The 112,538-nt window shown below is 74.7% G+C and carries 110 protein-coding genes (2 of these 110 running past the window's edge); 64 read left to right on the forward strand and 46 right to left on the reverse strand.

Features of this window, described 5'->3' with window-relative positions; genetic code table 11:
* Together WCD74_RS04790 and WCD74_RS04795 are read right to left on the reverse strand one after the other, a co-directional pair.
* Positions 1-131: the 5' portion of an alpha/beta fold hydrolase gene (locus WCD74_RS04790; protein ID WP_337693694.1), read on the reverse strand. Its footprint begins 838 nt before the window's first position; only the first 131 of its 969 coding nucleotides appear in the window; its start codon is at positions 129-131; its stop codon lies beyond the left edge, outside the window.
* Positions 131-1,054, reverse strand: coding sequence for an AurF N-oxygenase family protein (locus tag WCD74_RS04795; protein ID WP_337693695.1), 924 nt, complete (start codon positions 1,052-1,054; stop codon positions 131-133). The genes WCD74_RS04790 and WCD74_RS04795 overlap by 1 nt, the downstream gene beginning before the upstream one ends.
* A gap of 110 nt (positions 1,055-1,164) precedes the next feature.
* Between WCD74_RS04795 and WCD74_RS04800 the strand changes: the two genes are divergently transcribed.
* From WCD74_RS04800 to WCD74_RS04810, 3 genes are read left to right on the forward strand one after another with little or no spacing between them, the layout of a single operon-like run.
* Complete coding sequence (locus WCD74_RS04800; RefSeq protein WP_337693696.1) at positions 1,165-1,923, forward strand: TetR family transcriptional regulator; 759 nt, start codon at positions 1,165-1,167, stop codon at positions 1,921-1,923.
* Positions 1,920-2,273, forward strand: a complete 354-nt coding sequence (locus WCD74_RS04805; protein WP_337693697.1) for a DUF4873 domain-containing protein — start codon at positions 1,920-1,922, stop codon at positions 2,271-2,273. Before WCD74_RS04800 ends, WCD74_RS04805 begins: the two co-directional genes overlap by 4 nt.
* Positions 2,270-2,791: a hypothetical protein gene (locus WCD74_RS04810; protein WP_337693698.1), complete on the forward strand. Its 522-nt coding sequence runs from the start codon at positions 2,270-2,272 to the stop codon at positions 2,789-2,791. Before WCD74_RS04805 ends, WCD74_RS04810 begins: the two co-directional genes overlap by 4 nt.
* Positions 2,792-2,967: 176 nt before the next feature.
* Here WCD74_RS04810 and WCD74_RS04815 read toward each other — a convergent pair whose 3' ends face one another.
* Positions 2,968-4,323 (reverse strand): FAD-dependent oxidoreductase, encoded by a 1,356-nt coding sequence (locus WCD74_RS04815; RefSeq protein WP_337693699.1) that lies wholly within the window; start codon positions 4,321-4,323, stop codon positions 2,968-2,970.
* Between the two features lie 186 nt (positions 4,324-4,509).
* On the opposite strand from WCD74_RS04815, the gene WCD74_RS04820 reads away from it, so the two are divergent.
* Positions 4,510-4,761, forward strand: coding sequence for a hypothetical protein (locus tag WCD74_RS04820; RefSeq protein ID WP_337693700.1), 252 nt, complete (start codon positions 4,510-4,512; stop codon positions 4,759-4,761).
* On the opposite strand, the gene WCD74_RS04825 is transcribed toward WCD74_RS04820, so the two are convergent.
* Positions 4,762-5,511: a class I SAM-dependent methyltransferase gene (locus tag WCD74_RS04825; protein ID WP_337693701.1), complete on the reverse strand. Its 750-nt coding sequence runs from the start codon at positions 5,509-5,511 to the stop codon at positions 4,762-4,764.
* A 163-nt stretch (positions 5,512-5,674) separates the two neighbouring features.
* Between WCD74_RS04825 and WCD74_RS04830 the strand changes: the two genes are divergently transcribed.
* Positions 5,675-5,920, forward strand: a complete 246-nt coding sequence (locus WCD74_RS04830; RefSeq protein WP_337693702.1) for a hypothetical protein — start codon at positions 5,675-5,677, stop codon at positions 5,918-5,920.
* Positions 5,921-5,989: 69 nt separating this feature from the next.
* Entirely contained in the window at positions 5,990-6,256 is a 267-nt protein-coding gene (locus WCD74_RS04835; protein WP_337693703.1) for a hypothetical protein, read from the forward strand.
* Between the two features lie 51 nt (positions 6,257-6,307).
* Here WCD74_RS04835 and WCD74_RS04840 read toward each other — a convergent pair whose 3' ends face one another.
* Positions 6,308-6,514: a DUF2795 domain-containing protein gene (locus WCD74_RS04840; RefSeq protein WP_337693704.1), complete on the reverse strand. Its 207-nt coding sequence runs from the start codon at positions 6,512-6,514 to the stop codon at positions 6,308-6,310.
* Positions 6,515-6,564: 50 nt separating this feature from the next.
* Between WCD74_RS04840 and WCD74_RS04845 the strand changes: the two genes are divergently transcribed.
* Positions 6,565-7,008, forward strand: a complete 444-nt coding sequence (locus WCD74_RS04845; RefSeq protein ID WP_337693705.1) for an HAD family hydrolase — start codon at positions 6,565-6,567, stop codon at positions 7,006-7,008.
* Positions 7,005-8,333 (forward strand): DNA polymerase IV, encoded by a 1,329-nt coding sequence (locus tag WCD74_RS04850; protein ID WP_337693706.1) that lies wholly within the window; start codon positions 7,005-7,007, stop codon positions 8,331-8,333. The genes WCD74_RS04845 and WCD74_RS04850 overlap by 4 nt, the downstream gene beginning before the upstream one ends.
* Positions 8,334-8,341: 8 nt before the next feature.
* Here WCD74_RS04850 and WCD74_RS04855 read toward each other — a convergent pair whose 3' ends face one another.
* Together WCD74_RS04855 and WCD74_RS04860 are read right to left on the reverse strand one after the other, a co-directional pair.
* Positions 8,342-10,075: an ABC transporter ATP-binding protein gene (locus WCD74_RS04855; protein WP_337693707.1), complete on the reverse strand. Its 1,734-nt coding sequence runs from the start codon at positions 10,073-10,075 to the stop codon at positions 8,342-8,344.
* On the reverse strand, positions 10,069-11,262 hold the full coding sequence (locus tag WCD74_RS04860) for an epoxide hydrolase family protein (RefSeq protein ID WP_337693708.1): 1,194 nt from the start codon (positions 11,260-11,262) through the stop codon (positions 10,069-10,071). Before WCD74_RS04860 ends, WCD74_RS04855 begins: the two co-directional genes overlap by 7 nt.
* A gap of 143 nt (positions 11,263-11,405) precedes the next feature.
* Between WCD74_RS04860 and WCD74_RS04865 the strand changes: the two genes are divergently transcribed.
* From WCD74_RS04865 to WCD74_RS04885, 5 genes are all read left to right on the forward strand, one after another.
* Positions 11,406-11,678 carry a hypothetical protein gene (locus tag WCD74_RS04865; protein ID WP_337693709.1) on the forward strand — a complete coding sequence of 91 codons (273 nt, stop codon included), beginning with the start codon at positions 11,406-11,408 and terminating at the stop codon, positions 11,676-11,678.
* A gap of 30 nt (positions 11,679-11,708) precedes the next feature.
* The gene (mdlC, locus tag WCD74_RS04870; RefSeq protein WP_337693710.1) at positions 11,709-13,316 is read left to right on the forward strand and encodes a benzoylformate decarboxylase; all 1,608 of its coding nucleotides are present in this window, start codon (positions 11,709-11,711) and stop codon (positions 13,314-13,316) included.
* A 248-nt stretch (positions 13,317-13,564) separates the two neighbouring features.
* The gene (locus WCD74_RS04875; RefSeq protein WP_337693711.1) at positions 13,565-14,575 is read left to right on the forward strand and encodes an ABC transporter ATP-binding protein; all 1,011 of its coding nucleotides are present in this window, start codon (positions 13,565-13,567) and stop codon (positions 14,573-14,575) included.
* A 37-nt stretch (positions 14,576-14,612) separates the two neighbouring features.
* Positions 14,613-15,416, forward strand: coding sequence for an ABC transporter permease (locus WCD74_RS04880; protein WP_337693712.1), 804 nt, complete (start codon positions 14,613-14,615; stop codon positions 15,414-15,416).
* Between the two features lie 751 nt (positions 15,417-16,167).
* On the forward strand, positions 16,168-17,244 hold the full coding sequence (locus WCD74_RS04885) for a pyridoxamine 5'-phosphate oxidase family protein (RefSeq protein WP_337693713.1): 1,077 nt from the start codon (positions 16,168-16,170) through the stop codon (positions 17,242-17,244).
* Positions 17,245-17,248: 4 nt separating this feature from the next.
* Here WCD74_RS04885 and wrbA read toward each other — a convergent pair whose 3' ends face one another.
* Positions 17,249-17,845 carry an NAD(P)H:quinone oxidoreductase gene (gene wrbA, locus WCD74_RS04890; protein WP_337693714.1) on the reverse strand — a complete coding sequence of 199 codons (597 nt, stop codon included), beginning with the start codon at positions 17,843-17,845 and terminating at the stop codon, positions 17,249-17,251.
* A gap of 70 nt (positions 17,846-17,915) precedes the next feature.
* On the opposite strand from wrbA, the gene WCD74_RS04895 reads away from it, so the two are divergent.
* Positions 17,916-19,232 carry a PucR family transcriptional regulator gene (locus tag WCD74_RS04895; protein ID WP_337693715.1) on the forward strand — a complete coding sequence of 439 codons (1,317 nt, stop codon included), beginning with the start codon at positions 17,916-17,918 and terminating at the stop codon, positions 19,230-19,232.
* Complete coding sequence (locus WCD74_RS04900; RefSeq protein ID WP_337693716.1) at positions 19,229-21,136, forward strand: homocysteine S-methyltransferase family protein; 1,908 nt, start codon at positions 19,229-19,231, stop codon at positions 21,134-21,136. Before WCD74_RS04895 ends, WCD74_RS04900 begins: the two co-directional genes overlap by 4 nt.
* Here WCD74_RS04900 and WCD74_RS04905 read toward each other — a convergent pair.
* The 8 genes from WCD74_RS04905 to WCD74_RS04940 all read right to left on the reverse strand — a co-directional run bounded on the left by WCD74_RS04905 (position 21,126) and on the right by WCD74_RS04940 (position 26,778).
* Complete coding sequence (locus tag WCD74_RS04905) at positions 21,126-21,311, reverse strand: hypothetical protein (RefSeq protein WP_337693717.1); 186 nt, start codon at positions 21,309-21,311, stop codon at positions 21,126-21,128. The genes WCD74_RS04900 and WCD74_RS04905 overlap by 11 nt on opposite strands.
* Positions 21,312-21,431: 120 nt before the next feature.
* Positions 21,432-22,214: a tyrosine-protein phosphatase gene (locus WCD74_RS04910; RefSeq protein WP_337693718.1), complete on the reverse strand. Its 783-nt coding sequence runs from the start codon at positions 22,212-22,214 to the stop codon at positions 21,432-21,434.
* 88 nt (positions 22,215-22,302) lie between these two features.
* A complete protein-coding gene (locus WCD74_RS04915; RefSeq protein WP_337693719.1) occupies positions 22,303-23,031 on the reverse strand; it encodes an energy-coupling factor ABC transporter ATP-binding protein in 729 nt (242 codons plus the stop codon).
* Positions 23,032-23,063: 32 nt separating this feature from the next.
* Positions 23,064-23,822, reverse strand: coding sequence for a cobalt ECF transporter T component CbiQ (cbiQ, locus tag WCD74_RS04920; RefSeq protein ID WP_337693720.1), 759 nt, complete (start codon positions 23,820-23,822; stop codon positions 23,064-23,066).
* On the reverse strand, positions 23,822-24,175 hold the full coding sequence (locus WCD74_RS04925; protein ID WP_337693721.1) for a PDGLE domain-containing protein: 354 nt from the start codon (positions 24,173-24,175) through the stop codon (positions 23,822-23,824). The genes cbiQ and WCD74_RS04925 overlap by 1 nt, the downstream gene beginning before the upstream one ends.
* Positions 24,172-24,873, reverse strand: coding sequence for an energy-coupling factor ABC transporter permease (locus WCD74_RS04930; protein WP_337693722.1), 702 nt, complete (start codon positions 24,871-24,873; stop codon positions 24,172-24,174). The genes WCD74_RS04925 and WCD74_RS04930 overlap by 4 nt, the downstream gene beginning before the upstream one ends.
* Positions 24,874-25,052: 179 nt before the next feature.
* On the reverse strand, positions 25,053-25,448 hold the full coding sequence (locus WCD74_RS04935; protein ID WP_337693723.1) for a VOC family protein: 396 nt from the start codon (positions 25,446-25,448) through the stop codon (positions 25,053-25,055).
* 67 nt (positions 25,449-25,515) lie between these two features.
* Positions 25,516-26,778: a cytochrome P450 gene (locus WCD74_RS04940; RefSeq protein WP_337693724.1), complete on the reverse strand. Its 1,263-nt coding sequence runs from the start codon at positions 26,776-26,778 to the stop codon at positions 25,516-25,518.
* Between the two features lie 122 nt (positions 26,779-26,900).
* Here WCD74_RS04940 and WCD74_RS04945 point away from each other — a divergent pair, with 122 nt between their 5' ends.
* Both WCD74_RS04945 and WCD74_RS04950 read left to right on the forward strand, forming a co-directional pair.
* Positions 26,901-28,040 (forward strand): isochorismate synthase, encoded by a 1,140-nt coding sequence (locus WCD74_RS04945; RefSeq protein ID WP_337693725.1) that lies wholly within the window; start codon positions 26,901-26,903, stop codon positions 28,038-28,040.
* A gap of 10 nt (positions 28,041-28,050) precedes the next feature.
* Positions 28,051-28,764, forward strand: coding sequence for an RluA family pseudouridine synthase (locus WCD74_RS04950; RefSeq protein ID WP_337693726.1), 714 nt, complete (start codon positions 28,051-28,053; stop codon positions 28,762-28,764).
* 131 nt (positions 28,765-28,895) lie between these two features.
* Here the strand turns inward: WCD74_RS04950 and WCD74_RS04955 are convergent, their stop codons facing one another.
* A complete protein-coding gene (locus WCD74_RS04955; RefSeq protein ID WP_337693727.1) occupies positions 28,896-29,345 on the reverse strand; it encodes an SRPBCC family protein in 450 nt (149 codons plus the stop codon).
* A 39-nt stretch (positions 29,346-29,384) separates the two neighbouring features.
* Between WCD74_RS04955 and WCD74_RS04960 the strand changes: the two genes are divergently transcribed.
* Entirely contained in the window at positions 29,385-29,906 is a 522-nt protein-coding gene (locus WCD74_RS04960) for an O-acetyl-ADP-ribose deacetylase (RefSeq protein ID WP_337693728.1), read from the forward strand.
* A gap of 203 nt (positions 29,907-30,109) precedes the next feature.
* Positions 30,110-30,610, forward strand: coding sequence for a L,D-transpeptidase (locus WCD74_RS04965; RefSeq protein ID WP_337693729.1), 501 nt, complete (start codon positions 30,110-30,112; stop codon positions 30,608-30,610).
* A gap of 54 nt (positions 30,611-30,664) precedes the next feature.
* Here WCD74_RS04965 and WCD74_RS04970 read toward each other — a convergent pair whose 3' ends face one another.
* The 5 genes from WCD74_RS04970 to WCD74_RS04990 form a co-directional block, all read right to left on the reverse strand.
* Positions 30,665-31,273: a copper resistance CopC family protein gene (locus WCD74_RS04970; RefSeq protein WP_337693730.1), complete on the reverse strand. Its 609-nt coding sequence runs from the start codon at positions 31,271-31,273 to the stop codon at positions 30,665-30,667.
* Positions 31,274-31,300: 27 nt separating this feature from the next.
* The gene (locus WCD74_RS04975; RefSeq protein ID WP_337693731.1) at positions 31,301-31,837 is read right to left on the reverse strand and encodes a hypothetical protein; all 537 of its coding nucleotides are present in this window, start codon (positions 31,835-31,837) and stop codon (positions 31,301-31,303) included.
* Positions 31,838-31,868: 31 nt separating this feature from the next.
* Positions 31,869-32,846, reverse strand: coding sequence for an alpha/beta hydrolase (locus WCD74_RS04980; RefSeq protein WP_337693732.1), 978 nt, complete (start codon positions 32,844-32,846; stop codon positions 31,869-31,871).
* A 67-nt stretch (positions 32,847-32,913) separates the two neighbouring features.
* Positions 32,914-33,330: an organic hydroperoxide resistance protein gene (locus WCD74_RS04985; protein ID WP_337693733.1), complete on the reverse strand. Its 417-nt coding sequence runs from the start codon at positions 33,328-33,330 to the stop codon at positions 32,914-32,916.
* 29 nt (positions 33,331-33,359) lie between these two features.
* Positions 33,360-34,124, reverse strand: coding sequence for an enoyl-CoA hydratase/isomerase family protein (locus WCD74_RS04990; RefSeq protein WP_337693734.1), 765 nt, complete (start codon positions 34,122-34,124; stop codon positions 33,360-33,362).
* Between the two features lie 83 nt (positions 34,125-34,207).
* On the opposite strand from WCD74_RS04990, the gene WCD74_RS04995 reads away from it, so the two are divergent.
* The 6 genes from WCD74_RS04995 (at position 34,208) to WCD74_RS05020 (ending at position 38,954) form a co-directional block, all read left to right on the forward strand.
* Positions 34,208-34,906 (forward strand): dienelactone hydrolase family protein, encoded by a 699-nt coding sequence (locus WCD74_RS04995; protein ID WP_337693735.1) that lies wholly within the window; start codon positions 34,208-34,210, stop codon positions 34,904-34,906.
* Between the two features lie 26 nt (positions 34,907-34,932).
* The gene (locus WCD74_RS05000; protein WP_373696041.1) at positions 34,933-35,679 is read left to right on the forward strand and encodes an HAD-IIA family hydrolase; all 747 of its coding nucleotides are present in this window, start codon (positions 34,933-34,935) and stop codon (positions 35,677-35,679) included.
* Positions 35,680-35,706: 27 nt separating this feature from the next.
* Positions 35,707-36,108 (forward strand): ChaB family protein, encoded by a 402-nt coding sequence (locus WCD74_RS05005; RefSeq protein ID WP_337693737.1) that lies wholly within the window; start codon positions 35,707-35,709, stop codon positions 36,106-36,108.
* Positions 36,105-36,854 (forward strand): CPBP family intramembrane glutamic endopeptidase, encoded by a 750-nt coding sequence (locus WCD74_RS05010; RefSeq protein ID WP_337693738.1) that lies wholly within the window; start codon positions 36,105-36,107, stop codon positions 36,852-36,854. The genes WCD74_RS05005 and WCD74_RS05010 overlap by 4 nt, the downstream gene beginning before the upstream one ends.
* Before the next feature lie 19 nt (positions 36,855-36,873).
* Positions 36,874-38,283: an aldehyde dehydrogenase family protein gene (locus WCD74_RS05015; RefSeq protein WP_337693739.1), complete on the forward strand. Its 1,410-nt coding sequence runs from the start codon at positions 36,874-36,876 to the stop codon at positions 38,281-38,283.
* A 74-nt stretch (positions 38,284-38,357) separates the two neighbouring features.
* Positions 38,358-38,954, forward strand: a complete 597-nt coding sequence (locus WCD74_RS05020) for a hypothetical protein (RefSeq protein WP_337693740.1) — start codon at positions 38,358-38,360, stop codon at positions 38,952-38,954.
* 19 nt (positions 38,955-38,973) lie between these two features.
* Here WCD74_RS05020 and WCD74_RS05025 read toward each other — a convergent pair whose 3' ends face one another.
* The 3 genes from WCD74_RS05025 to WCD74_RS05035 are packed head-to-tail and all read right to left on the reverse strand — an operon-like array spanning position 38,974 to position 40,882.
* The gene (locus WCD74_RS05025) at positions 38,974-39,420 is read right to left on the reverse strand and encodes a DUF2267 domain-containing protein (RefSeq protein ID WP_337693741.1); all 447 of its coding nucleotides are present in this window, start codon (positions 39,418-39,420) and stop codon (positions 38,974-38,976) included.
* 28 nt (positions 39,421-39,448) lie between these two features.
* Positions 39,449-39,757 (reverse strand): hypothetical protein, encoded by a 309-nt coding sequence (locus WCD74_RS05030; protein ID WP_337693742.1) that lies wholly within the window; start codon positions 39,755-39,757, stop codon positions 39,449-39,451.
* Between the two features lie 36 nt (positions 39,758-39,793).
* Positions 39,794-40,882 carry a glycosyltransferase family 9 protein gene (locus WCD74_RS05035; RefSeq protein ID WP_337693743.1) on the reverse strand — a complete coding sequence of 363 codons (1,089 nt, stop codon included), beginning with the start codon at positions 40,880-40,882 and terminating at the stop codon, positions 39,794-39,796.
* A gap of 183 nt (positions 40,883-41,065) precedes the next feature.
* On the opposite strand from WCD74_RS05035, the gene WCD74_RS05040 reads away from it, so the two are divergent.
* The 5 genes from WCD74_RS05040 (at position 41,066) to WCD74_RS05060 (ending at position 45,883) form a co-directional block, all read left to right on the forward strand.
* A complete protein-coding gene (locus tag WCD74_RS05040) occupies positions 41,066-41,509 on the forward strand; it encodes a hypothetical protein (RefSeq protein WP_337693744.1) in 444 nt (147 codons plus the stop codon).
* 47 nt (positions 41,510-41,556) lie between these two features.
* Positions 41,557-42,777, forward strand: coding sequence for a hypothetical protein (locus tag WCD74_RS05045; protein ID WP_337693745.1), 1,221 nt, complete (start codon positions 41,557-41,559; stop codon positions 42,775-42,777).
* Positions 42,778-42,842: 65 nt separating this feature from the next.
* A complete protein-coding gene (locus tag WCD74_RS05050) occupies positions 42,843-43,976 on the forward strand; it encodes a glycosyltransferase family 4 protein (protein ID WP_337693746.1) in 1,134 nt (377 codons plus the stop codon).
* Positions 43,973-44,887, forward strand: a complete 915-nt coding sequence (locus WCD74_RS05055; protein ID WP_337693747.1) for a glycosyltransferase family 9 protein — start codon at positions 43,973-43,975, stop codon at positions 44,885-44,887. The genes WCD74_RS05050 and WCD74_RS05055 overlap by 4 nt, the downstream gene beginning before the upstream one ends.
* Before the next feature lie 9 nt (positions 44,888-44,896).
* Complete coding sequence (locus tag WCD74_RS05060; protein ID WP_337693748.1) at positions 44,897-45,883, forward strand: aldo/keto reductase; 987 nt, start codon at positions 44,897-44,899, stop codon at positions 45,881-45,883.
* Here WCD74_RS05060 and WCD74_RS05065 read toward each other — a convergent pair.
* Positions 45,880-47,367 carry a LuxR C-terminal-related transcriptional regulator gene (locus WCD74_RS05065; RefSeq protein ID WP_337693749.1) on the reverse strand — a complete coding sequence of 496 codons (1,488 nt, stop codon included), beginning with the start codon at positions 47,365-47,367 and terminating at the stop codon, positions 45,880-45,882. The two genes, WCD74_RS05060 and WCD74_RS05065, sit on opposite strands and share 4 nt — an antisense overlap.
* A 121-nt stretch (positions 47,368-47,488) precedes the next feature.
* On the opposite strand from WCD74_RS05065, the gene WCD74_RS05070 reads away from it, so the two are divergent.
* From WCD74_RS05070 to WCD74_RS05105, 8 genes are all read left to right on the forward strand, one after another.
* Positions 47,489-48,142 carry a GntR family transcriptional regulator gene (locus WCD74_RS05070; protein WP_337693750.1) on the forward strand — a complete coding sequence of 218 codons (654 nt, stop codon included), beginning with the start codon at positions 47,489-47,491 and terminating at the stop codon, positions 48,140-48,142.
* Between the two features lie 565 nt (positions 48,143-48,707).
* Entirely contained in the window at positions 48,708-49,124 is a 417-nt protein-coding gene (locus tag WCD74_RS05075) for a GlcG/HbpS family heme-binding protein (protein WP_337693751.1), read from the forward strand.
* On the forward strand, positions 49,121-50,029 hold the full coding sequence (locus tag WCD74_RS05080; protein ID WP_337693752.1) for an MIP/aquaporin family protein: 909 nt from the start codon (positions 49,121-49,123) through the stop codon (positions 50,027-50,029). Before WCD74_RS05075 ends, WCD74_RS05080 begins: the two co-directional genes overlap by 4 nt.
* Entirely contained in the window at positions 50,026-50,457 is a 432-nt protein-coding gene (locus WCD74_RS05085; RefSeq protein ID WP_337693753.1) for a diol dehydratase small subunit, read from the forward strand. The genes WCD74_RS05080 and WCD74_RS05085 overlap by 4 nt, the downstream gene beginning before the upstream one ends.
* A 1-nt stretch (position 50,458) precedes the next feature.
* Complete coding sequence (locus WCD74_RS05090) at positions 50,459-52,171, forward strand: propanediol/glycerol family dehydratase large subunit (RefSeq protein ID WP_337693754.1); 1,713 nt, start codon at positions 50,459-50,461, stop codon at positions 52,169-52,171.
* Positions 52,168-52,749, forward strand: a complete 582-nt coding sequence (locus tag WCD74_RS05095; RefSeq protein WP_337693755.1) for a propanediol/glycerol family dehydratase medium subunit — start codon at positions 52,168-52,170, stop codon at positions 52,747-52,749. Before WCD74_RS05090 ends, WCD74_RS05095 begins: the two co-directional genes overlap by 4 nt.
* Before the next feature lies 1 nt (position 52,750).
* Positions 52,751-54,601, forward strand: coding sequence for a diol dehydratase reactivase subunit alpha (locus WCD74_RS05100; RefSeq protein WP_337693756.1), 1,851 nt, complete (start codon positions 52,751-52,753; stop codon positions 54,599-54,601).
* Entirely contained in the window at positions 54,598-55,026 is a 429-nt protein-coding gene (locus WCD74_RS05105) for a glycerol dehydratase reactivase beta/small subunit family protein (protein ID WP_337693757.1), read from the forward strand. The genes WCD74_RS05100 and WCD74_RS05105 overlap by 4 nt, the downstream gene beginning before the upstream one ends.
* Here the strand turns inward: WCD74_RS05105 and WCD74_RS05110 are convergent.
* Both WCD74_RS05110 and WCD74_RS05115 read right to left on the reverse strand, forming a co-directional pair.
* A complete protein-coding gene (locus WCD74_RS05110; RefSeq protein ID WP_337693758.1) occupies positions 55,021-56,019 on the reverse strand; it encodes a patatin-like phospholipase family protein in 999 nt (332 codons plus the stop codon). The genes WCD74_RS05105 and WCD74_RS05110 overlap by 6 nt on opposite strands.
* Positions 56,020-56,318: 299 nt before the next feature.
* Positions 56,319-58,028 carry a metallophosphoesterase gene (locus WCD74_RS05115; protein ID WP_337693759.1) on the reverse strand — a complete coding sequence of 570 codons (1,710 nt, stop codon included), beginning with the start codon at positions 58,026-58,028 and terminating at the stop codon, positions 56,319-56,321.
* 143 nt (positions 58,029-58,171) lie between these two features.
* Here WCD74_RS05115 and WCD74_RS05120 point away from each other — a divergent pair, with 143 nt between their 5' ends.
* The 4 genes from WCD74_RS05120 to WCD74_RS05135 all read left to right on the forward strand — a co-directional run bounded on the left by WCD74_RS05120 (position 58,172) and on the right by WCD74_RS05135 (position 63,268).
* Positions 58,172-59,911, forward strand: a complete 1,740-nt coding sequence (locus tag WCD74_RS05120) for a CocE/NonD family hydrolase (RefSeq protein WP_337693760.1) — start codon at positions 58,172-58,174, stop codon at positions 59,909-59,911.
* A gap of 296 nt (positions 59,912-60,207) precedes the next feature.
* Positions 60,208-61,032 (forward strand): SigB/SigF/SigG family RNA polymerase sigma factor, encoded by an 825-nt coding sequence (locus WCD74_RS05125; protein ID WP_337693761.1) that lies wholly within the window; start codon positions 60,208-60,210, stop codon positions 61,030-61,032.
* 41 nt (positions 61,033-61,073) lie between these two features.
* Positions 61,074-62,162 (forward strand): FUSC family protein, encoded by a 1,089-nt coding sequence (locus WCD74_RS05130; protein WP_337693762.1) that lies wholly within the window; start codon positions 61,074-61,076, stop codon positions 62,160-62,162.
* Between the two features lie 179 nt (positions 62,163-62,341).
* Positions 62,342-63,268 carry a hypothetical protein gene (locus tag WCD74_RS05135; protein ID WP_337693763.1) on the forward strand — a complete coding sequence of 309 codons (927 nt, stop codon included), beginning with the start codon at positions 62,342-62,344 and terminating at the stop codon, positions 63,266-63,268.
* Here the strand turns inward: WCD74_RS05135 and WCD74_RS05140 are convergent, their stop codons facing one another.
* Positions 63,269-64,162 (reverse strand): IclR family transcriptional regulator, encoded by an 894-nt coding sequence (locus WCD74_RS05140; RefSeq protein ID WP_373696032.1) that lies wholly within the window; start codon positions 64,160-64,162, stop codon positions 63,269-63,271.
* A 73-nt stretch (positions 64,163-64,235) separates the two neighbouring features.
* On the opposite strand from WCD74_RS05140, the gene pcaH reads away from it, so the two are divergent.
* Genes pcaH through WCD74_RS05155 form a run of 3 tightly spaced genes read left to right on the forward strand, consistent with a single transcriptional unit; the run spans position 64,236 to position 66,864 of the window.
* Positions 64,236-65,003: a protocatechuate 3,4-dioxygenase subunit beta gene (gene pcaH, locus WCD74_RS05145; RefSeq protein ID WP_373696033.1), complete on the forward strand. Its 768-nt coding sequence runs from the start codon at positions 64,236-64,238 to the stop codon at positions 65,001-65,003.
* Positions 65,003-65,620: a protocatechuate 3,4-dioxygenase subunit alpha gene (gene pcaG / locus WCD74_RS05150; RefSeq protein WP_337693764.1), complete on the forward strand. Its 618-nt coding sequence runs from the start codon at positions 65,003-65,005 to the stop codon at positions 65,618-65,620. The genes pcaH and pcaG overlap by 1 nt, the downstream gene beginning before the upstream one ends.
* A complete protein-coding gene (locus WCD74_RS05155) occupies positions 65,617-66,864 on the forward strand; it encodes a 4-hydroxybenzoate 3-monooxygenase (RefSeq protein ID WP_337693765.1) in 1,248 nt (415 codons plus the stop codon). The genes pcaG and WCD74_RS05155 overlap by 4 nt, the downstream gene beginning before the upstream one ends.
* A 7-nt stretch (positions 66,865-66,871) precedes the next feature.
* On the opposite strand, the gene WCD74_RS05160 is transcribed toward WCD74_RS05155, so the two are convergent.
* Positions 66,872-67,354, reverse strand: coding sequence for an Lrp/AsnC family transcriptional regulator (locus tag WCD74_RS05160; protein ID WP_337693766.1), 483 nt, complete (start codon positions 67,352-67,354; stop codon positions 66,872-66,874).
* A gap of 80 nt (positions 67,355-67,434) precedes the next feature.
* Here WCD74_RS05160 and WCD74_RS05165 point away from each other — a divergent pair, with 80 nt between their 5' ends.
* The 3 genes from WCD74_RS05165 to WCD74_RS05175 are packed head-to-tail and all read left to right on the forward strand — an operon-like array spanning position 67,435 to position 70,687.
* Entirely contained in the window at positions 67,435-68,361 is a 927-nt protein-coding gene (locus WCD74_RS05165; RefSeq protein WP_337693767.1) for an EamA family transporter, read from the forward strand.
* 11 nt (positions 68,362-68,372) lie between these two features.
* Positions 68,373-69,218, forward strand: a complete 846-nt coding sequence (locus WCD74_RS05170; protein ID WP_337693768.1) for a p-hydroxycinnamoyl CoA hydratase/lyase — start codon at positions 68,373-68,375, stop codon at positions 69,216-69,218.
* On the forward strand, positions 69,215-70,687 hold the full coding sequence (locus WCD74_RS05175; RefSeq protein WP_337693769.1) for an acyl-CoA synthetase: 1,473 nt from the start codon (positions 69,215-69,217) through the stop codon (positions 70,685-70,687). Before WCD74_RS05170 ends, WCD74_RS05175 begins: the two co-directional genes overlap by 4 nt.
* On the opposite strand, the gene WCD74_RS05180 is transcribed toward WCD74_RS05175, so the two are convergent.
* Positions 70,673-71,119 (reverse strand): MarR family winged helix-turn-helix transcriptional regulator, encoded by a 447-nt coding sequence (locus WCD74_RS05180; RefSeq protein WP_337693770.1) that lies wholly within the window; start codon positions 71,117-71,119, stop codon positions 70,673-70,675. The genes WCD74_RS05175 and WCD74_RS05180 overlap by 15 nt on opposite strands.
* A 106-nt stretch (positions 71,120-71,225) precedes the next feature.
* Here WCD74_RS05180 and WCD74_RS05185 point away from each other — a divergent pair, with 106 nt between their 5' ends.
* Together WCD74_RS05185 and WCD74_RS05190 are read left to right on the forward strand one after the other, a co-directional pair.
* Positions 71,226-72,680, forward strand: coding sequence for an acyl-CoA synthetase (locus WCD74_RS05185; protein ID WP_337693771.1), 1,455 nt, complete (start codon positions 71,226-71,228; stop codon positions 72,678-72,680).
* 48 nt (positions 72,681-72,728) lie between these two features.
* Entirely contained in the window at positions 72,729-72,956 is a 228-nt protein-coding gene (locus WCD74_RS05190) for a hypothetical protein (protein ID WP_337693772.1), read from the forward strand.
* Here the strand turns inward: WCD74_RS05190 and WCD74_RS05195 are convergent.
* Complete coding sequence (locus WCD74_RS05195) at positions 72,953-73,858, reverse strand: acyl-CoA desaturase (RefSeq protein WP_337693773.1); 906 nt, start codon at positions 73,856-73,858, stop codon at positions 72,953-72,955. The two genes, WCD74_RS05190 and WCD74_RS05195, sit on opposite strands and share 4 nt — an antisense overlap.
* A 180-nt stretch (positions 73,859-74,038) precedes the next feature.
* Here WCD74_RS05195 and WCD74_RS05200 point away from each other — a divergent pair, with 180 nt between their 5' ends.
* The 4 genes from WCD74_RS05200 (at position 74,039) to scpA (ending at position 79,708) form a co-directional block, all read left to right on the forward strand.
* Positions 74,039-74,362 carry a barstar family protein gene (locus WCD74_RS05200; protein ID WP_337693774.1) on the forward strand — a complete coding sequence of 108 codons (324 nt, stop codon included), beginning with the start codon at positions 74,039-74,041 and terminating at the stop codon, positions 74,360-74,362.
* A 152-nt stretch (positions 74,363-74,514) separates the two neighbouring features.
* The gene (locus WCD74_RS05205) at positions 74,515-75,594 is read left to right on the forward strand and encodes a 3-deoxy-7-phosphoheptulonate synthase (RefSeq protein WP_337693775.1); all 1,080 of its coding nucleotides are present in this window, start codon (positions 74,515-74,517) and stop codon (positions 75,592-75,594) included.
* A gap of 34 nt (positions 75,595-75,628) precedes the next feature.
* Entirely contained in the window at positions 75,629-77,497 is a 1,869-nt protein-coding gene (locus WCD74_RS05210) for a methylmalonyl-CoA mutase family protein (protein WP_337693776.1), read from the forward strand.
* 3 nt (positions 77,498-77,500) lie between these two features.
* Entirely contained in the window at positions 77,501-79,708 is a 2,208-nt protein-coding gene (gene scpA / locus WCD74_RS05215; RefSeq protein WP_337693777.1) for a methylmalonyl-CoA mutase, read from the forward strand.
* Positions 79,709-79,932: 224 nt separating this feature from the next.
* Here the strand turns inward: scpA and WCD74_RS05220 are convergent, their stop codons facing one another.
* Positions 79,933-83,205, reverse strand: coding sequence for a DEAD/DEAH box helicase (locus WCD74_RS05220; protein WP_337693778.1), 3,273 nt, complete (start codon positions 83,203-83,205; stop codon positions 79,933-79,935).
* Between the two features lie 167 nt (positions 83,206-83,372).
* Between WCD74_RS05220 and meaB the strand changes: the two genes are divergently transcribed.
* Positions 83,373-84,365, forward strand: a complete 993-nt coding sequence (meaB, locus tag WCD74_RS05225) for a methylmalonyl Co-A mutase-associated GTPase MeaB (RefSeq protein ID WP_373696034.1) — start codon at positions 83,373-83,375, stop codon at positions 84,363-84,365.
* Positions 84,366-84,534: 169 nt separating this feature from the next.
* Here the strand turns inward: meaB and WCD74_RS05230 are convergent, their stop codons facing one another.
* Both WCD74_RS05230 and WCD74_RS05235 read right to left on the reverse strand, forming a co-directional pair.
* Positions 84,535-85,647 (reverse strand): T6SS phospholipase effector Tle1-like catalytic domain-containing protein, encoded by a 1,113-nt coding sequence (locus tag WCD74_RS05230; RefSeq protein WP_337693779.1) that lies wholly within the window; start codon positions 85,645-85,647, stop codon positions 84,535-84,537.
* Entirely contained in the window at positions 85,647-87,386 is a 1,740-nt protein-coding gene (locus tag WCD74_RS05235; RefSeq protein ID WP_337693780.1) for a peroxidase family protein, read from the reverse strand. Before WCD74_RS05235 ends, WCD74_RS05230 begins: the two co-directional genes overlap by 1 nt.
* Positions 87,387-87,756: 370 nt before the next feature.
* On the opposite strand from WCD74_RS05235, the gene WCD74_RS05240 reads away from it, so the two are divergent.
* Positions 87,757-90,480 carry a helix-turn-helix transcriptional regulator gene (locus WCD74_RS05240; RefSeq protein ID WP_337693781.1) on the forward strand — a complete coding sequence of 908 codons (2,724 nt, stop codon included), beginning with the start codon at positions 87,757-87,759 and terminating at the stop codon, positions 90,478-90,480.
* 9 nt (positions 90,481-90,489) lie between these two features.
* On the opposite strand, the gene WCD74_RS05245 is transcribed toward WCD74_RS05240, so the two are convergent.
* Positions 90,490-91,392, reverse strand: a complete 903-nt coding sequence (locus tag WCD74_RS05245; protein ID WP_337693782.1) for a LysR family transcriptional regulator — start codon at positions 91,390-91,392, stop codon at positions 90,490-90,492.
* Positions 91,393-91,464: 72 nt separating this feature from the next.
* On the opposite strand from WCD74_RS05245, the gene WCD74_RS05250 reads away from it, so the two are divergent.
* Positions 91,465-91,701, forward strand: coding sequence for a hypothetical protein (locus WCD74_RS05250; protein ID WP_337693783.1), 237 nt, complete (start codon positions 91,465-91,467; stop codon positions 91,699-91,701).
* 61 nt (positions 91,702-91,762) lie between these two features.
* Here the strand turns inward: WCD74_RS05250 and WCD74_RS05255 are convergent, their stop codons facing one another.
* Together WCD74_RS05255 and WCD74_RS05260 are read right to left on the reverse strand one after the other, a co-directional pair.
* Positions 91,763-92,053, reverse strand: coding sequence for a YiaA/YiaB family inner membrane protein (locus WCD74_RS05255; protein ID WP_337693784.1), 291 nt, complete (start codon positions 92,051-92,053; stop codon positions 91,763-91,765).
* A 29-nt stretch (positions 92,054-92,082) separates the two neighbouring features.
* Positions 92,083-92,700, reverse strand: a complete 618-nt coding sequence (locus WCD74_RS05260; RefSeq protein ID WP_337693785.1) for a TetR/AcrR family transcriptional regulator — start codon at positions 92,698-92,700, stop codon at positions 92,083-92,085.
* Between the two features lie 39 nt (positions 92,701-92,739).
* On the opposite strand from WCD74_RS05260, the gene WCD74_RS05265 reads away from it, so the two are divergent.
* The 3 genes from WCD74_RS05265 to WCD74_RS05275 are packed head-to-tail and all read left to right on the forward strand — an operon-like array spanning position 92,740 to position 96,425.
* Entirely contained in the window at positions 92,740-94,125 is a 1,386-nt protein-coding gene (locus WCD74_RS05265) for a cytochrome P450 (RefSeq protein WP_337693786.1), read from the forward strand.
* 52 nt (positions 94,126-94,177) lie between these two features.
* Positions 94,178-94,909, forward strand: coding sequence for a response regulator transcription factor (locus WCD74_RS05270; RefSeq protein ID WP_337693787.1), 732 nt, complete (start codon positions 94,178-94,180; stop codon positions 94,907-94,909).
* 13 nt (positions 94,910-94,922) lie between these two features.
* Positions 94,923-96,425 carry a sensor histidine kinase gene (locus tag WCD74_RS05275; RefSeq protein ID WP_337693788.1) on the forward strand — a complete coding sequence of 501 codons (1,503 nt, stop codon included), beginning with the start codon at positions 94,923-94,925 and terminating at the stop codon, positions 96,423-96,425.
* Here the strand turns inward: WCD74_RS05275 and WCD74_RS05280 are convergent.
* Positions 96,422-96,715 (reverse strand): hypothetical protein, encoded by a 294-nt coding sequence (locus tag WCD74_RS05280; RefSeq protein WP_337693789.1) that lies wholly within the window; start codon positions 96,713-96,715, stop codon positions 96,422-96,424. The genes WCD74_RS05275 and WCD74_RS05280 overlap by 4 nt on opposite strands.
* A 144-nt stretch (positions 96,716-96,859) precedes the next feature.
* Between WCD74_RS05280 and WCD74_RS05285 the strand changes: the two genes are divergently transcribed.
* Positions 96,860-98,503 carry an N-acetylmuramoyl-L-alanine amidase gene (locus WCD74_RS05285; protein WP_337693790.1) on the forward strand — a complete coding sequence of 548 codons (1,644 nt, stop codon included), beginning with the start codon at positions 96,860-96,862 and terminating at the stop codon, positions 98,501-98,503.
* Positions 98,504-98,585: 82 nt separating this feature from the next.
* On the opposite strand, the gene WCD74_RS05290 is transcribed toward WCD74_RS05285, so the two are convergent.
* On the reverse strand, positions 98,586-98,921 hold the full coding sequence (locus WCD74_RS05290) for a DUF1918 domain-containing protein (RefSeq protein WP_337693791.1): 336 nt from the start codon (positions 98,919-98,921) through the stop codon (positions 98,586-98,588).
* A gap of 110 nt (positions 98,922-99,031) precedes the next feature.
* A complete protein-coding gene (locus WCD74_RS05295) occupies positions 99,032-101,560 on the reverse strand; it encodes an ATP-dependent Clp protease ATP-binding subunit (RefSeq protein WP_337693792.1) in 2,529 nt (842 codons plus the stop codon).
* Between the two features lie 227 nt (positions 101,561-101,787).
* Between WCD74_RS05295 and WCD74_RS05300 the strand changes: the two genes are divergently transcribed.
* A complete protein-coding gene (locus WCD74_RS05300; protein ID WP_337693793.1) occupies positions 101,788-102,807 on the forward strand; it encodes an NADP-dependent oxidoreductase in 1,020 nt (339 codons plus the stop codon).
* 61 nt (positions 102,808-102,868) lie between these two features.
* Here WCD74_RS05300 and WCD74_RS05305 read toward each other — a convergent pair whose 3' ends face one another.
* The 5 genes from WCD74_RS05305 to WCD74_RS05325 all read right to left on the reverse strand — a co-directional run bounded on the left by WCD74_RS05305 (position 102,869) and on the right by WCD74_RS05325 (position 109,901).
* Positions 102,869-104,920: a PhoX family protein gene (locus WCD74_RS05305; protein WP_337693794.1), complete on the reverse strand. Its 2,052-nt coding sequence runs from the start codon at positions 104,918-104,920 to the stop codon at positions 102,869-102,871.
* A 104-nt stretch (positions 104,921-105,024) separates the two neighbouring features.
* Positions 105,025-106,251, reverse strand: a complete 1,227-nt coding sequence (locus WCD74_RS05310; protein ID WP_337693795.1) for a CynX/NimT family MFS transporter — start codon at positions 106,249-106,251, stop codon at positions 105,025-105,027.
* A 107-nt stretch (positions 106,252-106,358) separates the two neighbouring features.
* Positions 106,359-107,216 (reverse strand): MaoC/PaaZ C-terminal domain-containing protein, encoded by an 858-nt coding sequence (locus WCD74_RS05315; RefSeq protein WP_337693796.1) that lies wholly within the window; start codon positions 107,214-107,216, stop codon positions 106,359-106,361.
* Positions 107,216-108,598, reverse strand: coding sequence for a 3-oxoacyl-ACP reductase (locus WCD74_RS05320; RefSeq protein ID WP_337693797.1), 1,383 nt, complete (start codon positions 108,596-108,598; stop codon positions 107,216-107,218). The genes WCD74_RS05315 and WCD74_RS05320 overlap by 1 nt, the downstream gene beginning before the upstream one ends.
* A 13-nt stretch (positions 108,599-108,611) precedes the next feature.
* On the reverse strand, positions 108,612-109,901 hold the full coding sequence (locus WCD74_RS05325; protein ID WP_337693798.1) for an acetyl-CoA C-acetyltransferase: 1,290 nt from the start codon (positions 109,899-109,901) through the stop codon (positions 108,612-108,614).
* Positions 109,902-109,958: 57 nt separating this feature from the next.
* Here WCD74_RS05325 and WCD74_RS05330 point away from each other — a divergent pair, with 57 nt between their 5' ends.
* On the forward strand, positions 109,959-110,708 hold the full coding sequence (locus WCD74_RS05330; protein ID WP_337693799.1) for a TetR family transcriptional regulator: 750 nt from the start codon (positions 109,959-109,961) through the stop codon (positions 110,706-110,708).
* Positions 110,709-110,804: 96 nt separating this feature from the next.
* Positions 110,805-112,538: the 5' portion of an acyl-CoA dehydrogenase family protein gene (locus WCD74_RS05335; protein ID WP_337693800.1), read on the forward strand. Its footprint extends 294 nt past the window's final position; 1,734 of the gene's 2,028 nt are visible here — the first part of the coding sequence; it begins with the start codon at positions 110,805-110,807; the stop codon falls past the right edge of the window.

The following is a 112,538-nucleotide window of genomic DNA, read 5'->3' on the forward strand; positions in this document are numbered from 1 at the left end:
GTCCGCAGGTCCTGCGACCAGCCGTGGGCGAGGACCAGGGTGGGTGTCCCCGGCGTCCGGGTCCCGCTGCGCGCCACGCGCAGCGTGATCCCGGTGGCGAGGGTCAGGGGACCGACGGATTCGGGACTCATCACGTCTCCAGGAGGAACGACTTCTTCCACAGGGCCTTGCCCGGTCCTGCGATCATGCCCGCCTCGTCGAGGAACGCGAGGATCTTCTCCCCGCCGAAGCGGATCATCTCCCGGTGGTGCGGGTTCGCGAGCGCCGCCGCCCGGCCCTCGGCGGGGTCGATCCCGACGGCCGCGTAGACCTTCGGGTTGATCAGGCTGCGGACGACGAAGAACGACGTGAACGCGCACATGAAGCGCTGGTAGGCGAGCTCGGCGCGGGAGAGCCCGGCCAGCCCGCGGGTCACCTCGTCGCGGGCGAAGGCGACGTGGCGCGCCTCCTCCATGATGTGGATGCGGTTGACCTGGCGCATCAGCGGCTGGATGCGCTCGTCGTCGGCCTGCTCGCGCTGCAGCCGGTCGAGCACCTCCTCGGCGACCAGGATGGAGGCGTACGCGGCCGGGCCCCAGTTCACCACCGAGAACAGCTTGCCGAGCTGGTGGACGAACGGGGTCGGGCCGTACGGCTCCACGCCGGCCCGCTCCACCAGACGCGCGAACATCTGCGAGTGGCGGCACTCGTCCGCGACCTCGGTGAGGGCCCACTGCGCGCGCGGCGTGGTCGGGTCGTCGGCGTAGAAGTCCTTGAGCAGCCGCTGCATCAACAGGGTCTCGAACCAGAGACCGACGCTCGCGACGCTGCACGCCTCGTGCTTGCCGAGCTCCACGCGCTGCTCGGGCGTCAGGCGGTCCCACAGCGGGGTGCCGTAGAGGGAGACCCGGTGCTCGGGCACCCAGATCTTCTGGTCGACGAGCGGGGCCTCCCAGTCGATGTCGACGTCCGGGTCGTAGGACTTCTTCGCCGCCGAGCGCAGGAGGCGGCCGGCGGTGGCGTCGGCGTCCCCCTGTCCGGGGCGGGCGGACCTGGCGGGAGCGGGCGCCGACATGGCGTCGTCCTCTCGGATCGTCGTGCGGGGAGCGAGGGGTACGGACTGTATCCCCAACTTTTTGTACGTCTTACCGCTGGTAACCGTAACCGGTGGTAGCGTCTTCGCCCATGGCGGACGGTGTCAAGCCGAGACAGGGCGGTACGCCCCCTGCTCGTGACGGGCGTCGCACCCGGTGGACCAAGCACCGCGAGGAGCGCCGGGCGGAGTTCGTCGAGGCCGCGATGCGCGTGCTCGCCGACACCGGGCCGGATTTCGGTATCGAGCAGGTGGCCGTCGAGGCCGGCGTCACCAAGCCCGTGCTCTACCGGCACTTCTCCGACAAGGCCGACCTCGTCGAGGCCATGGGCGAGCGCGGCACGCAGATCCTGCTCGACCGCCTGATCCCGGCGCTGAACTCCGAGGAGGCGCCGCTCCCGCGCATCCGCAAGTCGATCGACGCGGTGCTGGGGACGCTCGAGCAGTACCCGAACCTGTACTGGGTGCTGGCCCGCCACGGCCACGGCCAGGAGGTCGTCCAGGCCGACAAGGAGATCATCGCGACGGCGCTGTCGGCGCTGCTCGGTGACTACCTGCGGGCCTTCGGCCTGGACTCCGGAGCCGCGGAGCCGTGGGCCTACGGCGTCGTCGGGCTGGTGCAGGCCACCGCGGAGTGGTGGCTGGAGCGCCGGTCGATGAGCCGCGACTCCGTCACCGAGTACCTGACGACGCTCGTCTGGGCCGCCATCGACGGCTTCGCCCGGCAGGCCGACGTCGTGATCGACCCGAACGTGCCGCTCGAGATCAACAAGGTGATCCAGATGTCTCCCGGACGATTCGCCGGGAGCGACGAGTCCGATGTCGCCGACGCGGGGAACGGGGATCGATGACGCACGACGAGCACTCCGAGCACGACGACGAGGGCTACCGCGGGGCGGCCACCCTGCGGCTGGAGGACGAGCGCGTCTTCGACGTGCAGGTGGTGCTGCGCGGGCACGTCGAGCCGCTCGACGGCCGGTACCACTGGTACGGGCGGGTCGCGGTGCACGCCGAGCTGGAGTCCGCGCTCGGCGGGAAGCGGACGCGGGCGCTGGTGGTGACCCCGCAGGGCGAGGCGGTCGGGGACCTCTCGGACGTCGACCCCTGGGGTCGGTACCGGGTCTCCGGGACCTCGACGCCGCCGTTCGCGGTCGTCACCGACGTCACCGATGTCACCGACGCTGCCGAGGTGCCCGCGTGAGCGACCGCGACGCGGTCGTCGCCGCCGTCGTCACTCCCGAGCGCGCGGTCCGCGACGTCTCCGGGCTGATCGGCGACCGGATCGCCTTCGGGCCGGTCACCGCCGGACCGGGCGGGATGGCCACGGCCCGGGCGGTCGGGGTGATCGGCCGGCTCCGCGGCCGACGGCAGGGACCGGCCCGCACCGAGGTGCACGTCCCGGTGCAGCTCGACCTCACCGTCGAGATCGGCGCGCGCACCGTTCCCGTGGACGGGCAGATGACGGTGCGGATCGGGCTGGAGGCGTGCCTGGCGCCCGGGTCGGACCACATCGTCGTCGAGGTCGACGAGATCGGGCCCGCGGACATCGCCCTGGAGACCCGCACGTCGGGCATCGGCGGCGTGTTCGTGCGCCGCCTCGGCAACCTCGACGCCGAGATCCGCCACCACGTGATCGGCTTCGTCACCGACCTGCTGGGCTCCGAGGAGGCGCGGGACCTGCGGCGGATCGACCTCGACGAGGAGTCCGACACCGCGTAGGGCCGGGTCGCCGTCTCGTCGCCATCCGTGTCAGCAATGGACCGTTGCTGACACCTGGCGTCAGGGAGGCGCCACTCGCACAAGGCGGGCCGCGACGTCCGCACGTGCGAGTGGCGCCGTTCGCACACCTGACGTCAGGGATGGACCATTGCTGGCACGACGGCGGCCGCGGCCCCCTACTGCGGGCGCACCAGGTCCATGAAGGCGGACCGGTCCACGACCTTCACCCGGGGCCGGCCGCCGGGCTCGCCCGCGGCGCGCTCGTGGGCGTCGATGGCCTCCCAGCCGTCGAGGTCCACGAGGTCCGGGCAGCGGCCCGAGAGCCACTCCTCGATCTCCTCGGCGCTCGGCGGCGTCGCGTCCGCGCGGCTCCCGGACGCGAGGTCGGCGAGCAGGCCGCGGACCGTCTCGTTGGCGTCCTTGCGGTTGGTGCCGATGATCCCGGTGGGGCCGCGCTTGATCCACCCGACGACGTACTCGCGCTCGCGGCCGTCGATGCGGCCCTCGTGGTGCGGGATCGTTCCCGACGCCTCGTCGAAGGGGACGCCCGGCAGCGCCATGCCCTTGTAGCCCACGGCCCGGAACACGAGACCGCAGTCGACGGTCTCCCGCTCGCCGGTGTCGACCGGTCGCACCCGGCCGTCCTCGGAGGTCTCGAGCCGGTTGACCGCGAGCTCCACCCCGGTCACCGGGCCGTCGTCGGAGTCCCCGAGCACCCGCAGGGGCGAGCGCAGGAACCGGAACTCCATCCGCCGCGGAGCGTCCGGGTCCGGGCCCCGCTCGGCCCACCCGCGCAGGATCTCGATGTTGCGCCGCGTGCCCTTGACCAGGTCCGCGTCGCCCTCCGCCGGCGGCATCTGCGCGGGGTCGACGACCGTGGTCAGGCCGTCGATGTCGTCGAGCTCGCGCAGCTCGGTCGTGGTGAACGCCGCCTCCACGGGCCCCCGCCGCCCGCAGACCACCACCTCGCGCACCCCGGACGCCACGAAGCCCTCGATGGCGTGGTCGGCGGTGTCGGTCGCGCGCAGGTCCTCCTCGCCGAGCAGCAGCATCCGCGCCACGTCGAGGGCCACGTTGCCCGCGCCGATCACCACGGCCCGCTCGGCGGCCAGGTCCGGGTCGAGGCCCACGTAGTCCGGGTGGCCGTTGTACCAACCGACGAAGTCGACCGAGGCGAGGCTGCCCGGCCGGTCCTCGCCCTCGATGCCGAGCCGCCGCTCGGTCTGCGAGCCCACCGCGTAGACCACCGCGTCGTACCGGTCGAGCAACTCGTCCACGGTCACGTCCTCGCCGACGTGGACGTGGCCGAAGAACCGGAAGCCCGGCCGGGCCGCGATCTTCTCGTACTGCAGGCTCACCGACTTGATCTTCGGGTGGTCGGGCGCGACGCCGGCGCGGACGAGGCCCCACGGCGTGGCCAGCCGGTCGTACATGTCGACCCGGACCGGCGGGTCCTCGGAGTCCAGGAGCGCCCCGGCCGCGTAGAAGCCCGAGGGACCGGAGCCGATGATCGCCACGGCGTGCGTCCTCATGTGCCGATCCTGTCGGAGGAGCGCGTGATCCGCACCTCTCCGCCGCGGCCGCCCGTTCCGCGCGCCACGCCGACGATCGGGTGCGCCACGCCGGACGGCGCGTCGGAAAACGGCCCTCGATCGAGTCATCACTCCATGCGGCATCGGGCCTGTGGAGGGTCCCGACCTGCGCCGACGATGGTCGTGATGATCAGAGACGGAGAGCATGCGTCGTGGCGTCGGGGCCGGGAGGTCCTGGACGACTACGACCTCGACCGCGTGCTCTCCGAGGAGCTCGCCGACGACCTCGTCAACGAGCTCGCCTGCCTGCGCCCCCGGGCGTACCGGCGGCCCGCGCACGCCGTGGGCGCGGGGCCGGTCCCGGCGCCGGTCCGCGGCCGGATGACCGTGCCGGTCCGCCCGCGCCTGCGCGTGCTCCGCGGGGGCCGTGCGGACTAGCTAGCGCTTCACCGCGGCCAGCACCACGTAGTACAGCTCCGCGCCGGCCATCGAGAGCCGGTGCCGGAAGCGCCGCTGCACGACGATCTCGGTGTCGCTGCGGCCGCGGACCATCGCCTCGACGTCGCTGACGTCGTGGTCGTCCGGGTGGGCGTCCTTGAGCGTCAGGGCGATCACCGAGCCGGACGGGAACGCCGACCACAGCTCGTCGAGCGCGTCGACCGGGACGTGCCCCTCGCCCACCGCGCCCGCCGCGACGAGGGCGTTGAGCCGCTCCTCGGCGACCAGCCGGGCCACCTCCGCGCCCTCGAGGCGCTCGCCGACCAGGTAGTGGTCGTAGAGCCCGGGACGGTCGCGGTGCGCGGCGTCGCGGGCCTCGCCGATACCGTCCGCGCCGACCACCACGGTGACGCCCCGGGCAGCCATCTCCTCGCCGACGACCCCGTTGCCCGCGCCCAGGTCGAAGGCCCGCAGCGCCTCGGGCGCCAGGCCGATCGACGCGCCGGCCTCGACGAGCGCGTCGGCCACCGTCGCGGGGGAAGCGCACTGCAGCTGCCGCTGCACGACCTCCTCGTAGAGCCCGGGCACCGCGTACACGGTCGCGTAGTCGTGCAGGACCACCCGCTGCTCGCCGCCGTCCCGGCGCAGCAGGAACTGCTCCTCGCCCTGGCGGCGGTCGGGGGTCGTGTCGAGTTCGACGGTGAACGCGGCGGGGCGAGCGGAGCGACGGGGGTCGGTGGACGAGGTCATGGGACCCATCGTGACCGGCGTGACCTCCGGTCGGACAGGGCGATGTGTCCTTGCTCCCGCTGCTGTTTCGCGCACCGTGCCCCGTCGGTCACGCTGCGGACACCACGACCGGGCGCCGTCGCCGCCGCCGCGCACCTCCACCTCCGACGACAGGAGGCCCACCGTGAGCATCTCCTCCGCCACCACCCCGTCCGCGATGGTCGCCGCGCTGCTGCGGCCCGGCGCCGCACCACGCGCGGCCGAGGTCGCCGCCGAGGACCGGGAGCACGCCGCCGCGGTCGTCGCGGACCTCCTGCACCGCGAGTGCACCGAGTGGAGCTGGACCTCGCACCGGGCCGACGCGCACCGCGAGGACGCCGCGCGCATCGTCGGCGCCCTCTGTCGCGAGGGCTGGGCGCCCATCCCCTGAACGGGGTGCGGCTGTCTCGCCATGAGACGGAACCCGTTACTCTGACGCGCCGATCAGGGGAGGAACGTCGTGGCCAACTTGGACGTCGACGGCCGCCAGGTGCGGGAGTCGAGCCGCCGCTCCGGAGCCGTGTGGACCTGGCAGTCCGACGGCGAGCAGCCCATCGACTACGAGATCGAGTGGGTCCAGGACAAGGACATCTTCCTGTACGGCACGCGGGTGCGGCCCGGCGGCTGGAGCGTCTCGCGGCTCGACGAGTCCACCTGGGCCAACGACGGCACCCTCGAGGGCGCGCGCGAGGTCGTGGAGCGGCGACTCCCCACGATGCCGCGCTGAGCACGCGTTCCCGACGACGGGTCCGGACAGGACCCGCCGTCGGGAAGAGCGTCAGGAGCCGCCGAGGGCCCCGGCCTTCGAGAGCTGCTCCATGACCGCGTTCGGGCCGTCGAACTGCTCCTTGTCGAGCCCGCGGATCGTCTCGACGAGCTGGTCGTCCGCGCCCTTCTCCTTGGCGTGGTCGGCGAGCTGCTCGGGGCTTCCGGGGTAGGAGAACCCGCCGAGGGACTTCTGCACCTGCGTCACGTCGTAACCCATGCGCGGGGATGGTCACCGCAGGCCGGTGGCAACCATGGAATCCTGCCGAGGTGCTCACCTGTCCCTGGTCGTGCGTGGTCTGGGACCTCGACGGCACGCTGCTCGAGCGCGGCGGCCTGCGTCCCGTCGACGGGGTGGAGGCGGTCCTCGCGGCGTGGGCGGGCGCCGGGGTCGAGATGGCCGTCGCGACGTCCGCGTCGACCTCGACGGCCCGGCAGGTGGTCGACGGGCTCGGCTGGTCGGGGTGGTTCTCCCACGTCGCCGGCAGCGCGCCCGGGGTGGCCGGCAAGGACGAGGTGCTCGCCGAGGCGCTGCTCGGACTGGGTCGGGTGCTGCCCGAGGGGGCGGCGGGCGCCGCGATGGTCGGCGACTCGCCGGCCGACGTGGCCGCGGCCCGCCGGCACGGCCTGACGGCGGTCGGGGTGACCTGGAGCGGCACGCCCGCGGACGCGCTCGGCGGGGCCGACGTCATCTGGACCCGTCCCCCGTCATGACCGGGCCGGGACGGCGCTGGGTCGTCCACCTCGACCTCGACTCGTTCTTCGCCTCGGCCGAGCAGCTCACCCGCCCCACGTTGCGCGGCCGGCCGGTGCTCGTCGGCGGGCTCGGGCCCCGCGGCATCGTCGCCGGCGCCTCCGGGGAGGCCAAGGCGTTCGGGGCGCGCTCGGCGATGCCGATGGCGCAGGCCCGCCGGGCGTGCCCCTCCGCGGTCGCCCTGCCGCCGCGCACGGCCGTGTACCGGACGCTGTCCGAGTCCTTCTTCGCCGTCGTCCGCGCGGCCGCCCCGGTGCTCGAGCAGGTGGCCTACGACGAGACGTTCGCCGAGCCGGCCGCCCTCGCGGGCGCCGAGGTCGACGAGGTCGTGGCGTGGGCCGAGGGCGTGCGCGCGCAGGTGCGGGAGGCGACCGGGCTCGCCGTGTCGGTGGGGGCGGGCTCGGGCAAGCAGGTCGCGAAGATCGCCTCCGGGCTGGCCAAGCCGGACGGGGTGCACGTCGTGCGCCACGGCGGCGAGCGCGCGCTGCTCGACCCGCTGCCGGTGCGCTCGCTCTGGGGCATCGGCCCGGTGGCGGAGACCGCGCTGCACCGGGCCGGCGTGACGACGATCGCGGCGTTCGCGGCGATGCCCGCGGTCGAGGTGACCGGCCTGCTGGGGTCGGCGGTGGGGACGGCGCTGCACCGGCTCGCGCAGGGCGTCGACGACCGCGCGGTGACCGAGCGGGGCGAGGCCAAGCAGGTCAGCGCGGAGACGACGTTCGACACGGACCTGTCCGACGTCACCGCGGTCGGCCGGGCGGTGGCCGATCTGGCCGCGTCCGCGCACCGGCGCCTGGTCGCCTCGCAGCGCGCCGCCCGCACGGTCACGGTGAAGGTGCGCGGCGGGGACTTCGTCACGCACACCCGCTCCGAGACCTCCACCGTGGCCTCGACCGACCTGCCGGCGCTCACCGCGGTCGCGCAGCGGCTCGCCGTCGACGCCCTGCCGGACGCGGGTGTGCGGCTGGTCGGGGTGTCGTACGCGGGCCTGACGACGGCCGTGCAGGGGACGCTGTTCGAGTCGGCGGACGCGCCCGCCGAGGAGCCGGCCGCCGTCCCTGTCGTCGAGGACGTGGTGGAGGAGACCCCGGAGCCCGCGCAGGAGTGGCGCACCGGCGACGACGCCGCCCATCCCGAGCACGGCCACGGCTGGGTGCAGGGCGCCGGGCACGGGCGCGTGACGGTGCGCTTCGAGACGCGGTCCACCGGGCCGGGGCGGGCGCGCACGTTCGCGGCGGACGACCCGGAGCTCACGCGGGCGGACCCGCTGGTGTCGTTGACCTAGATCGACACCTAGACGAGCAGCTGGGACCGGGCGAGCTCGGCGTAGAGCGGGCTGAGCCCCAGCAGCTCGGCGTGGGTGCCGGTGGCCGCGACCCGCCCGCCGTCCAGGACGACGATCTGGTCGCAGTCGATCACCGTCGAGAGCCGGTGCGCGACGATCAGCAGCGTCCGGTCCGCCGCGGCGGCGACGTCGATCGCGTCCTTGAGGGCCTGCTCGTTGCGGGCGTCCAGGCTGGCGGTGGGCTCGTCGAGCAGCATCAGCGACGGTTGCGCGAGCAGCGTGCGGGCGATCGCCAGTCGCTGGCGCTCGCCGCCCGACAGCAGGACCCCGCCCTCGCCCACCGGCGCGTCCAGCCCGAGCGGCGACCGCTCGACCAGCCCGCCCAGGTTCACCGCGTCCAGGACGGCGAGCTGGTCGGCCTCCGGGGCGTCCGGCGCGGCGAGCACGAGGTTGTCCCGGAGCGTGCCGGCGAGCGCCGGCGACTCCTGCTCGACGTAGCCGAGGCGGGCCCGCAGCTCCGCCCGCGGCCGGTCCCGCACGTCCACGCCGTCCACGATGACCGCGCCGGCGGTGACGTCGTAGAACCGCTCGACGAGCGCGAACACGGTCGACTTGCCGGCCCCGGACGGCCCGACCAGCGCCGTCCGCGTGCCGCGCGGCACGGCGAACGAGACCCCGTGCAGCACCGCCGTGCCGTCGGCGTGCGCGAAGTCGACGCCGCGCAGCTCCAGGGCCGGAGCGGTCGGCGGCGCCGTCGGGGCGGCGGGGACGTCGCCCGCGGTCTCGCCGGGCAGCCCCGCCACCTCCTCGATCCGCGCGAGGGCGCCGAGGCCGGTCTGCAGCTGCGTCCACGCCTGCGCGAGCCGGGCGAAGGGCAGCACGAGGAGGAAGAGGTAGAGGACGAACGACACCAGGTCGGCGACCGTGAGGACGCCGGCCGCGACCCGGGCCCCGCCGATGCCGAGCACGGCGATGAACGAGCCCTGCGTGGCGACGGTGACGGCAGGGGAGACGAGGGCCTGCAGCCGTGCGGCGCGCACCCCGGCCGCGTACGCGGCCCCTGCCGCGCCGACGACGCCGTCGATCTCGCGGTCGGTGGCCCCGCTCGCCCGGATGGTGCGGACCGCCGTCAGCCCGCGCTCCACAGCCGCGGTCATCTCGCCGACCCGGGCCTGGGAGAGCGTCGAGAGCGCCCGGATCCGCCGGGACGCGGAGCCGATCACCACGGCGCCCGCCGCGACGGCCAGCAGCGTGACCCCGAGCAGCGTCAGGTCGACCAGCGCCATCGCCACCGCGGCTCCGACGACGACCACCACGGAGCTGGCGATCTCGAACAGGCCGGAGGTCACGACGGCGCGGAGCAGGGTCGTGTCGGAGCCGATCCGCGAGATGAGGTCGCCGGTGCGGCGGGCGTCGTACTCGGCCACGGGCAGCCGCAGCACCCGGTCCACGAGGGTGCGCCGGGTGGAGAGCACCAGGCCCTCGGCGGTCCGCTGGAGCAGGAACGACTGCACCGCGCCGACGAGGGCGCCGCCGAGCAGGACCGCCACGAGGACGGTGGCCGCGGGCAGCACCGCACCGGCGCCCTGCACCGCCGTGACGACCCGGCCCACGAGCAGCGGCTGGGCCAGCGAGGTCGCGGCGGTGACCAGGGAGAGCACGGCGACGACGAGCAGCGTCCCGCGGTGCTCCCGCAGGTACGGCCACAGGCGCCGTGGGCCCGGGGTGCGGCTGCTCAGCACACCACCCCGCGGAACGACTCCTGGAGCTCGTCGACGAACAGCTCGGGCACCTCGAGCGAGGCGAAGTGCCCGCCGCGGTCCAGCACGCTCCAGCGGCGGAGGTCGGTGTAGCGGGCCTCGACCCACGAGCGCGGCATCTTGGCCATCTCGGCCGGGAAGAGCGACACCGCCGAGGGCACCGTGACCGGCTCCCGCCGCTGGATCTGCGCGTTCTCCCAGTAGAACCGCGCGGACGAGGCCCCGGACGCGCCGAACCAGTACACCGCGACGTTGTCGAGCAGCCGTCGGCGCGGGACGGACGGCTCGAGGGTGGGGCCGCCGTCGGTCCACACCGCGAACTTCTCCGCGATCCACGCCAGCTGGCCGACCGGGGAGTCGACGAGCGCGTAGCCCAGCGTCTGCGGCCGGGTGCGCTGCTGGCCCGAGTAGCCGCTGCCGACCCGGCCGAACTCGCGGGCCTCGGCCAGCCACCGCTGCTCGGTCTCCGGCAGGTCCTCGTCGCGGGCGCCCTCCGGCCGCTGCGCGAGCGGCATCGTCGTGTGGAGCATGGCGACGCGGTCCGGGTGCCGGACGCCCAGCGCCGTCGTCACCATCGCGCCCCAGTCGCCGCCCTGGGCGAGGAAGCGGGGGTAGCCCAGACGCGACATGAGGACGGCCCACGCATCCGCCACGTGGTCGACCGTCCAGCCGGTGGTGGTCGGCTTGTCGGAGAAGCCGAAGCCGGGCAGCGACGGCGCGACCACGTGAAAGGCAGGGCTCGCGGGGTCGTCGGGGGCCGTCAGGGGGCCCACCACGTCCAGGAACTCGACGACCGAGCCGGGCCACCCATGAGTGATCAGCAGTGGCTGTGCGTCATTTCGTGGTGACTGTACGTGCAGGAAGTGGATGCCGAGCCCGTCGATCTCCGTGCGGTACTGCCCGAGCCCGTTGAGCTCGTCGGACAGCGCCCCGACCCGGTGCTCCTCCAGCCACGCCCGGGCCAGGTCCGCCACGTCCGTGGCGGGGATGCCCTGCGACCAGTCGTCGACGGGCTCGGGCTCCGCCAGCCGGGCCCGCCGGAGCCGTTCGTGCAGGTCGGCGACCTGGTCGTCGGGGATGTCGAGCACGAACGGGGTGATTTCGGCCGGGTCCGCCGGGCGGGTCGACGACGGGGTGGCGGGGGTCGGCTCGGCATCGTCGGGGGCCATGGTCGCGACGCTAACCGGCCGCGTCCGGACGCGCCGTGGGGAGGCGCCCGTCCGGGTGTCACCCCGACACGCCGCCGGATGGAAGCTGTCCCCCGAAGGTGGCGTCTTCCGCCCACGCTGTCACACGGGCCGTCATCGTGGCGATGAACGGAGCGGAGGTGATCATCGTGCTGAACGAACGGCCCGCGGCACTGCTGGCGGCAGCGGCGGATCTGGACGAGTGCGACGGCTACGTGGTCCTGGTGTTCGACCCGGAGACCGGTGAGATGGACGCCCACGGCCCCTACGAGGGGGTCGCGGCGACCGTCCGCGCCGAGGAGCTGCGCCGCAACTTCGACTCCGACGACCTGCGTGACGTGGTGGTCCGCGTGAGCAGGTTGCACCTGCCCGCGCCGGTGCCGCAGCAAGCCTGGTGAGTTGACGCGCCGCGGGGTAGACCCTGCGGCGTGACGCTCACCGTGAGAGAAGCCGCGCTCGAGCTGTTCCGGGCGCACGGCCTGACGACGGTCTTCGGGAACCCGGGCTCCACCGAGCTCCCGATGCTCCAGGAGTTCCCGGACGACTTCACGTACGTCCTCGGGCTCCAGGAGGCCGTCGTGGTGGGCATGGCCGACGGGTTCGCCCAGGCCGGCGGCCGGCCCGCCCTGGTCAACCTGCACACCGCACCCGGCGTCGGGAACGCGGTCGGGGCGCTGGTGAACGCGGCGGCCAACCGGACCCCGCTGGTCGTCACCGCCGGGCAGCAGGTCCGGCCGATGATGACGCTCGAGGCGATGCTCACGAATCCGCGGGCCACCGAGCTCCCGCGGCCGACGGTGAAGTACTCCGCGGAGCCGCCGCGGGCCCAGGACGTGGTCCCGACCCTGGCCCGGGCGATCCACCTCGCCTCGACCCCGCCGACCGGCCCGGTGTTCGTCTCCGTCCCGATGGACGACTGGGACGTCGAGCTGACCGGCGACGACCTCGAGCTGGCCCGCCGCGCGGTCCGCCGCCGGGTCGCGATGCCGATCGGGCCGTCGTCGTCCGGCCTGGACGTCCTGGTCGCCGCGCTCGACGGCGCGTCCTCGCCCGCGCTCGTCGTCGGAGGGGAGATCGACTCCGGCGGCGGGTTCGACGACGCGGTCGCGCTGGCCGAGCGGCTCGGCTGCGCGGTCTACGGGCCGCCCGCGGACGGGCGTGTCGGGTTCCCCGAGACCCACCCGCAGTTCCGCGGCGCCCTGCCGATGGCGATCGCCCCGGTCGCGCAGACGCTGGCCGCGCACGACGTCGTCGTCGTCCTCGGGACCGCGGTCTTCCGCTACTACCCCTACGTGCCCGGCGGGTTCCTGCCCGAGGGCACGACGCTGCACCACGTGACCTCCGATCCCGACGAGGCCGCCCGCGCCCCGATGGGCGACGCGCTCGTCGCCGACCCGACGGCGGTGGTCCGGGAGCTGCTCGCGCGCGTGGCGCCCTCCGGGCGGGAGCCGGCCGGCTCGGCGCCGTCGGCCGCGGCGGCGCAGGCGTCCGCCACCCCGGACACGCTGACCGCCGAGGAGGTCTTCGACGTCGTCGGGACGGTGTGGCCGGAGGACGGCGTGGTCGTCGACGAGTCGCCGTCGAACCGCGGCGCCCTGCACGCCCGGCGGCGGGTGTCGCGCCCGGCGTCGAGCTTCTTCACGACGTCGGGTGGGCTCGGCTTCGGGCTGCCCGCGGCGGTGGGGGTCGCCCTGGCCGACCGGTCGCGCCCCGTCCTCGCGGCGATCGGCGACGGGTCGATGCAGTACGGCATCCAGGCGCTGGCCACCGCCGCGGCGACGGGAGCCCCGGTCACGGTGCTCGTCCTGGAGAACCGCGAGTACGCGATCCTCAAGTGGTTCGCCCAGCGGGAGGGCACGCCGAAGGCGCCCGGCCTGGACCTGCCGCCGGTCGACTTCACCGCGCTCGCCGCGGGCTACGGCGTGCCGGCGGAGTCGGTGACCACCGCCGAGGAGCTCCGCGCCGCGCTGGAGCGGGGCCGCGACGGCGAGGGTCCGCGGCTGGTCTCGGTGCCGCTGGGCCGCCCGGGGGGCTGATCGCGGGGGGCGTCGCCGCGGGGACGTCAGCAATGGTCCATCGCTGACGTCAGGTGTGCGAAGGGCGCCACTCGCCCATCCACTTCCCGGCCGCCGGATGTGCGAACGGCGCCATCCTGACGTCAGGCGTCAGCAACGGACCATTGCTGCCACGCGGGGTGGCACGCAGGGCGACCGCAGGAGTGGTCGTCCTCCTCACCCGGTATCGAGATGCCCCGCCCGCGCACCTCCGCGTAGCGTCGCCGGACGTGTCGACCCAGACGCAGCTCACCCCGACCGGCGCCGGACCGTCCGCCGTGCCCGCCGTCGAGGTCGCGGACCTCGTGAAGCGCTACCCCAAGGCGAGCACCAACGCCGTCGACGGCATCTCGTTCGCCGTCGCGCCCGGCGAGGTGTTCGGCCTGCTCGGCCCGAACGGCGCGGGCAAGACCACCACGATCGGCGTGCTGACCACGCGGGTCCGCAAGACGTCCGGGCGCGCCACGGTGGCCGGGGTCGACGTCGCGCGCGACCCGGTCGGCGCCCGGGCGCTGCTCGGCGTCGTCCCGCAGCGGCCGAACCTGGACCGCAGCCTGGACGCCAAGGGCAACCTCGTCTGGCACGCCGCCTACCACGGGGTCCCGCGGTCCCGGCGCGGTCCGCTGGCCGACGAGCTGCTCGAGCGCATGGGGCTGGCCGACAAGGCGGGCACCAACCCCGACGAGCTCTCGGGCGGGCAGGCGCAGCGGCTGATCATCGCCCGCGGCCTGATGCACGACCCGCGGGTGCTCTTCCTCGACGAGCCGTCGACCGGCCTGGACCCGCAGGCCCGGCTGTTCGTCCACGACCGGGTCGTGGAGCTGGCGGCGCGGGGCGTCACGGTCGTGCTCACCACGCACGACATGGACGAGGCCGCGAAGCTCGCCGACCGCGTCGGGATCGTCGACCACGGCGTCCTGCTCAAGCTGGACACCCCGGGCAACCTCGTCGCCGGGCTGTCCGGCTCCGCCACCGTCGACCTCGACGTCACCGGGATCGACCCCGAACAGCTCCGCGCGCGCCTGGCCGCCGTCCGCGGCACGGCGGGCGCGGAGGTGCTGCAGCAGCCGGACGAGGGGCCGGCCCGGCTGCGCATCCGGGTGGACGGCGAGGCCGGCGCGGCGCTGCCCGGCCTGCTCGAGGAGGTCACGACGGCGGGTGGCCGCGTCTCCGACGTCGGGCTCGGCGAGCCGACCCTGGAGGACGTGTTCATCGATCTCACGGGGAGGGGCCTGCGGTGACGCGCAGCGGAGCGGAGCCGGAACGGATGGAGCTGCGGTGACGGTGACCGAGATCGAGCCCTACCGCCGGGTGTCCGCGGGGCGGGCGTTCCTGGGCGTGCTGGGCCGCGACGTCGCGGTCACCGGCAAGGAGCTCGGCAGCTTCCTCTCGCAGGTGCTCGTCCAGCCGTTCTTCCTGCTGTTCGTCTTCGGCAAGGTGCTGGGCGAGCTGGGCTACGTGGCACCCGGGTACGCCCAGCTGCTGCTGCCCGGCCTGCTCGCGCTGAACGCGTTCTTCGTCGCCGTCCAGGCCGTGGCGCTCCCGCTGGTCATCGACTTCAGCTACACCAAGGAGATCGAGGACCGCCTGCTCGCGCCGTTGTCGACGCGGATGGTGGCGGTGGAGAAGATCGTCTTTGGCGCCCTGCGGGGGCTCATCGGGTCGCTGGTGATGATCCCGGTCGGCTACCTGGTGCTGGACGAGGTCACGTGGGACCTGGGCGGCCTCCCGATCTCGGCGCTCCTGCTGGTCCTCGGGTCGTTGTCCGGCGGCGCGGCGGGACTGGTGATCGGCACGCTGGTGAGCCCGCGACGGATCAACATCGTGTTCGCGGTCGTCGTCACGCCGTTGCTGTTCACCGGGTCGACGCAGTTCCCGTTCCTGCAGATCGGCACGCTGCGCTGGTTCCAGGTGATCTGTGCGCTCAACCCGATCACCTACGTGTCGGAGGGTCTGCGCGGCGCGCTGACCCCGCAGATCCCGCACCTGCCGGCGTGGGTGTGTCTCGCGGCGCTGGTGTTCTCGTGCCTGCTGTTCGGCGCGATCGGGGTGCAGGGGTTCGTCCGGCGCGCGCTGGACTGAGCGCCCCGACCATCCGCAGCCACACCAGCGCCCCGAGCAGGGTCGGCAGGCTGAGCAGCGGGCTCGGGAAGCCGAGGACCTGGCTGAGCGCGAGGTCCCCGGACACCGCGAGGAACCCGGCGACGAACCAGCCCCGGCCGGCCGCCGGGTGGCGGCCCCGGTCGAGCGGGGTCGTGCGCCACGGCTTGACGAGCGAGAGCCAGGCCTGGAACGCGATCGCCCCGGCCATGCACGCCGCCGCGGCCACCATCGCGCCGGAGGCCGGGGTGTTGCCGGCGTCGACCTCGCCCAGCTGGACGGACAGGATCGCGATCCCGACGTAGAGCTGCACCAGCGTGACCGCGAACTTCGCGGCGACCCACCAGTGCCGCACCAGCCCCCACGGGGTGGCGAGCGCGAGCAGGATCCCGGTGGCCGCGGACCCGTTCGCGGCGGGCGCGAGCAGCCGCATGTCCAGGACGTGCGCCATGTCGACGGCGGCCGCGGCGCGGGCGGGGTCGTCCCGGGAGAGCGCCAGCAGCACCACGAGCCCCAGCGCCGTGCTCATCCACGCGAACGAGGTCAGCACGTGCAGCCACACGAGGAGCTTCCGCCAGGTCGTCACGGGCGACGACGCTCCTCGTCGTCGGACGGCCGGACATCGGGGACAACCCTGGGTCGGCCCCGAGAACGACCGGATTGCCCCGATCGGGGGTACAGGCTGCGGCTGGTGCCCGTAGCGTGACGCCCACGCGGATCGGGGGGCGATCAGATGGGCGAGACGGACGAGCGGGACACGCTGACGGACGAGCAGGACGGGCCGGACGTGCCCGACGAGGAGGTGCCCGCCGGCCCCCTGCACGGCGACGTCCTGCACCGGGTGGTCGCCGCGCGGACCGCCGTCCTCGCCACCACGGACCGCGACGGGCGCAGCGACGTCGACGTCCTCACCGGCCCGCGATGTTTCCTGCGCGTGCTCGACGCCGGGCGCTTCGCCTTCCCGGACGAGGGCCTCGAGGCCACCTCCGCCGCCCGCGCGAACCTCGCCGAGTCGCCCCGGCTCGGCATGCTGCTCGTCGACGACGCCGGCCCGAGACGGCGGGGGCTGCACGTCGACGGCACCGCCCGCGTGGTCCCGGCCGAGGACCTGCGCGCCGAGTACCCCGACCTCCCCACCCACCCGGTGCCCGGGCGGGACACCGACGTGTGGGTCGTCGTGGAGGTCGGCGACCTGTACCCGCTGGACGGGTCGGACGTCCCACCCCTCGGGCCGGGCCCGCCGTTCGTGCCCACGCCCCCGCCGGGAAGCGGTCGACGTCCAGGGCTGCTCGTCGCGGTCCTGGCCGTGGTCGCCGCCCTGCTCGCCGTCGCCGTCGTCGGGCTCCTCGTGACCCGGCCCGCCGGGGTCGGGGACGCCACCGCCGCACCCGTGCCGGTCCCGGACCCCGGCCCGTCGGGACCGCCGACCCTCCGCGGCGTCGTCGACCGGGTCGTCGACCCGGCCACCGTCGTCGTCACCGTCGCCGGGCGCCCCGTCACCGTCGGGATCGTCGGACTGGACGCGGCCACCGTGCCGCCGTGCGCCGTGCCCGCGTCGCTGGAGTTCGCCCGCCGGACGCTGGAACGGCAGACCGTCACGCTCGTCCCCGATCCCACGCTGCCGGAGCAGCCCGGCGTCACCCGCGCGTACGCGGTCCTCGGCAGCCAGCTCTCCTACACCGACGCCGCCATCAGCGCCGGGCACGCACCGGCCGCCGGGGACACCCAGTACCGGGCGGTGTTCGACCGCGAGCAGCGGGACGCCGAGGCCGACGAGGTCGGCATGTGGGGCCCTCCCTGCGTGCGGTGACGCCCTACGCGGCCAGGCGGGCCGCGACCTGCGCGAGCCGGGCGCCCTGCACGCGGGCCGCCCCGAGGGCCTCCTCCTCGGGAGCCGCCGACTTCCGCGACACCCAGGACGCGCCGTACGGGTTCCCGGAGGTCATCAGCGACGGGTCCGCCGCGTAGCCGAGGGGCATGATCAGCGTGCCCCAGTGGTAGAAGGTCATGTTCATCGCGACGGTCGTCGTCTCCAGCCCGCCGTGCCCGGTCGAGGCCGACGTGAACGACGTCCCGACCTTGTCCGCGAGCTTGCCCTGCGCCCAGAGGCCGCCGGTGGTGTCCAGGAACGACTTGAGCTGCTCGGCGGCGGCACCGAAGCGGGTCGGGCTGCCGAGCGCGATGCCGTCGGCCCACTCGAGGTCGTCGAGCGAGGCGACGGTGTCGTACGGGTTGTCGTCCACCCACGCCTTCCAGCGGCGGTTCGCCTCGATCGCCTCCCGCGGGGCGCGCTCGGCGACCGGCCGGACCCGCACCTCCGCGCCCTCCCCGCGGGCGCCCTCGGCGAGCGACTCGGCGAGCGCGGCGACGTTGCCGGTGGCGGAGTAGAAGACGACGGCGATGCGAGCCAAGGGGGGCCTCCTCGTGCGGGGGTGTCGTGATCACCCTCTCGCGCGGGGCCGGGCGCGGCACACTGGACCCGTGGCGGTGGAGGGGTTCCCGACGGCGCGGGGGGTCGGTCCGGTGCCCGACCCACCCGCCGAGACCCTGCGCGGCCTGGTCCTGCTGCACCGGCGGATCTCCGGCCTGGCCGCGGCCGAGGACGGCCCGGCGGCCGTGACACGGCTGCTCGCCGAGCAGCTCGGCGCGGTCGCGGCCGTGGTGTCCGCCGACGGGAGCCGCACCGTGCTCGCGGCGGCCGCCCCGGAGACCGACGACCGGCGGGCGGCCGCGGTGGTGCGCGCGGAGGTCGCGGAGTCGCGCTGGGAGCGGGTGCTCGCCGGGGCGGCGCGCAGCGGCCGCGCGATGCGCGTGCCCGGGCGGGGGACGTGGGTGCGGGTCGTCGTCCCGGTCGAGGTCGCAGGGGAGGTGACCGCGTTCCTGCTCGCGGAGGAGGACCCGACGCACCGGTCCCGGTCGGCCGCGCTCGACGGCAGCGCCGCCGACGACGTCCTGCTGCTCGCGGCCGAGCACGCCGCGACGATCGTCGGGGTGCTGCTGGGGCGGCAGCGGGTGCTGGCGGCGGCCGCCGGCCAGGTCCGCGACGACCTCGTCTCCGGGCTCCTGCTCGGGCGGGCCCGGTCCGCGGCCGAGGCCGCCCAGTGGGCCGAGCACGTCGGGCTGGAGCTCGCGGGCACCGCGTACCGGGTCATGGTGGTCGTTCCCGACGACGGGGCGGAGCCGGTCCGGGTGGACCTGCTCACCGCGGCCCGCGACCGCCTGGCCCGCCTCGTCCCGGACGTCCGGGCGGTGCTGCGCGACCGCGAGCTCGTCGCGGTGGTGCCGGGCGCGGTCGACCCCGCCGAGCTCTCCGACCGGCTCGCCGGGGGGCTCGTGCGCGGCCGCGGCCCGTGGCCGGTGACCATCACGCTCGGCCGCGAGGTCGACGACCTGGCCGGACTGGCCCGGTCCTACGACCAGGCGCGCCGCACCGTCGACGCCGCGCGCCGGCTGGGCCGTCAGGGCCGGCTGCTGCGCTTCGAGGACCTCGGGGTGCACCGGCTGCTGCTGCAGGTCCCCGACCCCGAGGACGCGCGCGTCTTCGCCCGCGAGGTGCTCGGCCGGCTCGTCGACGCCGACTCCGGGCGGGCGGGCGACCTCGTGCGGACCCTGGCCCGCTACTTCCGCGAGGACGGCAGCCCGCAGCGCACCGCCAAGGCCCTCTCCGTGCACCCGAACACCGTCGGGTACCGGCTCCGGCGCGCCGAGGAGCTCTCCGGCCTCGTCCTCGACCACTACCCCGACCGGCTCGCCGCGCAGGTCGCCCTGGAGATCCTCGGCTACATGGAGGACGAGTGACCGGCTTCGCCGCCGCGCTCGCGGCCGGGACGCTGCTGGGCGACGGCGCCATGGGCACCCTCGCGCAGGCGACCGGCGCCCGCGCCGACGGGGCGGCCAGCGAGCTCGTCCTGCTCGCCCCGGAGCTGGTCGGAGCCCTGCACCGGCGGTACCTCGACGCGGGCGCGGACGTGGTGCAGACCCACACCTACGGCGCCGGTCGGCTGCGCCTGGCACGGCACGGGCTGGCCCGCCAGGTCCACGAGATCAACGTGACCGCCGCCCGGCTGGCGCGGGAGGCGTGCGAGGACGCCGGCCGGCAGGCCTTCGTCGCCGGCTCGGTGTCCCCGGCGACCTCCCCCCGCGCCCCGGGATCGGTGGAGTCGGCCGCGGTGCGGGCGGCGATCCGCGAGCAGGCCGCGGCCCTCGCGGAGGGAGGGGTGGACGTCCTGGTGTGCGAGACGTTCGCCCACGCCGAGGAGCTCGCCGAGGCGGTCGAGGCCGTGCGGGAGGCGGCCGACCTGCCCGTGGTCGCCCAGGCGACCTTCGTCGACGAGGACGGCGAGCCGGTGACCACCCTGGGCGAGACCCCCGAGGACGTGGCGCGGATCGTGGGCGCGTTGCGTCCGGTGGCCCTCGGGTCGAACTGCACGCTCGGACCGCAGGGGCTGCTCGCGGTGGTCCGGCGGATGGCGGCCGCGGTGCCCGACGGGACACCGGTGACCGCCCTGCCGAACGCGGGCCTGCCGCACGTCGTGTCCGACCGCCGCGTCCGCTTCGCCGCGGACGCCGCCCACTTCGGGCGCTACGCCGCGCGCTACGCCGCCGCCGGGGCCCGGCTCGTCGGCGGCTGCTGCGGCACCACCCCCGCGCACGTGGCCGCGGCCGCCGCGGTGCTCGCCGAGGGACCCGTCGTCGACGAGCCCGTCGTCCCGCCCACCGCGGGCCCCCGGGTCGTCCGGGACCGTCCGATGCCGGACGACCGCGTCGGACCCGGCCGCGGGGCGTTCGCCCGCTGGCTCGACGCCCCCGCCCCGCGGCCGCTGCTCGTGGCCGAGGTGACCGGCCCCGGGTCCGACGACCTCGACGGGCACCTCGCCCGGGCGCGGGCCGCCCTGGGGGCCGGCGCGGAGGCGCTGTGGGCCGGCCGCGAGCGCGCGCGGCGCCCGCGGATCACGGCGGCCGGGATCGCGGCCGGGGTGCACGAGACGGTGGACGCCGACGTGGCCCTGACGGTGACCAGCTGGAACGCCAGCCGGATGGCGCTGCAGGCCGACCTGCTCGGCCTGGACGCGCTCGGCGTGCACACCGTGGTCTGCGAGACCGGCAACCCGCCGGTGCACGCGGACCGCCCGGTGCGCGACGGGGTGTGGGAGGTCGACGCGGTCGGGCTGGTGGGCCTGGCGGCGTCGATGGCCGCCGGCGTGGACGCGGACGGCGACCGCCTCGCCCCGGTGCCCTTCCGGGTGGGGGTCCGGGTGACCCCGGGAGCGGAGGACCTGGAGCGCGAGCTGTCCCGGGTGCGGCTCAAGGTCGAGGCCGGGGCGGAGTTCCTGGTGACGCGGCCGGTGTACGAGCTGGGGCGCCTGCGGCGGGTCGTGGCCGGTCTCGCGGCGACGGGCGTCCGCGTCCCGGTGCTGCTGACGCTGGCCCCGCTCACCGGTTACGCCGAGGCGGAGCACCTCGCCCACGAGGTGCCCGACGTCGTCGTCCCGGACGAGGTCCTCGCACGCGTGCGGACGACCGGTGAGGACCCGGCGCCCGGCCTCGAGCTGGCGGCGGAGCTGGCCGGCGAGGCCCTGCGCGACGGGCTGGTCGCCGGCCTGGTGGTGCGGCGTCCCGGGCCGCCCGGGCTGCTCGCCGACGCGGTCGCCCGGCTGCGCGCGGTGCCGGGCCGACCCGTCGTCGGGACCCTCAGACGGTGACGACCGCCGGGCGGGGCGTCCCCGCGTGCACCGCGGCCCGGAGCCGGGCGACGGTCTCGCGCAGGTACGTGACCTCGCGGGTCAACGACTCGACGGTCTCGCCCGCGAAGTCGTAGGCCATCTCCTCCGGCATGACCACGACCCCGCAGCAGGGGCAGGTCGCGGGGCTCGTCATGGGGCACCTCTCGAGATCGTCCGGCGTCGATCTCCAGTCTGCTGACGCGGTGCCCACCCGGCACTGTCGTGCGCCCCAGCGTTGGCGGCCCGGACTTTGTGGTCCGGCACAGGGTGCGCCTCAGCGGTCCAGGATCAGCGCACGCCACTGCTCCACCCGGTCGTCGGACACCCCGGCGGCCCGGACGACCTCACCGATCCCCTCGCCGTCGAGCCGGTCGAGCACCCCGAGGACGTCGTCGCGGTCCACGCCGATGTCGCCCGCCGCGACCACGCCCGGCCGCAGCGCCCCGCGCCGTTCCAGCCGCCGCTGCAGGCCGATGCGGCGGGCGTTGGTGCGGGCGAAGTCGGCGTCGACCGCGGCCCGGGTGACGCCGGCCAGACGCAGCAGGACCGCGATCGCGATGCCCGTCCGGTCTTTGCCGGCCGCGCAGTGCACCAGCACCGGGTGGGGGCCGTCGATCACCGCGTCGAGCAGCTCGGGCACCCAGGACGCTGCCGAGTCGACGAGGGCCAGGTAGAGCGCCGCCGGGCCGATCCGGTCGTCCCGGCCCCGCGCGAGCAGCTCCGGCGCGAGCGTGTCGATCAGCGGCAGGTGCACCCAGCGCGTGCCGGCGAGCGGGTAGGGCGTGTCGAGCTCGCGGTCGCTGCGCAGGTCCACCGCGACGCCCGGCGGCCACGCCAGGCCCGCCGGCCACCCGGGGGAGTCCGGGCCGTCGTCGTCGAACGGGGCGTCGCCGCGCAGCAGGATGCCGGGCCGGGTGCGCCGGCCGTCGGCGGTGGGCAGCCCGGCGACGTCGCGGATGTTGTGGGTCGCCGGGCCGGGCGGGACGTGGGCGACGACGCCGCGGCGGTTCGCGGCTTCCCGACGCAGCCGACGGAGGCGGTTCAGGGGGTTCCGCACGTCCGCATCCTCACAGCCGCGGCCGGGCCGGACCGCGAGTGATACGTCACGCAGATCCCCGGGCCGCGGGACCTGCGCGACGTCGCACTCAGACCGAGAAGCCGTACGGCAGTTCCAGGCGGTGCTCGGCGAGGAAGGCGGGATCGGCGAGCAGCTCGCGGGTCGGCCCGTCCGCGACGACGACGCCCTCGTCGATCACCACGGACCGCGGACACAGTTGCAGGGCGTAGGGCAGGTCGTGGGTGACCATGAGCATCGTGCGGCCGAGTCCGAGCAGGACCTCGGCGAGCTCGCGGCGGGCGACCGGGTCCAGGTTCGACGACGGTTCGTCGAGCACCAGGATCTCGGGGTCGCACGCGAGCACGGTCGCGAGCGCGACCCGCCGTCGTTGCCCGCCGGAGAGGTGCATGGGGGAGCGGTCGGCGAGGTCGCCCGTCCCCACGGCGTCCAGGGCCTGCTTGACCCGCAGCGACAGCTCCGGCTCGGTGACCCCGAAGTTGGCCGGCCCGAAGGCGACGTCGTCGGCGACGGTCGGCATGAACAGCTGGTCGTCCGGGTCCTGGAAGACGATGCCCACGCGGCGGCGGATCTCCTGCAGGTGCGGCTTGGACACCTCGAGGTCGCCGACGCGCACGGTCCCGGCGCCGGCCCGGTGCACGCCGTTGAGGTGCAGCACGAGCGTCGTCTTGCCCGCGCCGTTGGGTCCGAGCAGCGCGACCCGCTCGCCCCGCTCGATGCGCAGGTCGACGCCGAACAGCGCCTGGTGGCCGTCCGGGTAGGCGAACGCCAGTCCCTCGACCTGCAACGACGGTGGCATCGATGGTCGAGCTCCGCTGCGCTGCGTCTCCGTCACAGGTACCCCGCCCCCGCGACGACGACCGCGGCGGCAGCCGGGACGAGGGCGACGGCCCAGGTGCGGGTGCTGGTCACGACCTCACCGAGCAGGGGCATGGAGCCGGTGTACCCGCGGGCGAGCATGGCCAGGTGCACCCGTTCCCCCCGCTCGTAGGAGCGCAGGAACAGCGTGCCGACCCCGCGGATCGTCGGGCCGATCTGCCACAGGAACCGGGGGTCGTGCCCGCGGGCGACCCGCGCGAGGCGCATCCGTCGGGCCTCGGCGGCGATGACCTCCAGGTAGCGCACCATCAGCGTCGCGATCGTCGTGACCAGAGCGGGGACGCGCAGCCGGGACAGGCCCGCGAGCAGGTCGCGCACCGGCGTCGTCATGCCGAGGGTCACCGAGATCAGCACGCCGAGCGTGCCCTTGACGAGGATGTTCCAGCCCGCGAGCAGGCCGTCCACCGACAGCGACAGCCCCAGGAACTCCGTGCGGGGACCGGTCGCGAGGAACGGCAGCAGGACCGCGAGCACCACGAACGGCGCCTCGATCAGCGAGCGGGCCGCGATCGCCGCGACCGGCAGCCGGGCGACGACCCAGATCGCGACGAGCAGCGCCAGGTGCACGCCGAACACCCAGAACGCCTCGCGCGGGGTCGCGACGACCGCGATCACCATGACGAAGGCCGTGACGATCTTGACGTGGGCCGGGAGCCGGTGGACGACGCTGTCGCCGGCGTGGTGGAGGGAATGGGCGTGGCCCGCCCCCATCAGGGGCCCGAACGGCGCCGCAGCAGCCAGAACAGCCCGCCCGTGACGGCGAGGGTGGACAGCACCCCGATCACGCCCGCGACGCCGGTGAGGGCGTCGTCGCCGCCCACGGTGTAGTCGGCCAGCGGGCTGCCGGCGGTCGCGTGCTCGCCGGCGTTCTGCGCGATGCACTCCCCCTGGAGCTGCTCGCCCGCCTCGGTCTCGACGGCCTCGCACCCGGACTGCGTCACCGCGTCCAGGCCGTCCGGGGAGCTCGACGCGAAATACGAGACCCCGCCCGCGAGGAGCAGGGCGACCAGGAGGAAGGCGCCGAGGAAGCCGGCGTAGCGCCGGTCGCGCGTGGGGGTGCTCATCGCGGCGTGGACTCCTTGACGATCAGCGCGGAGCGCTCGCCGCGCAGCAGGTACACGAGGTCGGGCCGCACCGCGGCCACCGCGCCGACGGTGAGCGCGGTGATGATGCCCTCGCCGATCCCGATCAGGGCGTGGAAGCCGGCCATCAGCCCGAACACGGTGCCCAGCGCGAGCCCCTGTCCGCCGAGCGCGTACTCGAGCACGAAGCCCAACGACGCGACCACGGTGTTCACCCAGGCCGCGACGAACGCCGTCGCGATCAGCCCGAACCGCGAGCGCCGGGCGAGCGGGCGCATCGCCACCGCCACCGCGAAGCCGACGAAGGTGCCGATCAGCGCCATGTTGGTGATGTTGGTGCCGAGCGCCGAGAGCCCGCCGTCGGCGAAGAGCAGCGCCTGGAGCACCAGCACGATCGAGACGCAGAGGGCACCGACGTAGGGGCCGACGAGGATCGCGGTCAGGGCGCCGCCGAGCAGGTGGCCGCTGACGCCGGGCAGGATCGGGAAGTTCAGCATCTGCACCGCGAACACGAACGCGGCGACCAGGCCGGCGAGCGGTGCCGTGCGGTCGTCGAGGTCGCGCCGGGCCCGGGCGACGCAGATCGCCAGGCCCACCAGGGCCACCAGTCCGAAGGCCAGCGACACCGGCGCGTTCACGATGCCGTCGCTCATGTGCATCGCGACCAGCTCGGTCGTCATGCGCGCTCCTCACCCGTCCGTGTCGTGCGTGTGAAGAGTCTGGCAAGGCCGTGCTTGTCGCACTAGACCTGCGACAGCACCGTCCTGGCCGTTCGGGCAGTGGGGCGCCGGGCGCCGGCACCCTCCGGGTGCCGGCAATGCGTCACTACGTGCACCCAGTGACAGGAAGTCCGGCTCCGTCAGTTCGCCAGCATGAAGAACTCCAGCGCGTTCCCGTCGGGGTCCTTCACCGACAGGGCGAGCCCGTAGTCGGCCTCGACGATGCCGGAGTGCTCGATGCCGACCGAGTCCAGGTGGTCGCGCCAGGCCGTCACAGCGTCCGGGTCGGAGCACCCGAAGCCGACGTGGTCCAGGCCCACCCGGACCGGGTCGAACCGGTCGTCGGGTGCGACCGTCTCGTGCTGGGTCAGCCCGAACAGCTGGCCGTCGGCGAGGGCGAAGACGCGGCGGCGGAACGGTCCGTCGGACAGCGTCATCGCGGGTTCGGTACCGAAGAGCTTCGTGTAGAAGGGCTCGCTGACCGAGAGGTCGCGGACGGACATGGCGACGTGGTGCACGGCGGGGACGGCAGGCATGACGGTGCCCTGCCCGGTTGTGCACGATCCCATGCGCGTCCGGCGATGCTCGACCGATCCCGAGAACTCAGGCCGCCACCGGGTACCGCCGCGGCCCGCGCAGGATCGTGGCCGTCTTCGGCACGGACCGGCCGGCCGCGCGTAGGCCCGGCATCCGCTCCGCGAGCATCCGTAGCGCGACGGTGCCCTCGAGGCGGGCGAGCGCCGCGCCGAGGCAGTAGTGGGCGCCGCCGGAGAAGGCCAGGTGGGCGGTCGTCTGCTCGCGGGTGAGGTCGAAGCGGTCCGGGTCGGGGTGGGCCTCCGGGTCCCGGCCCGCCGCGGCCAGCAGCACCAGCACCCCGGAGTCGCGGCGCAGCGGGACGCCGTCGAGCTCGACGTCCTCGTGCGCGATCCGGGCGGTGAGCTGCACCGGCGGGTCGTAGCGCAGGGTCTCCTCCACCGCGCCGGCGGCGAGCCCCGGCTCGGCCACCAGGGCCTCCCACTGCCCGGGCGTCGCCTGCATCGCGCGGACCGCGTTGCCGATCAGGTTCGTCGTCGTCTCGAAGCCGGCCACGAGCAGCAACTGGGCGAGCGAGACCAGCTCGTCGATCGTCATGTCCCCGGCGTCCAGGGCTCCGACCAGCTGCGAGACGACGTCCTCGCCCGGGTCGACCCGCCGTCGGGACACGAGGGACTCGAACAGCGTGCGCGCCTCGGCGGTGGTGCGGGTGAGCTCGTGGGCGTGTGCGACCGAGCGGACGCCGTCCAGCGAGCTGCCCAGCGCCCGGCCCCACGCGGCGAAGCGGTCGGCGTCGACCTCCGGGATCGCCAGCAGCCGCGCGATGACCGTGATCGGCAGCGGCGCCGCCAGGTCCCGGACGAGGTCGAAGCGGCCCCGGGCGGCCGCGCGGTCGAGGAGGTCGGTGGTGACGGTCTCGGCCACCTCGCGGTACTGCTCGAGGCGGCGGGGCGCGAAGGTCGGCTGGGCGAGGCGGCGCAGCCGGGTGTGGTCCGGCGGGTCGAGGCCGAGCAGGGACAGGTCCACCGGCTCGAGCAGCGACTGCCCCTCCTCCGGGGCGAACGGCGGCCGCCCGGTGGAGAGCCGCACCCCGAAGCGCCGGTCGCGCAGGACGCGCTCGCACAGCTCGTGGGTGCCGACGGCGCTGATCCCCGTCCGGCTCCGGACGACGCGGCGCGGGGTGCGCACGGCCGCGTAGGTCGGGTAGGGGTCGCGACGCCACGGCTTGTGCATCAGCCGGGCCACGGGGTCGCCCCGCAGGGCCAGCGCCAGACCGCCCGCGCGCATCGCGGCGATCCGCCCGCCGAGGGCGACGTCCTCACGGAGGGTCACCGATCACCTCGCCATGCGTCGTGTGTCACGTGGCCGGGCCGCGGTCCCGGGGCGACAGTGGAAGACAGAATCCACTGTGCCAGCCGCCGTGACCGGCGACGGACCGGAGAGGAGCCACCCACGTGACGAGCGAGGCCACGGCCGGGGTGCTGCCGGCTCCCGACGCGGCCGTCGCCGACCCGGCGGCGCTGCTGGCGGCCTGGCGCCCGGGCGAGGGCACGTGGTTCTCCGGACCGCACGGCGGCCTGCTCGCGCGCGGCGCGGCCCGTCGCCTGGACGATCCCGACGACGCCGGGCGCGTGCTGGGCGAGACCGGCGGCATCGTCGTCGGGGCCCTGCCCTACGACCCGGCCGAGCCCGCCGCGCTCGTCGTGCCCGAGGAGATCACGTGGACGTCGGCCCCGGCCCGCCCGGTCGGGCGCGGGGTCGACGACGGTTCCGATCTGGCGCACTGGCACGCCCGGCCGGTCCCCGATCCTGCCCGCTACGAGGCGATGGTGGCCGAGGCGCTGGAGCGGATGCGGTCCGGCGGGCTGGAGAAGGTCGTGCTGTCGCGGGCGCTCGACCTGGTCCGGGACACCGAGGTCGACCGGCCCGCGATGCTGCGCGAGCTGGCCGCGCGCACCCTGGCCGGCTACGTGTTCGCGGTCGACCTGCCCGCGGGCTCGTCGCTCGTCGGCGCCAGCCCGGAGCTGCTGGTCTCCCGGCGCGACGGGGAGGTCGTGGCGAACCCGCTCGCCGGCTCGGCGGCGCGGCGCAGCGATCCCGACGACGACGAGGCGGCCGGCGCCGCGCTGCTCGCGTCCGCCAAGGACCGGCACGAGCACGCGCTCGTCGTGCAGGAGGTGGCGGCCGCGCTGGGCGCCGAGTGCGACACCCTGGACGTCCCGGCCGAGCCCAGCCTGATCCGCACCGACGCGCTGTGGCACCTGTCCACGACGATCCGCGGGCGGTCCTCCGTGTCGTCGCTCGACCTCGCCCGCGCCCTGCACCCGACGCCCGCCGTCGGGGGCGTCCCCCGCGAGGCCGCGCGCCGGGCGATCCGGGAGCTGGAGCCCTACTCCCGGGGCTTCTACACCGGCATGGTCGGCTGGATGGACGCCTCCGGCGACGGCGAGTGGGTGGTCGCGCTGCGCTGCGGCGAGGTCGGCGGGTGCTCGGCGCGGCTCTATGCGGGCGCGGGGATCGTCCCGGGCTCGGTGCCCTCGGCGGAGCTGGCCGAGACGACCACCAAGCTGGAGACGATGCTCGCGGCACTGTGAGACTGGGCCGGTGACCCCCTGGTCCGAGATCCGCGGTGCGCGCACGCTCTACGAGGACGACGGCGCGCTCGTGCTCGACAAGCCCGCCGGGTGGTCGGTGATGGGCGAGCGGCACGACACCGACCTCGTGCGGATCGCGGCCGACGACGGCGAGAAGCTCTGGCCGGCGCACCGGATCGACAAGGTGACCAGCGGCGTCGTGCTCTTCGCGAAGGCGCTCGCCGCCCACGGCGACCTGACCCGGCAATTCGCCCGCCACACCGTCGAGAAGACCTACCTCGCCGTCACCGCGACCACCGGGTTGCCCGCCGAGGGCCGGATCGAGCTGCCGCTCTCGGTGGGGCGCAAGAACCGGGTGCGGATCGCCGCCGCCCGCGAAGCGATCGGGGAGCGCGACGGCGTGTGGACGGTGCCCGAGGACGCCGTCGACACGAGCAGAGACGTCTACCCGAGCACGACGACGTTCACGAGACTCGACGCGACGCCGGCCGGCACGCTGCTCGAGGTGCACCCGCTGACGGGTCGCCGGCACCAGATCCGCGTGCACCTCGCCTGGATCGGCCACGCCCTCGTCGGGGACCCGCTGTTCGAGAAGAACCCGACCACGCGCACGGGCCTGCACGCCCACCGGTTGACCTTCGACACGGCGGACGGCGCCCGCCGCATCGTCACGGCCGAGCCGGACGACGAGTTCCGGGCCCTGCTCTCCTCGAGTGCTACGTAGGGCAGGTTCGGCCGCCGGCGAACCTGCGTCATGTCGCACTCGACGTTCGAGCGCGCGCTGCCGTCGTCGCGAGTGCGACGTAGGGCAGGTTCGGTGGCCCCGGAAGATGCGCCACGTCGCACTCGCCGGGGTCAGTCCAGCGCCTCCGCCAGCAGCGCCAGCGACGCGTCCAGGGTGTCGGCGTCGACGACCGGGAAGAACTCGCGGAGCTGCGGGTCGGTGACCGCGGACCAGTCGTAGGTCAGCGTCACGCGGGTCCGGTCGCCCTCGGGGGCGAAGCGGTAGGTCCACGTGTACCCGGCGGGGCGCTGCCCGGAGCCGGCCGGCGCCCAGCCGATCGCGGCGTCCGGCTCGTAGACGACGACGTGGTTCTCGGTGGTGTAGTCGCCCATCTGCTCGTTGTGCATGTCCATCGTGAACACGTCGCCGAGCTCGGTGAGGGCGAGGTGGGTCTGCGACGCGCGGACCATGCCGGAGGCGTCGATGTCCGGGTGGCGGTCCGGGTCGGCGACGAGCGCGAACGCCCGCTCCGGCGGCGCGTCGACCAGGCGGGACACCTCGATGTGGCTCTCGGACGTCATGCGCATGATCGTGGCACGACGCCGGGTACAGGCCCGCTCGTGGGAGCGCGCATCACCCTGGTCCGGGGCGACATCACGACGCAGGAGGTCGACGCGATCGTCAACGCCGCGAACTCGGGCCTGCTCGGCGGCGGCGGGGTCGACGGCGCGATCCACCGCGCGGGCGGCCCGGCGATCCTCGAGGAGTGCCGTCAGCTGCGGGCGACGACCCTCCGCGACGGCCTCCCCACCGGGCAGGCGGTCGCCACGACGGCCGGGAACCTGCCGGCGCGGCACCTGATTCACACCGTCGGCCCCGTGTACGCGACGAGCACCGACCGCACCGAGCTGCTCGTGAGCGCCTACCGCGAGTCGCTGCGCGTGGCCGACGAGCTCGGGGCCCGCACCGTGGCCTTCCCCGCGATCTCGGCGGGGGTCTACGGGTGGCCGATGGACGACGCGGCGCGGATCGCCGTGGAGACCACGGGCTCCACCCCGACGGCCGTGGAGGAGGTCCGCTTCGTGCTGTTCGGCGACGAGGCGTACACGGCGTTCACCCGGGCGGCCGAACACGCGGGCTGATCGCTCGCCCACTCGCCGAACGCCTTCCCGACGACGGGTGGCCGCCGGCCGGGTTGCCCGCGGGCGACCGATCTCGCGTCACCCACTCGACTCGTGACCGTCGCGTCCCCGCGTCGTTGTCGGTGTCGTGCGCGCTCGGGGGGAGCCGTGTGCGCATGCCGGCGCGGCGCGTGGCCGGCGCGCGATCGAGCGAGCGAGGTTCATTGAGCAAGGGCAGGCATCGCAAGCAGCAGCGCCCGGGCACGGGGCGTCTGGTGGTCTCCGCCGCCGCGGTGGGGATGGGACTCGTCCAGGCCTCCGGCATCGCGGCGGCCGCACCCGCGGGCACGGCGCCCGGGGTCGGCGGCACGCCGTGCACCACGCCGACCATCAAGGCGTGCGTCGACCTCTCGGAGAACAAGACCTGGCTGCTGGACGGCAAGGGCAACGTCGTGTACGGCCCCGTCGCGAACACGCACGGCGGCCAGGGCCACGAGACGCCCACCGGCGACTTCATCATCCAGCGCAAGGACCAGTACCACGTCAGCCAGGAGTACGAGGGTGCGAAGATGCCGTACGCGGTGTTCTTCGACGGCGAGGGCCGCGCGTTCCACCAGGGCACCCTCGACCGGCAGTCCGCCGGCTGCGTGCGCCTGAACGAGGCCGACGCGAAGCGCTTCTTCGAGCACCTGAACCCGAACGACCGGGTGCAGATCGTCGAGTAGGACCCCGACCGGAGGGCCCCGCCGACCACCACGGTCGGCGGGGCCCTCCGTGTGTCAGGCCCGCCGGCGCAGCACCATCGCGACGGCGCCGATCACGACGACCACTGCGAGCACGACGAAGGGCCAGGCCGGGAACCCGCCGCCATCGTCGGGAGCCGGTGCGGCCGAGGCGGCGTTGCTCGGGGCGACCGGCGGCGCGGCGGCGACCGGCGGCGCGGCGGCGACCGGCGGCGCGGCGGCGGACGACGGCGCGACCGCGGCCGGACCCGGCGTCGTGAGCGTGAACGACAGTGCGCCCGAGATCGGGTGCCCGTCGGACGAGACGACCCGGTAGCCGACCTCGTAGCGGCCGGCGGCGCCCAACGGGGCGACGCCGACCGAGATCCGCTCGCCCTCGGAGACCGGCGCCCCGGACTCGTAGCGGGTCGCGCCGTCCGGCCCGACGACGGTGACGGTCGCGGTGCCCGGGGTCGGGGCCTCGCTGAAGGTCAGCGTGATCCGCGACGGGGCGGCGGCGACCTGGGCGCCGTCGGCGGGGTCGCTGGCCTCGAGGACGTCGTGCGCGAGGGCGTTCCCGGCGCCCAGGAGCGTCAGCAGGGCGACGAGGACGGTGAGCAGGGCAGGTCGCAGGAGCGCCCGTGGGGGCGCGGTCGAGGTGGTCATGGTCCCTTCGTGGGGTCGGGGGGAGGGTCAGCCGGCGGGACGGACCGGCGGACCTCGCAGGGGACGGACCCGGAGCAGGAGCGCGGCGTCGCGCCCGCGCACGGCGGGCGGCGCCGCGGCCGCGACCGGCGACGACGGGGCGGGCGGGCGCGCCCCGAGCAGGGCCAGGACCGTGCCCACCCGCCGTGCGACCAGCTCGCCCACGGCGCGGTCGGCGCCCGCGGCGCCGAGCGCGACGAGCACGGTCGCCGCGGCGTGGGCGGCGAGCATCCCGGGCGAGGGCGTGGCGGTGACGTGGTGGGACATCGTGTGCCCCGCGTGCTCGCCGGACGGTCCCATCGCGAGGTGCCAGCCCACCTGGCCGGCGGCGAGGACCCCGACGAGACGCACCACCCCGACCCGGCGGCGGACCACGAGTGCGGCGAGACCCGCCGTCAGGAACGCGACCGCGACGACCGCCGCCGTGACCTCCGGCAGCCCGCCGCCCGCCTCGACGTGCGCGGCGGCGCCGAGCGCGGGCGCGAGTGCGCCCACGACGAGCGCGCGCGCCGCGGTCGGGGTCATGGCGCCACGGTAGGCGAACCCCCCGACGGCCTCAGGCGGCGTTCAGGCATCGGCGCACCCACTCCGCGACCTCCCAGGCCGCCTGGTGCGCCGTCGTCGGGAGCAGCCGGGGCAACGAGATGTAGCCGTGGCAGGCGCCCTGGTAGTCGGTGTGGCGGACGGTCACGCCCGCGGCCCGGAGCGCGTCGGCGTACCGGATGCCGTGGTCACGCAGCGGGTCGTGCTCCGCGGTCTGCACGAGCGCGGGCGGGAGCCCGGTGAGGTCCGCCCGCAGCGGGGAGGCGTACGGGTCCGTGCCGTCGGCGCCGCCGAGATAGAGCCGGTGGAAGCCGCGGATGTCGGAGGCGTGCAGGATCGGGGCGGTCGGGATCGCGCGCTCCGAGGGCAGCACGTCCACCATCTCGACGCCCGGGTAGACCAGGCACTGCGCGCCGATGGTCGGGGCGTCCTCGCCGCGGCGCCGGGCGTCGCGGGCCATGAGGCAGACGACCGTGGCCAGGTTGCCGCCCGCGCTGTCGCCCGTCACCGCCACGCGGGCCGGGTCGATGCCCCAGCGGCCGGGGTCGGCGACGAGGGCGGCCACGGCGCCGTAGCAGTCGTCGGCCGGGCCGGGGAACGGGTGCTCCGGCGCGAGCCGGTAGTCCACCGACACGACCACGACGCCGGCGAGCAGCGCGACCTGCCCGCAGTACCAGTCGGACTGGTCGAGGTCGCCCTGCACGAAGCCGCCGCCGTGGAAGTTCACGACGACGGGGGCGGGCACCGCGGCGAGGTGCGGCGGGCGGTAGACCCGCACGGGCAGGGTCGCGTCGGGGAGCTCGAGCGAGGCGTCCTCGGTGACGACCCGCCGGTCGTGCCGCCCGACCACCGCCCGCCCGGCGGGCCCGGCCTGGATGCGCCCGGAGCGCTCGCGGGCCGCCGGGACGTCGGCGGGCGGGAGGTCGGCGACCGACCCGCTCAGCGCACTGCGCAGGGTGCCGAGCACGCGGGTCCGGAGGGGGAGACGCATGAGGTGAGCTTCGCTCAGGTGAGCACTTTCCCGTGCCCCGACACGGACAAGTGCTCACCTGGCGAAGTCACACCGTGGCGCTCACGTCCACCCTGATGTTCCCGCGGGTGGCCTTGGAGTACGGGCACAGCTCGTGGGCGCGGGCGACCAGGCGGTCGGCGGTGTCCTGCTCGGTGCCGGGCAGGTGGGCCACGATCGCGACCTCCAGGCCGAAGCTCTCGGCGTCCGGCCCGATCCCGACCTCGGCCTCGACGGTCGACGAGTCCACGGGCACGTTCTCGTTCCCGGCCGCGAGCTTGAGCGCCTGGTGGAAGCACGCCGCGAACCCGGCCGCGAAGAGCTGCTCCGGGTTCGTGGCGCCGCCGGGGCCGCCCATCTCCTTCGGCATGGCCATGTCCTGGTCGATGATCCCGTCGTCGGAGGCGACGTGCCCGTTGCGGGCGTCCCCCGACGAGGTGGCCGACGCGACGTACTTGATGTCCATGCCGGCCGGTTACCCGGTTGCGTGCAACCTCACCAGGCGGGTCGGCGCTTCTCGACGAAGGCCGTGATGCCCTCCCGGCCCTCCGCGGAGAGCCCCCGGTCGCCGATCGACTTCGCCTCCACCTCGAAGTGCGCGTCCGTGAGCACCCCGCCTGCCGAACGCACCAGCGCCTTGGTCGCCGCGAGTGCCTGCGGCGGTCCGGCCGCGATCGTCGTCGCGATCGCGTCGGTCTCCTCGCGCACCGACTCGTCGGGCACCACCCGGGAGGCGAGTCCGGCGGTCAGGGCCTCCTCGGCGCCCATCGGTCGATTGGTGAGGAACATGTCCAGGGCCCGCGCCCGCCCGACCGCGGCGGGCAGCGTCGCCGTCATGCCGCCGTCCGGGGTCAGGCCGATCGCGGTGTAGGCGGGTCGGAGCCGGGCGCCGGCGCCCAGGACCACGACGTCGCCGGTCAGCACCAGCGAGAGCCCGATCCCGGCCGCCCAGCCCTGCACCCCGACGACGACGGGTGCGGCCAGGCCGCGGATCAGGCGCTGGCAGGCGTGGAAGTCGTCGGCCAGCGCGGAGAGCGACCCCTCCGGGTTCGCCGCGAACCCGCGCACGTCGCCGCCGACGCAGAAGTTCGGCCCCTCGGCCACGATCTCGAGCGCGCGGGCGCCCTGCGCCGGGCCGGCGAGCGCCTCCCGGAACTGCCGCCCGAACTCGAAGTCGACGACGTTGTGCCCCGCCCCGTTCGCGAGGACCAGCCGCACGACCCCGTCGGACTCCTCGACCCGCACCCGCACGTCCGCCACGCTGCTCCTCCTCGTCGATCACGCGATCCCGGCCGCAGCCTGCCAGGCTGGGCCCGCCCGCACCGGGAGAGGAGAGCGAGACCGTGCCCGACCTGCACATCCCCGCCGCCGAGGGGTCGCACCAGGAGGCGTACCTCGCGACGCCCACCACGCCCGGCCCCTGGCCCGGCGTCGTCGTCCTGCAGGACGCCTTCGGCGTGGGCGAGAACGTCCGCGCCCACGCCGACCGCCTCGCCGCCGCCGGCTACCTCGCGGTCGCCCCGCGCCTCTACACCCCGCGCGGCGGCGGGATCCGCTGCGTGGCCGCGGTGTTCCGCGCGATGGGCAGCGGGGAGGGGCCGGTGTTCGCGGACATCGACGCGGCCCGCGGCTGGCTCGCCGGCCGGGACGACTGCACCGGCCGCATCGGGGTCATCGGGTTCTGCCAGGGCGGCGGCTTCGCTCTCATCGCCGCGGCGCGCTACGACTTCGCGGCCTCGGCACCGAACTACGGCCACGTCCCCACCGACGCCGAGCGCGAGCTCGAGGGCATCTGCCCCGTCGTCGCGAGCTTCGGGGCGAAGGACACCACGCTGAAGGGACACCCGGAGCGGCTCGAGGCCGCGCTGACCACGCTCGGCGTCGAGAAGGACGTGAAGACCTACCCGACGGCGGGTCACTCGTTCCACGAGCGCTTCTACGCCGAGGGCCTGATCCGCCCGCTCGGCATGGGCTACGACGCGGAGGCCTCCGAGGACTCGTGGCGACGCATCCTCGACTTCTTCGGGATGCACCTCTCGTGAATGATCTCGAGAGCTACCTCATCGACATGGACGGCGTGCTCGTCCACGAGGAGAACGCGCTGCCCGGGGCGGACGAGTTCATCCGCCGTCTCTCCGAGGCGGGCAAGCACTTCCTCGTCCTGACGAACAACTCCATCTACACCCCGCGCGACCTGCGGGCCCGCCTGCACGCCAGCGGCATCGACATCCCGGTCGAGAACCTGTGGACCTCGGCGCTCGCGACGGCGCAGTTCCTCGACGACCAGCGGCCGAACGGCACCGCCTTCGTCGTGGGCGAGGCCGGCCTGACGACGGCGCTGCACGAGGTCGGCTACGTCCTCACCGAGCGCGACCCGGACTACGTGGTCATCGGCGAGACCCGGACGTACTCGTTCGAGGCGATCACCCGCGCGATCCGGCTCATCGAGCGCGGGGCGCGCTACATCTGCACCAACCCCGACGCCACCGGCCCGAGTGCCGAGGGGACGCTGCCGGCCACCGGGTCGGTCGCCGCGCTCATCACGCACGCCACCCGGAAGACGCCGTACTTCGTCGGGAAGCCCAACCCGCTGATGATCCGCGCGGGCCTGAACACGATCGGCGCGCACTCCGAGAGCACGGCCATGATCGGCGACCGGATGGACACGGACATGGTCGCGGGGATGGAGGCCGGGCTGCACACGATCCTCGTCCTGACCGGGGTCACCGACGAGGCCGAGCTGGACCGCTACCCCTACCGGCCGAACCAGATCGTGCAGAGCGTGGCCTCGTTGGAGGTCGGCTCGCGGGGCTGATCCGAGCATGGTGGGTACTCCGGGGTCATGCCGGACGACTTCGAGGACCTGCCGTCGACGCTCCAGCGCTCGGACAAGAAGGCGCGCGACACCTACGCGCAGGCCAAGGAGTCCGCCGAGGACACCTACGGCAAGGGCGAGCGCGCGAGCCGGACGGCCTACGCGGCGCTCAAGCACACCCACGAGAAGGTCGGCGACCACTGGGAGCCCAAGGAGGAGTACGGGCCGTCGGACACCCGGGCGGAGTCCGGCGGTGCGGACCCGAACGGGAGGCCCGCGGGCGGCGTCGACGCCAACGCCACCAAGGAGCACCTCTACTCCAAGGCGCAGGAACTCGGCGTCGAGGGCCGCTCGTCGATGAACAAGGATGAGCTGGTGGACGCGTTGCAGAAGGCGAACGACCGCGAGACGCGCAAGGCCCGCGAGTGAGCCTGCCACCGCCGGACCCCGGGGCCGCCACCCCGGAGGCCGGGGGCGAGGTCGCCGGTGCGCCGCCGGACCCGGCCGGGGAGATCGGGGTCGGGCGCGGTGGCCGGCGGCTGGGGTGGCCGGAGGTGGTCGTCGCGGCGGTCGTCTACGTCGCGATCCAGCTCGTGGCCGGGATCGCGCTGGTCGCGGGTAGCGGAACCCTCCCGTCGGCGCCGGTGCTGCTCGCGCTGTCGGGGCTCTCGGCGTTCGGGGCGGTCGCGGTCGCGGCGCTGGTGCGGACCCGCTCGACCGCGGCCCTGGGCGTGCGACGCGTCGGCTGGCGCACGATCGGGCTGGCCGTGCTGCTGGGCCTCGCGGTGTGGCTGGTCTCGCGGGTGCTGATCGTCGTCTACGTCTCGGTCACCGGCGATCTCACCGACCCGCAGGAGGCGCTCACGCAGTTCTCCGGCCCGGCGGCGGCGTTCTGGGTCGTGCTCCTCGGCGGGCTGGTGGTACCGCTCGGTGAGGAGTTGCTCTTCCGCGGCGTCGGCTACGGCGCGCTGCGCCGCTACGGCGTGGTCGTGGCGACGATCCTGTCGTCGCTGCTGTTCGCCGTCGCCCACGGGCTCAACGTGGTGTTCCTGGCCGTGCTCGTGCTGGCGGTGCTCAACGCCGTGCTCTACGAGCGCACCCGCTCGATCTGGCCGTGTTTCGCCACGCACGCGACGTTCAACCTGACGTCGTTCACGCTGCTGCTGACGCTGTAGACCACGACGGAGGAGAGGTATGACGACCGCAGTGCCCGACCTGGCCGACATCGAGATCCGCGACCCCGCGACCGACGAGGTGGTGGGATGCGTCCGCCCGGCCGGGCCGGAGCAGGTCGACGACGCCGTCGGCCGGGCCGTCGCGGCGGGTGCCGCGTGGGCGCGGACGTCCCCGGCCGACCGGGCGGGCGCGGTCAAGGACGCCGCCGCCGCGGTGCGGGCGGTGGCCGAGGAGCTGGCGCGGCTCAACGAGAGCGAGACCGGGCGCCCGTACGACGACGCGCTCGGCGGCGCGCTCGCCGCCGCGGGCACGCTGGAGCAGTACGCCGAGCTCGGCCCGCTCCACCGCGGCCGCTCGCTGCAGGGGAACTGGTCCGCGACCGACCTCATGGTCCCCGGCCCGCGCGGCGTCGTCGCCGCGATCACGCCGTGGAATGACCCCGTCGCGGTGGCCGCCGGCCTGATCGGCGCGGCCCTGGTCACCGGGAACACCGTCGTCCACAAGCCCTCGGAGCGCTCCCCGCACGTGGGGCGCCGCTTCGCGGACCTGGTCGCGTCCTTCCTGCCCGACGGGGTCCTGACGGTGCTCGACGGCGCCGGACCGACCGGGGCGCTGCTCTCGGCGCACGCCGCCGTCGACGTCGTCGCGCACGTGGGGTCGATCGCGGCGGGCCGGGCGATCGCCGAGGCGGCGGCCGGCACCGGCGCGAAGGTCCTGCTGGAGAACGGCGGGAACGACCCGCTGATCGTCGACGACGGGGTCGACCCGGTGTGGGCGGCCGGGCAGGCGGCCCTGGGGTCGTACGCCAACGGCGGCCAGGTGTGCGTGTCCGTCGAGCGCATCTACTGCCACGCGGGCGTGGCCGACGAGTTCCTCGCGGCGCTGGCCGAGGAAGCGACCCGGTGGGTGTACCGGCCGTCCGCGGAGGGCGAGAAGGCCCTGGGCCCGCTGGTCGACCGGCGGCAGCGCGAGCACGTGCACGCCCACGTGGCCGAGGCGCTGCAGGGTGGCGCGGTGGCGCACGTCGGCGGCGCGGTCCCGGACGGGGCCGGGGCGTTCTACCCCGCCACGGTCCTGTCGGGGCTGACCCCGCAGATGCGGATCGTGCGCGAGGAGACGTTCGGCCCGGTCGCCCCGGTGCGGGTGGTGGACTCGTTCGAGCAGGGTCTGGCCGAGGCCGTCGACGACCCGCACGGGCTCGCGGCCACCGTGCTGACCCCGGACATGGCGCACGCGCAGGAGGCCTGGCGGGCGCTGCGGGTCGGCACGGTGAAGGTCAACGCGGTCTTCGGGGGTGCACCGGGTGGCGCCGCGGAGCCCCGGGGACTCTCGGGGACCGGCTTCGGCTACGGCCCGGAACTGCTCGACGAGATGACGGCGACGAAGACGGTGCACGTCGAGCCGTGTCCGCCCCGACACCGACCGTGATCATCGATCACGCGCGGTAGAGATCATCGGCGACGGCGTCACCCCTGAACGGGTGACGTCGTTACGCCGACGTGATGCCCCGCCCGCCCGCCCCGCCTCCCACGGCGTCCGAGCCGGAGACCGCGCTGGTCGAGCCGCAGCCGCGCCCGCGGCGCCGACCCGGCGTGCCGGGCGTCCACCCGGCGCACTCGCTGCTCGGGTTCGTCGTCGCGGCGGTGGCGGCCCTCGGTGTGGTCGTCGCCACCGGGGTCGCCCCGGTCACCAGCCTGGCGGCGATGGCGGGCGTGGCCACACTGCCGGCCGGGTCGGCGGTCGCCGGCGTGCCGGCCCCGCCGCTCGTGCCCGCGCTCGGGCCGTCGCCGAGCACCGGGGAGGTCGTGGGCGACGGGACCGCCGAGCCGACGACGACCACCCCGCGCACGTCGACGCGCGCCACGACCCCGAGCGCCACGCGCAAGCCGGTGACCCCGGCCGTGCCGCCCGCCGTCGCACCGCCCGTCGCGCAGCCGCCGGCCCAGGACCCGGCGCCGGAGCCGCAGCCCCAGCCGGACCCGGAGCCCCAGCCGGAGCCCACGAAGACCGAGGACCCGGAGCCGACGACGCCGCCGTCGAGCGACCCGGAGCCGACGGAGCCGGAGCCGACGAAGCCCGGGTCGGGAACCGGCCGCTGAGGCCGGCCCCCGCCCGCGGTCAGCGCATCAGCGTGACGATGTCCCCGGGCAGCTGCTCGAGGGTGCGGTCGACGTCGGACTCGGGCAGCCACTCGCGCAGCAGGCGCAGCACCTGCTCCACCTGACGCTCGACCTCCTCGGCGTCCACGGAGTGCACCGCGCCACTCACGGCGTCGACGAACTCCGCGCGGCCGATCGCGCGGGCCTTGTCGTCGGACTGCCGCTGCCCGCGCAGCTCGGCCGAGAGCTCCGGCGGCAGGCTGACGGTGAGGTCCTGGGCCAGGCCGGAGCTCACGACCTTCCCGAACTCGTTCAGCGTCGCCCGCGTGAGGATCTCGGCCTCGGACTCGGTCTCCAGGCCGAGCCGGCGCTGCACCTGCCCAGCGAATGCGGCCAGGGTGGCGCTCGAGCGGGCGGGGTTCGGGTCGTTCGGGTTCGGGTCGTCCTGCAGGGGCGGGGTCGTCATGAGGTGACTCCAGGGTCGGGGGTGTCGGTCAGAAGCCCTCGCCGGCCGCCCGGTCGACCCCGTCCGACCAGCGCGCGCGGCGCTCGTCGTCGGACTGGTCCCACCACTGCGGACCCCGCTCGCCGAGCGCGGTCTTCGCGGCGTGGACCCGGTCGCGGGCGGCCCGCTCGGCGTCGGCGTCGTCGGCCTCGAGCGCCGCCCCGACGTCCCGCCGGGCCTTCATCAGCCAGCGGCGGAGTCGGGCGGCGTCGTCCTCGGGGATGGCCGGGTCGGTCGCACGCCATCGACGCCCGTCGATCACCACGTGGTGACCGTCGGCCGTCTTCTGCGGGGGCATGGGGCGCGGGTGCCCGGGTGATCCACCCCGGACACCTCAGGTTCCCGGGCGGGCCACCCGGACGACGGCGTCGACGACCCGCTCGGGAGCGATGTCGAGGCACTCGTGGTCGAACGGGCACACCAGCTGCCGGCACGGGGCGCAGGACGTCGGGCGGGTGAGGACCTCCGCGGGCACGGTGCGCGGCGCGTACTGCCCGACCTCCTCGGTCCCCGCGAACAGCTCCACGACCGGCGTGCCGACGGCGTCGGCCAGGTGCGCGCCGCCGGAGTTGTTCACCACCACCGCGTCCGCGCCCGCCACGAGGTCCGCGAGGCCGGCCAGGTCCAGCTCGCCGACCAGCGTCACCGCGTCGGGCACCCCGGCCGCCGCGCGGGCCACGAGGTCGGCCTCCTTCGCGGTGCCGGTGACCACCACCGTCCAGCCCCGGCCCGCGATCCCGCGACCCGCCGTCGCGAACCGCTCCGGGGACCACCGCCGCGACGGACAGCTCGCCCCGGGCGCGACGACGACGTAGCGCCCCGCCGGAACGGGACGGTCGGCCGCGGGCACCGTGAGGGCCAGGTCCACCCCCTGCGAGGGCACCCCGACCGCGGCGAGGACGGCCAGCCCACGGTCGACCTGGTGACCTCCGTCTGGCGGCGCCGGCACCCAGTGCGTGAGCGCGTCGCCGCCGAACTCCTTGCTCGTCCCGATGCGGATCCCGATCCCGGCGCGCCGGCACAGCAGCGCGGCGGGCCACGGGGACTGGGAGAACGACGTCAGGATCACCGCGGCGTCGTAGTCCCGGGCGGCGAGGGTCGCGACGAGGTCGGCGTCCGGGTCGGCCTCCTCCTCCGCGGTCGCCGCCGCGGGGAGGCGCTGCCAGGACACCGACGCGACCACGACGTCGTCCACCTCGGCGACCAGCGGCGCGGCGGCGGCCCCGGCGGGCGAGGCCAGCAGGTCGAGGTGCGCCTGCGGGGCGGCGGCGCGCAGGGCCCGGAGCGCGGGCACGGTCATGATCACGTCGCCGACGTTGTCCGGCCGCACCACGAGGACGCGTGACATCGCCGTCCAGTCCGGATCGTCGACCCCGGGCCGGTGCGCGGCGGGGTGGACGGGCAGGTGCACGGGGGTCGTCACGAGAGAGCAGGTACCCGTCCCGGCGCGTCGCACGCGACACGCTCTCCTGCGGGGCCTTCTCCACGGCCTTTGCGGACATCCACCGATCGAGGCCGTAACTTCTCGCGTTTCGGCTAGCAGATTGGTCTGTTCGGACGACACACCCGGTGCCAGTACGTCACCGACCAGTCACGAGGAGTGCTCATGCGCCGGTCCTCCCTCCCGCTGCGCCTGCGCGGCCGGGTCCTGCTCGCCACCGCCGCGGCCGCGGTCGCCCTCCTCCCGGTGGGAGCCGCGGCGGCCGCCGCGGCCACCCCGGTCTCGCTCACCGGCGGCGGCACCGTCCTCGTGGACGGCACCCGCTACACGGTCAGCATGAACGTCCGGCAGAGCGCCTCCGGGAAGCTCAGCGGCAGCTGCGGGCTCGCCGGGCCGCGCCTCGCCTTCTCCTGCCAGAGCATCACCTCGATCGCGGTCGCCGGCCCCCAGGTCACCGTCAAGGGCTCCGGCGTGCTGGCGAACGGCCAGAACCGCACCTTCACCGCCGTCGTCACCGACAACCCGAACGGCGCCGACCAGATCGCCGTCGACGCGACCGGCGCCAACGTCAGCGGCTCCCTCGCCACCGGCGGCTTCGTCCTGCGCTGACGCTCCGTCCTGCCCGTCCACCCCACACCCGCATCCCAGGAGCCACCATGTCGACCCGTCTCTCCGCCGTCACCGTCACCGCCGCGGCCGCGCTGTTCTTCCTGCCCGGCGTCGCCGCTGCAGCCCCGGCCCAGGCCCTGCCCGCGCCGTGCACCCAGTCCGGCACCACCGTCACCTGCACCTACCTCGCCTCCGGCGGCAACCAGACGCTCGCCGTGCCCACCGGCGCCACGAACGTCCGGGTCACCGTGAAGGGCGGGGCCGGCGGCGACGGCGGCGCCGGGGCGGGCGGCACCGAGGGCGGCGGCGGTGGCTCCGGGGCGACCGTCTCCGCGGCGCTGACCGGCGTCGCCGGGACGACCCTGAGCATCGTCACCGGCGGCGCGGGTGCCGACGGCACCGACGGCGCCGACGCGGGCGGCGCCGGAGGGGCGGCCGCCGGGTCGGGTGGCGGCGGCGGTGACGGCGCCACCGCGACCGGCGCGAACGGCTCGGGTGGCGGCGGTGGTGCGGGCGGTGGCGCGTCCGGCGTGGGCCGGGGCACCAGCCCGCTGGTCGTCGCCGCCGGTGGCGGCGGGGGCGGTGGCGGGGCCGGCGGCAACCAGCCCGCCCGGGTCGGCGGCGCCGGGGGCGCTGCGGCGGCGGCCGGCGGCGCCGGTGTCGGCCTGGGGACGACGACCGGCGGGGCGGCCGGGGCGTCGGCCACCCAGAACGGTGCGACCGGGACCGACGCCGCCGCGGCGCGCGCCGGCGGCCCCGGCGGTGGCGGCGGCGGCGTGAAGGGCGGCGCGGCCGGGACGAGCGCGCAGAACACCGGAGCGGGCGGCGGCGGGGGCGGCACGAACCTCGTGCCCGCCGGCGGCACCGTGGGCGCCGCCAACGCCGGCGCCGGGTCGGTCGTCGTGCAGTACACCGCGGCACCGGTGGCCGTGGGTGGCTCCGCGCGCGGCGACGTCCGCTACGGCGCGGACGGTCGGCTGTCGCTCGACGTGCGCGGCACCGCGAGCTCGGGCTCCGGGTCGTGCGCGGTCCGCGACGGGGCACTGCGCGCGACCTGCCGCACGATCACCTCCGTCACCACCGACGGTCGCGGCACCGCCCGGATCACGGGCACCGCGCTCGTGCAGACGGGAGCGGTCGTGCCCTTCACCGCCACCGTCGTCGACGGCTCCGTTCCCGGGGGCACGGGGGTCGACCGGGTGACCTTCACCGCGGCCGGCCAGACCACCACCGGGACCGTCACCCGGGGTGACCTGCAGGTGCGCTGACGCGCTGGTGAGCACTATCCCGTGTCAGGGCACGGGATAGTGCTCACCTGGGGGTACCCCACACCGTGCCCGAAGTCGCCATGCTCCACGGCCGCGCCGATCCCGCCCACGACGGCGTCGCCGACTACACCGCGCGCCTCGTCGCCGCCCTGCACGAGTGCGGCACCGCCGTCCGCGACGTCCCCGTCGACCCCGGCCCGCGCGGCCTGCTCGCCGCCGCCCGCGCGGCGCGCGGCGCGGACGTCGTCCACCTGCAGTTCGCGCCGTCGGCCTACCGCTTCTCCGCCTGGCCCGGCCTGCTCGGCGACCTCGTCGGCGCTCCGCTGGTCACCACGGTCCACGAGTACGGCGCGTGGTCGCCACGGCCCTGGCGCCTGCCCGCGCGTCTCGGGCTGGCCGACGCCGACACCGGGCGGCTCGTCCCCCGCAGCGCCCGCGTGATCACCACCAACGGCGCCCACGAGGAGATCCTGCGCCGCCGCTACCCGCACCACGACGTCGTGCGCCTCCCGATCCCGCCGAACGTGGTGGCGGGAGACGCAGCGCGGAGCTCGACCCGGGAGGGGGCCGCGCCGGACGCGGACCGCGTCACCACCCGGCGTCGGCTCGGGATCGCGCCGGACGCCCAGGTGGTCGTCTTCTTCGGCTTCGTGCACCCGGTCAAGGGCCTGCGCTACCTCGTCGACGCGGTCGCGCACCTCGCGGCGGAGCGCCCGCGGCTGCACCTGCTGATCGTCGGCGGCTTCACCTCCCTGGCCCTTCCCGACGACGAGGCGGCCGCGTTCCGCGCCGAGCTCACGAAGCACGTCGCCGACGCCGGGGCCACCGACCGGGTCACGATCACCGGGCACGTCCCGGCCGACGAGGTCTCGGCCGCGCTGGCCGCCTCCGACCTCGCCGCCTTCCCGTTCACCGCCGGGGCCACCACGAAGAGCGGAGCGCTGCTCGCGGCGTTCGACCACGGGCTGCCGACCCTCGTCACGCAGCTCACCCCCGACACCGAGCTGGTCGACGGCGAGACCGTGGTGGTCGCCCCGGCCGTCCGCGACGTCGACGTGCTCGTCACTGCCCTGCGCCGCCTGCTCGACGACGACGCCCTCGCGCGGCGGGTCGCGGCGGGCGGCCGGTCCCTGCTCGACGGCCGCGACTGGGACACCCTCGCCGCCCGACACCGCGACCTCTACGCGGAGCTGGCGTGAGAACCCTCGTCGTCGACCTCCTCGGGGGGCTCGGCGACCTGGTGATGGTGCTGCCGACGATCCACGCCCTCGCCGACGCCGACCCGGGCGGCGAGCTGGTCGTCCTCACCCACGCGCCGGGCGCGGTCCTGCTCGCCCGCGATCCGGCGGTGACGGCCGTGCGCACCGCGGAGAAGCACGCGGAGCGACCCGCCGTCGGGAAGGCCCTGGCCGAGCTCGCGCCCGACCTCGTCGTCTCCACCACCCGCTTCGACGGGATCGGCGACCTGATCGACGACGACGCAACCGCGCGCGGGACGCGTGCGGTGACCAACCTGTGGCGCTCGCCGCCCGCCGACGAGCTGGTGGGGGAGCGCTACCAACGGATCCTCGTGACCGAGGGCGTGATCCCCGGCCCACCCCGGCCACCGCGGATCGTGCTCGGGGACGAGGAACGCCTGCCCGACGCCGAGCCGGGGACCGTCGTGCTCGTCCCGGACGCCGGGATGGCGGTCAAACGGTGGCCCTGGTGGCACGAGCTGGTCGGCCGTCTGGGCGGGCGCCCCGTGGTCGCGGTGACGCCGGTGGACGGCGTCCCGACCTGGGAGCCGTGCGACCTGCGCACCCTGGCCGCGCGGTTCGCCGCCGTCGGGCGGGCGGGCGGCGTGGTCGTCGGCGGCGACACCGGGCCGGTGCGGGTCGCGGCGGCCGTCGGCGCACCGACCGTGGCGCTGTTCGGGCCGACGCTCGCGCTGCGCTACGGGCTCGAGGAGGGCCGCAACCTGCAGGGCGGCCCGGACTGCCCGCACCGTCTCCCGACCGCGATCACCGAGCAGGTCTGCTGGTGGGACGGGTACTGCCCGATCTCGACGACGGGTCCCGCGTGTCTGGAAGCACTCCCGAGCGCGGAGGTGGCCGCCGCCATCGGGTAATCAGGAGGCATGCGCTACCTGGATCTGCCGACGGCCAAGCGCTGGTCGGCCATCGGACTCGGCACCTGGCAGTTCGGGTCGGCCGAGTGGGGCTACGGCGGCGACTACGCCGCGGGGCCCGACTCGGAGGCCGCGCGGATCGTCCGGCGGGCCCTGGAGCTGGGGATCACCGTCTTCGACACCGCCGAGGTCTACGGCTTCGGCCGCAGCGAGCGCATCCTGGGCGATGCTCTGGACCGCGCGGACGCGGACCCGGACACCACCGTGGTCGCGTCGAAGGTGTTCCCGCTGTTCCCGGTCGGGCCGGTCGTCGAGCAGCGCGGCGTCGCCAGTTCCGGCCGGGTCCGCCGGCCCCTGGACCTCTACCAGGTCCACCAGCCGAACCCGCTGATCGGCGACCGCCGCACCATGCCGGGTATGCGCACCCTGCAGGCCGCGGGCGTGGTCGACGAGGTCGGCGTCTCCAACTACTCGCTCGACCGCTGGCAGGACGCCGAGACCGCGCTGGGTTCACGGGTCATCTCGAACCAGGTGTCCTACAGCCTCGTCTCGCGCGACCCCGAGCGGGAGCTGCTCCCGTACGCGGCCGAGGCGGGCCGTGCGGTCATCGCCTACAGCCCGCTCGCGCAGGGACTGCTGTCGGGCAAGTTCGACGCGGACCACCGGCCGGCGAACCGGGTCCGGCAGATCAACCCGCTGTTCCTGCCGGAGTCGCTGCGGCGTGCGCAGCCGCTGATCGACACGCTGCGCGAGGTCGCCGACGCCCACGACGCGACGCCCTCGCAGGTCGCCCTCGCGTGGACGATCCACCGGCCCGAGGTCGTGGCCATCCCCGGGGCGTCCAGCGTGGAGCAGCTGGAGAGCAACTGCGCCGCGGCCGAGATCGTCCTGGCCCCCGACGAGTGGACCGCGCTCACCGAGGCCTCCGACCGGTTCAACCCCGTCCGCGGGGTGTCGGCGGCCGTGGGCATCGCCCGGGGGGCCGTCGGCCTCTAGCGGGTGATCGCCCCGACCAGCATCGTGCGGTTGCGCGCCCCGGTCTTGCGCAGCAGCGAGCCGACGTGCTTCTCGACCGTCTTGGCCGAGATCCGCAGGGCGGTCGCGATCTGCCGGTCGGTCATGCCGCGCGTGACCAGCTCGCACACCTCGCGCTCCCGGGCGGTGATCCCGGGGGTGCGGGGCGCGGCCGCCAGCCGCCCGAGCTGGTCGGGGCCGAACGACGACTCGCCGCGCCCGGCCGTCGCGACGACCTCCACCAGCCGCTCGGCGTCGTCCGCACCGACGCAGCCCTTCGCGCCGGCCGCGACCGCGGCGCGCAGGGCGCGGTCGGCGTGGTCGGGCCGGTCGACGCGGTCGTCGGTGAGCAGGACGACCGCGGGGACGTGCGGGAGCTCGGCCAGGCGGCCGAGGGCGGTCGTCAGGTCACCGGCCAGCACGTCCGGCTCGACGACGAGTACGTCGGGACGGAGGAGCCGGCAGGCGGCCGCCAGGTCCGGGGTGGCGCCGAGGTCGACCTCGGACACCATGCCCAGCTCGGGGGCGCCGAGCTGCAGCTGCCGGACCACCCCGGCACGGACCACCGGGCGGGTCGCGGCCACCAGGACCGAGGGCCGCGGCCGACCGGGCGCGGCCGGGCCGGGTCCGCAGGGCACCGTCAGCCGCAGCTCCGTGCCGCGACCGTCGGCGCTGTCGATCTCCAGCTCGCCGTCGAGCCGACGCGCGCGGGCGGCCATCGCGGCGAGTCCGAGGCGCGCGCTGGAGGTGGCCTCGTGCAGCCCGCCGTGCCGGGTCGTGTCGAAGCCGCGTCCGTCGTCGCTGACCAGCACCGTCACGGTGCCGGGGCCGTGCATGATCCCGACCTGGACGCGGGTGGCGCCGGCGTGCGCGACGACGTTGACCAGCGCCTCCTGCACCACCCGCAGGATCTCCTCGGCCCGCGCCGCGTCGAGCGCGCCGGAGCCGACGGTGACGAGGTCGGTGTGCGCCACGCCGGCGAGCTCGGCCCACGCGAGCTCCTGGCGGACCGCCTCCACCAGCGTGCGCCCGGCCAGCGGGCCGTGGTCGGCGAGGGCGAGCGCGGCGTAGTCGGCGAACAGCTCCGCGAGCCCGCGGTCGGCGGGGGACAGGCGCCCGTCGTCGGTGGCCACCGCGCACACGCCCACCAGGCGCGGGCCGCGGTGCACCGGCACCGCCAGCACCACGGAGTCCCCGGTCGCGTCGACGGCGGGCGCGCGGTCGCGGACCACCGCCGCGAGCAGGGTCTCCGGGGGCGTGCCCACCCCCTCGCCGACGTCCACCGACCACGTGCCCGCCGCCTCGTCGACGCGCACCACCCACGCCGACCGGGCCCCGGTGACCGCGCGCAGCCGCGTCACCACCCGCCCGAGCAGCGTCCCGGCGCCGGCTCGCGCGGCTCCGATCGCGCGCGGCCGGTCGGGCTCCGCGGTGTCGATCGCGCGCGGCACCGACATCGTCGTCATGCGTCCTCCTCGGACCCGACCCCCGATCGGATGCATACAAGATGCATCAATGCGGGCGAGAGTAAGGTCACGTCGGCCGTCGGGCAAGGTGCCCGCGGGGACCGGGTCCGCGGGTGGTGACGTGACGCGAGCAGGGCTCTCGGCGAAGGAACGGGCCTACCAGCACACCAAGGCGAGCATCCTGGACGGGACGCTGCCCGGCGGCGACCTCATCAGCGAGGGGCAGGTGGCCGAGGCCCTCGCGATGAGCCGCACGCCCGTGCGCGAGGCGTTCCTGCGGCTGGAGGCCGAGGGGCTGCTCCGCCTGTTCCCGAAGCGCGGGGCGCTCGTCGTGGCCGTGTCACCGGCCGAGGTGGAGGCCGTGCTCGAGGCGCGCGAGCTGGTCGAGGGCCACGCGGTGACCAAGCTGTGCGCGGCGCCGGAGGTGGAGCGGGCGGCGGTGGTCGGGCGGCTCCACGAGGTGCTCGCCGAGCAGCGGGCGGCCTTCCACGCCGGGGACGAGCGGGCCTTCGCCGAGGGGGACCGCCGCTTCCACACCGCGCTCGTGGAGAGCGGGGGCAACCCGATCCTCTCCGAGCTCTACCACTCGCTGCGCGACCGCCAGCTGCGGATGAACCTCGGCTCGATGATGGGCCACGGCCCCGCCCGCGCCCAGGAGATCCTCGGCCAGCACGAGGCGATCCTCGCCGCCCTCGGCCCGGACCGGTCCGTCGAGGCGCAGGGCCGGCTCTCCGAGCACCTCGAGGCGACCCGCACGGCGGTCCTCGGGCGGTAGGGGCGGTCTCGGTCTCGGTCTCGGTTCCGCCTTGTCGCGGCGAATCCCAGCGACAGGGTGGGCGGGGGCATCTTGTCGCGGGTTCTCGACGTCGGGTGCTCACCTTGTCGTTGTGATTCCCAGCGACAGGGTGGGCGGGGGCGGTCGGCTCGCCGCGACAAGGTGGGGTCGGCAGGGCCGAGCGAGCACCTGCGGTGGTCGTCGAGGCCGCAGGCCCGTCGTGGGTGCTCGGTGATCTCGGTCGGCGCCTCAGGGTCGCCGTGTCGCGGCGAATCACAGCGACAGGGTGGGCGTCAGCGGGAGATTCGCCGCAACAAGGTGGGGTCGGCGGGCCGAGCGAGCGCTCGCGGCGGTCGGAGTGATCTCGCCGGGCACACCTCGCCGCCCGGTGCACCGCGCTGACCCGGGCGGGCTACGGGACATCCCCCATCCCTTGGGGTGGGGACAGTCCCCGTGGTTCGTGACGGTCCGCACTCCTACCGTCGTGGCGTCGGGCACAGACGCCCGCCCCGCCACGCGATCGGCCCAGCCTCCGTGGCGCCCCGTGCACCCCGTGGAGGTACCCATGCCGGGCCTGACCCTGGCGGACGCCCGAGCCGCGCTCGACGCCGGGCTCGCGGAGGCCGACGCGATCGGCCAGCCGATGAACGTCGCGGTGGTCGACGACGGCGGGCACCTGCTCGCGTTCGCGCGCCAGCCCGGCGCCATCCGGGCCAGCATCGACATCGCGCAGCGCAAGGCCCGCACGTCGATCCTCATGGAGGCCCCGACCGCCGCGCTGATGCCGCTGGTCCAGCCGGGCGCCGAGCTCTACGGGCTGGAGCAGACCGCGGGCGGGCTCGTCGTGTTCGGCGGCGGCATCCCGGTCTACCGCGACGGCGAGCTCGTGGGCGCCGTCGGCGTCAGCGCGGGCTCGGCCGAGCAGGACGTCCAGGTGGCCTCGGCCGCCGTCGCCGCGATCAGCGAGCGGGTGCCGGCGTGAGCGCCGCCCGGACGTCCCCGCTGACCCGTGAGCTCGTCGGCGAGTTCGCCGGCACGTTCATCCTGATCGTCTTCGGCACCGCCGCGGTCGCGCAGATGGTCGTCTCCGGCGGCGACGCCGGCGACTGGGCCACCCTGACCTGGGGCTGGGTCGCCGGCCTGATCATGGGCATCTACGTGGCGGGCCGCCTCGGCGCCGGTCACCTCAACCCCGCCGTCACGCTCGCGATGGCGGTCTACCGCAAGCTGCCGTGGCGCAACGTCCTGCCCTACACGCTGGCGCAGACGGCGGGTGCGTTCGTGGCCGCGCTGGTCACCCGCGCCGTCTACCACTCCGGCATCGTCGCGGTGGACCCCGGACTGACCTCGGCGTCGCAGACGATCTTCTCGACGCTGCCCAACCACGGCGTCACCACGGCGTTCTTCGACCAGGTCGTCGGCACCGCGCTGCTGGTGTTCGTGCTGTTCGCCCTGCTCGCGACGCTCCAGGGCGCCGCGTCGATGCTGCTGCCGTTCATGGTCGGCCTGCTGCTGCTCGGCATCGGCTTCGCCTGGGGCACCAACGCCGGCTACGCGATCAACCCCGCCCGCGACTTCGGCCCGCGGCTCGCCCAGTGGCTGACCGGCTACCAGTCGGCCTGGGTCACCCCCGAGGGCGTCCAGTACTGGTGGCTGCCGATCGTCGCGCCGTGCATCGGTGCGCTCATCGGCGGCGGCCTCTACGTCCTGCTCATCGAGCGTCTCGAGGTGCCCGCCGACCAGGACGCCCCGGTGCCCGCGCCGACCCCCGAGTCGGCCGAGGCGGGGGCGAACGTCGACCCGCGCCACCCCGTCACCGCGGCCGACGTCGCGGTCCCGCCGTCGTCCCCGTCGTCATCGTCGTCATCGAAGGAGGCCTCCCGATGACCACCGAGGTCACCGAACTCACCCCTGCGGACTACCCGCTCTCGATCAATCGCCCGGAGCTGCTGCGCACGCCCACCGGCAAGGCGCTCGCGGACATCACGATGGCCGCGGTCGTGTCCGGCGAGGTCACGAACGACGACCTGCGCGTCACCCCGGACACGCTGGTCATGCAGGGCCGCATCGCCGAGTCGATGGGCCGCCGCCAGCTCGGCGAGAACTGCCGCCGCGCCGCGGAGATGACCGCCATCCCCGACGAGGAGGTGCTGGCGATGTACAACGCGCTGCGCCCGAACGCCTCCAGCGCCGAGCAGCTCGAGGAGATCGCCGCGCGGCTGGAGGGCACCTACTCCGCCACCACCTGCGCCGCCCTCGTCCGTGAGGCCGCCCAGGTCTACGCCGCCCGCAACCTGCTCGCCGAGGAGGACTGACATGACCGCGGTGGAGCCCCGGTCCGAGGCGTCGGTACGCGCGTCCAAGCGCACCGAGGTCCTCGAGGACCGCCCCGTCAACCTCGACGGCTTCGTCGAGGAGTGGCCCGAGAAGGGCCTCGTCGCGATGGAGTCCGACTTCGACCCGCAGCCGAGCGTGCGCGTCGAGGACGGCCGGATCGTCGAGCTCGACGGCCGGACCCGCGACCAGTTCGACTTCATGGACACGTTCATCGCCGACCACGCGATCGACGTCGACACCACCGAGGCCGCGATGGCCACGGAGTCGGTCGAGATCGCGCGGATGCTGGTCGACCCGCGCACCCCGCGCGCGGAGATCGTGGCCCTCGGCCGCGGCCTGACGCCGGCGAAGATCCTCGACGTCGTCAAGCTGATGAACGTCGTCGAGATCATGATGGGCATCCAGAAGACCCGGTCGCGCCGCACGCCGGCCAACCAGGCGCACTCCACCAGCGCCAAGGACAACCCGATCCAGGTCGCCGCGGACGCGGCCGAGGGCGCGGTCCGCGGGTTCGCCGAGCTGGAGACCACGCTCGGCGTCGTCCGCTACGCCCCGCTGGTGGCGATCGGGCTGCAGGTCGGCGGGCAGGTCGGCCGCGGCGGCGTGCTCACCCAGTGCGCCCTCGAGGAGGCGACCGAGCTCGACCTCGGCATGCGCGGCATCACCGCGTACGCCGAGACGATCTCGATCTACGGCACCGAGTCGGTGTTCGTCGACGGCGACGACACCCCGTGGTCCAAGGCGTTCCTCGCCTCGGCCTACGCCAGCCGCGGCATCAAGATGCGCTTCACCTCCGGCACCGGCTCCGAGGTGCAGATGGGCAACGCCGAGGGGCGGTCCATGCTGTACCTGGAGATCCGCTGCATCCTCATGGCCAAGGGCGCCGGGGTGCAGGGCCTGCAGAACGGCTCGATCTCGTGCATCGGCGTCCCCGGCGCGGTGCCCGGCGGCATCCGCGCGGTGGCCGCGGAGAACCTCGTCGCGAGCTGGATGGACCTGGAGTGCGCCTCCGGGAACGACCAGTCCTTCTCGCACTCGGCGATGCGGCGCACCAGCCGGCTGCTCCCGCAGATGCTGCCCGGCACCGACTTCGTGTGCTCCGGCTACTCGGCGGTGCCGAACAAGGACAACATGTTCGCGGGGTCGAACCTCGACACCGAGGACTACGACGACTGGAACACCATCCAGCGCGACATGCAGGTCGACGGCGGGCTGCGCCACGTCCGCGAGGACGTGATCCTGCAGGTCCGCAACAAGGCCGCCCGCGCGCTGCAGGCGGTGTTCGCCGAGCTGGACCTCCCCGCGATCACCGACGAGGAGGTGGAGGCGGCGACCTACGCCAACTCCAGCGACGACTACCCCGACCGCGACGTGCTCGCCGACCTCGAGGGCGCCCGCAGCGTCATGGAGCGCGGCATCACCGGGCTCGACCTCGTCAAGGTCCTCGAGCGCAGCGGCTTCGGGGACGTCGCCGAGAACTACCTGCAGGTGCTGCGCCAGCGCGTCTCCGGCGACCTGCTGCAGACCGCGGCCATCTTCACCGGCGACTTCGTGCCGCTGGCGGCGATCAACGACGCCAACGACTACGCCGGCCCCGGCACCGGATACCGCCTGTCCGGCGAGCGGTGGGAGGAGCTCAAGAAGCTCCGCCACGTGACCTCCGCCGAGAACCCCGAGGAGGAGGTCGTATGACCGCCGCAGTCGAGTCCGTCCGCACGCTCTCCCTCCGCGAGGTCGGGCCCGCCGAGCGCGGCACCCGGCCGGAGGAGGTCGTCATCGCGCTCTCCCCGGCGTTCGGGGACCCGTTCACGAAGACGATCGTGGACGTCCCGCACGCCGAGGTGATCCGGCAGCTGCTGGCCGGGATCGAGGAGCAGGGCGGCGTCGCGCGGACCATCAAGGTCTACCGGACGGCGGACCTGGCGGCGATCGCGCACTACGGGGCCAAGCTCTCCGGCTCCGGGATCGCCGTCGGCATCCTGGCCCGCGGCACGACGGTGCTCCACCAGCGCGACCTCGCCCGGCTGTCGAACCTCGAGCTGTTCCCCCAGGCGCCGCTGCTCGACGCCGAGGTGTTCCGCATGATCGGGTCGAACGCCGCGCAGTACGCGCAGGGCCGCTCGCCGCGCCCGGTGCCGACGCGCAACGACCAGATGGCCCGCCCGCGCTGGCAGGCGAAGGCGGCGCTGCTGCACCTCAAGGAGTTCGAGTGCATCGACCACGCGCGGTCCGCGGTGGAGGTCGAGCCGGTCATCTCCCGGGTCGACTGACGTGAGCGGACCCGTCCGGGTCGTCGTCGGGGTGGACGTGGGGAACTCCACGACCGAGGCGTGTCTCGCCGAGGTCGCGGGTGACCGCGTGGACCGGCTCGCCTCCTCGCTCACCCCGACGACGGGTGTGAAGGGCACCCCGGCCAACACGGCCGGGGCCGTCACGGCCGTCCGGCGTGCCCTCGAGGCCGCCGGGCGGCCCTCTGCGGTGCCCGACACGGTCCTGCTCAACGAGGCCACCCCGGTGATCAGCGGGCTCGCGATGGAGACGATCTCCGAGACGATCATCACCGAGTCCACGATGATCGGGCACAACCCGGACACCCCGGGCGGTGAGGGCATCGGCGTCGGCACGACGGTGGCCCTGGCCGAGCTGGGAGGTCAGGACGGCCCCGTCGTCGTGGTGGTCGGGGCGGGGGCGGACTTCGACGACGTCGCGGAGCGGGTCAACCGCGCCGTCGCGGCCGGCGTCGAAGTCGCCGCGGCCGTCCTGCACGGGGACGACGCCGTGCTCGTGGTCAACCGGCTCACCCGGCGGATCCCGGTCGTGGACGAGGTCTCCGCGGTCGACCGGGTCCCGCTGGGCATGCTCGCGGCCGTCGAGGTGGCCCCGCCCGGGCGGACGATCCGGACGCTGTCCGACTCCTACGGCCTGGCTTCGACCTTCGACCTGGACGCCGAGCAGACCCGGCAGGTCTCGCCGGTGGCCCGCGCACTCGCCGGGAACCGGTCCGCGGTCGTCGTCCGGACCCCTGCCGGCGACGTCACGGACCGGCGCATCCCGGTCGGGACGCTGACGGTGTCCGGGTCCGGGCGCTCGCTGGACGTCGGCGTCGACGAGGGCGCCGAGGCGATCATGGAGGCGATCCGGCGGGTCGCCCCGCTGACCGACGTGCACGGCGAACCGGGCACCCACGTCGGCGGCATGCTCGCGGCCGTCCGCGACACGATGACCGACGTGACCGGGCAGCCGAGCTCGGAGATCCGCATCCGCGACGTGCTCGCCGTCGACACCCTGGTCCCGACGACGGTGCAGGGCGGCCTCGCGGGCGAGGTGGCGCGGGAGAACGCGGTCGCGCTCGCCGCGATGGTGCGCACCTCGCGCAGCCGGATGCAGTCGGTGGCCGACGAGATCGCCGCGTCGCTGGGCTGCGAGGTGCTCATCGGCGGCGTGGAGGGCGAGGTCGCGGTGCGCGGCGCGCTGACCACGCCGGGCACGGCGGTGCCGATCGCGATCGTGGACATGGGCGGCGGCTCGACCGACGCCGCCCTGCTCGACCGGGACGGGCAGGTCTCGGCCGTGCACGTGGCCGGGGCCGGGGAGCTGGTGACGAAGCTCGTCGACTCCGAGCTGGGTCTCGAGGACCGGGACGCGGCGGAGTCGGTGAAGCGGCACCCGCTGGCGAAGGTGGAGAGCTTCTTCCACGTGCGCCACGAGGACGGGACGGTGCAGTTCTTCGACGCCCCGCTCCCGCCGCACGTGTTCGCCCGCGTGGTGACGGTGACGCCGGAGGGCCTCGTGCCGGTGCCGGTGCGGACGTCGCTGGAGGCGGTGCGGGCCGTGCGCCGCGAGGCCAAGCGGCGCGTGTTCGTCGTCAACACCCTCCGCGCGCTCGCGCAGGTCGCGCCGCAGGGCTCGCTGCGGCTGCTCGGCTCGGTGGTGCTGCTGGGCGGCTCCGCGCTGGACTTCGAGATCCCGGCGATGGTGGCCGACGCGCTGGCCCCGCACGGGGTCGTGTGCGGGATCGGCAACGTGCACGGCACCGAGGGGCCGCGCAACGCGGTCGCCGCCGGACTCGTCGACGTGCACGCGGGGCTGGCCGAGCCGGTGGCCCAGGGGGTCGGCCGGTGACCTCGGCGCTCTCCGGGGTCTCGACGGCGGGTGGCCTCGGCTGCCACGGCCGTCTCGACCGGTACGACGACCCGGCGGTGCCGCCGTGCGTGCTGGTGGCCGTGCACGACGACGCCCCGCCCGGGGTGCTGCGGGAGATCTGCGCCGGCGCGGAGGAGCAGGGCGTCCCGACGGGGCTCCTCCCCGACGGCGACGCGGACGCGGACCCGGGCGCCCGCCGCGCGGCCGAGGCGTCGCGCCTGCAGGTGGGCGTGGGGGTGGGGCCGGACGGCGCGGTCGTCGTCCGGCACGCCCTCGTGGCGGACCCGGTCCTCGCGCTGCCCCCCGGCGCGGGGGCCGGGGACCGGCGGCTCGCCGGGGCCGACGCGGCGCGCATCGTCGCGGGGTGTGCGCTGCGAGCCCGTGCGCACTTCGTGGGCCTATGACCCCACTTTCTGCTCACCTGGCGCAGCCACACCCAGCCACGGCTCCACCACGGCCCGCAGGCGGTCGCACCCGGTCTCCACGCCGCGCCGCAACCGGTCCGGGTCGGTCTCGAGCGGGCTGATCGTGTCCGCGCCCTCCGGCGGCCGGACCTCCAGCAGGAAGGGGCCCTCGACGTCCTCGTCGCCGCCGTCCCTGCTGGCCCGCGCCAGCCACTCGTCGTCCGCGCGACGGTTCTCCAGCCGGTTGCCCAGCACGTGCACCAGACCGGGCACCTTGGCCTGGCCGAGGCGCCCGACCAGCGCCTTCTCCAGCCGGGTCGCGTCGATCGCCTCCTGGTCGGCGCGGCGCGTGCGCAGCATGAGCACGTGCGTGGCGCCCTGGTCGAGCGCGGTGTGGAACGGGAGCGGCTCGGCCACCGCGGCGTCCACGAGCCGGCGGCCGTGGATCTCGAGCGGCAGGCCGGCCAGGAGCGGCACGTTGGCGGAGGCACGCAGCGCCAGGCGCAGGGAGTCGACGTCGGTGATCGTGCCGTGCAGGTCGAACACCTCGCCGGTGTCCACGTCGGTCGCGACCGGGTGCAGCGGGACCTCGGCGTCCACGATCGCCTGCCAGTCGACCGGCACGACGTCGCGGCCGACGGTCTCCACCAGGTACTCGACGTCGACGACGGGCCGGCCGCGCAGACCGCGCGTCGGCCGGGTCACCCGTTCCATGAGCCCGGGCTCCCACCAGCCGGCACAGCACGCCTCGGCCTGCCCGCCCACGAGCCAGCTGCCCGCGAGGGCTCCCGCGGAGGCGCCGTAGACCGCGTCGAAGCACCGCGCCAGGCCCAGCCGCTCCAGCCCCAGCACCATGCCCGACGAGTACGTCGCCCGGCTGCCGCCGCCCTCGATCGCCAGGGCGACCCGGTGCGGGTCCGTGCGGTCGGCCGGTCCCGAGCCCTCCGCGAGGCGGGCGGCGAGGACGTCGAGGACACGGTGGCGCCGGGACACCCGTGCATCCTGACGGGTGGTGGGTCCGCGGGCGAGACGGAGGTCGGCCCCGGAACCCCGACATCATTCCGTACGATTCCCGGCGACGTATCCGGACATCCCCCGATCGGGCCGCGTCATGCATTCCCCGGAACTGTGTCACTGGAAGGTCGGCAGGAGCACGACGATTCCGGTGACGTGATCCGCCTCCGTCACCGGGAGTCCGCGGGAATGCGTCGGAGGATTCCCGCGCCGTCGCCGCCCACCGGCGCCGGAGGGCCCGGACCGCACCAGGTCCGGGTCCTCCGGGCCCGCCGGATTCAGCGGGCCCGGCGCTCCAGCGTGACCCGGTCGATCTCGGTCCCGGTGTCGGTGGTGGTGCGCAGCGTCATCGTCGTGACCCCGCCCGGCCCGGGCGGCGGGACCACGTCCACGGTCACGTAGGCGTAGTCGAGGTAGCGCACCTGGGACCAGTCGACCGCGTCCGGGACCTTGGCGTCCTCGCCCACGGCCTGGTAGCTCACCACGTTCACGCCGCTGTCCGGGCCGGTGTTGCCGCGGTACCGGTCGGTCTCGTTCGGCTGCCAGGAGTAGCGGGGCCGGCCGCCGGACCCGACGCAGACGTAGGTGGTGCCATCGGTCTCGGGGCGCACGGTGGCGCCGTCCGGGGCCTGCACGGTGGAGCGTGCGGCCCGGATCGGGTTGCTGCGCTCGTACTGGTGGTTGTGGCCCTGCAGGGCGAGGTCGACGGAGAACTCGTCGAACAACGGCGCCACGGCCGCGCGCACCCCGGCGTCCGACGCGTGGCTCGCCGACGTGGCGAAGGCGCAGTGGTGGAAGAAGGCGACGACGAAATCGACGCCGCTGCCCGGCGCGCGCATCCCGGCGAGCGTCTCCCGCAACCACGCCGACTGCGCACCGTTCGAATAGCCCGCGTTCGTCGGGATCTCCGTGGACAGGTCGTTCGCGTCCACGCTGATCACCCCGACGTTGCCGTAGCGCATCGAGTAGACGCTGGGACAGGCGCTCGGGCCGGTGCGGGGCAGGTCCAGCCGGGCGGCGTGGCCGCCGTAACCGTGGGTGGCGCCCCGCGCGGTGTTGTCGTCGTAGAGCGCCTCCATGTCGTGGTTGCCCGTCGCGAACATCCACGGCGTGGTGGCGGCGCTGCGCTCGATCAGCCCGAAGTAGGTCGTCCACACCGTCGGGTCGAAGCTGTCGAACCCGCTCGGCGACGACGAGGTGCCGGTGGAGCGCACCACGTGCCCCTCGCCGGACGGGTCGGCGTAGCAGATGTCGCCCGCGAGGAGGTGGAACGCGGGCCGCGTCGCCGCGATCCGGTCGACCATCGCCGTCGAGGGCGTCATGGTGCGCCGGGTGTCGTCGGGCTTGTAGTAGCCGTTGGTCATGCCGCCCAGGCCGCTCGGCGGGACCATGTCGACGCCCTGGTCGGCAAACGCGGTGAAGCTCCAGGGGGCGGTGGGCGTGCGGGGCGCGGTGCGGAAGGTCGCGGTCGGCGTGGTGGTGCCGTCGGCGAGCCGGAAGCGGTAGTCGTAGGCCTGGCCGGGCTGCAGGCCGTTCGCGAGCGCGTGCACGAAGTACTGGTCGCTGCCGCGGATCGACCCGTCCGCCTGCGGGACCTGCGAGACCAGGTGCCGGACCTCCACCGGGATGGTCGCGCCGAACGTCCCGCCCTGGCCGAGGTCGACGACGACCGCGCCCTGCGGCGGCGCGGTCAGCTCGCCCGCCATCGCCATCGTCCTCATCGGGTCGTTCCCGAACGCGAGGTGGCGCCCGACGACCGACACCGGCGCCTGGGCGGCCGAGGCGCACGCCGCGAGGGTCCAGGGCGCGGCGGCCAGTCCGAGGGCCGCGACAACACCCGAGCCGCCCTGGAGCGCGCGGCGCCGCGAGACGGGGTGGCGGCGCAGGAAGCCGGCGATCCACTCGTGCTGCTCGGCGACCGTCATGCGCTCGGCGAGGTGGGCGGGGACGCCGACGTCGGGGGCCTGACCACGGGGGGTGCGCGTCACGCCCGGAGCGTCACCCGCGGTCCGATCGTGCGCATCCGAAACCGGGCGAACACGAGGTGAACACAGCCGGTGAACGTGACGAAACGGACGGTGACCGGACGGTGCCGCACCGCCGCCTCACCGCGGGGCGCCATGATGGACCGATGAGCGCCGCGACCCGTCTGCTGCGCCGCGGGATCGGGCTGCCGTCGCCGCGGGCCCCCCGCGTGCGCGTCGTCCGGGACGTGGCCGTCCCGATGCCCGACGGCGCGGTGCTGCGCCACGACCACCACCGCCCGGTCGGGGTCGACCGCGGGCCCGTCGTGCTGGTGCGCAGCCCGTACGGGCGCGCCGGGTGGGTCGGGACGGTGTTCGGCCGGCTCGTCGCCGAGCGCGGCTACCAGGTGGTGGTGCAGTCGGTGCGCGGGACGGCGGGCTCCGAGGGCGAGCTGTCCCCGTTCGACGAGGCCGACGACGGGGTCGCGACGGTGCGCTGGCTGGTCGCCCAGCCCTGGTGCGACGGGCGGCTCGCGACCCTCGGGCCGAGCTACCTGGGCATCACGCAGTGGGCGCTCGCGCCCGAGGCGGGGGACGCGCTGCGGGCGATGGGCACGCTGGTGACCGCGTCGCAGTTCCGCGACCAGACCTACCCGGGCGGCGCCTTCTCGCTCGACAACGCCCTGTCCTGGGCCGCGATGATGACGCACCCCGGGCTGGGCGAGCGCCTGGTCGAGGCGGTGCGGCACCGCGTGCAGGCCGGCTTCGGCACCGTGCCGCTCTCGCAGGCCGACCTGGTCGCGGCGGGGACGCCGATCGACTTCTTCCAGGACTGGCTGCGCGAGGACGACCCGGACTCCGCGTACTGGGCCAAGCGCTCCTACGCCGCCCGCGTCGGCGAGGTCGGCCGCCGCGGCGTCGCGGTCAGCATGACCGGCGGGTGGCAGGACATCTTCCTGCCCTGGCAGCTCGCCGACCACGCCGCGCTGCGCGCCGCCGGCGCGCGCCCGCTGCTGCGGATCGGACCGTGGGTGCACACCACGCCCGCCGGCATGGCGGCCGGCATCCGCGACGCGCTGCGCACCTTCGACGAGACGTTCGGTCATGCCGGACAGACCGGCGCGGTTCCCGACGACGGGGCGCGGGTGCTGCTCGAGCTGTCCGGCGGCGGGGGTGAGCGCCGCCTCGCCGACTGGCCGCCGCAGCACACCACCGAGCGGGCCTTCTACCTGCGCACCGACCACGGCCTGGGCACCGAGGCGCCGACGTTCCCCACCCGCGGCGACGCCGCCGACATGGGTCGAGCTCCGCTGCGCTCCGTCTCCCCCGACCCGGGTCGAGCTCCGCTGCGCTCCGTCTCCCCCTACTGGGCGGGCACCCGCATCGTCTACGACCCGCAGGACCCGACGCCCGCCGTCGGGGGCCCGATCCTGTCCGGCCGGTCGGGGCCGCGGGACCAGACCGCACTCGAGGCCCGCGACGACGTCGTCGTGTTCACCGGCCCGGTGCTCGACGCCGACGTGGTCGCCGTCGGCCCCGCGCGGGCGACCGTCCACGTGCGGGCCGAGGTGGAGCACCTCGACGTGTTCGTCCGGGTCTGCGACGTCGACCCGGCGGGCCGCTCGGTCAACGTCACCGACGGCATCCGCCGCATCCGGCCCGGCGCCCCGGCGGCGGCCGAGGACGGCACCGTCGCCGTGGACGTCGAGCTCTGGCCGGTCGGGCACCGGTTCGCGGCCGGACACCGCATCCGGGTGCAGGTCTCCGGCGGCGCGCACCCCCGCTTCGCCCGGCACACCGGCACCGGCGCCCCGCTCGGTGACGGCCGCGTGCTCGTGGCCCGGGAGCGCGAGATCCTGCACGACGCCGCGCACCCGTCGCACGTGGTGCTGCCGGTCGAGGGCTGACCCGACCCGCCGTCGTGCACCGCTAGTATCCCGCCGCCGCCGGCGTTCCGGCGGGGCGTCGCGGACGCCCTCCCCCCGGGAGTCCGTGGCGCCGGGCGGACCGGCCGACCCCCCTGGCCGGTCCGCCCCGCGCCGCCCCTCTCGATGATCGGGTCCTTGCGTCGCGTGCGGCGGGACTGAAACGCTGACGTCGCTCGATGTCCTCCGGTTCAGCCCGCAGCCGCGATGACGAGACTCGGATCCCGTGCTCGGTGCGCTCCCTCGTGGTGCCCGGACGCGGTGGCGGGAGGCCGGACATGGCGCCCACGCCCACTGTCCACAGCACGACCGACCCGGACTACACCGCTCTCGCCCCGCTCCTCGCGGAGCACGCCGGCTGCGCTCCCGACGATCCGCGCCGCGCCGTCCTGCGTTCGCGCCTGGTCGTCGCCTACCTGCCCGTCGCGCACAACATCGCGCGGCGTTTCGCCCGGCGGGGCGAGCCGACCGAGGACCTCGAGCAGGTCGCGACCGTGGGGCTGATGCACGCGGTCGACCGCTTCGACCCCGGGCGCGAGCGCGACTTCCTGTCCTACGCGGTCCCGACGATCATGGGCGAGGTCCGGCGGTACTTCCGCGACTCCGCGTGGTCGGTCCGCACGCCGCGCAGCGTCAAGGACCGCTACCTCGCGGTCGGCGGAGCGACGGCGGCGCTCTCCCAGCGCCTCGGGCGGGCCCCCACCGCGGCGGAGATCGCCGAGCACCTGGGGCTCTCGCGCGACGAGGTCACCGAGGCGGTCTCCGCGCACGGCTCGTACCACCCCGCGTCGCTGGACGAGACGCTCGGCGAGGGGGACGACTCGTCGCTGGTCAACGTCCTCGGCACGGTGGACCCCGAGTTCGACCGCGTCGAGGTCCGGGCCCTGGTGGCGGGCCTCGTCGCCTCCCTCCCGCGCCGCGAGCGCACGATGCTCGCGCTGCGCTTCGTCCACGAGCAGACCCAGGCCGAGATCGCCGCCGTGCTGTGCATCTCGCAGATGCACGTCTCGCGGCTGCTCGCCCGGACCCTCGCGCAGCTGCGCACCCAGGTCGAGGCCCAGCTGCGCGCGGACGACGACGAGGGCCCGCTCCTCGCGGTGTAGCCACTCCCGGGGTCGGGCCCGGCGGGGGCTGCACGGGTGACGTGAGCGCGGGCGGGTACGCCGGTCGCGTGCTCTCCGGACTCCCCCGACGGGCGTGGGACCGCCTCCAGCAGGCCTGGGGGCGGATCGCGCTCGACGGCGCCGTCGCCATCGTCGCGTTCCTGCTCGCCCAGCTGATCCTGCGGCAACCGGCGCCGATCTTCGCGCCGATCGCGGCCGTCGTCTGCCTGACCGACGCGCCCGCGGACCGCGGACCCCGCGCCCTGCGGCTGCTGCTCGGGGTGGTCGTGGGCGTGACGGTCGGCGAGCTGGCCGCGCTGGTGATCGGCAGCGGGTGGGTGCAGGTCGGGGCGGCGGTGGTCGTCGGGATGCTCGTGGTGACCCTCGGGAGCATCAACCCGTTGACCCTGCTGCAGTCGGGGATCGCGGCGCTGCTCGTCGTCGGGATCGGGTCGTCCCAGGCCGGGTGGACGCGCCTGGCGAGCGCGCTGATCGGCGGGGCGCTCGCGCTGATCGTGAGCCAGGTGCTGGTCTCGCCGAGTCCGACGCGGCAGTTCGGCGACGCGGTGTCGGTGGCCCTGCGCGGCATCGCCGACGGGCTCGACGGGGTGGTCGGGGCGCTGCGGTCGTCGGGCCCGGACGCGGTCGACCGTGCCCGGCGTGCGGCCGAGGGGCTGCGCGGCGGCCACGGCGACGTCGCGAGCCTGCTCGACACCCGCACCACGTCCGGCCGGCTCGCCCGTACCACCGTGCGCGGGCGGCGCGAGCGCGCATCGCTCCGGGCGATGCTGGACCGGTTCGTCGGGCTGGAGTACGTGCACGCCGGGTCGGTGCTGCTCGCGCGGACGGCGGCCGAGGTGGCCGAGCGCGGCGACGCGATCCCGGACGATCTCGTCGACGGCGTCGCGGCCCTCGCCGCCACCGTCCGGGCGCTGGCCGACCACCCGCGGCAGACCGACCCGCCGGCGAGCGCCCGCGACGCGCACTCCGTGGCCGGGGAGATCGCCGGCACCGACCCGGAGTCGCACCGACCCGGCGCCGCCCGCCTCGCCACCCAGCTGCACCTGCTCGCCGAGGACGTCGACGCGCTGACCCGGACCCCGAGCGCCCCGACGTCCGCGGCACGCTGAGCCGGGGCGCCCGACTCGGGATCGGCGTTGCGCGACGCGCACGGTGCGGCCTCCGCGGTGGTCCCACCGGTCCGGGCGCCCGTCGAGCGAGCACCCTGGGCGGCTCCGGCCGGCCCCGGACCGCCGACCGTGCTCGATGATCATGACGGCGGGCCCCGGACCGGGCAGGATGCGTCCTCGTGACCGCACCGGACGCGCCGGAGTTCGAGGACGCGGCGGACGAGCTGTACGGCCTGCACCCGGACCGGTTCGTGCCGCGGCGCACGGAGCTGGTCAAGGCCGCGAAGGCGGTGAAGGACAAGGAGACCGCGACCGCGATCGGGGCGCTCCGCAAGCCGTCGCTCGGCGCGTGGCTGGCCAACGTCCTCGCCCGCGAGTCGCCGGACGAGGTCGGCGCGCTGGAGGAGCTCGGCAGCCACCTGCGGGACGCGCAGGACTCGCTGTCCGGCGACGCCCTGCGGACCCTCACCAAGCAGCGCCGCGACCTGGTCGGCGCGCTCGTCGCGCGGGCCCGCAAGCTCGCCCGCGAGGACGGCGAGAAGGTGGGCGACTCCGTGGCCCGCGACCTGGAGCAGACGATCGCGGCGGCCCTCGCCGACCCGGAGGCCGCGCGGGCGTTCGCCGCGGGCCGGCTCACGACGGCCCTGGAGCCCGGCGTGGGCTTCGAGGGCGGCTCGTCGGCCCGCAACGCCGGTGGCCCGGGGACGCGCCGGCCGCCGCCGCCCCGCGGCTCCCGTCAGGCGCCGCCCCGTCGTCGGGAAGAGCCCGAGGAGGACGACGGTCCGGACCCGGCCGAGGAGGAGCGCGCCCGCGCGCGGGAGGAGGCCGAGCGCGCGGTCGAGCGGGCCCGCGAGGCCCGCGACGACGCTGCCCGGGCGGCCGAGCGGGCGCGGCACCGGGCCGAGCAGGCCGAGTCCGACCTGACCGAGGCGGCGGACGCGGCGCAGTCCCTGCGCGAGCGGCTGGAGCGCGCCGAGGCCGAGGAGACGGCCGCCCGCGAGGTGCGCGACGGCGCGCGGCAGGCGGCGGAGGAGGCGGACACCGCCGCCGACGAGGCGCGGCGTGCCCTCGACCAGGCCGAGGCGGAGCGGGCCGACCTGGAGTGACTACCGGGCCGGGGGCTGCGGGCGGGTGGCCGTCGGGGCGCCCAGCGCCCGGGAGATCCCGCGGGCCGCGGCCCGGACGGCCGGGACCAGCGTGCGCGGCTCGATGCCCCCCGGCGACGACGGCGAGGGCACGACCACCGAGATCGCGGCGACCACCGTGTCGGCCTCCCCGCGCACCGGGGCCGCCACCGAGAGCGCGGCCAGGTCGATCATCCCGTCGCACACCGCGACCCCGTCGCGGCGGATCGCCGCGAGGGTCCGGCGCAGGACGGTCGGGTCGGTGATGGTCCGCGCGGTGAACGAGGTCAGGGGCGTCGCGAGCACCGACTCCTGGACCACCGGGGGAGCGAACGCCAGCAGCACCTGCCCGACCCCGGTCCCGTGGAGCGGCCAGCGCCCGCCGATGCGGGAGTACAGCCGCACGGCCTCGGGGTGGGCGAGGCGCTCGACGTAGACGCCCTCCTGCCCGTCGCGGACGGCGAGCTGCACGTTCTGCCGGGTCGCCTCGTAGAGGTCCTCGAGGTAGGGCATCGCGCGCTCCCGCAGCCCGACGCTACGCGGGGCGAGCGAGCCGACCTCCCAGAGCCGCAGCCCGATCCGGTACGCGCCGTCGCTCCCGCGCTCCAGCGCACCCCACCCGGCGAGCTCCCCGACCAGCCGGTGCGCGGTGGACACCGGCAGGGCGGCGGCGCGGGCGATCTCGGTGAGGGTCAGCGCGGTGTGGTCGTGGTCGAACGCCTCGAGGATCGTGAACACCCGCCCGGTGACCGTCTCGCCGCCCCCGCGGGCGGACCGCCGGGCCCGCGACGAGGTGAGGCCGCTGCCGCCGGGCAGCCCCGGGCGCGGCGGACGGCCGACCGGTCGCGACGGACCCGCCTCCAGGGCTTCGCTCACCGACGGCTCCTTCGCTTCCGGTGGACGGAAGCCAGCCTCTCGCAGCACCACGATCCCCGCCACCCTGGGCGGCGTGAGCCCAGTACCACCCGAGCGCGCACGCAGCGAGCAGGACGAGGTCACCGACGCGATCCGCGAGGCCGCGCGCGTCGCACCGCAGCGCGGCGGCCACCCGGACCGCGCCTACGCGCCGTACCGGTCGACCGCCCTGCGCGCGCCGTCCCAGCCCCTCGTCGTCGCGTCCCCGAGCCAGGTCGAGCGCCTCGCCCCGGTCTTCGGCGACAAGGACGTGGCCCCGGTCGACGCCGACCTCACCACACACTCCACCGGGGAACCGCTCGGCGAGCGCATCGTCGTCACGGGCCGAGTGCTCGACGGCGACGGCCGTCCGGTGCGGGGCCAGCTCGTGGAGATCTGGCAGGCGAACGCGGCGGGCCGGTACCGCCACGACGGCGACCGCCACCCCGCCCCGCTCGACCCGCACTTCGTCGGGGGCGGCCGCTGCCTAACCGACGACGACGGGCGCTACCGCTTCGTGACGATCAAGCCGGGCGCCTACCCGTGGCGCAACCACCACAACGCCTGGCGGCCCGCGCACATCCACTTCTCGCTGTTCGGGACGGCGTTCACGCAGCGCCTGGTCACGCAGATGTACTTCCCGGGCGACCAGCTGTTCGGGCTGGACCCGATCTTCTCGGCGGTCACCGACGAGAAGGCCCAGCAGCGGATGATCGCCCGCTACGACCACGACACCACCGTCGCCGAGTGGGCGCTGGGCTACCAGTGGGACATCGTCCTCGACGGTCCCGGCGCCACCCCGCCCGACCCGGACGAGATGTGATGACGACCTACGAGCCCTCCCCCTCGCAGACCGTCGGGCCGTTCTTCGCCTTCGGTCTCCCGTTCGACGGCGGCGGCGACGTCGTCCCGCCCGGTACGGCCGGCGCGATCTCCCTGCACGGCACGGTGCGCGACGGTGCGGGTGCGCCGGTGCCCGACGCGCTGCTCGAGTTCTGGCAGGCCGGGCCGGACGGCCGCGTCCCCGCGCGTGCCGGGTCCATGGTCCGCGACGGCCGGTCCTTCACCGGGTTCGCCCGGGTCCCGACCGACCGCAGCGGCGACTACGTCGTCCGCACCCTGCGCCCGGGCGCCGTCGCGGGAGGTCCGGAGGCGCCGCACCTCGCCGTCACCGTGTTCGCGCGCGGCCTGCTGCACCACCTGTTCACCCGCGTGTACTTCCCGAACCACACCGAGGCGAACGCCGCGGACCCGCTGCTCTCCGCCCTGCCCGAGGAGCGCGCGGCCACCCTCCTGGCCACCCCCGACGGCTGGTTCGGCGGGCCGGGCTACCGGTTCGACATCCGGCTGCAGGGGCCGGGGGAGACGGTGTTCCTGGACCTGATCGCAGGAGACGCAGCGCAGCGCAGCTCGACCGGTGAGACGGGCCCGTCGTCGTGAGCGTCCCGGACCGGACGACCGTCGCGATCGTCGGCGGCGGGCCCGCGGGCCTGCTGCTGTCGCACCTGCTGCACTCGCGGGGCGTCGACTCCGTGGTGCTGGAGTCCCGCCCGCGCGAGCGGGTCGAGTCCCGCCAGCGCGCCGGCATCCTCGAGCACGGCACCGTCGACGCCCTGCGCGAGGTCGGGGCGGCCGCCCGCATGGACGAGAAGGGGATGCCCCACGACGGGTTCGCGTTCCACGTCCACGGCGAGCGGATCCACGTCGACATGGCCGCCCTGACCGGCCGGGCGGTGATGATCTGGGCGCAGACCGAGGTGGTGAAGGACCTGATCGTGCTGCGCCTGGAGCAGGGCGAGCCGCTGCTGTTCGACACCGAGGTCCTGGCCGTGGAGAAGGTCGACGGGCCGCTGTCGCGCGACGGCGAGGCGTTGGTGCGCTACCGGGGCGACGACGGGGCCGAGCACGAGCTGCGGGCCGACGTCGTCGTCGGCGCGGACGGCTTCCACGGGGTGGCGCGCCGCGCGGTCCCCGCCGACGCCGTGCGCACCTTCGAGCGGGTCTACCCCTACTCCTGGCTCGGGATCCTGGCGGACGCCCCGCCGTCGTCGGACGAACTGGTCTACGCCCGCCACGAGCGCGGGTTCGCCCTGCTCTCGATGCGCTCGCCCACGGTCACCCGGGCCTACCTGCAGGTGCCGAACGGCACCGACCCGGCGTCGTGGTCGGAGGAGGCGATCTGGGACGAGCTCGCGGCCCGGACCGGGCTGGACGACGGCTCGTTCACGCTGAACCGCGGCCCGATCACGGACGTGGGCGTGACCCCGATGCGCTCGTTCGTCGCGGAGCCGATGCGCCACGGCCGGCTGTTCCTCGCCGGGGACGCCGCCCACATCGTGCCGCCGACCGGGGCGAAGGGCCTCAACCTCGCGGTCGCCGACGTCCGGGTGCTGGCCGAGGCGATCGCGGCGTGGCGCACCGACGGCTCGCAGGAGCTGCTCGACGCGTACTCCGACACGGCGCTGGCGCGCGTCTGGCGGGGCGAGCACTTCAGCTGGACGATGACGACGATGCTGCACCGGGACCCGGACGCGGACCCGTTCGACGACCGGCTGGCGCTCTCGCACCTGCAGCTGGTCGCGAGCTCCGAGTCGTACCGCACGGCGATCGCGGAGAACTATCGCGGTGTGCCGCTGGCAGGTGAGCACCAGTCCGTGCCGGAGCACGGACAAGTGCTCTCCTGACCGGAGGTCACATACTCGTGAACCGGTCGACCAGGGCCGACGTCGCGACCATCGTCGTGAACCGGGCGACGCCGGGGATCTGGGCCAGCGTGCGCCGCAGGAGCACGTCCAGGGCGTGCACGTCCGCGACGTCGATGCGGAGCAGGTAGTCCACGTCCCCGGTGACGTGGTGGCAGCTGACGAGGCCGTCGAGGTCGACGATCCAGCGCTCGAAGCGGCCCACGTTCTCCGCGGTGTGGTCGACCAGCACCACGGACAGGTGCACGACGAGGGACCGCCCGATCGCCTCCGGGTCGAGGACCGCGCGGTAGCCGCGGATGACGCCCTCGGTCTCCAACCGGCGCAGCCGGCGCTGCGCCGAGGACGGCGACGTGGTCACGGCCTCGGCCAGGTCGGCGAGGCTCGAGCGCCCGTGGTCGACCAGGTGGGCCAGGATCAACCGGTCCACGCGATCCAGGTGGGCGGTTCTGTCGCTCGTCGGGGAGGTCACGGGACAATCATGCATGTAGACGCCATGATCGCGTCGAGGTCGCCCGACATCGCCCACCTCCCCGGGAGCATCCTGGGATCATGACGAGGAACGTGGCCCTGGTGGCGATGGTCGTCGCCGGCGCGGCGTGGGGAGCAGTGTTCGTGGCGCCCGGCCTGGCGCCGCTCGCCCCGGCGCTGCTGCTCGCGACGGGGCGGTTCGTGGCGTTCGGGGCGGTCTCGCTGCCCCAGGTGCGCCGGGTGCTGCGCGCCGACGTCCCGTGGGGGCGGGTGATCGCCCACGCGCTGACCGGCTCGGTCCTCTACTACGCCCTGGTCGCCGTGGCGGTCCGGCTCGCGGGGCCCACCGTGGCGGTCGCGACCATCGGGCTGGTCCCCGTCGTCATGGCGCTGATCTCCGCCCGCGGGACCGGCCGGGTCGTCGGCCTCGTGCCGGCCCTGGTGCTCGTCGCGCTGGGGCAGGTCCTGCTGCACGTCGGCCCCGGGCAGGACTGGTCGCTTGAGGCGCTGGTCGGGCTCGGCCTCGCGGTGCTCGCGCTCGTCTCGTGGTCCTGGTACGGCCTGGACTCCCACCGGCTGCTGCACGACCGCCCCGACCTGGCCCCGGTCCTCGCCGCCGCGCAGGGCCTCGCCGCGGGCGTGCTCGCCCTGCCGGCCGCGGTCGCCCTGCTGCTGATCGACGGCGTCCCGGCCCAGCCCCTGCGCGCGCTCGTCGTCGTGCTCTTCCTCGGCCTGGTCAGCTCCTGGCTGGCGGTGCGGCTCTGGCACGCCGCGGCCGGGCACCTCTCGCCGGTGCTGGTCTCGCAGCTGATGGCGCTGGAGACCGCGTGGGGGTTCGTGTTCGCCGCGATCCTCGAGGGCGCCGTCCCCGGGCCGCTGCAGCTCGCCGGCGAGATCACGCTGGTCGGCGGGGTGGTCCTCGCGGTGCTCGTCGACGCCCGGCGCACGCGCACCGGTCGGGCGGCCGAGCGGGTGACGACCTCCCCTGATCATCAGGTTTCTTGTTAATCTCTCGACCCATGAGCACGCCGCCGTCGTTCGAGACCGTCGCGATCGAGCTCGGGGAGGGTCCGGACGAGGCCGGCATCGGCTGGCTGTTCTTCGACCGGCCGGACAAGCGCAACGCGATGAACCCGACGCTGAACCGCGAGATGATCGCGGCGCTGGAGTGGCTCGAGGCGGCGGACGAGGTCCGGGTGGTGGTGCTGACCGGACGGGGCGAGGCCTGGTCGGCCGGGATGGACCTCCAGGAGTACTTCCGCGAGGTCGACGCCGCCCCGCCGCACGTGGAGCTCCGGGCACGCCGCGACTCCGCGGAGTGGCAGTGGCGCCGGCTGATCCACTTCGCGAAGCCGACGATCGCGATGGTCAACGGCTGGTGCTTCGGCGGCGCATTCACCCCGCTCGTGTGCTGCGACCTGGCGATCGCCGCCGAGGACGCGTCGTTCGGGCTCTCCGAGGTCAACTGGGGCATCCCGCCGGGCGGGCTGGTCTCCCGTGCGCTCGCCGAGACGATCCCGGCCCGCGACGCGCAGTGGTACGTGATGACCGGCGAGCGCTTCGACGGCCGGCAGGCCAGTGCGATGCGGCTGGTGAACGAGGCCGTTCCGGGTGACCGGCTCCGCGCGCGGACGGTGGAGGTGGCGAGCAGGCTCGCGGGTATGAACACCCACGTGCTGCGCGCGGCGAAGGTGGGCGTGAAGAAGGTCCGGCAGATGTCGTGGGACGTCGCCGAGGACTACCTCTACGCGAAGCTCGACGCCGCCACCGGGCACGACCCCGAGCAGGGCAAGCAGCAGGGGCTCACCCAGTTCCTCGACGACAAGACCTACCGCCCCGGCCTGGGGGCCTACGAGCGGTCATGACCCCGCCGCCCGGCCTCGGTACCTGGACCGCCCGCCGCGCCCGGAGCAGCCCGGAGCGCGTGGCGCTGGTGCACGGCCCGACCCGCACCACCTACGCGGAGCTCGACGACCGCGTCCGCCGGCTCGCGGCCGGGCTGCGCGGCCTCGGTGTCGCCCCGGGGGACCGCGTGGCCTACCTCGGCCCCAACCACCCGGCCTTCGTCGAGACGATGTTCGCGACGACGGCGCTGGGCGCGGTCTTCGTGCCGCTCAACACCCGGCTCGCCGCGGACGAGGTCGCGTTCGCCGTGGCCGACACGGCGCCGCGGATCCTGGTGGTCGACCCGGATGTCAGCACTGCGGCCATGCTGTCGTCCGGTGTCAGCATGGCCGCACTGCTGACACTGGGTGGCACGTTCGACGCGTTGATCATGGACACCACGGAGCGCGCCGAGCCCGTCGACACCGACCCGGACGCGCTCGCCGTCCTGATGTTCACCTCCGGCACGACCGGGCGACCCAAGGCGGCGTGCCTGACGCACGCGAACCTGACGTGGAACGCGCTCAACGTCGTCGTCGACGTCGACCTCGCCGGCGACGAGGTGTGCCTGCTCTCGGCCCCGCTCTTCCACGCCGCGGCGCTGGGCATGACGTGCCTGCCGGTGCTGCTCAAGGGCGGCACGCTCGTGCTCGAGCAGGCCTTCGACGTCGACCGGACCCTCGATCTGGTCGAGCGCGAGCGCGTCACGGTGATGTTCGGCGTCCCGACGATGTTCGCGACGATCGCGCGCTCGCCGCGCTTCGCCGACGCCGACCTGTCCAGCGTCCGGTACCTCCTCTGCGGCGGCGCGCCGGTCCCACCGAGCCTGCTCGAGGTCTACGCCCCACGCGGCCCCGCCTTCCTGCAGGGCTACGGGATGACCGAGGCCGCGCCCGGCGTCCTGCTGCTCGACCCGGCGCACGCCCGGTCCAGGGCGGGCACGGCCGGCCGGCCGCACTTCTTCACCGACGTCACGCTGGCGTCGTCCGGCGAGATCCTCGTCCGCGGCCCGCACGTGGTGTCCGGCTACTGGCAGCGCCCCGAGGAGACCGCCGCGGCCTTCACCGGGGCCGGGTGGTTCCGCTCCGGCGACGTGGCGGAGGTCGACGACGAGGGCTTCCACCGCATCGTCGACCGCGCCAAGGACCTCTACATCTCCGGCGGGGAGAACGTCTCGCCCGCCGAGGTCGAGGGCGTGCTGGCCGCGCACCCCGACGTCGTCGACGTCGCCGTGGTGGGGGTTCCCGACGACCGGTGGGGCGAGGTCGGGCACGCGTGGGTCGTCCTCGCACCCGACGTCGACACCACCCCGGAGGACCTCCTCGCGTGGCTCGACGGCCGCCTCGCGCGGTTCAAGGCGCCACGCACCGTCGACGTCGTCGCGACCCTGCCCCGCAACCCGACGGGCAAGCTGGACAAGCCCGCCCTGCGGCGGTCACTGCGCCAGTGAGGCGCGCGCGGCGTTGAGGTAGGACCGGAACTGCTCGCGGTCGGTCGGGCCGAGACCCTCGACCATCCGCTCCTCGATGGCGGCGACCGGCTCGGCGTAGCGGACGAGCAGCGCGTGCCCGGTCGGGGTCAGCGAGATGAGCAGCTGCCGGCGGTTGTCGGGGTTGCGGTGGCGCTCGATGAACTCGCCCCGCTCCAGCGCGGTGACCAGGTCGGCCATCGCCTGCGGGGTGACGAACGAGTTCCGGGCCAGCTCGGCCGAGGTCAGCCCGTCGCGGGCGGCCAGGACGGTCAGGGCGGTGTACTGCAGGGCGGTCACCCCGGAGTCGCGCAGCAGCTCGTCGAGCCGGGCCCGCACGATCAGCTCGACCTGCTTGACCGCGTAGAGCAGCGACGGGCGCGGCCGGGCGCCGGTCCGGGTCGGCTGGGTCACCCGGCGGATCCTCCCACGTCCCGGTGGCCGGGAGGTCGCGCGCGCGCCGGGCCCCGGGCGGGTGAGAATGTGCGGCGCTCCCCTGAACGGTTCTGGAGGTCCGACGGTGCCCCTGCTCCGCGCCCTGCTCGACGGCGGCCTGGACGATCCCGAGGCCGTGCGCATCGGCGACACCGCCTTCTCCGGGCCGGAGCTGCTCGGCGCCGCCGCGGTCGTCGCCGACGAGATCGTCGAGCGCGCCGACCCCGACTCGCCGGTGGCGGTCCACGCCACCGCGAGCGCGGAGACGGTCGTCGCCGTCGTGGGGTGCCTGCTCGCCGGCGCGCCGGTGGTGCCGGTGCCGCCGGACTCGGGGGCCGCCGAGCGGGGGCACGTGCTGTCCGACTCCGGCGCGACGACGTGGGTCGGCGAGAAGCCGCGGGACGTGGCCCTCCCCGCCCGGCGGGTCGACCTGTCCCGCCGCGCCGGCCACGAGGTCCGCGAGAAGCCGGGCGACGGCCCGGCGCTGATCCTCTACACGTCGGGGACCACCGGCTCGCCGAAGGGCGTCCTGCTCTCCGCCGACGCGATGGCCGCCGGGCTCGACGGGCTGGCCGACGCGTGGGCCTGGACCGACGCCGACACCCTCGCCCACGGGCTGCCGCTGTTCCACGTGCACGGGCTGGTGCTGGGGGTGTTCGGGGCGCTGCGGCTGGGCTCGCGGCTGGTGCACACCGGTCGACCGACCCCGGAGAACTACGCCCGGGCGGTGACCGCGCACGGCGGCTCGCTGCTGTTCGGGGTCCCCACGGTGTGGTCGCGGATCGCGGACGACCCGTCGTCGGCGGCCGCGCTGGCCGACGCCCGGCTGCTGGTGAGCGGCTCCGCGCCGCTGCCCGTCCCGGTCTTCGAGCGCATCCGGGACCTGACCGGGCAGGCGCCGGTGGAGCGGTACGGGATGAGCGAGACCATGATCACCCTCGCGGTCCGCGCCGACGGCGAGCGCCGCGCCGGCTGGGTGGGGGTGCCGGTCGAGGGCGTCGAGGCGCGGCTGCGGGCGGTCGACGAGGACGACACCGGCGAGTCGGTGGCCACCGACTCCGAGGTCCCGGCCGACGGCGAGTCGATCGGCGAGCTGCAGGTCCGCGGCGCGTGCCTCTTCGACGGCTACCTCGGGCGGCCGGAGGCCACGGCCGAGACCTGGACCGACGACGGGTGGTTCCGCACCGGCGACGCCGCGGTGGTCGACGCCGGGAGCTACCACCGCATCGTCGGGCGCCGGTCGGTGGATCTGATCAAGTCGGGCGGCTACCGCATCGGCGCCGGCGAGGTGGAGACCGCGCTGCTCGCCTACGCCGGGATCAGCGAGGCCGCGGTGGTCGGCGAGCCGGACGACGACCTCGGCCAGCGCATCGTCGCGCACGTCGTCTGCCCGGACGGGCCGGTCGACCCGCAGGCCGTCATGGACTTCGTCGGCGAGCGCCTGTCGAAGCACAAGCGGCCGCGCGAGGTCGTCGTCACCGACGAGCTGCCGCGCAACGCGATGGGCAAGGTGCAGAAGGCACGGCTGCGCCGGAGCTGACCCCTCCCGGGTCCCGCCGACTACGCTCGGGCCGGGAGGGAGGCCGCCGTGTCCGACGAGGAGCTGATCGTCGAGTTCGCGCTGACGCGCCTCGACCACCCCGGCCTCGAGCTCGAGGAGATCGCGGCCCTGCTGGTCCGGCGGCTCGGCCCGGACCGCATGCTCGCGATGGCCGCGGCGAACCTGGCCGACCGCGGCGAGCTGCGCGGGGCGCTGTTCGACGCCGCGGTCGAGCGGGTCGTCCGCGTGGTGCTGACCGTGCGGGACGCGCCCTAACCGGTCGCGCGCAGCTTCGCGAGCCGCTCCGGCCGCGGCCACCGCACGTTCCAGGCCCAGCCGAGCTTCTCGAACACCGCGATGGTGCCGGCCGAGATGTCGATCTCCCAGCGGCCCACGCCGTGGCGGGCCGACGTCGGGTCGGCGTGGTGCAGGTTGTGCCACGACTCGCCCATGGACAGGATCGCCAGCGGCCAGACGTTGGTCGACCGGTCGCGCGCCTTCCAGGGGCGCTCGCCGACCATGTGGCAGATCGAGTTCGTCGACCAGGCGACGTGGTGGGACAGGCACACCCGGACCAGTCCGGCCCAGAAGAACGCGGTGAAGGCGCCCCACACCGACCAGGTGGCGAGGCCGCCGATCACGGCCGGGACCACGAACGACGCCGCGGTGATCCAGCCGAACGCCCGACTGACGCGCACGACGTCGGGGTCGGCCAGCAGGTCCGGGCAGTAGCGCTCCTGGCTGGAGAGGTTGCGCTCCAAAATCCAGCCCATGTGCGCGTGCCAGAACCCCTTGGCCAGCGCGGCGGGGGAGGTGCCGTAGCGCCACGGTGAGTGCGGGTCGCCCTCCTTGTCCGCGAAGGCGTGGTGCCGGCGGTGGTCGGCGACCCAGTGCAGCACCGGTCCCTGCACCGCGAGCGAGCCCGCCACGGCGAGGGCGATGCGCAGCCCGCGCCCGCACCGGAAGGCCCCGTGGGTGAAGTACCGGTGGAAGCCGACGGTGACGCCGAGCATGGAGATCACGTACAGCGCGACGGCGAGCCCGACGTCGAGCCAGGTCAGGCCCCAGCCCCAGGCCAGCGGCACGGCCGCGAGCAGGGCCGCGAACGGCACGATGACGACGAGGTAGGTCATCACGTGCGGGGCGAGCGGGCGGCGATGGACATGGATCGTCGTCATCGAGTGGCCACGCTAGTGGCCGCGGGCGAACGGCGCGGGGCGCAAGCGGAGCAACCGGGCCGTCTCGGGGTGAACGGACGGTGGGCCTGCTCACAGACCTCCGCCTGCGGCCGACGGGGGCTCGGTCGGGTATCCAGGGGCGATGATCGATCAGGGGATGCCCGTCACGGACGCGGCCCGATGACCGACCTGTCCCGGGCGCGGACCCGGGCCCGCGAGCGGGCACGCACCGTCGGGGTCGTCGCCGAGGCCGCGGACGAGCAGGCGACGCTGGCCGCGATCTCCCGCGCCCTGGACGTCCCGGCCTACTACGCGGCCGACCTCGACGCGCTCGCCGCGTGCCTGCGTGACCTCTCGTGGCTGCCGGTCGGCCCCGTCGAGCTGATCTGGGTCGACGGGCCGCTGCGCGACGCCGACCCGCGCACGCACCAGCGGATCGCGTCGACCCTGGACGGCGCGTGCCGGCCGGACGGCGAGCGGCCGTTCCGGGTCACGCGCGTGTAGGGTGATCGCCGTGCAGCGCTGGTACCGGTTTACGTGCCCGGCCCGGGAGGGGTCGGCGGGTAGACCGCTGCGCTAGACCCCATCCCCGCGAGCCGGACCCCGGCTCGCGCGGCACGGTGGCGGGTCGGGTCCGGCAGGACCCGGAGCCCGAGATGACCACCCTGTTGGAGAGCAGTCCGCTCGACGGCACGCGCACCACCGCCGTCACGCCCCTGCCCTCACCCGCCCTGCTGCGTCACGAGCTGCCCGTCTCCGCGACGGCGGCCGACGCGGTCCGCCGCGGCCGCGCCGACACCGAGGCGATCCTGCGCGGAGAGGACGACCGCCTGCTCGTCGTAGTCGGGCCGTGCTCGATCCACGACCCGGACGCCGCCCGGGAGTACGGCGCGCGGCTCGCCGCCGAGGCGGCCCGGCACGCGGACCGCCTGCACGTCGTCATGCGCACCTACTTCGAGAAGCCGCGCTCGACGGTGGGCTGGAAGGGCCTGATCAACGACCCCGGGCTGGACGGCTCGTTCGACGTCGCCCGGGGCCTGCGCACCGCCCGCGCGCTCATGCTCGACCTCGCGGGTCTCGGCCTGCCGCTGGGCTGCGAGTTCCTGGACCCGATCACCCCGCAGTACCTCGCCGACCTGGTCTCGTGGGGCTCGATCGGAGCGCGCACCGCGGCGAGCCAGGTGCACCGGCAGCTCGCCAGCGGGCTCTCCATGCCGATCGGGATCAAGAACGGCACCGACGGCGACGTCGGGGTGGCGGTCGACGCGCTCGGTGCGGCCGCGGCGCCGCACGCGTTCATGGGCGTGACGCCGGAGGGTCTCGCGGGCCTGATCACCACCACCGGCAACGCCGACGCCCACCTGATCCTGCGCGGCGGCTCGACCGGCCCCAACCACGACGAGGCCTCCGTCGCCGCGGCGTGCGCGGCGCTGCGGGCGAAGGGCCACCCCGGACGGGTGGTCGTGGACGCCAGCCACGGCAACTCGGGCAAGGACCACCGTCGCCAGCCCGCGGTCGTCGCCGACCTCGCCCGGCAGCGTGCGGCGGGCGGCCCGGTCGCCGGGGTGATGGTGGAGAGCTTCCTGGTCGAGGGCCGCCAGGAGATCGGGCCGGACATGGTGCGCGGCCGCAGCGTGACCGACGGGTGCGTGGGCTGGGACACGACGGTGGCCCTGCTCGACGAACTCGCGGCCGCTGAACCGATCCGGCGCGACCGTGTGAGGAATCGCGCGTGAACCGGTCCGCCCTGACCGTTCTACGATCCCGGCCATGACAGCACCGGAGGCGCCCGAGGAACTCGTGCTCGCCGGCGAGTTCGCGACGCCGACCCGCGAGGCGTGGCGGGAGCTCGTGGCGGGGGTGCTCGCGAAGTCGGGGCGGGAGGTCGACCCGGCCGAGGTCGAGTCGTCGCTCGCGACCGCCACCGACGACGGGTTCCCCGTCGCCGCGCTCTACACCGCGCAGGACGCGCCCGGCGTGCCGACCGGCGCGCCGGGACTCCCGCCCTTCACGCGGGCCTCCCGGCCGGAGGGACACGTCGCCGACGGCTGGTACCGCCGGCAGCGGCACGCCCTGACCGACCTGGGGTCCGCGCACGACGTCGTGATGGCGGAGCTGGAGAACGGCGTCTCGTCGCTGTGGCTGGTGCTCGGCGAGGCCGGCGGGCCCCCGGTCGACGCGCTGCCGCGACTGCTCGAGGGCGTCTACCTCGACCTCGCGCCGGTCGCGCTCGAGGCCGGTCGGGACACCCCCGAGGCCGCCGATGCGCTGCTCGCGCTGGCCGGGGAGCACGGCGTGACGACGGCACTGGGCGGGTCGCTCGGCTACGACCCGCTGCTCGCGCGGACCCGGGGCGGGGAGCCGCTGACCGAGGCGTACCGCTCCCGGCTGGTCGAGCACGCCCGCACCGCCGCGGACCGGCACCCGCACCTCGCCACGGTCGTCGCGGACGGGCTCCCGTTCCACGAGGCCGGCGGTTCGGACGGTCAGGAGCTGGGGGCGGCCCTCGCCACGGGGCTGCACGCCGTGCGGCTGCTGGACGAGGCCGGGGTGTCGGTCGACGACGCCTTCGCCCGGGTCGAGTTCCGATTCGCCGCGACGGCCGACCAGTTCGCCACGCTCGCGAAGCTGCGCGCGGCCCGGCGCTGCTGGGACCGCATCGGCTCGGTCGCGGGGGCCGCCGCGGCCGCCCGCGCGATGCGCACCCACGCCGTGACGTCCCCGGCGATGCTGACCGGCCGGGACCCGTGGGTGAACATCCTGCGCACGACGGTCGCGGCCGTGGGCGCCGGACTCGGCGGCGCGGACGCGGTCACCGTGCTGCCCTTCGACTCCGTCCTCGGCCTGCCCGACGACTTCTCCCGCCGCGTCGCCCGCAACACCCAGGCGCTGCTGCTCGAGGAGTCGCACCTCGCGCACGTCATCGACCCCGCGGGCGGCTCCTGGTACGTCGAGTCCCTCACCGACGCGCTCGCCCACGCCGCGTGGGACGTCTTCACCGGCATCGAGCGCGACGGGGGGATCGAGCAGGTCCTCGACGACGGGTCGCTCGCCTCGGCCCTCGAGGAGACGTGGACCGCGCGCGCCGACCGGATCGCCCACCGGACGGACCCGATCACCGGCGTCAGCGAGTTCCCCAACCTGCACGAGACCCTGCCCAGCCGCACCGCCCCGCCGTCGGGAACAGGTGATGCGCAGGGCGGGCTGCCGCGGCGGCGCTACGCGCAGGTCTTCGAGGACCTGCGCGACCGGGCCGATGCCGCGGCCGAGCGGCCCACCGCGTTCCTCGCGACCCTCGGGGCGCTCGCGCAGTACACCGCGCGGGTCTCCTTCGCGACGAACCTGCTGCACGCCGGCGGCATCGACGTCACCGAGGGCCCGGGCGGCACCGACGTCGACGAGATCGTCGCCGCGTTCCGGTCGGCCGGGACGACGGTGGCCGTGATCGCGTCCTCGGACAAGGTCTACGCCGAGCACGCGGCGTCGCTGGCCCGGGCGCTCGCCGGCGCGGGCGCGACGCGGATCGTGCTGGCCGGGTCACCGAAGTCGCTGGACGACGACGCCCTGACCGGGCACCTCTACACCGGGTGCGACGCCGCGGCGCTGCTGACCGACCTGCTCGACGAGCTGGGAGCCTGAACCATGAGCATCGGATCGTTCGCCGACGTCGAGCTCGGCACGCCCTCCGGCGACGGCGACTGGACCGCCGCCCTGCAGGAGGCGACCGGCAAGGACGCCGACGACCTGCTCTGGGAGACCCCCGAGGGCATCGGGGTGAAGCCGCTCTACACGGCGGCCGACACCGAGGGCCTCGACTTCCTGGAGACCCTGCCGGGGCTCCCGCCGTTCCTGCGCGGGCCGTACCCGACGATGTACCGCACCCAGCCGTGGACGGTGCGCCAGTACGCCGGGTTCTCCACCGCGAAGGAGTCGAACGCGTTCTACCGGCGCAACCTCGCCGCCGGGCAGAAGGGCCTCTCGGTCGCGTTCGACCTGCCGACCCACCGCGGGTACGACTCCGACAACCCCCGCGTGTCCGGCGACGTCGGCATGGCCGGGGTGTCGATCGACTCGATCCTCGACATGCGGCAGCTCTTCGACGGCATCCCGCTGGACCGGATGTCGGTGTCGATGACCATGAACGGGGCCGTGCTCCCCGTGATGGCGCTCTACGTGGCCGCGGCCGAGGAGCAGGGCGTCGCGCCCGAGCAGCTCGCCGGGACCATCCAGAACGACATCCTCAAGGAGTTCATGGTCCGCAACACCTACATCTACCCGCCGAAGCCGTCGATGCAGATCATCTCGGACATCTTCGCGTTCACCTCGCAGAAGATGCCGAAGTTCAACTCGATCTCCATCTCCGGCTACCACATCCAGGAGGCCGGGGCCTCGGCCGACCTGGAGCTCGCGTACACCCTCGCCGACGGCGTGGAGTACCTGCGCGCCGGGCGGGACGCCGGGCTCGACGTCGACAGGTTCGCGCCGCGTCTGTCGTTCTTCTGGGGCATCGGCATGAACTACTTCATGGAGATCGCCAAGATGCGGGCCGCGCGCCTGCTCTGGGCGAAGCTCGTGAAGGGCTTCGGGGCGAAGAGCGACAAGTCGCTCTCGCTGCGCACGCACTCGCAGACCTCGGGCTGGTCGCTGACCGCGCAGGACGTCTACAACAACGTCGTCCGCACCTGCCTCGAGGCGATGGCCGCGACCCAGGGCCACACCCAGTCGCTGCACACGAACGCCCTCGACGAGGCGCTCGCGCTGCCGACCGACTTCTCCGCGCGGATCGCCCGCAATACCCAGCTGCTGCTCCAGCAGGAGTCGGGCACGACGCGGACCGTGGACCCGTGGGGCGGCTCGGCGTACGTCGAGCGTCTGACCCGGGAGCTCGCGGGCCGGGCGTGGGCGCACATCGAGGAGGTCGAGAACACCGGCGGGATGGCGAAGGCCATCGACGAGGGCCTGCCCAAGATGCGGATCGAGGAGGCCGCGGCCCGCACCCAGGCCCGGATCGACTCGGGCCGCCAGGCGCTCGTCGGGGTCAACAAGTACCCGCTGCTCGGCGGCGAGGACGTCGAGGTCCTCAAGGTCGACAACGCCGACGTGCTGCGCCAGCAGGTCGCGCGGCTCTCCGACCTGCGCTCCGATCGGGACGGCGCTGCGGTGGAGTCGGCGCTGAACGTGCTGACGAACGCGGCGCAGTCGGCGCAGGACGGTTCCCGTGGCTCCGACCTCGACGGGAACCTGCTGAAGCTCGCGATCGACGCCGCCCGGGTGCACGCCTCGGTCGGCGAGATCTCCGACGCGCTGGAGAAGGTCTACGGCCGGCACCGCTCGGACGTCCGGACGATCTCCGGGGTCTACCGTGACGAGGTGGGCGAGAACTCGGCGGTCGAGGCGGCGCGGTCCGCGGCCGCGACGTTCGAGGAGGCCGAGGGGCGCCGGCCCCGCATCCTCGTCGCGAAGATGGGCCAGGACGGCCACGACCGCGGCCAGAAGGTCATCGCCACCGCCTTCGCCGACCTCGGCTTCGACGTCGACGTGGGCCCGCTCTTCCAGACCCCCGAGGAGGTCGCGCGCCAGGCCGTCGAGGCGGACGTGCACGTCGTCGGGGTGTCGTCGCTCGCCGCCGGGCACCTCACGCTGGTGCCGGCCCTGCGCGACGCGCTGGCCGAGCTGGGCGCCTCCGAGATCCTCATCGTCGCGGGCGGCGTCATCCCGCCCGGCGACTACGACGAGCTGTACTCCGGCGGCGCGGCGGCGATCTTCGGGCCGGGCACCGTGATCGCGGACGCGGCGACGGAGCTGCTGGGGCAGTTGGCGGAGAAGCTGGGTCACTCGACGACCTCGTGACGGGTGGCTCGTCGGCGGCGCCGCCGGACCCGTGCGCGAGGTGTACAGCAGACATGTCCGGCGGGCCGTCGGCCTGCCTCACGTGGCACTCGCGGGACCAGGGTCCGCGCGTCCCGCCGCGAGTGTCACGTGACGCAGGTCCGGAGGCGCCCGGGCCTGCGTGAGTGATCACTCGGGCACGAGCTCGCCGTGCCCACGCCGGTCGGCGAGCACCTCGCCGAGGGTCACGAGATGAGCGCGCGGATGTCCTCGGCGTCCAGCGTGGCGGCGAAGGCCGCCCCGTCGTCCATCACCCCGGCGGTGAGTTCCGCCTTCCGCTGCGCGAGCGCCCGGACCTTCTCCTCGACCGTGTCCTGCGCGATGAGCCGGTAGACCATCACCGCGCGGTCCTGACCGATCCGGTGCGTCCGGTCGATGGCCTGGGCCTCGGTGGCGGGGTTCCACCACGGGTCGAGCAGGAAGCAGTAGTCGGCCTCGGTGAGGTTGAGCCCGAACCCGCCGGCCTTGAGGCTGATCAGGAACACCGGCGCGTCGCCGTCCTTGAACCCGGCGATCGCTGCGGCGCGGTCGCGGGTGGTCCCGTCGAGGTAGGCGTAGGCGATGCCGGCCGCCTCGAGCGCCTCCCGCACGTGGGCGAGGAACCCGGTGAACTGGCTGAACACCAGGGCGCGATGACCGCCTCCGATCACGTCGCCCAGCTGTTCGACGAGCAGGTCGATCTTCGCCGAGCCGCCCGCCCCGTCCTCGCCGATGAGGGCAGGGTGCAGGCTCAGCTGCCGCAGCTTCGTGATCGAGGCGAGGATGGCGATCCGGTTGTCGTCGACGTCGTCGAGCAGCTGCAGGATGCGGGCCCGCTCGCGCTGGAGCACGCGCTGGTAGAGACGCTGGTGGGCCGGGGCGAGCTCGACCGGGAGCACCTGCTCCTGCTTCGGCGGCAGGTCTGGGGCGACCTGTTCCTTCGTCCGGCGCAGCATCAGCGGGCGGATCCTCCGGCGCAGGCGGGCGAGCAGTTCCGCGTCTCCTCTCTCGATCGGCTTCGCGAACGTCTCCCGGAACTGTTCGGAGTTCGGGAAGAGCCCGGCCGCGGTGACCGAGAGGAGCGACCAGAGCTCCATCAGGTCGTTCTCCATCGGCGTGCCGGTGATCGCGAGCTTGACCGGCGCCGGCACCCGCCGCGCGCAGGCGTACACCTTCGACCGCCGGTTCTTGAGGAACTGCGCCTCGTCGAACAGCACCGCCGACCAGCCGATCGCCTCGTGTGCCTGGACGTCGAGTCGGAACAGCGTGTACGAGGTGACCACGACATCGGCGCCCGCCACGACGGTCGCGAGGTCCTGCCCGCGCCGGCGCAGCGTGTCGGTCAGGGCGACCACCCGCAGCGCAGGCGTGAACCGGGCGGCCTCCGCGGTCCAGTTCGGCACCACGCTGGTCGGCGCGACGATCAGCACCGGTCCGGCGCCGGGCTCGGTCTCGCGGGCGTGCGCGATCAGGGCGAGGGCCTGCACGGTCTTGCCGAGCCCCATGTCGTCGGCGAGCACGCCGCCGAGCCGGTGCCGCCACAGGAACGCCAGCCACTCGAAGCCGGCGCGCTGGTAGGGCCGCAGGTCCGCCCGCAGGGACGTCGGGACCGGCGCGGGGTCGAGGGCGCCGGCGGCGAGGAGCCCGCCGACCTGCTCCCGCCACGCCTCGGCCTCGCGGGCGACGACGCCGAGCCCGGCGAGTTCCTCCCACCACCCCGCCTGGTAGCGGCTCACCCGCAGCGGCCCGCCGGGACGCTCCTGCATCGCCCACGCCTCCTCGATGAGGCGACGCAGGGCGACCAGCTCCGGCTTCTCGAGGGAGAAGTACGCGCCGTCGGGGAGCAGGAGGTGGGACCGGCCCTTCACGAGCGCCGTGAACACGTCGGCGAACGGGATCTCCCGGCCCTCGGCGCTGAGGGTGATCCCGAGGTCGAACCAGTCGCGGCCGGCGTCCGGACCGGTCCCCGCCTCCGACTCCGTGGTCGACACGCCGATCGTCAGCTCGTCGCCGACCTCGCGGTAGCGGGCCGGCTCCCCGCTCCGCTCGACCCGGACGTCGGGGGCGTCCTCGAGGACGGGCAGCACCTCGGTGACGAACGCGGCCGTGCCGAGCTTGATGAGCCGGTGCGGCCCCGGGCCGTCGACCGGGCGGACCCGGAAGCGCCGCCAGTCGACCGGGAGGTCGGCCAGCCGGTCGAGCGTGGCCTGCTCGGCGGGCACGTCGCGGAACTCCTCGCCGGGGGCGGGCCGGTCGAGGGGGGCCCGGACATCGGTGCCGCCGACGTCGTACGCCCACTCCCAGCGCAGCGCCAGGGCGTGTTCGGCGCCGAAGGTCGCGTGCAGCACGAGCACGGGCGGGCCGATCCGCGGCGGGGTGAACGCACCGTCCGACGACGTGACGCCCCGGACCTCCGCGAGACGTGACGCGAAGCGCGACCGGAACCGGTCGACCGCATCGGCCGGGACGGCGATGTCGGCCCCGTCGAGCGCCGCCTGCCAGACGGACCGGCTCACGGTCGGCTCCAGCCGGGCCAGGCTCAGCCGGCACGAGGCCGGCGCCAGGTTCTCGGCCGCCGAGACGGTGACGACGCCGTGCGCGGTGTCGCCGCCGAGGAACGCGACCGGCCGCGCGTCGGCGTCCGGCTCGCCGTCGAAGCGCAGGACGGGCCGGATCGCGAGGGACCCGGCGTCGGGACCGGCGGTGACGTCGAGCTGCAGGGACGCGGTCGCGCGGCGCGTGACGGGGCCGAGCTTGTGGCGGGACGGCAGGATCGCCACCCCGGCCTCGGCCGCCGCGTCCAACAGGGTCCACAGGCGCGGGCTCGCGATCTCCGCGAGGTCGATGACCTTCTCGTCGGCGCCGTAGCCGTAGTAGCGGTACGGCGAGAACCCGGTTCCGGCCTGTGCCGCGTGGTGCAGGAGGTAGAGCTCGCGGACGACGGCCAGCTGCTCCGGGGCGTGCTCGACCTCGGCCGCTCCCCGCAGCATCCGGTTCCACTGCAGCCCGCCGTAGACCCAGCCCCGCGACCCGCGGCACATCAGGCGGGCCATGAGTCCGCCCGCGCCGTCCGGCGTCACCTCGATCGCGAGCGTGCCCGTCGCCGCCCGCGTCGGGGCCGGCTCGGCGCCGAGCAGGGCGTCGAGCGCCAGCTCCCAGGAGGGCGTGCTCGGCGCGGCCGCCGTGTCCGGCACCGCGTGGAAGGCCATCGCGGCGACGTGCTTGCACATCGTCCCGACCGGACACGAGCACTCGCCGTCCACCAGCCGGACGCCGCCCCGGCCGTCGCCGTCGAAGCGCACGATCGTCGAGTAGACCTGCCCCTCGCCGCCCCGGACCACGCCCCGCAGCTGCAGCGTGCCGGGATGCCACTCCGCGTACAGCACGGCGCCGTCCCGCGCGTACCGCCGCCCCCGCTCCGACACCACCGGGCCGAGTACCTCGGCCACGTCCCCGGCGTCGAGCCCCTCGACCGTCACACGTTCCACCATGTGAGGCCCCCTCTCGATCTCTCGGGCCCGACGGTAGGGGAGGGGTCCGACAGTCTCGGCCGCGAGAGGTGTCGTGCCCGACGATCACCACCGGCCGCGCGCGGGGTCACCGTAGAATGCCCGACCATGTCGATGGCGGACCCCGGTGAGGCGGCGTGACCGACATCGACCTGGAGAAGTACGTCGAGGGCGTCCGCTCGGGCTCGCGCCTGTGGATCGGCCGGGCGATCACGCTCGTCGAGTCCACGCGCGCGGACCATCGCGACGCGGCGCAGGAGCTGCTCGTCGAACTCCTGCCGCAGGCGGGTGGGGCGAGGCGGATCGGGATCTCGGGCGTACCCGGCGTCGGGAAGTCGACCTTCATCGGCGTGCTGGGCTCGCAGCTGACCGCCGCCGGCAACAGGGTGGCCGTGCTCGCCGTCGACCCCAGCTCGACCCGCTCCGGGGGGTCGATCCTCGGCGACAAGACCCGCATGGACGCGCTCGCCACCGACGACCACGCCTTCATCCGGCCGTCCCCGACCGCCGGCACGCTCGGCGGGGTCGCGAAGGCCACCCGCGAGACGATGGTGGTGATGGAGGCGGCGGGCTACGACGTCGTCATCGTCGAGACGGTCGGCGTCGGCCAGTCCGAGACCGCGGTGGCCGAGATGGTCGACTCGTTCCTCTTCCTCACGCTCGCGCGGACCGGCGACTCGTTGCAGGGGATCAAGCGCGGCATCCTCGAGATCGCCGACGTCATCGCGGTCAACAAGGCCGACGGCCCGCACGCGCGTGACGCGAAGCGCGCCGCCCGCGAGCTGGAGTCGGCGCTGAAGATGCTGCGCGGCGAGCGGGACCCGTGGACGGTGCCGGTGCTCACCTGCTCGGCGCAGGCACGGACGGGTCTCGACGACGTCTGGTCGGCGCTGGTCGCGCACCAGGAGTTCCTGTCCGAGCGCGACGAGTTCGCGGCCAAGCGCGCCCGCCAGCAGGTCGACTGGACCTGGCAGATGGTCCGGGAACGCATCCTCGCGCGCCTCAAGGACCATCCGCGGGTCAAGGAGATGCGGTCCGAGCTCGAGCGCGAGGTCCTCGACGGCGAGCTCACCCCGGCTCTGGCGGCCGACCGCATCCTCGAGGCGTTCGCCGAATCCGACCAGTCCTGACCAACCAGGGCGGCCCGGGCCTGCATGAGGGTCTGACGCTCGTCACGGCGGATCGACGACCGAAGGCCTACTCGGTCGCCGTCCTGCGGGCGGACGCGACCCGGGGACGGTCGGCGCCGCGGCGGAGCCGCCGCACGGACCGCCCACAGCGGGCCCGTGCGGCGGGGTCCTACGCCGGCACCACCACCTCGGGCGTCGCGGGATCGGCCGACGGCCATCGAAGCGGTACCTCGCTGACGCGGCCCTGCTGCACGGCCTCCCCGAAGTTCGCGTGCGGTGGAGTGCCCACGACGGTCGAGGCCACCGACTCGTCGCGCCCGCCGACGGGCGGGTCCCCCTCGCGCTTGAAGCCGCGGTCGGCCAGGCCACCCGCGAGACGCCAAATGAAGCCCTGCGTCGACGGCTCACGCCCGGGATCGGGCCGCACCGTCGTGCCACGACGTCGGGCTCGTTCGGTGTCGGGTCCCGTCTCCTGGAAGGCGTCGTCGACGAAGGCGAGCCCGTTCGAGCGCGCTCGCTCGGCGAGCCAGAGCAGGGCGATGTCGGAGAGGGCGGCGTCGGACGCCCCGCCGCCGACCTCCGAGTGCACACCTCGGAACCAGACCTGCTCGACGCGCTGATCGGTGGCGCCGGTCCACAGCGACGGCTTGTACGCCACACGGCGTTCGTCGATCGCCAGAGCGTGGCAGGCGTGTTCGACGGAGGGCCCGAGGTCGGTGTGGTGGAAGGCCCAGCGACCGTTCAACACCTTGCCGAGCCCAGGGCCCGAGAACGGGATGCCGAGCGCGCCGACGGTGTCGAAGACACCCAGGAAGCGGATCGTCACCTTCCGCCCGTAGGTCCGTCGGAAGAGGTCGGCCGCGATACCGCCCGGCAGTTCGTCGGGTTTCCTGCTCCGGTAGATGCGGTAGGCCTCGTCCACCCGGTCGACGTGTGCTCGACGGAGCAGTCCACAGTTCTCGACCAACCCCGCGACGCTGCGCACCGTGAATGCGCCTCGGCTGAAGCCGATGAGGTAGATGTGATCGTCCTCGTCGACGTTCTCCGCCAGGAACCGGTAGGCCTCCCGCACGTTGCGGGAGAGACCGAAGCCGAACACCCCACCAGGAATCCGCTCACCGACACCCGTGCCCACACCCGGGTCGTAGGAGACGACCTGCTCGACCCCGTCCGCGCTCTTCTCCGCGACGTTGAGCGCGAACTTCACGACGTTAGTGGGGGATCCGCCCGCCGGGTCCGCCACGTTCCAGGTGCCGTCGCAGCACACCACCACACGCTTCATCAGCGAGGAGCCAGCACGCCCGCGAGGCGAAGCAGATCGGCGATCTCCGTGATCTGGAAGGGGTTCGCTCCGGAGAAGATCGGCTCCTGGGCCGGGCTCCAGTCCTCGTCTACGGAGAGGTAGGACGCCGGATCCTTCTTCAGCTCGCCGATGAGGGTCTCCGCGACGATGCGCCCCCCGACCGGCCCGAGTCCGTTGCCTCCCCGACGGACTTCGGCCTCCCGGAGGATGTAGAACCAGAGGGGGGTCGATTCGAGGAAGTCTCCGTCGAGCAGCGCGTGTCGCACCAACCGACCCGGAGCCGGGGGTCCGGCGAGGATCTCGTCCGGTGTCAGCACCTCGACCTCGTACGCCGCTGCCACAGCCTGCCCCGTCGGCATGGCGAGCTTGTAGCCACGCAGGAGGTTGCGGACGGCGAGCCGCTTGAGCATGTCCTTGATCGCGTCGGGCTGGTCGTTGCCCTCGTTGCTCATCGAGTCCAGGGGCAGCGCCAGGTTCGTGTCGATCCGGCGTGCCATCTGGTCCTTGGGTGCCCCGTCACCACCGACGAGCCGATCCCACTCAGCGGGCCAGTTGTCGGGCAACTGGTCGGCGTCGAAACCGGTGACGTCGAGACCGAGCTTGCCGCCGCCCGTGAAGGCGAACAGGAGATCGAACGGCGAACGGGTCTCGTCGTTGGGGTCCCCGTCTGCCCGCCCGAAATTGCGGTTCCAGTCGTAGCTTCCACGCACCATCGAGTGCCCAAAGCGGAAGGCGGCGGTGGCGAACTCCAGGGGCATGCAGAGTCGGTCTTGCGTGAAGAATTTCGGGTCGGAAACGGCGGAGATGCTCTCGGTGTCCACGAGTTTCACGAGGAAGTCGTTCCGCACGAGCCACTGATAGGTCCACCGGAGGATGCGTTGCGCCTCGCTGAGCAGCGTGTTCTGCGGCTGGCCGGCGTCTTGGAGTCGGTCGACGATCGCGTTGTGGGCCAGCAGGAAGGCGACGTGGAGCTGCGCGACGATGAGGTTCTCGTCATTGCGCGGATCGCCGATGCGAGCCTTCTTGTTCACGCGGGGGAGATCCCGCCTGTCTGGCTCGCCGACAGCCGAGCCCGGTCCGCACGGTACACCCGGGATCTTGTCGAGCGGCCGTCCTGCCCCGGCGTCGACGCACGGGCCGAGGTCCAGGCGGAGGCCACCGATGTAGGGCACGACGGGGTCGGTCGGACCGATCCCGTACACCGAATCGAGGTTCAGTGCCGGCTCCCTCAGGTTCTCTAGCGTTCCGGTCACGAAGTCGGGTGCGGCGGGAACGGGCTCCGTGATGTCGATTCCAGGGAAGTTGGTGTTGGTGTTCAGCGTCAGGTCGTGGTCGATGAACTGGCCGAAGTACGTGTAGATGGCCGGGATGTCCGAGTCCTCGGTATTCGTGTCGGAGTCCTCGATCATCGCCGACCCCAGGGCGCGTAGTGCCGTGACCACCGCGACCGGGTTGTCCTCCGGGAGGCGTTCGGCCCCGGGGAAGAGGTAGACGAAATCGGTGGTCGCGGGTGCGTCATCGCCCGGCAGCGCCGCTGAGACCGGAGTGACGTCGACCCGGCCCCCGGCCGCCTGGAAGTCCGCGTCGGGCACGACCTGCCCACCGTGGTGCACCAGCCCGGTGAAGGCGCGGTACCGGTACGGAGGACGCGGCGGAGGCCCGCCGCCCTCGTCGGGGTCGCTGGCTCCGGTCGGCGCCTTGGTGTCGGTCGTGGTCATGGCAGGACCCCCCGTGTGGTGGATTCGTCCGTCGATGGGCCGTCCCTCTCCGTGGCCGGCCCGGACGGCGACGATTCCGAAGCGCTCCTGAGGCGGGTATCAGGGACGACCACGGGGTGCTTCTCCTCTCGATCACCGTCGAATTCGAGGAATGCTGCCCGCCGTGTCCAATCGATCGCGCTCGGTGCTCCCCGTGCGCCCAGCGTCATCGAATCAGTCTTCGCAGTAGTGATGCGCACGGCGGTAGTAGGGAGTTCTTCCGGGATTCGGAGCCACTTTCGAGAACCTTTCGCCGCCGGTACCCGAGAGGCGGATTCACCCACGTGCGCCACGCGGCCAGGCTTCTCGTGACGAGGCGAGAGGGGCTCGGGTGCGACGGCCGACCGAGGTGGACGACCCGTTGGCACGTCGTCGGGAGATCGCGCTCCTCACCCGGGACGTCCACGCGGCGCGCGAGGGCGGCGTGGTCCGGCTCGTGCGCGGGGAGCCGGGGAGCGGGAAGACGACCCTCGTCGAGCACGTCGCCGCCGTCTCGGGGCGACGGGTGGTCCGCGCCCGGGCGGCGCCGGGGGAGAGCGCCCTGCCGTTCGCGGTCGCGGCGGATCTCCTCCTCCCCCTGCGCCCCAGTTTCGGTGCCCTCCCGGCCGTCCAGCGGGAGGCGCTCGAGGTGAGCCTGTCCCTGCGGCCCGGGTCCGCGGGCTCGCCGCTCACGGTGTGCACGGCGGCGCTCGGTGCCCTCGCCGCCGCAGCGGAGCGGTCACCGCTGCTCGTCCTGGTCGACGACTTCCCCTGGGCCGATGCGGCGTCCCGCCGCCTGCTCCTGTTCGTGGCGCACCGGCTGGCCCCGGAGCGGCTCGCCCTGCTCCTGACCGGCCGCGACGAGGTCCCGGACGACCCGGACACGGCCGGGCTCCCCACCCTCGACCTCGGGCCGCTGCCGCGGGACGAGGCCCGCGGGCTCGCACGCTCCGTCGCACCGCACGCTCACGAGGGCGCCGTCGAGGACCTGGTCGACCGGGCCCAGGGCAACCCGCTCGCCCTCGTCGAGACGGCCCGCGAGCTCGCAGGCACGGCCGGCTCCCCGTCGCCGGGCCTGCACCGGACCTGGGACGCCGCACTCGACGCCGTCCCGGCCGGGACCGCCGAGTCGCTGGCGGTCCTCGCGCTCGGCCGCGACACCGGGCGCGCCGCGCTGGAGCCCGTCCTCGCCGACCTCGGGCTCGCGATCACGGACCTCGCACCCGCGGTCGCGCGCCGGCTCGTCGTCGTCGGGAAGGACGAGATCGTCCTGCGGCACGGCCTGCTGCGGACGGCGATCCTCGCGCGCACGGCGCTCGACCGACGCGCCGCCATCCTGGAACGGCTGGCCGCGCACACCGACGAGCACCTGGCGGTCTGGTACACCGCCGGCGCGACGACGGGGGTCGACGACGCCCTGGCCGACCGGCTGGCCGAGGCCGCGCGCCGGGCCCGCGACCGGGCCGCCCCGCTGGACGCGGCGCACGCGTGGACGCGGGCGGCCGGCCTGACCTCCGACACGACGGTCCGCACGCGGCGGCTGCTCCAGGCCGCGGTCGACGCCCAGCTCGGCGGGCGCAACGACCTCGCCCGGGCCCGGTGCGAGGAGGGACTGCGCCTGACGCCCCCGCCGGAGCTGGCGGCGGACCTGGAGCTGGTCCGCACCCGGTGCCTGATGTGGCTGGGCCGCCCGCGCGCGGCCGTCGCGGGCGCGGTCCGCGCGTCGGACGCCGTGATGGCCCACGACCCCGGCCGGGCGGTCGCCCTGCGGGCCGAGGCGGCGCTGCCGTGCGCCCTGACCGGCGACGTCAGGCGCATGGTGGCCCTCGCCCACGAGGTCCGGGACGTGGCCAGCGGCGCCACCGGCGCGGTGCCGCCGGGGGTGTCGACGCTGGTCGGGTACGCCGAGGCGCTGGCAGGTCGCCTCGCGGCCGCTCGGAGCGCACTCGACGAGGCGACCTGGGTCCTGCCGCCCGCCGACCCGCGCCGCGACGGACACGCCGTGGCGACGCACGCCCTGGCGCTGCACTTCGCCGAGCGCCCGCGGCGGGCCCGGGAGCTGGTGGACCAGGTGGTCGACACCGCACGCACGGCCGGGGCGCCGGTCCTGCTCGCCTTCGCGCTGCTGGTGCGGGCGGAGACGGAGAGCGCGGCGGGGCAGTGGGCGGAGGCCTGTGCGGACGCGAGCGAGGGAGCTGCCTGGGCCGAGGAGTTCGACCAGGTCGCGAGCCGTGCCCTCGCGGCCCTGGTCCTGGCACGGATCGACGCCGCGCGGGGCGACTCGGCGTCGTGCCGCCGCCGGGTCGACGGGGCTCTCGCCGCCGCCGGGCCGCAGGGCTTCGACAGCATCACGGTGTACGCCGCGGCGGCGCTCGGCGCCGACGCCCTGGCCCGCGGCGAGGCCGAGACCGCGGTCGCCCACCTGGACACCGCGCGGACCCTCTGCGACGACCACGGCATGGCCAACCCCGTCGTCGTCCCCTTCGTCGCCGACCTCGTCGAGGCGCACGTCCACGTCGGGGACCGCGACGGCGCGGCCGAGGCGCTGGACTGGATCGACTCCCGGTCCGACGCCGGGCTCGCGGTCGCGGTCGGGGCGGCAGCCCGCGGTCAGCTCGCCGAGCACCCCGACGAGGCGGAGGCGGCGTTCGCTCTCGCCTACACCCGCCTGGACCCGCTCGACCGGCCCTTCGAGCACGCACGGACCCTCCTGGCGCACGCCGCGACCCGACGGCGGTGGCGACGCGCGGTCCCCGCCCGCCCGCTGCTGCTGGAGGCCCACACCCGCTTCACCGCCCTCGGGGCGCGGCCCTGGGCGGAGCGGGCCCGCGTCGAGCTGGCCGCGACCGGGCACCGGACCGCCCCCGACCCGGCGACGGGGGGCGACGGTCTGACACCCCAGGAGTTCCAGGTCGCGCGGTTCGTGAGCGAGGGACGCAACAACGTCGAGACCGCCGCCGCGCTCTTCGTCTCGCGCAAGACGGTCGAGGCCCACCTGACGCGGGTCTACCGCAAGCTCGGGGTGCGCTCGCGCAAGGAGCTGGTCGCGGCCCTCCGCGCACGCGGGACCGCGTGACCGGCCGACTCACGCCTCCCGGCGGGACCGGAGCACGTCGATCATCGCGGCGGTGGCGGGCGAGGGATCCGGCAGGGTGAGCGCCTCGATGCGCCGCACCACCCGCGGACGCAGCCGCCGCAGGACGACCGCACGACCCATCTGGTGCACCGCCAGGTCGGGCACCAGCGCCACGCCGACCCCGGACTCGACCAGTCCCGACACCATCGGGAAGTCGTCCGAGTCGAACGCGATGTCGGGGGTGAAGCCCGCCGTCGTGCACATGTCGACGAGCTGCTCGCGGCACAGGCTCCCGGCGTCGCGGATCCAGGCCGCGTCGCGCAGCGTCGAGACGTCGATCTCGTCGCTCGGGACGGAGGTGCCCTCCAGCGCGGGGTGGCCGGCCGGGAGCGCCACGTTGACGATGTCGTCGGTCAGGAAGGTCGCCGTGAGGCCGTCGGCGTCCAGGCCGGGACCGGGCACGTAGCCGAAGGTGATGGCGAGGTCGAGGTCGCCGTCGCGCAGCAGGTCCGGGCACTCGTCGGGCTCGCGCAGCTCCAGGGACAGCCGGATCGTCGGGTGGCGGCGGCGGAACGCCCCGATCGCCGAGGGCAGCAGCCGGGCCCCGGCGCTGGCGAACGACGCGAGCCGCAGGCGGCCGGCGCGCAGGGCGGTGAGGTCGGCCACCTCCTCGGCGGCCCGCGAGAGGCGGTTCGCGACGACGTCGGCGTGCTCGACGAGCAGCGCCCCGGCCTCGGTGGGCTGCACCCCGCGCGCGTGGCGGACCAGCAGGGGTGTCCCCGTGTCCCGCTCGAGCGCCGCGACCTGCTGCGAGACCGCGGACGGCGTGTAGCCGAGCTCCACCGCGGCCGCGGTCATGGAGCCGGCGCGGACGACGGCCCGCAACGTGAGGAGGCGCCGCGCGTCGAGCATGAAGTGCAGCTTAAGCCCCGGCCGTGAAGTATTCGCTGGTCACGACGCCGGGGCGAACGCACCATCGAGGACGTGAAGCTCACTTGGGACGCCCTGACGCGGTTCTGGGCGGAGCAGCAGGAACTGTCCGAGCGCCGTCACCTGCTGGACCGCCCGTGGGAGGAACGGTTCCTGCACTGGGCGTGGGAGGACGGCGGCTACGTGCTGCACGGCGAGCTGCTGCCGTCCTCGCGGCGGCGGATGTCGACGACCCGCGGGGGCTGGTGCCGGCGTGCAGCCGGGCGGCCGTCGCCGCACCCGCCGCGCTGACGGAGCTCGATTTCCTGTCACTGGGTGCCAGCAGTGACGCTTTGCTGGCACCGGCAGGTGCTCATCCCGTACCCGACGAGAACGGGTCGTGCTCCGCGAGCAGCTTGTCCAGGCGGGCCTGGTCGACCCGGCTGACGATCGTGCCCTCGTCCTGGCGGTCGCGGATCACCTTGGCGAGGGTGAACGCCGAGGTCACGCACCAGAGCAGGCCCACGGCCAGGAAGCCGCGGGTCCAGCCGTCGACGGGCAGGTAGACGAGGCCGATGCCGAGCGCGAGCAGCGCCGCGGCGAACGAGAGCGCGGCCTGGGCGGCGTAGGCGGCGGTGACGGGGCGGGCGGGTGTGGAGGTCATGCCCCGGAACGGTGCCGCGCGACCCGGCGTCACGAATGCGTGGAGGTACTCATCCCGGTCAGCAGGGCCACGAACGGCACGCGGCACTCGCCGCGCACCCGCTCCCGGTCCTCGGGTGGGGTGCGCGCGAGGAGCTGCCCGGCGGCACCCAGCATGCCGAAGGCGACGCTGACCGTGGCCTCGGTGCGCATCGAGGCCGCGATCATCCCGCCGTCGACCATCCCCGCGATCAGGTCGTCGAGCAGCGCGTAGGAGTACTTCTCCTCGCAGCGCCGCCAGCCGTCCCAGCCCAGGGCCACGGGCGCCTCGCGGAACACGATCGCCCCGTACACGGGCTCGCAGCAGGCCAGCAGGAACTGGTCGAGCGCGGCGAGGGCGCCGAGCACGGGGTCGGACTCGGCCTCGAACGCCGTCCGCGCCGCCGTGTTCTCGGTCAGCTCCAGCTCGTCGAAGAGCACCTCGAACAGACCGGTCTTGCTGGAGAAGTGGTGGTAGATCGCGCCCTTGGTCACCCGGGCGTCCGCCGCGACGTCGTCGAGGGAGGTCTTGGCGAAGCCGCGCTCGGTGAACAGCCGGGCGGCGGCGTCGAGCAGGGCGCGCCGGGTCGCCTCGGTGTACTCCCCGCGCCGTGTCTTGACCTCTGCCACGTCCGGGAGCATAGTCGCGGTCGGTCACATACTTCGGGTATGTTCCTGACGACGGGTTGGCGAGAGGTGATCGGCATGGCCGCGTTCCTGGTCGACGGTGCCCGCTCCGGCGTGCCCTCCACCCCTGCGCTGGCGGTGCGCTGGGGGCTCACGCACGGACTGCTGCGGACCGCGATCGCGTCCCGGGAGCGGGCGGGCAACGCCGACGCCCGACTGCTGCGCGATCCCGCCGTGCAGGCCGAGCCGTGGGAGCACTACCGCGAGCTCCGGGAGCACCGCCCCTTCGCGCGGGGGCCGATGGGGCACGTCACGGCCCACCACGACCTGTGCACCGCCGTGCTGCGCAGCGACGACTTCGGGGTCGCCGAGCGGGAGACGGTCTTCCCGGCGCCAGTGCGCGCCGGGATGCGCCTGATCGGCCCGCGGCGCTACGCGAGCGTGGACGACGCCCCCTCGATGCTGGCGGTCGACCCGCCGGACCACGCGCGCTACCGCCGCCTGGTCAGCCGGGCGTTCACCGCGAAGGCGGTGGCCGCGCTGCGCACGCGGACCGAGGAGATCGTCGCCGACCTGCTCGACGAGCTCGAGCCGGACCTGCGCCGCGGCCCGGTCGACCTGGTCCCGCGCTTCGCCGCGCAGGTGCCCGTCACGGTGATCGCGGAGATGCTCGGCGTCCCGCCGGACATGCGGGCGCAGCTGCTGACCTGGGGCGACGGCGCCGCGGCGAGCCTCGACTTCGGCCTGCCCTGGTCGCTCTACGCGGAGTCCGAGCGCTCGCTGGCCGCCTTCGACGGGTGGCTGCGCGGCCACCTGCGCAGCCTGCGGAGCCACCCCGGCGACGACCTGCTGTCCCGGCTCGTGAGCGTCTCCGACGACGACGGCTCGGGTCTGAGCGAGCAGGAACTCGTCGCCACGTCGATGCTCATCCTCGCCGCCGGCTTCGAGACCACGGTCAACCTCATCTCCAACGGGGCGCAGCGGTTGTTCGCCCACCCCGACCAGCAGGCGGTGCTGGCCGGGCAGCCGGACCTGTGGCCGAACGCGGTCGACGAGGTCCTGCGCCACGACTCGCCGGTGCAGCGCACGGCCCGGCTCGCCCGACGTGACACCGAGGTGGAGGGCGTGCCGGTGCGCGCGGGGGAGATCGTGGTGACGGTCCTCGGGGCGGCCAACCGCGATCCGGCCGTCTTCACCGACCCGGACCGCTTCGACGTGGCACGCGCCAACGCCCGCGAGCACGTCGCCTTCTCCAGCGGGATCCACTACTGCCTGGGGGCCGCGCTCGCCCGGATGGAGGGCGAGGTGGCCCTCCGGGAGCTGTTCACCCGCTTCCCCGGGCTGCACGCGACGGGCACGCCGACCCGCCGGCCCACCATCATCCTGCGGGGCTGGAAGAGCATGCCGGTGGCGCTCGCGCACAGCTGACGCACAGGGTTCGCCCAGCTCGGGCGAATCGGGCGGTGTCATCGTGGGCGTCATGAACGCAGCAGTCCGCGCCGAGCTCCGGCGACCCGACGGCAGCCCGGTCCGCGCCCTGGTCGTCGACGACGAGCCGACGCTGGCCGACCTGCTCTCGATGGCGCTGCGCTACGAGGGCTGGGACGTCCGGTCCGCGGTCGACGGCCAGAACGCGGTCACCCAGGGCCGGGAGTTCCGCCCCGACGTGGTCGTGCTCGACGTCATGCTGCCCGACATCGACGGGTTCGAGGTGCTGCGCCGGCTGCGCGCCGACAACCCGGACGTGCCGGTCCTGTTCCTCACCGCCCGCGACGCCGTCGAGGACCGCGTCGCCGGGATCACCGCGGGCGGCGACGACTACGTGACGAAGCCGTTCAGCCTCGAGGAGGTCGTGGCCCGGCTGCGCGGCCTGCTGCGCCGCGCGGCCGTCGCGACCGCCGTGCGGGGCGACGCCGGCCTCGTCGTCGGGGACCTCACCCTGGACGAGGACTCCCACGAGGTGTTCCGCGGCGGCGCGCAGATCGACCTGACCGCGACCGAGTTCGAGCTGCTGCGCTTCCTCATGCGCAACCCGCGCCGCGTGCTGTCCAAGGCGCAGATCCTCGACCGCGTGTGGAACTACGACTTCGGCGGCCAGTCCAACATCGTCGAGCTCTACATCTCCTACCTGCGCAAGAAGATCGACGCCGGCCGCGCCCCGATGATCCACACGGTGCGCGGGGCCGGGTACGTGCTCAAGCCCGCCGGGTGACACCGTGCGGTTCATGCGCTCGCTGCAGGCGAGGATCGTCCTGACGACCGTCGTGCTCCTGGTCGTCGTCTGCGCGGTGGTGGGGGTGGGCGCGGCGCTGTCGCTGCGGCACTACCTGACCCAGCAGCTCGACGGCGAGGTCGTCGGCCTGCTGCAGGGCGCGTCCGGTCCGACACCGGTCGGCGGTCGGCGTCCGCCACCGCCCGACGCCGGGGGCGGCTTCGGTGGTGGCGACACGCCCCAGGGCCGGATCGAGGTGCGCAGCACGGGGGGCACCGTCGCGTCCGCGGTCTCGCTCGGGTTCCGCGGCACCGACGCGCCGTTGCCGCCGTCCGCGGTGGCACCGGTCCTCGCGGTGACCCCCGACGACGACAGGGACGACGAGGGACCACCTGACGTCACGACCGTCGAGCTGCCGCAGCTCGGGGGCAGCTACCGCGTCGCCGCCCGGACGGCCGCCGACGGCTCCGTGGTCGCGGTCGGGGTCTCGACGGACCGGATGGACGCGACGGTCGGGCGGCTGGCGCTCAACGAGACGATCATCTTCGCGGGCGGGGTGCTGGTGGCGGGGATCGTGGCGGCGGTCGCGACCCGCACGACGCTGCGCCCCCTGCACCGGGTGTCGGCGACCGCCCGGCGCGTCTCGGAGCTCCCGCTCGAGCGCGGCGAGGTCCAGCTGGAGGACCGGGTCCCCGAGGCCGACGCGGATCCGCGGACGGAGATCGGGCAGGTCGGCGTCGCGTTCAACCGGATGCTCGACCACGTGGCCCGGTCCCTCGCGGCGCGCCAGGAGTCCGAGACCCGGGTGCGGCGGTTCGTGGCGGATGCCTCCCACGAGCTGCGCACCCCGCTCGCGGCGATCCGCGGGTACTCGGAGCTGGCGGGCCGCCGCACCCACGAGATGCCGCCCGAGGTGGGCGCGATGCTCGAGCGGGTGGGCTCCCAGACCGAGCGCATGACGCTGCTGGTCGAGGACCTGCTGCTGCTCGCCCGGCTCGACGCGGGCCGCCCGCTCGCCCGGGAGACCGTCGACCTGGTGCGCCTGGTCGTCGACGCGGTCTCCGACGCCCACGCGGCCGCGCCCGGGCACCACTGGACGCTGGACCTGCCCGACGACGAGCCCGACGAGGCCGCCGGGGACGTGCTCGTCGTCGGGGACCCGGAGCGGCTGCACCAGGTGGTGGCGAACCTGCTGGCGAACGCGCGGACCCACACGCCGGAGGGGACGGACGTCGTCGTCGAGCTCACGCGCGTCGACGACCGGGTGCGGCTGGTGGTCCGCGACGACGGGCCGGGCATCGCGCCCGATCTCCTCCCGCACGTGCTGGAACGGTTCGCCCGGGGCGACGCGGGCCGGGCGCGCACGACCGGGTCCACCGGGCTCGGACTCTCGATCGTCGCCGCGGTGGTCGCCGAGCACGGCGGCACCGTCGAGGTCACGAGCGTGCCGGGGGACACGCGGACGACGGTGACGCTGCCGGCGGCGCCGGTGCGGGCGGAGCTCGCCCCCCGTTAGCGCTCCGGGAGGCGCTCGAGGAGCCGGTCGAGCTTGGACTCCACGCGGTCGAGACGCTCGCCGAGCTCGGTCAGCGTCCGGAAGGCGGTCGCGTCGGTGTTGAGCACGGCGTCCAGCCCGGACATGCGCACCGGCGAGCCCGGTACCCGCGAGCCGTGGCGCTCGGGCTCGAGGATCGCGGCGTACAGCTCGTTCACCCGGTAGTCCAGGAACGAGAGGATGTCGCCGACCGACACCGGGCGGCCGTACTGGCTGCGGACGTGGTGACGGAGGCTGAGGTCTTCGTCCATGTCGGTGACCCTAGGTCAACAGGCGGCCGATCCGATGGGCTGTCCGGGTGGCACCCGGTCCGGCTGCCTCGCTCCTTCGGGTCGGCACTGTAACGACCGGCGCCCCGTGATCGCTGAAGCCGTCAGTTCCGTCGGGGGAGGATCATGCGGTCGAACAGCAGGTGGCGTCGGGTCGGGCTGGTCGCGGCGCCGGTCGCGCTCGCGATGGCGGTGGGGACGGCGGTGGTCGGGGGCCAGGCGGTGGCCGCTCCGGCGCCGATCACGACGGCGGGCGACCCGCCACCGGTCGCGGCGCTGCCGGCCGCCCGCGCCGTCGAGCCGAAGGTCGAGCGCGAGGCGCTCGGTGCCCCGGCGCCGTCGCCGGACTCCGGGAACGCCCGCCAGGCCTCCAGCCCCGACCCGCTCAAGCTGGTCGCCGTGAGCTGGACCGGGCCGACGCCCGACCTCATCGAGCTCCGCAGCCGCCTCGCGAACGGCGCCTTCGGCGCCTGGACGCGGGTGGACCCGGTCGACGCCGAGCGCGACGGCCGCCGGGCCGCATTCGCGAGCAGCGAGCCGGTGTGGGTCGCCGACAGCCGCGAGGTGCAGGTGCGGGCGGTCGACGACGGCGCCCCGGCCACCCAGCGCGTGGCCCTGACCTCCATCGACCCGGCGACGACCTCCAACGACGCCCGCGCGACCGCCGCGTCGACGAGCAGCCCGGGCCTGCCCAAGGTCGTCACGCGCGCGCAGTGGGGCGCGGACGAGAAGCTGATGACCTGGCCGCCGGAGTACACCCCGACGGTGCGGGCGGTGACGATCCACCACACGGCCGGCACGAACGCCTACACCGCGGCCGACTCCGCGGCCATCGTCCGCGGCATCTACGCCTACCACGCGAAGACGCTGGGCTGGGGCGACATCGGCTACAACGTGCTGGTCGACCGCTTCGGCACCGTGTTCGAGGGCCGCAAGGGCGGCCTCGAGCGCCCCGTGATCGCCGCGCACGCCGGCGGCTTCAACCGCGAGACGTTCGGCATCGGGATGATGGGCGACTTCACCTCGGTGGCCCCGCCCGCGGCCCAGCTGGAGGCGACCGCGAAGCTCGCCGCGTACAAGCTCGGCGGGCTCTACCGCGACCCGAAGGCGACCGTCACGCTGACCAGCGCCGGCGGCGGCACGTCGAAGTACCCGGCCGGTCGCACGGTCACCCTGCCGACGGTGTTCGCGCACCGTGACGTCGGCGCCACCGAGTGCCCGGGCAACACCGGCGTGAAGTCCATGCCGGCGATCCGCGACCGCACGGCCGCCCTCGTCGGGAACCTCGCGACGAACCCGATCCGGACGAAGTGGCTCGCGATGCGCGGCGTGCTGGGCGAGCCGTCCGTGGTGGAGGGCCCGACCGGGCAGGGCGCCCGCGTCACGCGGTTCTCCGGCTCGAACGGGTCGGTCTACTGGTCCTCGACGACGGGTGCGTGGTCGGTGATCGGAGAGATCAACAAGCGGTACGACGCGGTCGGGGCGGCGTCCTCGCCGATCGGCCTGCCGCGCACCGACGAGCGGACCGCCCCGGACGGGCGCGGCCGGTACAACCAGTTCGCCACGGGCTCGATCTACTGGACGCCGCAGACCGGCGCCTGGCCGGTGCGCGGCGCGATCCTCTCCACGTGGACGGCCGCCGGCTCGGAGCGCTCGGCCTACGGCTACCCGCGCTCGGACCAGTACGCGGTCAGCGGTGGCGTCCGCCAGGACTTCGAGCGCGGCTCGCTGTTCCTCCCGAGCGGCGCCTCGACGGCGCGCCGGGTCTGACGCGCGGCCACCCGGGAACGAGCGAAGGGCCCCTCCGGTCGATCTACTCGACCGGAGGGGCCCTTCGCTCGGGACGGCGGCGCTACTTCTGGAAGCGCTCCGCGATCCTGGACGCCGTGTCGGCCACGGCGCGGGCGGCCTTCCCGGTGACGTCCTCCGCGGTCGCCCGGGCCTCGCCGGCCAGCTCGGAGGCCTTCTCGCCGGCCTTCCCGGCGACCTGCTCGACGCGCTCGGAGACCGAGGGCGCCGCGATCGTCGCGTCCGGACCCGGCGTCAGGATCGTCTCGTCGCCGTTGTCGAAGCGGACCCGGTAGGGCGGCCCGTCGGTCCCGAGGATCCCGACGATCGTGCCCGTGCGGTCCGGGGTGTCCACCGCGTTCGCGTGCAGGGTGATCCGGTCACCGACGTCGGCGCTCATGGCGTTCCCCTCTCCCGGGTGCTGGGGACCGGATACCCCGATTCCGCGTGAAGATCACCGGACATGCAGAAGGGCCTCCCACCGGAGGGCCCTTCTGGTCGTCCGCGCGATCAGACCGCCGTGCGCTGGTCCACCGTGAAGGTCAGACCGTCGTCGGACACCCCGACGCGCACCCGGTCACCCGCCGAGAGCTCGTCGCCGAGCAGCATCGCCGAGAGCTGGTTGCCGACCTCGCGCTGGATGGTCCGGCGCAGCGGCCGCGCCCCGAACTCGGGCTGGTAGCCGTGCTCGGAGAGCCAGTCCACCGCCTCGGTGGCGAACTCGATCTCGACCTCGAGGGCCGCCAGCCGCTCGCGGGTCTCGGAGAGCAGCAGGTCGGTGATGGTCCGCAGCTGGGCCTGGTCGAGCCGCTTGAAGACGATCACCTCGTCGATCCGGTTGAGGAACTCCGGCCGGAACGACTCCCGCAGCCGCGGCATCAGCCGCTCCTGCAGGGACTGGTCCGGGTTCACGCCCGAGGGTGCGAAGCCCAGGGCCTGCGTGTTCGTCGTGATGAGCTCCGAGCCCACGTTGCTGGTCATGATCAGCACCGTGTTGCGGAAGTCGACCGTGCGGCCCTGCGAGTCGGTCAGCCGCCCGTCGTCGAGCACCTGGAGCAGCGTGTTGAAGACGTCGGGGTGGGCCTTCTCCATCTCGTCGAGCAGGACCACCGAGTACGGACGACGACGGATCTCCTCCGTCAGCTGCCCGGCCTCGCCGTAGCCGACGTACCCGGGGGGCGAACCCACCAGCCGCGACACGGTGTGGCGCTCGGAGAACTCGCTCATGTCGACGCGGACCATGCGGTCCTCGTCGCCGAACATCGCGGCCGCGAGGGCCTTGGCGAGCTCGGTCTTGCCGACGCCGGTGGGGCCGAGGAACAGGAAGCTGCCGATCGGCCGGTCGGGGTCGCCCAGGCCGGCGCGCGAGCGGCGGACCGCCTCGGCGACGGCGCGGACGGCGTCGTCCTGGCCGACGACCCGCTCGTGGAGCTGGGCCTCCAGCCCGAGCAGGCGCGACCGCTCGGTCTCGGTCAGCTGCGCGACCGGGATGCCGGTCGAGCGGGACACGACCTCGGCGATGTCGTCGACGTCGACCGAGAGCACACCGGGCTGGCCGGACGTGCGCTCGTGGCGGGCCTCCTCCAGCGCCTTCGACGCCGTGGCGACCTCGTCGCGCAGGGCGCCCGCGCGCTCGTAGTCCTCGTCGGCGACGGCCTGGTCCTTGTCGCGCTGCAGCGACTCGAGCCGCCGCTCCAGCTCGCGCGTGTCGGTGTGCGGCGCCTTCGAGCGCAGCCGCTTCCGGGCGCCCGCCTGGTCGACGAGGTCGATGGCCTTGTCGGGCAGGAAGCGGTCGGTGACGTAGCGCTCGGAGAGCTCCGCGGCCGCCGTCAGGGCCTCGTCGGTGAAGCGGACCTGGTGGTGCGCCTCGTAGCGGTCGCGCAGCCCGTGCAGGATCGCGATCGTGTCTCCGACGCTGGGCTCGGGCACCATGACCGGCTGGAAGCGCCGCTCGAGCGCGGCGTCCTTCTCGATCGACTGCCGGTACTCGTCGAGCGTCGTGGCGCCGACGATGTGCAGCTCGCCGCGGGCCAGGGCCGGCTTGAGGATGTTGCCGGCGTCCATGCCGCCACCCTCGCCGGAGCCGCCGGCCCCGACCATGGTGTGCAGCTCGTCGATGAAGACGATCAGGGAGTCGGAGTGCTCGCGGATCTCGGCGACCAGCTTCGTCATCCGCTCCTCGAAGTCACCGCGGTAGCGGGTGCCCGCGACCATGCCGGTGAGGTCGAGCTGGACGATGCGCTTGCCCTCGAGCTGCTCGGGGACCTCGCCGGAGACGATGCGCTGGGCGATGCCCTCGACGACGGCGGTCTTGCCGACGCCGGCCTCGCCGATGAGCACCGGGTTGTTCTTGGTGCGCCGGGAGAGGACCTCGAGGGTCTGGTCGACCTCGTCCTGGCGGCCGATGACCGGGTCCAGCTCGCCCGCGCGGGCCTTGGCGGTCAGGTCGACGCCGAACTGGTCGATCGTCGGGGTGTCGGAGTCCCCGGCCGGGGCGTTGCCGCCGCCGGCCGTCGGACGGCCACCGGTCGAGGCGCTGCGCTGCAGCGACTGCGGGTCGACGCCACGCGACTGCATGGCCTTGCCGGTGGGGGAGTCGGGGTTCGCGGCGAGGGCCAGCACGATGTGCTCCGGCCCGATGTAGCTCGCGCCCAGCGCCCGGGAGATCTGGTGGGCGTCGAGCAGCGTCCGCTTCGCCGTCGGCGTGAGCGACGGCGGCTGGCCGGTGGCCTCACCGCGGGGGAGCTGGCCGTCGGCGTACCGGGCGAGCTCGTCGGCGTCGGCGCCCGTGCCCTCGATCAGGGCACGCAGCGGCGCGACCTGGAGACCGGCGATGAGCAGGTGCCAGGCGTCGAGGTCGGTGTTGCCCCGCTCGGCGGCCTGGGCCGCGGCGGTCCCGACGAGACCGCGGGCCTGCTCGGTCATGAGGGCCGTGATGTCGATGCGCTGGGCGCCCCGCGGCGAGCCGCCGAGGAACCGCGCCAGGAAGTCGTCGAACTGGCCGGACCCGGGGCCGCCGGGACCGAATGCGCTGGTCATGCGTACCTTTCCTGAAGGGTCCTGCCGCCTGCGGCCGGTGGCCTGCGGCGGCTGTCGTGGGACTCAGCAATCGTCGGGCGGGATTCATTCCTGAGCCGGGGAGACTCAGGTCTCCCGCGCTGCCGACCACGGGTGTGAGCGGCTCCGACTCAACCCCTCGCCCGCGCCGGGTGTTCCCCGTCGCCCCCGGATGACACACGGCCGTCGTCGGGGGTAACCGTCGGGACATGACCACCGCACACGAGGTCCACCTGGCCCGCCGCCCGCAGGGCTTCCCGTCGCCCGACGACTTCGCGCTCGTCGAACGCGAGCTGCCGGCTCCCGGCCCCGGTGAGGTCGAGGTCGCGAACCGCTCCTTCTCCGTCGACCCCTACATGCGCGGCCGGATGAACGACGTGCCGTCCTACGTCCCGCCGTTCCGCCTGGACGAGGCCATGGACGGACGGTCGGTCGGGGAGGTCACCGCCGTCGGACCGGACGTGACCGACGTCGCGGTCGGCGACCTCGTCCTCGCCAACCTGGCCTGGCGTGACCACGGCCTGTCGAAGGCGCGGCACCTGCAGAAGGTCCCGGACGTCGACGGCGTCGACCCGCGGGCCTACCTGGGGGTCCTCGGTGCTCCCGGCCTGACGGCCTGGGTCGGGCTGCTGGACGTGGCCGGCTTCCGGTCCGGCGACGCCGTCTTCGTCTCCGGCGCGGCCGGCGCGGTCGGCAGCCTCGTCGGGCAGATCGCGAAGCAGAAGGGCGCGTCGAGGGTGGTCGGCAGCGCCGGCTCGGCCGGGAAGGTCGCCTGGCTGACCGGCGAGCTGGGCTACGACGCCGCCTTCAACTACAAGGACGCACCGGTCGCCGAGCAGCTCGCGAAGGCGATGCCCGACGGCCTGGACGTGTACTTCGACAACGTCGGGTCGGAGCACCTCGAGGCCGCCATCGACGTCGCGAACGACCACGCCCGGGTCGCGGCCTGCGGGGCGATCGCGCACTACAACGACACCGACACCGACCCCACGCCGGGCCCCCGCAACCTCTTCAAGATCGTCAAGAAGCGGCTCGCCATCCAGGGGTTCATCGTCACGGACTCCCTCGACCGCTTCCCGGCGTTCCTCGAGGAGGTCACGCCGTGGGTGGCCGAGGGCCGCGTCACGTTCGCGGAGACCGTGACCGAGGGCGTCGACCACGCCGTCGACGCGTTCCTCGGACTGCTGCGCGGCGAGAACACCGGCAAGGCGCTCGTGGCTGTGCGCTGACGCGCAGGTGAGCACTTTCCCGTGCTCCAGCACGGGAAAGTGCTCACCTGGCGCAGCCACATCACGAGCCGAGGGCACCTCCGTCGGTGCGCCACACCACGACGACGGCGGGTCGGGCCGGGCTCGACCCGCCGTCGGGCCAGTGCGAGACCGGGCGGTCGAGCGAGGCGTCGTCGGCCTCACCGGGGTGCTGCACGGACACCATGGCGCAGTTGCGCATGATCACCGGTCCGCAGGTCTCCGCACCCTTGGGCACCGTCAGGAACTGCTTGACCCGGCCGCGGTCGGCCCCGCCCAGCGACACCGCGAACAGCCCGTCGTTGGAGTCGAGCGCGTTGCCGTCGGTGGAGATCCACAGGTTCCCGTGGGTGGGGTCGAACGCGACGTTGTCCGGGCACGAGATCGGGCTGACCTGGTCCTTCGCGAACCCGGCGAAGTACGTGTCGGCCGCGGCCGGGTCACCGCAGACCAGCAGCAGCGACCACGCGAACGTGCGCGCAGCCGGGTCGGACCCGTCCTCGATCAGCTCCAGCACCTGGCCGTTGGTGTTGTCGGGCCGCGGGTTGGCGGCGTCCGGACCCGGTGCCCCCGGCTCGACCCCGCGCTCGTCGTTGTTGGTCAGTGCCATGTACACCGCGCCCGTCGTCGGGTGCGGCTCGACGTCCTCGGGGCGGTCCATCTTGGTGGCGCCCACGACGTCGGCGGCCTGCCGGGTGAACAGCAGCACCTCGGTCCCGGAGAACCCCGGGACGAACGAGCGGGCCGTGCCGTCGGGCAGCGACTCGACCAGCGGGCGCCACTCGCCGCGCCCCCCGGATCCGCCACCCTCGGTCGGCTCGCCGGTGAAGGTGGCCACGAAGAGCGTGCCCTGGTCGAGCAGCGTCTGGTTGAACGCCCGGTCGGCGGGCGCGGTCCCGGGGCGGGCCTTCGCGGAGGAGACGAACTTGTAGGCGTACTCGAAGCGCTCGTCGTCGCCCATGTACGCGACGGTGGTGCCGTCGGGCATCGTCCGGACCGTTGCGCCCTCGTGCTTGAAGCGGCCGAGCGCGGTGTGCTTGCGGGGCGCCGAGGCCGGGTCGAACGGGTCGAGCTCCACCACCCAGCCGAAGCGGTGCGCCTCGTTCGGCTCGCGGAGCAGGTCGAAGCGGGGATCCGCGGTCTCCCACAGGCGCTCGCTGGCCTCGCCGTCGAGCCCGAGCCGCTCGTAGCGCGCCTTGAGGACCGGGTCCGCGACGGCCGCGCCGTTCGCGAAGTACTGGTCGATGTTCTCCTCGCCGGAGAGCACGGTCGACCACGGGGTCGTGCCGCCCGCGCAGTTGTTCAGCGTGCCCAGCACGGTCCGGCCCTCGGGGTCGGCGCTCGTGCGGACCAGCGGGTCGCCGGCCACGGGACCGGTCAGCGTGAAGGCCGTGGTGGCGGTGACGCGGCGGTTCAGCGGGTCCTGGAGGACTCCCGTCGGCCGTCCCGACGACGGGTCGAGCGCGACCGCGACGACGCTCATCCCGTGCGCGGCCATGCCGATGCGGATCTGCTCGGGCGTGGGCGCCTTCGGGTCGTAGCCGAGGTGCATGAACGGCTCGGTCGTGTACTCGTGGTTGGCGACCATCACCGCCCGCGAGCTGTCCCCCGGGATCGGGATCACGGTGAGGAAGTCGTTGTTGAACCCGAACTGCTGGGCCTGCTTGTCGGCGGTCTGGTTCGCGACGTCGAAGGCGGGCGCCCCCGTGACCACCGGGTCCCCCCAGCGGATCAGCACCTGCTGGGAGTAGCCCTCCGGCACGGTCACCGCGTCCGCGGTGTTCGGCGCCACGGCCGCGAACCCGAGGCCGGGCGACGGCGGGACGGGGGCCGACGACGAGGTCGGTGCCGCGGCCGCGCCGCCCCCGCCCGACCCGCCGCAGGCCGCCAGGGCACCGGAGGCCCCCAGCACCAGGCCGGCCGACAGGACGCTGCGGCGGCTCACCGTGCCGGCGACGACCTCCCGGAACGTCGGGTTGGCGCTGCGGTTGCGCACCGGGGCGTCGCAGGCGTCGCCGCACTTGTAGCGGCAGTGCGTGGCCGAGCGGCGGTGCGTGGCGCGGGGGGTGAGCAGGGGCAGGAGACGGCGGTTCACGTGGCGGAACTCCCGGGTCGTCCGAGCGTGGTGGTGAACCGGACGTTATGCACTGATCACGGACGGACCGGGCACGGCGGGTAAACGGCGGGCGAACCTCGCCCTCACCCGGTGGTCGCCCGGGCGGGGACCTGGGCGGGCGGACCCACGTGCCGGTCCCGGGCGGCGCCGAAGCCGGCCAGGGCCAACGGGACGAGCAGCACCAGCAGCGTGACCACCGGCCAGGTCCACCCGCCGGTGGCGTCCCGGACGGCGCCGAGCGCGAACGGGCCGGCCGCGGCCACGACGTACCCCACGCCCTGGGCCATGCCGGACAGCTCCGAGGTGTGGGCGGCGTCCGGGGAGCGCAGCGTGATCAGGGTCAGGCCCAGCGAGATGCCCACGCCCTGGCCGAGACCGATCAGCACCATCCACACCGGCGCGGACCCGTCGGGGGCGAGCAGCAGGCCCAGGTAGCCGACGACCCACAGGGCGACCAGCAGGCCCACGAGGTGGAACTGGGTCGGCCGGCGGGTCGCGAGGACCGGGGTGAGCGCCGAGGTCACCAGCGAGGCGAGCCCGGTCACCGAGAGGAGCAGACCGGCCTCGGCGGGGGTGCGCCCGCGTTCGACGAACAGCGTCGGGGCCCACGCCGTGAACGAGTAGAACTGCAGCGACTGCAGGCCCATCAGCAGGGTCACCTGCCAGGCCAGCGGCGAGCCCCACAGGCCCCGGACCGGCGCGGGTCGCGGTGCGGCCGGGGCGGCGGCGGCCGCCCGGCGCGCACGCAGCACCCACGGCGACCACGCCGCGACGGCGAGGACCGCGCCGATCGCCCACAGCGCGAGCGCGGGCCGCCAGCCGAGCCCGGTCGCCTGCTCGATCGGCACCATGACCGCGGCCGACAGCGCCCCGCCCGCGGAGATCATCGTCGAGTAGGCCCCGGTCATCGCGCCGGTCCGGTGCGGGAAGTCCCGCTTCACCACGACCGGCATCAGCGTGTTGCCGATGGCGATCGCGACCCCGACGAGCAGGCTGCCGAGCAACAGGGGCGGCAGGGTCGGCACGAGCCGGACCAGCATGCCGGCGGTCAGCACCAGCAGGGCGGCCCACAGCGTCGTCTCCAGCCCGATCCGCCGCGCCAGGCGACCCGCCACCGGCGCGAGCAGGCCGAAGCAGAGGACGGGCAGCGTCGTCACCAGCCCGGCGACGGCACTCGAGATCCCGAGGTCGGCCCGGATCTGGGCCACCAGCGGGGAGACCGCCACCACCGCCGGGCGCAGGTTCAGCGCGATCAGCAGGACCGCGAGCGCGAGCAGGATGGAGCGGGTCCGGCTCGTCGACGGCGACACCCCGACATCCTTCCATCCCGCAACGATCTCGGCGGCCCCGAACGCGCGTGAGGGGAACCCTCGGGCGCTCGGACGGCCCGGGGGTTCCCCTCGCGCGAGGACGCCGGTCAGGCCGCGGGACGCACCGTCAGCAGGACGTGGTCCTTGCCCTTCGCGGATCGCAACGCGGCGTCCCAGCCGTCCTTCGTGGCGGCGGTGTACAGGAAGGCCCTCGACGGGGTCCGCAGCGGCGAGCGGAAGACCGCGTCCACCGTGACGGCCTCGTCGACCCGCCCGGACAGGGCGGCGAGGACCCGCGCCTTGGTCCACATGCCGTGCGCGATCGTGCCCGGCATCCCGAACGCCTTCGCGGCGAGCGAGTTGACGTGGATCGGGTTCACGTCGCCGGACACCGCGGCGTAGCGGCGGCCGATGTCGCCGGGGACCTTCCACACCGCGTGCGGCCGGTCGCCGACGTGGGGCTCCGGTTCGGGCGGGGCGGTGTCCTCGGCCTCCTCCGCGGACGCGCCGCGCACGAAGTAGGTCGACCGCGAGTGCCAGGTCGACCCGCCGTCGGGCGTGCCGACGGTGGAGACCAGGTCCACCTGGGCGCCCTTCGGGTGCGCCACCAGCCGCTCGGCGTGCACCCGGACCACCAGCGGCTCGCCGACGGTGAGCGGGCGCTGCTGGGTGATGACGTTGCGCAGGTGCACCATGCCCGGGGCGGGCAGCGGGAACTCGCGGTCGGTCATCAGCCGCATCTGCAGCGGGAACGCGAGCATGTGCGGGTAGGTGATCGGCAGCTCGCCGCCGACCCGGAACCCGCAGACGTGCGCGTAGTCCGCCACCGCGTCCGCGTCGATCGTCGCGTTGACGAGCTCGAGCGTGCGGTCGGGCAGGGAGTCACCGCCCGAGCGTGCCGTGAGCAGCGCGCGGCCGTAGAGCACCCCGAGGGTGGGGGCACGGTCCAGCGTCTCGGTCCCCACTACGCCCCCAGGTAGTTCTGGCCGTCGACGCGCAGCACCTGGCCGTTGATCGCGTAGGACGCGCCCTGGGCGAACCAGGCGATCGTCTCGGCGACGTCGACCGGCAGGCCGCCCTGGGTCAACGACGACAGCCGCCGGCCCGCCTCGCGGGTGCCGACCGGCATCGCGGCGGTCATGGCGGTCTCGATGAAGCCGGGTGCGACGGCGTTGATGGTCGCGTCCTTGGCGGCCAGCAGCGGGGCCGTGGCCTCGACCAGACCGATGACGCCGGCCTTCGAGGCGCCGTAGGAGGTCTGGCCGCGGTTGCCCGCGATGCCCGCCATCGAGGAGACGGTGACGATGCGCCCGCCGCGGTGGAACCCGTCGTCGTCACCCGAGGCGATCAGCACGTCGTTGATCGCGAGCTGCGAGTTCAGGTTGACGTCGATGACCGAGTTCCACCGGTCGACGTCCTGGTTCGCGAGCAGCTTGTCGCGGGTGATCCCGGCGTTGTGCACGACGATGTCGACCCCGCCGTGGCGGCGGCAGTGCTCCAGGATCGCCTCGCCGGCGCCGTCGGAGGTGATGTCGAGCTGCAGCGCGGTGCCGCCGACGTCGTTCGCGGTGTGGGCGAGCGCGTCGCCCGCCGACGGCACGTCGACCGCGACGACCGTCGCGCCGTCCCGCGCGAGGGTCTGCGCCACCGTGCGGCCGATGCCGCGGGCCGCCCCGGTGACGACCGCGACCTTCCCGCGCACCGGGTGGTCCCAGTCGGTCCCGGCGGACGACCCGGCGTAGCCCGGCACCGTGCCCACGTCGAGGCGCTGGCCGTCGACGAAGGCTGACCGGCTCGACAGGAAGAAGCGCAGCGTCGACTCGAGGTCGTTCTCCGCGCCGTCCGCGACGTGGATCAGGTTGACCGTGGCGCCGTAGCGGGCCTCCTTGGCCGCCGACCGGACCAGGCCCTCGAGGGACCGGCGTGCGGCGCGCACGGCGGGGCGCTCGGCCTCGACCGGCACGTCGCCGATCACGAGGATGCGCCCGGACGCACCGACCCGGCGCATGCACGGGGTGAGGAACTGCTGGATCGCGGCGAGGTCCCGGGGGCTGGAGAGCCCCGTGGCGTCCACGACCGCGGCGGCGACCTTGGACGACGACGAGCCGCCGCCGATCGGGGCGGCCGGGTCCTCGTGGACCTCGACGCCCGCGTCGGCGAGCACGGCCCGGACGACCTTCGCGACCCGCCCGTGCGCGGTCGCGGTGCCCAGCAGCGCGGCGCCGGAGAGCAGCGGCTGCCCCGGTTCCCAGCGGCGCAGCACCGGCACCGGGGGGAGCCCGACGTTGCCGGCGATCGCCCTGCCGACGCCCGAGTTGACGAAGTCGGAGTACCAGTCGTGCGACATTGCCCGGTCCTTCCTAGGCCTCGAGGATGGCGACGACGCCCTGGCCGCCGGCCGCGCAGATGGAGATGAGCCCGCGACCCCCGCCGTTGGCGTGGAGCGTCTTCGCGAGGGTGGGGACGATCCGGGCGCCGGTCGCGGCGAACGGGTGCCCGGCCGCGAGCGAGCTGCCGTGGACGTTGAGCTTGGAGCGGTCGATCGAGCCGAGCGGCGCGTCGAGGCCCAGGCGCTCCTTGCAGAACTGCGGGCTCTCCCACGCGGCGAGCGTGGCGAGCACGGTCGACGCGAAGGCCTCGTGGATCTCGTAGAAGTCGAAGTCCTGCAGCGTGAGGCCGTTGCGCTCGAGCATCCGCGGCACCGCGTAGGCGGGGGCCATGAGCAGGCCCTCGTCGCCGTGGACGTAGTCCACGGCCGCGGTCTCGGCGTCCACGAGGTGCGCGAGGACCGGCAGCCCGCGCTCGGCGGCCCACTCGTCGCTGGCCAGCAGGACCGTGGCCGCGCCGTCGGTCAGCGGGGTCGAGTTCCCCGCCGTCATGGTGGCCTCGGTCTTGTCCCCGCCGGCCGGGAAGAAGACCGGCTTGAGCTTGCCGAGCTTCTCGACGGTCGAGTCGGCGCGCAGGTTGTTGTCCTTCGTGACGCCGAGGAACGGCGTCATGAGGTCGTCGAAGAACCCGGCGTCGTAGGCCTTCGCGAGGTTCTGGTGCGACAGCGCGGTGAGCTCGTCCTGCGCGGTCCGCTCGATGCCCCAGTGCGCGGCGGTGATCGCGGCGTGCTCGCCCATCGCCATGCCGGTGCGCGGCTCCCGGTTGGCCGGGATCTCCGGGACGATCTGGCCGGGCCGCAGCCCGGCGAGGGCCTTGACGACGCCGGCGGTCGACTTCGCGCGGTTGGCCTGCAGGAGGACCTCGCGCAGGTCGTCGTTCACCGCGATCGGGGCGTCGGAGGTGGTGTCGACACCGCCCGCGACGCCGACCTCGATCTGGCCGAGCGCGATCTTGTTGGCGACCAGGATCGCGGCCTCGAGGCCGGTCCCGCACGCCTGCTGCACGTCGTAGGTCGGCGTCGCGGCCGACAGCCGGGAGCCGAGGACGGCCTCGCGGGTGAGGTTGAAGTCGCGGCTGTGCTTGAGGACGGCGCCGGCGACGACCTCCCCCATCCGCTCCTCGGTCAGCCCGAAGCGGGCGACGAGCCCGTCGAGCGCCGCGGTGAGCATGTCCTGGTTCGAGGCGCGGGCATAGGCTCCGTTGGAGCGGGCGAAGGGGATGCGGTTGGCGCCGACGACCGCCGCGCGACGGGGGCTGGCCATGGGTTCCTCCAGGGGACTGGGCTTCGTTACCCGAAAGTAGCAGGTACCGTGGGTGCCGTGAGTCGTCGTTCGCATCGTCACGAGGACGAGGGGCAGGGGCGGGGCAGTCGCCGACCCTCGTCGGCCGACGGTGCTGCCGGTGGTGAGGGGAGCACTGCCCCTCCGCCGCGCCGCGACAAACGTTCCAGCCGGTGGGACGAGCACCGGCGCGCCCGGCGCACGGAACTGACGCTCGCCACGATCGTCGCGATCCGCCAGTTCGGGCCCGACGTGGGCATGAGCCAGGTCGCGGCGCAGGCGCGGACGTCGAAGACGGTCGTGTACCGCCACTTCGCGGACAAGTTCGACCTCTACCAGGCGGTGTGCGAGCGCGTGGGCGCCGTGATCGTCGGGCAGGTCGCCGAGGCGATGCGGACGGCCGGGCGGCCGGAGCAGATGCTCCGCGAGGGCATCGACGCCTACCTCACGCTGATCGAGCGCGACCCGGACATCTACCGCTACGTGATGCGCCCGCCGGGCTCGGAGCGCGCGGTCGGGCCCGGCGAGGGCGACTTCGTGGGCGACCTCACTTCCTACATCGGCGACCACGTCGGCGGGATCATCTCCACCGAGCTGCACCGCCAGGGCCGCGATCCGGCCCCCTCGGTGACATGGGGGCACGCGGTCGTCGGGATGGTGCGCTCGGTCGGTGACCACTGGCTGACCTCGCGGCCCGAGGTCGCGCGCGAGGTGATCACCGAGGAGATCGCCGACCTGGCGTGGGGCGGCCTCGACCGCACCGTGAACGCCTCCGCCGCGTCCGCCTGATCCGGTGACGCCGCACACCGTGCGGTCACGGCCCACGGCGGCGGGGTACAACGGGATCCAGCGTTATTACTCGTCGGTAACTACAGGAGGCCCCCGATGGCCGCTCCGCTGTCCGTTCCCCCGTCCCCGTCCGACGTCTCGCCCGCGGTGGTGGACGTCGTCCGCCACGCCCTGGACGGGCGGTGGGCGTGGCTGCGGGACGAGATCCGCGCCCGTGACGACTTCGCGGCGCTGCGCGTCGAGCCGGGCACCGACACCGAGACCTACCGCGCCCGGGTGTGGGACATGCTCGGTCGGCTGGCGGCCGACGGGCACGCCGTGCACGGCTTCCCGACGGCGGTCGGCGGCCGCGGCGACATCGGCGGCTCGGTCGTCTCCTTCGAGATGCTCGCCTTCGCCGACCTGTCGCTGCAGGTCAAGAGCGGGGTGCAGTGGGGGCTCTTCGGCGGTGCGATCCAGGCCCTGGGCAACGCCGAGCAGCACGCCCGCTACCTGCCCGCGGTGATGGACCTGTCGCTGCCGGGCTGCTTCGGGATGACCGAGACCGGCCACGGCTCGGACGTGCAGTCCGTGCACACGACCGCGACGTACGACCCGGCGTCGCAGGAGTTCGTCGTCGACACCCCCACGGAGTCCGCGCGCAAGGACTACATCGGCAACGCCGCGCGCGACGGCCGGATGGCCGTGGTGTTCGTCCAGCTGTGGTCCGCGCCGGAGGGCGAGGCGCCGACCCGCCACGGGGTGCACGCCGTCCTGGTGCCGCTGCGCGACGACGACGGTCGCGTGCTGCCCGGGGTCGAGATCACCGACGACGGCCACAAGGAGGGTCTGAACGGCGTCGACAACGGGCGGCTGGCCTTCCACGGCGTCCGCGTGCCGCGCGAGAACCTGCTCGACCGCTACGGCACGGTTGCGGCCGACGGCACGTACTCGAGCTCCATCGACAGCGAGAACCGGCGCTTCTTCACGATGCTGGGCGCGCTGGTCCGGGGGCGCATCAGCGTCTCCGGTTCGGCGGTCGGTGCGGCGCAGCTGGCTCTGACGATCGCGATCCGCTACGGCGAGGCCCGGCGGCAGTTCGCGGCGCCGGGCGGCGACGGCGAGATCGCGATCCTCGACTACCTGGCCCACCAGCGGAAGCTGCTCCCGCTGCTCGCGCGCACGTACGCGCTGCGGTTCGCCCAGAACGAGCTCGTCGAGATGCTGCACGACATCCAGACCGAGCGGGAGGCCGGTGGCTCGGTCGACGAGAAGCGCCAGCGCGAGCTCGAGTCCCGCGCGGCCGGCATCAAGGCGCTCTCGACGTGGAACGCGACCCAGGTCATCCAGGTCTGCCGCGAGGCCTGCGGCGGCCAGGGCTACCTCTCGGAGAACCGCCTCGGCACGCTGCGCACCGACACCGACGTGTTCACCACCTTCGAGGGCGACAACACCGTCCTGCTCCAGCTGGTGGCGAAGGGCCTGATCTCGGGCTACGCCGACGACTTCGGTCACCTGGACACGCTCGGCACGATCCGCTTCGTCGCCGACCAGGTCCTCGACACCGTCGCCGAGCGCACGTCGCTGCACGCGCTGGCCGAGCGGCTGCGCGGCGCGGCGACCGGGGGCGACGACGAGGAGGTGCTGGACTCCTCCTGGCAGATCAAGCTGCTCGACGACCGCGAGGAGCACACGCTCGACTCGCTGGTCCGTCGCCTGCGGCCCGCCCGCGGCAAGGGCGTGACGCCGGACCGTGCGTTCGACATCTTCAACCGGGCCCAGGACCACCTGCTCCACGCCGCCCGCACGCACCTCGACGGCCTCGTCCTGGACGCGTTCAACCGGGCGTGC

This window comes from Actinomycetospora aurantiaca, assembly GCF_037401875.1.
Lineage (GTDB): Bacteria > Actinomycetota > Actinomycetes > Mycobacteriales > Pseudonocardiaceae > Actinomycetospora > Actinomycetospora aurantiaca.

Excerpts from the sequence above, each read along its gene's own strand:
- WCD74_RS04860 (WP_337693708.1), bottom strand. The coding sequence starts at position 11,262 with ATGGCCCCCGACGATGCCGAGCCGACCCCCGCCACCCCGTCGTCGACC.
- WCD74_RS04985 (WP_337693733.1), bottom strand. The coding sequence starts at position 33,330 with ATGGACATCAAGTACGTCGCGTCGGCCACCTCGTCGGGGGACGCCCGC.
- WCD74_RS05000 (WP_373696041.1), top strand. The coding sequence starts at position 34,933 with ATGGACGGCGTGCTCGTCCACGAGGAGAACGCGCTGCCCGGGGCGGAC.
- WCD74_RS05030 (WP_337693742.1), bottom strand. The coding sequence starts at position 39,757 with ATGCCCCCGCAGAAGACGGCCGACGGTCACCACGTGGTGATCGACGGG.
- WCD74_RS04820 (WP_337693700.1), top strand. The coding sequence starts at position 4,510 with ATGATCAGAGACGGAGAGCATGCGTCGTGGCGTCGGGGCCGGGAGGTC.
- WCD74_RS04865 (WP_337693709.1), top strand. The coding sequence starts at position 11,406 with ATGAACGGAGCGGAGGTGATCATCGTGCTGAACGAACGGCCCGCGGCA.
- WCD74_RS04815 (WP_337693699.1), bottom strand. The coding sequence starts at position 4,323 with ATGAGGACGCACGCCGTGGCGATCATCGGCTCCGGTCCCTCGGGCTTC.
- WCD74_RS05075 (WP_337693751.1), top strand. The coding sequence starts at position 48,708 with ATGCCGGGCCTGACCCTGGCGGACGCCCGAGCCGCGCTCGACGCCGGG.
- WCD74_RS05210 (WP_337693776.1), top strand. The coding sequence starts at position 75,629 with ATGACAGCACCGGAGGCGCCCGAGGAACTCGTGCTCGCCGGCGAGTTC.
- WCD74_RS05290 (WP_337693791.1), bottom strand. The coding sequence starts at position 98,921 with ATGAGCGCCGACGTCGGTGACCGGATCACCCTGCACGCGAACGCGGTG.
- WCD74_RS05280 (WP_337693789.1), bottom strand. The coding sequence starts at position 96,715 with ATGGACGAAGACCTCAGCCTCCGTCACCACGTCCGCAGCCAGTACGGC.
- WCD74_RS04825 (WP_337693701.1), bottom strand. The coding sequence starts at position 5,511 with ATGACCTCGTCCACCGACCCCCGTCGCTCCGCTCGCCCCGCCGCGTTC.
- WCD74_RS04975 (WP_337693731.1), bottom strand. The coding sequence starts at position 31,837 with ATGACCCCGACCGCGGCGCGCGCGCTCGTCGTGGGCGCACTCGCGCCC.
- WCD74_RS05095 (WP_337693755.1), top strand. The coding sequence starts at position 52,168 with ATGACCGCCGCAGTCGAGTCCGTCCGCACGCTCTCCCTCCGCGAGGTC.
- WCD74_RS05255 (WP_337693784.1), bottom strand. The coding sequence starts at position 92,053 with ATGACCTCCACACCCGCCCGCCCCGTCACCGCCGCCTACGCCGCCCAG.
- WCD74_RS04800 (WP_337693696.1), top strand. The coding sequence starts at position 1,165 with ATGGCGGACGGTGTCAAGCCGAGACAGGGCGGTACGCCCCCTGCTCGT.
- WCD74_RS05320 (WP_337693797.1), bottom strand. The coding sequence starts at position 108,598 with ATGTCGCACGACTGGTACTCCGACTTCGTCAACTCGGGCGTCGGCAGG.
- WCD74_RS04840 (WP_337693704.1), bottom strand. The coding sequence starts at position 6,514 with ATGGGTTACGACGTGACGCAGGTGCAGAAGTCCCTCGGCGGGTTCTCC.
- WCD74_RS05065 (WP_337693749.1), bottom strand. The coding sequence starts at position 47,367 with ATGACGACGATGTCGGTGCCGCGCGCGATCGACACCGCGGAGCCCGAC.
- WCD74_RS04905 (WP_337693717.1), bottom strand. The coding sequence starts at position 21,311 with ATGACGAGCCCCGCGACCTGCCCCTGCTGCGGGGTCGTGGTCATGCCG.
- WCD74_RS04980 (WP_337693732.1), bottom strand. The coding sequence starts at position 32,846 with ATGCGTCTCCCCCTCCGGACCCGCGTGCTCGGCACCCTGCGCAGTGCG.
- WCD74_RS04795 (WP_337693695.1), bottom strand. The coding sequence starts at position 1,054 with ATGTCGGCGCCCGCTCCCGCCAGGTCCGCCCGCCCCGGACAGGGGGAC.
- WCD74_RS05025 (WP_337693741.1), bottom strand. The coding sequence starts at position 39,420 with ATGACGACCCCGCCCCTGCAGGACGACCCGAACCCGAACGACCCGAAC.
- WCD74_RS05020 (WP_337693740.1), top strand. The coding sequence starts at position 38,358 with ATGCCCCGCCCGCCCGCCCCGCCTCCCACGGCGTCCGAGCCGGAGACC.
- WCD74_RS04970 (WP_337693730.1), bottom strand. The coding sequence starts at position 31,273 with ATGACCACCTCGACCGCGCCCCCACGGGCGCTCCTGCGACCTGCCCTG.
- WCD74_RS04925 (WP_337693721.1), bottom strand. The coding sequence starts at position 24,175 with ATGAGCACCCCCACGCGCGACCGGCGCTACGCCGGCTTCCTCGGCGCC.
- WCD74_RS05195 (WP_337693773.1), bottom strand. The coding sequence starts at position 73,858 with ATGACGACGATCCATGTCCATCGCCGCCCGCTCGCCCCGCACGTGATG.
- WCD74_RS04935 (WP_337693723.1), bottom strand. The coding sequence starts at position 25,448 with ATGCCTGCCGTCCCCGCCGTGCACCACGTCGCCATGTCCGTCCGCGAC.
- WCD74_RS04930 (WP_337693722.1), bottom strand. The coding sequence starts at position 24,873 with ATGACGACCGAGCTGGTCGCGATGCACATGAGCGACGGCATCGTGAAC.
- pcaG (WP_337693764.1), top strand. The coding sequence starts at position 65,003 with ATGACGACCTACGAGCCCTCCCCCTCGCAGACCGTCGGGCCGTTCTTC.
- WCD74_RS05090 (WP_337693754.1), top strand. The coding sequence starts at position 50,459 with ATGACCGCGGTGGAGCCCCGGTCCGAGGCGTCGGTACGCGCGTCCAAG.
- WCD74_RS04915 (WP_337693719.1), bottom strand. The coding sequence starts at position 23,031 with ATGCCACCGTCGTTGCAGGTCGAGGGACTGGCGTTCGCCTACCCGGAC.
- WCD74_RS05175 (WP_337693769.1), top strand. The coding sequence starts at position 69,215 with ATGACCCCGCCGCCCGGCCTCGGTACCTGGACCGCCCGCCGCGCCCGG.
- WCD74_RS05275 (WP_337693788.1), top strand. The coding sequence starts at position 94,923 with ATGCGCTCGCTGCAGGCGAGGATCGTCCTGACGACCGTCGTGCTCCTG.
- WCD74_RS05165 (WP_337693767.1), top strand. The coding sequence starts at position 67,435 with ATGACGAGGAACGTGGCCCTGGTGGCGATGGTCGTCGCCGGCGCGGCG.
- WCD74_RS05295 (WP_337693792.1), bottom strand. The coding sequence starts at position 101,560 with ATGACCAGCGCATTCGGTCCCGGCGGCCCCGGGTCCGGCCAGTTCGAC.
- WCD74_RS05170 (WP_337693768.1), top strand. The coding sequence starts at position 68,373 with ATGAGCACGCCGCCGTCGTTCGAGACCGTCGCGATCGAGCTCGGGGAG.
- WCD74_RS05270 (WP_337693787.1), top strand. The coding sequence starts at position 94,178 with ATGAACGCAGCAGTCCGCGCCGAGCTCCGGCGACCCGACGGCAGCCCG.
- WCD74_RS05245 (WP_337693782.1), bottom strand. The coding sequence starts at position 91,392 with ATGCTCGACGCGCGGCGCCTCCTCACGTTGCGGGCCGTCGTCCGCGCC.
- WCD74_RS05300 (WP_337693793.1), top strand. The coding sequence starts at position 101,788 with ATGACCACCGCACACGAGGTCCACCTGGCCCGCCGCCCGCAGGGCTTC.
- cbiQ (WP_337693720.1), bottom strand. The coding sequence starts at position 23,822 with ATGGGGGCGGGCCACGCCCATTCCCTCCACCACGCCGGCGACAGCGTC.
- WCD74_RS05285 (WP_337693790.1), top strand. The coding sequence starts at position 96,860 with ATGCGGTCGAACAGCAGGTGGCGTCGGGTCGGGCTGGTCGCGGCGCCG.
- WCD74_RS05200 (WP_337693774.1), top strand. The coding sequence starts at position 74,039 with ATGACCGACCTGTCCCGGGCGCGGACCCGGGCCCGCGAGCGGGCACGC.
- WCD74_RS05120 (WP_337693760.1), top strand. The coding sequence starts at position 58,172 with ATGAGCGCCGCGACCCGTCTGCTGCGCCGCGGGATCGGGCTGCCGTCG.
- WCD74_RS05060 (WP_337693748.1), top strand. The coding sequence starts at position 44,897 with ATGCGCTACCTGGATCTGCCGACGGCCAAGCGCTGGTCGGCCATCGGA.
- WCD74_RS04850 (WP_337693706.1), top strand. The coding sequence starts at position 7,005 with ATGACCGGGCCGGGACGGCGCTGGGTCGTCCACCTCGACCTCGACTCG.
- WCD74_RS04805 (WP_337693697.1), top strand. The coding sequence starts at position 1,920 with ATGACGCACGACGAGCACTCCGAGCACGACGACGAGGGCTACCGCGGG.
- WCD74_RS05125 (WP_337693761.1), top strand. The coding sequence starts at position 60,208 with ATGGCGCCCACGCCCACTGTCCACAGCACGACCGACCCGGACTACACC.
- WCD74_RS05230 (WP_337693779.1), bottom strand. The coding sequence starts at position 85,647 with ATGAAGCGTGTGGTGGTGTGCTGCGACGGCACCTGGAACGTGGCGGAC.
- scpA (WP_337693777.1), top strand. The coding sequence starts at position 77,501 with ATGAGCATCGGATCGTTCGCCGACGTCGAGCTCGGCACGCCCTCCGGC.
- WCD74_RS05205 (WP_337693775.1), top strand. The coding sequence starts at position 74,515 with ATGACCACCCTGTTGGAGAGCAGTCCGCTCGACGGCACGCGCACCACC.
- WCD74_RS05085 (WP_337693753.1), top strand. The coding sequence starts at position 50,026 with ATGACCACCGAGGTCACCGAACTCACCCCTGCGGACTACCCGCTCTCG.
- WCD74_RS04885 (WP_337693713.1), top strand. The coding sequence starts at position 16,168 with ATGGGCGAGACGGACGAGCGGGACACGCTGACGGACGAGCAGGACGGG.
- WCD74_RS05045 (WP_337693745.1), top strand. The coding sequence starts at position 41,557 with ATGTCGACCCGTCTCTCCGCCGTCACCGTCACCGCCGCGGCCGCGCTG.
- WCD74_RS05015 (WP_337693739.1), top strand. The coding sequence starts at position 36,874 with ATGACGACCGCAGTGCCCGACCTGGCCGACATCGAGATCCGCGACCCC.
- WCD74_RS05040 (WP_337693744.1), top strand. The coding sequence starts at position 41,066 with ATGCGCCGGTCCTCCCTCCCGCTGCGCCTGCGCGGCCGGGTCCTGCTC.
- WCD74_RS04955 (WP_337693727.1), bottom strand. The coding sequence starts at position 29,345 with ATGACGTCCGAGAGCCACATCGAGGTGTCCCGCCTGGTCGACGCGCCG.
- WCD74_RS05325 (WP_337693798.1), bottom strand. The coding sequence starts at position 109,901 with ATGGCCAGCCCCCGTCGCGCGGCGGTCGTCGGCGCCAACCGCATCCCC.
- WCD74_RS05235 (WP_337693780.1), bottom strand. The coding sequence starts at position 87,386 with ATGACCACGACCGACACCAAGGCGCCGACCGGAGCCAGCGACCCCGAC.
- WCD74_RS05265 (WP_337693786.1), top strand. The coding sequence starts at position 92,740 with ATGTTCCTGACGACGGGTTGGCGAGAGGTGATCGGCATGGCCGCGTTC.
- WCD74_RS05005 (WP_337693737.1), top strand. The coding sequence starts at position 35,707 with ATGCCGGACGACTTCGAGGACCTGCCGTCGACGCTCCAGCGCTCGGAC.